Source organism: Marinobacter vulgaris (assembly GCF_003344045.1).
GTDB classification, from domain to species: Bacteria; Pseudomonadota; Gammaproteobacteria; order Pseudomonadales; family Oleiphilaceae; genus Marinobacter; species Marinobacter vulgaris.
Map to the genome: position 1 here is coordinate 57,672 of NZ_QFWX01000004.1, position 115,343 is coordinate 173,014.

93 protein-coding genes and 4 tRNA genes (2 of these 97 cut by a window edge) are annotated in these 115,343 nt (G+C 58.1%); 41 read left to right on the plus strand and 56 right to left on the minus strand.

What is annotated here, in order from left to right:
• The 4 genes from mdoH to DIT71_RS09415 form a co-directional block, all read right to left on the minus strand.
• Nucleotides 1-1,910, minus strand: partial view of a glucans biosynthesis glucosyltransferase MdoH gene (gene mdoH, locus DIT71_RS09400; RefSeq protein WP_114613307.1) — the 5' portion only. It extends 235 nt beyond the left edge of the window; the window shows 1,910 of its 2,145 coding nt (coding positions 1-1,910); it begins with the start codon at nucleotides 1,908-1,910; its stop codon lies beyond the left edge, outside the window.
• A gap of 1 nt (nucleotide 1,911) precedes the next feature.
• Complete coding sequence (locus DIT71_RS09405) at nucleotides 1,912-2,178, minus strand: hypothetical protein (protein WP_114612976.1); 267 nt, start codon at nucleotides 2,176-2,178, stop codon at nucleotides 1,912-1,914.
• On the minus strand, nucleotides 2,175-3,695 hold the full coding sequence (locus tag DIT71_RS09410; RefSeq protein ID WP_227538041.1) for a glucan biosynthesis protein G: 1,521 nt from the start codon (nucleotides 3,693-3,695) through the stop codon (nucleotides 2,175-2,177). The genes DIT71_RS09405 and DIT71_RS09410 overlap by 4 nt, the downstream gene beginning before the upstream one ends.
• A 111-nt stretch (nucleotides 3,696-3,806) precedes the next feature.
• Nucleotides 3,807-4,982 carry a ShlB/FhaC/HecB family hemolysin secretion/activation protein gene (locus tag DIT71_RS09415; RefSeq protein ID WP_114612978.1) on the minus strand — a complete coding sequence of 392 codons (1,176 nt, stop codon included), beginning with the start codon at nucleotides 4,980-4,982 and terminating at the stop codon, nucleotides 3,807-3,809.
• A gap of 367 nt (nucleotides 4,983-5,349) precedes the next feature.
• On the opposite strand from DIT71_RS09415, the gene galU reads away from it, so the two are divergent.
• Nucleotides 5,350-6,186 carry a UTP--glucose-1-phosphate uridylyltransferase GalU gene (gene galU, locus DIT71_RS09420; protein ID WP_114613308.1) on the plus strand — a complete coding sequence of 279 codons (837 nt, stop codon included), beginning with the start codon at nucleotides 5,350-5,352 and terminating at the stop codon, nucleotides 6,184-6,186.
• Between the two features lie 5 nt (nucleotides 6,187-6,191).
• Here galU and DIT71_RS09425 read toward each other — a convergent pair whose 3' ends face one another.
• The gene (locus DIT71_RS09425; RefSeq protein ID WP_227538042.1) at nucleotides 6,192-6,440 is read right to left on the minus strand and encodes a hypothetical protein; all 249 of its coding nucleotides are present in this window, start codon (nucleotides 6,438-6,440) and stop codon (nucleotides 6,192-6,194) included.
• A 131-nt stretch (nucleotides 6,441-6,571) separates the two neighbouring features.
• Here DIT71_RS09425 and DIT71_RS09430 point away from each other — a divergent pair, with 131 nt between their 5' ends.
• A complete protein-coding gene (locus tag DIT71_RS09430; RefSeq protein ID WP_114612979.1) occupies nucleotides 6,572-7,444 on the plus strand; it encodes a RibD family protein in 873 nt (290 codons plus the stop codon).
• Here the strand turns inward: DIT71_RS09430 and DIT71_RS09435 are convergent.
• The 4 genes from DIT71_RS09435 to DIT71_RS09450 are packed head-to-tail and all read right to left on the minus strand — an operon-like array spanning nucleotide 7,419 to nucleotide 11,733.
• A complete protein-coding gene (locus DIT71_RS09435; protein ID WP_227538043.1) occupies nucleotides 7,419-8,348 on the minus strand; it encodes a lysylphosphatidylglycerol synthase transmembrane domain-containing protein in 930 nt (309 codons plus the stop codon). The genes DIT71_RS09430 and DIT71_RS09435 overlap by 26 nt on opposite strands.
• Before the next feature lies 1 nt (nucleotide 8,349).
• Nucleotides 8,350-10,296, minus strand: coding sequence for a glycosyltransferase family 4 protein (locus DIT71_RS09440; protein WP_114612981.1), 1,947 nt, complete (start codon nucleotides 10,294-10,296; stop codon nucleotides 8,350-8,352).
• On the minus strand, nucleotides 10,283-10,681 hold the full coding sequence (locus DIT71_RS09445) for a 6-pyruvoyl trahydropterin synthase family protein (protein WP_114612982.1): 399 nt from the start codon (nucleotides 10,679-10,681) through the stop codon (nucleotides 10,283-10,285). The genes DIT71_RS09440 and DIT71_RS09445 overlap by 14 nt, the downstream gene beginning before the upstream one ends.
• Before the next feature lie 35 nt (nucleotides 10,682-10,716).
• Entirely contained in the window at nucleotides 10,717-11,733 is a 1,017-nt protein-coding gene (locus DIT71_RS09450) for a zinc-dependent alcohol dehydrogenase (RefSeq protein WP_114612983.1), read from the minus strand.
• A gap of 81 nt (nucleotides 11,734-11,814) precedes the next feature.
• Here DIT71_RS09450 and DIT71_RS09455 point away from each other — a divergent pair, with 81 nt between their 5' ends.
• The 6 genes from DIT71_RS09455 (at nucleotide 11,815) to DIT71_RS09480 (ending at nucleotide 16,125) form a co-directional block, all read left to right on the plus strand.
• A complete protein-coding gene (locus DIT71_RS09455; protein ID WP_114612984.1) occupies nucleotides 11,815-12,537 on the plus strand; it encodes a CDP-alcohol phosphatidyltransferase family protein in 723 nt (240 codons plus the stop codon).
• On the plus strand, nucleotides 12,534-13,148 hold the full coding sequence (locus DIT71_RS09460) for a YceI family protein (RefSeq protein WP_114612985.1): 615 nt from the start codon (nucleotides 12,534-12,536) through the stop codon (nucleotides 13,146-13,148). The genes DIT71_RS09455 and DIT71_RS09460 overlap by 4 nt, the downstream gene beginning before the upstream one ends.
• A gap of 107 nt (nucleotides 13,149-13,255) precedes the next feature.
• Nucleotides 13,256-14,212: a DMT family transporter gene (locus tag DIT71_RS09465; protein WP_114612986.1), complete on the plus strand. Its 957-nt coding sequence runs from the start codon at nucleotides 13,256-13,258 to the stop codon at nucleotides 14,210-14,212.
• A gap of 55 nt (nucleotides 14,213-14,267) precedes the next feature.
• A tRNA-Val gene (locus DIT71_RS09470) sits at nucleotides 14,268-14,344 on the plus strand.
• A gap of 364 nt (nucleotides 14,345-14,708) precedes the next feature.
• A complete protein-coding gene (locus DIT71_RS09475) occupies nucleotides 14,709-15,518 on the plus strand; it encodes a hypothetical protein (RefSeq protein ID WP_114612987.1) in 810 nt (269 codons plus the stop codon).
• A gap of 1 nt (nucleotide 15,519) precedes the next feature.
• A complete protein-coding gene (locus tag DIT71_RS09480; protein WP_114612988.1) occupies nucleotides 15,520-16,125 on the plus strand; it encodes an RES family NAD+ phosphorylase in 606 nt (201 codons plus the stop codon).
• Between the two features lie 265 nt (nucleotides 16,126-16,390).
• On the opposite strand, the gene DIT71_RS09485 is transcribed toward DIT71_RS09480, so the two are convergent.
• The 8 genes from DIT71_RS09485 to DIT71_RS09520 all read right to left on the minus strand — a co-directional run bounded on the left by DIT71_RS09485 (nucleotide 16,391) and on the right by DIT71_RS09520 (nucleotide 23,476).
• Nucleotides 16,391-17,380, minus strand: a complete 990-nt coding sequence (locus tag DIT71_RS09485; protein ID WP_114612989.1) for an aldo/keto reductase — start codon at nucleotides 17,378-17,380, stop codon at nucleotides 16,391-16,393.
• A 137-nt stretch (nucleotides 17,381-17,517) separates the two neighbouring features.
• The gene (locus tag DIT71_RS09490) at nucleotides 17,518-18,525 is read right to left on the minus strand and encodes an NAD-dependent epimerase (protein ID WP_114612990.1); all 1,008 of its coding nucleotides are present in this window, start codon (nucleotides 18,523-18,525) and stop codon (nucleotides 17,518-17,520) included.
• 20 nt (nucleotides 18,526-18,545) lie between these two features.
• Entirely contained in the window at nucleotides 18,546-19,274 is a 729-nt protein-coding gene (locus DIT71_RS09495; protein WP_114612991.1) for a TIGR04219 family outer membrane beta-barrel protein, read from the minus strand.
• A 35-nt stretch (nucleotides 19,275-19,309) separates the two neighbouring features.
• Nucleotides 19,310-20,023 (minus strand): phosphoribosylaminoimidazolesuccinocarboxamide synthase, encoded by a 714-nt coding sequence (gene purC / locus DIT71_RS09500; protein WP_114612992.1) that lies wholly within the window; start codon nucleotides 20,021-20,023, stop codon nucleotides 19,310-19,312.
• Between the two features lie 44 nt (nucleotides 20,024-20,067).
• Nucleotides 20,068-21,099, minus strand: coding sequence for an outer membrane protein assembly factor BamC (bamC, locus tag DIT71_RS09505; RefSeq protein WP_227538044.1), 1,032 nt, complete (start codon nucleotides 21,097-21,099; stop codon nucleotides 20,068-20,070).
• A gap of 103 nt (nucleotides 21,100-21,202) precedes the next feature.
• Nucleotides 21,203-22,078, minus strand: a complete 876-nt coding sequence (gene dapA / locus DIT71_RS09510) for a 4-hydroxy-tetrahydrodipicolinate synthase (protein ID WP_114612994.1) — start codon at nucleotides 22,076-22,078, stop codon at nucleotides 21,203-21,205.
• A gap of 72 nt (nucleotides 22,079-22,150) precedes the next feature.
• Nucleotides 22,151-23,218 (minus strand): AI-2E family transporter, encoded by a 1,068-nt coding sequence (locus tag DIT71_RS09515; RefSeq protein ID WP_114612995.1) that lies wholly within the window; start codon nucleotides 23,216-23,218, stop codon nucleotides 22,151-22,153.
• Nucleotides 23,219-23,248: 30 nt separating this feature from the next.
• Nucleotides 23,249-23,476: a sulfurtransferase TusA family protein gene (locus tag DIT71_RS09520; protein ID WP_114612996.1), complete on the minus strand. Its 228-nt coding sequence runs from the start codon at nucleotides 23,474-23,476 to the stop codon at nucleotides 23,249-23,251.
• Nucleotides 23,477-23,693: 217 nt separating this feature from the next.
• Between DIT71_RS09520 and DIT71_RS09525 the strand changes: the two genes are divergently transcribed.
• A complete protein-coding gene (locus DIT71_RS09525) occupies nucleotides 23,694-25,109 on the plus strand; it encodes a M48 family metalloprotease (protein WP_244312003.1) in 1,416 nt (471 codons plus the stop codon).
• Between the two features lie 2 nt (nucleotides 25,110-25,111).
• On the opposite strand, the gene nadA is transcribed toward DIT71_RS09525, so the two are convergent.
• The 15 genes from nadA to aspS form a co-directional block, all read right to left on the minus strand.
• Complete coding sequence (gene nadA, locus DIT71_RS09530) at nucleotides 25,112-26,173, minus strand: quinolinate synthase NadA (RefSeq protein ID WP_114612998.1); 1,062 nt, start codon at nucleotides 26,171-26,173, stop codon at nucleotides 25,112-25,114.
• Between the two features lie 213 nt (nucleotides 26,174-26,386).
• A tRNA-Lys gene (locus DIT71_RS09535) sits at nucleotides 26,387-26,462 on the minus strand.
• Nucleotides 26,463-26,529: 67 nt separating this feature from the next.
• Nucleotides 26,530-26,605, minus strand: a tRNA-Lys gene (locus tag DIT71_RS09540).
• A gap of 67 nt (nucleotides 26,606-26,672) precedes the next feature.
• Nucleotides 26,673-26,748: transfer RNA gene (locus DIT71_RS09545), tRNA-Lys, on the minus strand.
• A gap of 85 nt (nucleotides 26,749-26,833) precedes the next feature.
• Nucleotides 26,834-27,607 (minus strand): tol-pal system protein YbgF, encoded by a 774-nt coding sequence (gene ybgF / locus DIT71_RS09550; RefSeq protein ID WP_114612999.1) that lies wholly within the window; start codon nucleotides 27,605-27,607, stop codon nucleotides 26,834-26,836.
• A gap of 12 nt (nucleotides 27,608-27,619) precedes the next feature.
• Entirely contained in the window at nucleotides 27,620-28,198 is a 579-nt protein-coding gene (gene pal, locus DIT71_RS09555; RefSeq protein WP_114613000.1) for a peptidoglycan-associated lipoprotein Pal, read from the minus strand.
• Between the two features lie 73 nt (nucleotides 28,199-28,271).
• Nucleotides 28,272-29,594, minus strand: a complete 1,323-nt coding sequence (tolB, locus tag DIT71_RS09560) for a Tol-Pal system beta propeller repeat protein TolB (protein WP_114613310.1) — start codon at nucleotides 29,592-29,594, stop codon at nucleotides 28,272-28,274.
• 17 nt (nucleotides 29,595-29,611) lie between these two features.
• Entirely contained in the window at nucleotides 29,612-30,580 is a 969-nt protein-coding gene (gene tolA, locus DIT71_RS09565) for a cell envelope integrity protein TolA (RefSeq protein WP_244311988.1), read from the minus strand.
• 96 nt (nucleotides 30,581-30,676) lie between these two features.
• Entirely contained in the window at nucleotides 30,677-31,123 is a 447-nt protein-coding gene (gene tolR / locus DIT71_RS09570; protein WP_114613002.1) for a protein TolR, read from the minus strand.
• Between the two features lie 43 nt (nucleotides 31,124-31,166).
• Nucleotides 31,167-31,856, minus strand: a complete 690-nt coding sequence (gene tolQ, locus DIT71_RS09575; RefSeq protein ID WP_114613003.1) for a protein TolQ — start codon at nucleotides 31,854-31,856, stop codon at nucleotides 31,167-31,169.
• A 14-nt stretch (nucleotides 31,857-31,870) separates the two neighbouring features.
• The gene (locus tag DIT71_RS09580; RefSeq protein ID WP_280114361.1) at nucleotides 31,871-32,314 is read right to left on the minus strand and encodes a YbgC/FadM family acyl-CoA thioesterase; all 444 of its coding nucleotides are present in this window, start codon (nucleotides 32,312-32,314) and stop codon (nucleotides 31,871-31,873) included.
• On the minus strand, nucleotides 32,307-33,335 hold the full coding sequence (gene ruvB, locus DIT71_RS09585; RefSeq protein WP_114613005.1) for a Holliday junction branch migration DNA helicase RuvB: 1,029 nt from the start codon (nucleotides 33,333-33,335) through the stop codon (nucleotides 32,307-32,309). The genes DIT71_RS09580 and ruvB overlap by 8 nt, the downstream gene beginning before the upstream one ends.
• Nucleotides 33,336-33,478: 143 nt before the next feature.
• On the minus strand, nucleotides 33,479-34,111 hold the full coding sequence (gene ruvA, locus DIT71_RS09590) for a Holliday junction branch migration protein RuvA (RefSeq protein ID WP_114613006.1): 633 nt from the start codon (nucleotides 34,109-34,111) through the stop codon (nucleotides 33,479-33,481).
• Nucleotides 34,112-34,141: 30 nt separating this feature from the next.
• Complete coding sequence (gene ruvC, locus DIT71_RS09595) at nucleotides 34,142-34,672, minus strand: crossover junction endodeoxyribonuclease RuvC (RefSeq protein WP_114613007.1); 531 nt, start codon at nucleotides 34,670-34,672, stop codon at nucleotides 34,142-34,144.
• 18 nt (nucleotides 34,673-34,690) lie between these two features.
• Nucleotides 34,691-36,496, minus strand: coding sequence for an aspartate--tRNA ligase (gene aspS, locus DIT71_RS09600; RefSeq protein WP_114613008.1), 1,806 nt, complete (start codon nucleotides 36,494-36,496; stop codon nucleotides 34,691-34,693).
• A 182-nt stretch (nucleotides 36,497-36,678) separates the two neighbouring features.
• On the opposite strand from aspS, the gene fabR reads away from it, so the two are divergent.
• Nucleotides 36,679-37,302 (plus strand): HTH-type transcriptional repressor FabR, encoded by a 624-nt coding sequence (gene fabR, locus DIT71_RS09605; protein ID WP_114613311.1) that lies wholly within the window; start codon nucleotides 36,679-36,681, stop codon nucleotides 37,300-37,302.
• A gap of 20 nt (nucleotides 37,303-37,322) precedes the next feature.
• On the opposite strand, the gene DIT71_RS09610 is transcribed toward fabR, so the two are convergent.
• The 4 genes from DIT71_RS09610 to tadA are packed head-to-tail and all read right to left on the minus strand — an operon-like array spanning nucleotide 37,323 to nucleotide 40,651.
• Nucleotides 37,323-37,760, minus strand: a complete 438-nt coding sequence (locus DIT71_RS09610) for an HIT domain-containing protein (protein WP_114613009.1) — start codon at nucleotides 37,758-37,760, stop codon at nucleotides 37,323-37,325.
• 1 nt (nucleotide 37,761) lies between these two features.
• On the minus strand, nucleotides 37,762-39,105 hold the full coding sequence (locus DIT71_RS09615; RefSeq protein WP_114613010.1) for a UDP-glucose dehydrogenase family protein: 1,344 nt from the start codon (nucleotides 39,103-39,105) through the stop codon (nucleotides 37,762-37,764).
• 52 nt (nucleotides 39,106-39,157) lie between these two features.
• On the minus strand, nucleotides 39,158-40,141 hold the full coding sequence (gene galE, locus DIT71_RS09620; RefSeq protein ID WP_114613011.1) for a UDP-glucose 4-epimerase GalE: 984 nt from the start codon (nucleotides 40,139-40,141) through the stop codon (nucleotides 39,158-39,160).
• A 9-nt stretch (nucleotides 40,142-40,150) separates the two neighbouring features.
• A complete protein-coding gene (tadA, locus tag DIT71_RS09625; protein WP_114613012.1) occupies nucleotides 40,151-40,651 on the minus strand; it encodes a tRNA adenosine(34) deaminase TadA in 501 nt (166 codons plus the stop codon).
• Nucleotides 40,652-41,004: 353 nt separating this feature from the next.
• Between tadA and DIT71_RS09630 the strand changes: the two genes are divergently transcribed.
• The 3 genes from DIT71_RS09630 to DIT71_RS09640 all read left to right on the plus strand — a co-directional run bounded on the left by DIT71_RS09630 (nucleotide 41,005) and on the right by DIT71_RS09640 (nucleotide 43,330).
• On the plus strand, nucleotides 41,005-41,538 hold the full coding sequence (locus tag DIT71_RS09630; RefSeq protein WP_114613013.1) for a PRC-barrel domain-containing protein: 534 nt from the start codon (nucleotides 41,005-41,007) through the stop codon (nucleotides 41,536-41,538).
• A 111-nt stretch (nucleotides 41,539-41,649) separates the two neighbouring features.
• Nucleotides 41,650-41,916 (plus strand): GlsB/YeaQ/YmgE family stress response membrane protein, encoded by a 267-nt coding sequence (locus DIT71_RS09635; protein ID WP_114613014.1) that lies wholly within the window; start codon nucleotides 41,650-41,652, stop codon nucleotides 41,914-41,916.
• Nucleotides 41,917-42,004: 88 nt separating this feature from the next.
• Complete coding sequence (locus DIT71_RS09640; protein WP_114613312.1) at nucleotides 42,005-43,330, plus strand: diguanylate cyclase domain-containing protein; 1,326 nt, start codon at nucleotides 42,005-42,007, stop codon at nucleotides 43,328-43,330.
• 20 nt (nucleotides 43,331-43,350) lie between these two features.
• On the opposite strand, the gene DIT71_RS09645 is transcribed toward DIT71_RS09640, so the two are convergent.
• From DIT71_RS09645 to DIT71_RS09650, 3 genes are read right to left on the minus strand one after another with little or no spacing between them, the layout of a single operon-like run.
• Nucleotides 43,351-44,634 (minus strand): DUF2254 domain-containing protein, encoded by a 1,284-nt coding sequence (locus tag DIT71_RS09645; protein WP_114613015.1) that lies wholly within the window; start codon nucleotides 44,632-44,634, stop codon nucleotides 43,351-43,353.
• A gap of 29 nt (nucleotides 44,635-44,663) precedes the next feature.
• Nucleotides 44,664-45,038 carry a DJ-1/PfpI family protein gene (locus tag DIT71_RS18595; protein WP_227538045.1) on the minus strand — a complete coding sequence of 125 codons (375 nt, stop codon included), beginning with the start codon at nucleotides 45,036-45,038 and terminating at the stop codon, nucleotides 44,664-44,666.
• Nucleotides 45,023-47,047: a catalase gene (locus tag DIT71_RS09650; protein WP_227538046.1), complete on the minus strand. Its 2,025-nt coding sequence runs from the start codon at nucleotides 47,045-47,047 to the stop codon at nucleotides 45,023-45,025. Before DIT71_RS09650 ends, DIT71_RS18595 begins: the two co-directional genes overlap by 16 nt.
• A gap of 317 nt (nucleotides 47,048-47,364) precedes the next feature.
• Here DIT71_RS09650 and DIT71_RS09655 point away from each other — a divergent pair, with 317 nt between their 5' ends.
• The 3 genes from DIT71_RS09655 to DIT71_RS09665 all read left to right on the plus strand — a co-directional run bounded on the left by DIT71_RS09655 (nucleotide 47,365) and on the right by DIT71_RS09665 (nucleotide 50,674).
• Nucleotides 47,365-48,606: a DUF2254 family protein gene (locus tag DIT71_RS09655; protein WP_227538070.1), complete on the plus strand. Its 1,242-nt coding sequence runs from the start codon at nucleotides 47,365-47,367 to the stop codon at nucleotides 48,604-48,606.
• A 17-nt stretch (nucleotides 48,607-48,623) separates the two neighbouring features.
• Nucleotides 48,624-49,835, plus strand: a complete 1,212-nt coding sequence (locus tag DIT71_RS09660; protein ID WP_114613017.1) for an NAD(P)/FAD-dependent oxidoreductase — start codon at nucleotides 48,624-48,626, stop codon at nucleotides 49,833-49,835.
• A 149-nt stretch (nucleotides 49,836-49,984) separates the two neighbouring features.
• Complete coding sequence (locus DIT71_RS09665) at nucleotides 49,985-50,674, plus strand: matrixin family metalloprotease (protein ID WP_199490993.1); 690 nt, start codon at nucleotides 49,985-49,987, stop codon at nucleotides 50,672-50,674.
• Nucleotides 50,675-50,680: 6 nt separating this feature from the next.
• Here DIT71_RS09665 and DIT71_RS09670 read toward each other — a convergent pair whose 3' ends face one another.
• A complete protein-coding gene (locus DIT71_RS09670; protein WP_114613018.1) occupies nucleotides 50,681-51,229 on the minus strand; it encodes a hypothetical protein in 549 nt (182 codons plus the stop codon).
• 365 nt (nucleotides 51,230-51,594) lie between these two features.
• Between DIT71_RS09670 and DIT71_RS09675 the strand changes: the two genes are divergently transcribed.
• Both DIT71_RS09675 and DIT71_RS09680 read left to right on the plus strand, forming a co-directional pair.
• Nucleotides 51,595-51,798, plus strand: a complete 204-nt coding sequence (locus DIT71_RS09675) for a CsbD family protein (protein ID WP_114613019.1) — start codon at nucleotides 51,595-51,597, stop codon at nucleotides 51,796-51,798.
• Between the two features lie 112 nt (nucleotides 51,799-51,910).
• The gene (locus tag DIT71_RS09680) at nucleotides 51,911-52,135 is read left to right on the plus strand and encodes a hypothetical protein (protein ID WP_114613020.1); all 225 of its coding nucleotides are present in this window, start codon (nucleotides 51,911-51,913) and stop codon (nucleotides 52,133-52,135) included.
• A gap of 210 nt (nucleotides 52,136-52,345) precedes the next feature.
• Here DIT71_RS09680 and DIT71_RS09685 read toward each other — a convergent pair whose 3' ends face one another.
• A complete protein-coding gene (locus DIT71_RS09685) occupies nucleotides 52,346-52,894 on the minus strand; it encodes an outer membrane beta-barrel protein (RefSeq protein ID WP_114613021.1) in 549 nt (182 codons plus the stop codon).
• Between the two features lie 189 nt (nucleotides 52,895-53,083).
• Complete coding sequence (locus tag DIT71_RS09690) at nucleotides 53,084-53,830, minus strand: DUF72 domain-containing protein (RefSeq protein WP_114613022.1); 747 nt, start codon at nucleotides 53,828-53,830, stop codon at nucleotides 53,084-53,086.
• 205 nt (nucleotides 53,831-54,035) lie between these two features.
• On the opposite strand from DIT71_RS09690, the gene DIT71_RS09695 reads away from it, so the two are divergent.
• The 11 genes from DIT71_RS09695 to DIT71_RS09745 all read left to right on the plus strand — a co-directional run bounded on the left by DIT71_RS09695 (nucleotide 54,036) and on the right by DIT71_RS09745 (nucleotide 78,737).
• Nucleotides 54,036-57,392 (plus strand): maltotransferase domain-containing protein, encoded by a 3,357-nt coding sequence (locus DIT71_RS09695; protein WP_114613023.1) that lies wholly within the window; start codon nucleotides 54,036-54,038, stop codon nucleotides 57,390-57,392.
• Nucleotides 57,393-57,400: 8 nt separating this feature from the next.
• Nucleotides 57,401-60,670 (plus strand): maltose alpha-D-glucosyltransferase, encoded by a 3,270-nt coding sequence (gene treS, locus DIT71_RS09700; RefSeq protein WP_114613314.1) that lies wholly within the window; start codon nucleotides 57,401-57,403, stop codon nucleotides 60,668-60,670.
• Nucleotides 60,646-62,898 carry a 1,4-alpha-glucan branching protein GlgB gene (gene glgB, locus DIT71_RS09705; RefSeq protein ID WP_114613024.1) on the plus strand — a complete coding sequence of 751 codons (2,253 nt, stop codon included), beginning with the start codon at nucleotides 60,646-60,648 and terminating at the stop codon, nucleotides 62,896-62,898. The genes treS and glgB overlap by 25 nt, the downstream gene beginning before the upstream one ends.
• Nucleotides 62,899-62,903: 5 nt before the next feature.
• The gene (gene glgX, locus DIT71_RS09710; RefSeq protein ID WP_114613025.1) at nucleotides 62,904-65,066 is read left to right on the plus strand and encodes a glycogen debranching protein GlgX; all 2,163 of its coding nucleotides are present in this window, start codon (nucleotides 62,904-62,906) and stop codon (nucleotides 65,064-65,066) included.
• 5 nt (nucleotides 65,067-65,071) lie between these two features.
• Entirely contained in the window at nucleotides 65,072-66,913 is a 1,842-nt protein-coding gene (gene treZ / locus DIT71_RS09715) for a malto-oligosyltrehalose trehalohydrolase (RefSeq protein ID WP_114613026.1), read from the plus strand.
• On the plus strand, nucleotides 66,906-69,089 hold the full coding sequence (gene malQ, locus DIT71_RS09720) for a 4-alpha-glucanotransferase (protein WP_114613027.1): 2,184 nt from the start codon (nucleotides 66,906-66,908) through the stop codon (nucleotides 69,087-69,089). The genes treZ and malQ overlap by 8 nt, the downstream gene beginning before the upstream one ends.
• Nucleotides 69,082-71,997 (plus strand): malto-oligosyltrehalose synthase, encoded by a 2,916-nt coding sequence (gene treY / locus DIT71_RS09725; protein ID WP_158538970.1) that lies wholly within the window; start codon nucleotides 69,082-69,084, stop codon nucleotides 71,995-71,997. The genes malQ and treY overlap by 8 nt, the downstream gene beginning before the upstream one ends.
• A gap of 114 nt (nucleotides 71,998-72,111) precedes the next feature.
• Nucleotides 72,112-74,520 (plus strand): glycoside hydrolase family 65 protein, encoded by a 2,409-nt coding sequence (locus tag DIT71_RS09730; protein WP_114613029.1) that lies wholly within the window; start codon nucleotides 72,112-72,114, stop codon nucleotides 74,518-74,520.
• A gap of 55 nt (nucleotides 74,521-74,575) precedes the next feature.
• The gene (locus tag DIT71_RS09735) at nucleotides 74,576-75,907 is read left to right on the plus strand and encodes an ATP-grasp domain-containing protein (protein WP_114613030.1); all 1,332 of its coding nucleotides are present in this window, start codon (nucleotides 74,576-74,578) and stop codon (nucleotides 75,905-75,907) included.
• Nucleotides 75,891-77,930, plus strand: coding sequence for a CocE/NonD family hydrolase (locus tag DIT71_RS09740; protein WP_114613031.1), 2,040 nt, complete (start codon nucleotides 75,891-75,893; stop codon nucleotides 77,928-77,930). The genes DIT71_RS09735 and DIT71_RS09740 overlap by 17 nt, the downstream gene beginning before the upstream one ends.
• A gap of 54 nt (nucleotides 77,931-77,984) precedes the next feature.
• The gene (locus DIT71_RS09745) at nucleotides 77,985-78,737 is read left to right on the plus strand and encodes a helix-turn-helix domain-containing protein (RefSeq protein ID WP_114613032.1); all 753 of its coding nucleotides are present in this window, start codon (nucleotides 77,985-77,987) and stop codon (nucleotides 78,735-78,737) included.
• Between the two features lie 45 nt (nucleotides 78,738-78,782).
• Here the strand turns inward: DIT71_RS09745 and DIT71_RS09750 are convergent, their stop codons facing one another.
• The gene (locus DIT71_RS09750; protein WP_114613033.1) at nucleotides 78,783-79,832 is read right to left on the minus strand and encodes a class I fructose-bisphosphate aldolase; all 1,050 of its coding nucleotides are present in this window, start codon (nucleotides 79,830-79,832) and stop codon (nucleotides 78,783-78,785) included.
• 277 nt (nucleotides 79,833-80,109) lie between these two features.
• Here DIT71_RS09750 and DIT71_RS09755 point away from each other — a divergent pair, with 277 nt between their 5' ends.
• From DIT71_RS09755 to DIT71_RS09765, 4 genes are all read left to right on the plus strand, one after another.
• A complete protein-coding gene (locus tag DIT71_RS09755; RefSeq protein ID WP_114613034.1) occupies nucleotides 80,110-81,306 on the plus strand; it encodes a 2,3-bisphosphoglycerate-independent phosphoglycerate mutase in 1,197 nt (398 codons plus the stop codon).
• 44 nt (nucleotides 81,307-81,350) lie between these two features.
• Complete coding sequence (locus DIT71_RS09760; RefSeq protein ID WP_114613035.1) at nucleotides 81,351-84,053, plus strand: cation-translocating P-type ATPase; 2,703 nt, start codon at nucleotides 81,351-81,353, stop codon at nucleotides 84,051-84,053.
• Nucleotides 84,054-84,293: 240 nt separating this feature from the next.
• Nucleotides 84,294-85,310 (plus strand): hypothetical protein, encoded by a 1,017-nt coding sequence (locus DIT71_RS17935; RefSeq protein WP_158538971.1) that lies wholly within the window; start codon nucleotides 84,294-84,296, stop codon nucleotides 85,308-85,310.
• A complete protein-coding gene (locus DIT71_RS09765) occupies nucleotides 85,264-86,328 on the plus strand; it encodes a 1-phosphofructokinase family hexose kinase (RefSeq protein ID WP_158538972.1) in 1,065 nt (354 codons plus the stop codon). The genes DIT71_RS17935 and DIT71_RS09765 overlap by 47 nt, the downstream gene beginning before the upstream one ends.
• 6 nt (nucleotides 86,329-86,334) lie before the next feature.
• Here DIT71_RS09765 and otsB read toward each other — a convergent pair whose 3' ends face one another.
• The 5 genes from otsB to DIT71_RS09790 all read right to left on the minus strand — a co-directional run bounded on the left by otsB (nucleotide 86,335) and on the right by DIT71_RS09790 (nucleotide 96,515).
• On the minus strand, nucleotides 86,335-87,843 hold the full coding sequence (otsB, locus tag DIT71_RS09770; protein ID WP_114613037.1) for a trehalose-phosphatase: 1,509 nt from the start codon (nucleotides 87,841-87,843) through the stop codon (nucleotides 86,335-86,337).
• A complete protein-coding gene (locus tag DIT71_RS09775) occupies nucleotides 87,840-90,269 on the minus strand; it encodes a glycoside hydrolase family 65 protein (RefSeq protein WP_114613038.1) in 2,430 nt (809 codons plus the stop codon). Before DIT71_RS09775 ends, otsB begins: the two co-directional genes overlap by 4 nt.
• Entirely contained in the window at nucleotides 90,266-92,647 is a 2,382-nt protein-coding gene (ppsA, locus tag DIT71_RS09780) for a phosphoenolpyruvate synthase (protein ID WP_114613039.1), read from the minus strand. Before ppsA ends, DIT71_RS09775 begins: the two co-directional genes overlap by 4 nt.
• Nucleotides 92,648-92,649: 2 nt before the next feature.
• Nucleotides 92,650-93,645, minus strand: a complete 996-nt coding sequence (gene gap, locus DIT71_RS09785; protein ID WP_199490994.1) for a type I glyceraldehyde-3-phosphate dehydrogenase — start codon at nucleotides 93,643-93,645, stop codon at nucleotides 92,650-92,652.
• A gap of 89 nt (nucleotides 93,646-93,734) precedes the next feature.
• Nucleotides 93,735-96,515 (minus strand): cation-transporting P-type ATPase, encoded by a 2,781-nt coding sequence (locus tag DIT71_RS09790; RefSeq protein ID WP_114613041.1) that lies wholly within the window; start codon nucleotides 96,513-96,515, stop codon nucleotides 93,735-93,737.
• Between the two features lie 335 nt (nucleotides 96,516-96,850).
• On the opposite strand from DIT71_RS09790, the gene DIT71_RS09800 reads away from it, so the two are divergent.
• From DIT71_RS09800 to DIT71_RS09810, 3 genes are read left to right on the plus strand one after another with little or no spacing between them, the layout of a single operon-like run.
• The gene (locus DIT71_RS09800) at nucleotides 96,851-97,498 is read left to right on the plus strand and encodes a phosphoribosyltransferase (protein WP_114613043.1); all 648 of its coding nucleotides are present in this window, start codon (nucleotides 96,851-96,853) and stop codon (nucleotides 97,496-97,498) included.
• Nucleotides 97,495-97,692: a hypothetical protein gene (locus DIT71_RS18150; RefSeq protein WP_114613044.1), complete on the plus strand. Its 198-nt coding sequence runs from the start codon at nucleotides 97,495-97,497 to the stop codon at nucleotides 97,690-97,692. Before DIT71_RS09800 ends, DIT71_RS18150 begins: the two co-directional genes overlap by 4 nt.
• Nucleotides 97,689-98,672: a ribose-phosphate diphosphokinase gene (locus tag DIT71_RS09810; protein ID WP_114613045.1), complete on the plus strand. Its 984-nt coding sequence runs from the start codon at nucleotides 97,689-97,691 to the stop codon at nucleotides 98,670-98,672. Before DIT71_RS18150 ends, DIT71_RS09810 begins: the two co-directional genes overlap by 4 nt.
• 26 nt (nucleotides 98,673-98,698) lie before the next feature.
• Here DIT71_RS09810 and DIT71_RS09815 read toward each other — a convergent pair whose 3' ends face one another.
• From DIT71_RS09815 to guaB, 6 genes are all read right to left on the minus strand, one after another.
• The gene (locus DIT71_RS09815) at nucleotides 98,699-99,718 is read right to left on the minus strand and encodes a phosphotransferase (protein WP_114613046.1); all 1,020 of its coding nucleotides are present in this window, start codon (nucleotides 99,716-99,718) and stop codon (nucleotides 98,699-98,701) included.
• A complete protein-coding gene (locus tag DIT71_RS09820) occupies nucleotides 99,711-101,084 on the minus strand; it encodes a nicotinate phosphoribosyltransferase (RefSeq protein ID WP_227538047.1) in 1,374 nt (457 codons plus the stop codon). The genes DIT71_RS09815 and DIT71_RS09820 overlap by 8 nt, the downstream gene beginning before the upstream one ends.
• A gap of 175 nt (nucleotides 101,085-101,259) precedes the next feature.
• On the minus strand, nucleotides 101,260-102,246 hold the full coding sequence (gene ligD / locus DIT71_RS09825) for a non-homologous end-joining DNA ligase (RefSeq protein ID WP_227538048.1): 987 nt from the start codon (nucleotides 102,244-102,246) through the stop codon (nucleotides 101,260-101,262).
• Nucleotides 102,247-102,311: 65 nt separating this feature from the next.
• The gene (locus DIT71_RS09830) at nucleotides 102,312-103,496 is read right to left on the minus strand and encodes a pyridoxal phosphate-dependent aminotransferase (protein ID WP_114613048.1); all 1,185 of its coding nucleotides are present in this window, start codon (nucleotides 103,494-103,496) and stop codon (nucleotides 102,312-102,314) included.
• A 56-nt stretch (nucleotides 103,497-103,552) separates the two neighbouring features.
• Nucleotides 103,553-105,130 (minus strand): glutamine-hydrolyzing GMP synthase, encoded by a 1,578-nt coding sequence (gene guaA / locus DIT71_RS09835; RefSeq protein WP_114613049.1) that lies wholly within the window; start codon nucleotides 105,128-105,130, stop codon nucleotides 103,553-103,555.
• A gap of 65 nt (nucleotides 105,131-105,195) precedes the next feature.
• Nucleotides 105,196-106,659, minus strand: coding sequence for an IMP dehydrogenase (gene guaB / locus DIT71_RS09840; RefSeq protein WP_114613050.1), 1,464 nt, complete (start codon nucleotides 106,657-106,659; stop codon nucleotides 105,196-105,198).
• A gap of 191 nt (nucleotides 106,660-106,850) precedes the next feature.
• Here guaB and xseA point away from each other — a divergent pair, with 191 nt between their 5' ends.
• The 3 genes from xseA (at nucleotide 106,851) to DIT71_RS09855 (ending at nucleotide 110,756) form a co-directional block, all read left to right on the plus strand.
• The gene (gene xseA, locus DIT71_RS09845) at nucleotides 106,851-108,230 is read left to right on the plus strand and encodes an exodeoxyribonuclease VII large subunit (protein ID WP_114613051.1); all 1,380 of its coding nucleotides are present in this window, start codon (nucleotides 106,851-106,853) and stop codon (nucleotides 108,228-108,230) included.
• 108 nt (nucleotides 108,231-108,338) lie between these two features.
• Nucleotides 108,339-110,213 carry a propionyl-CoA synthetase gene (locus DIT71_RS09850; RefSeq protein ID WP_114613052.1) on the plus strand — a complete coding sequence of 625 codons (1,875 nt, stop codon included), beginning with the start codon at nucleotides 108,339-108,341 and terminating at the stop codon, nucleotides 110,211-110,213.
• 330 nt (nucleotides 110,214-110,543) lie between these two features.
• Nucleotides 110,544-110,756, plus strand: a complete 213-nt coding sequence (locus tag DIT71_RS09855) for a cold-shock protein (protein ID WP_027832312.1) — start codon at nucleotides 110,544-110,546, stop codon at nucleotides 110,754-110,756.
• 79 nt (nucleotides 110,757-110,835) lie between these two features.
• Here DIT71_RS09855 and leuA read toward each other — a convergent pair whose 3' ends face one another.
• The gene (leuA, locus tag DIT71_RS09860; RefSeq protein WP_227538071.1) at nucleotides 110,836-112,545 is read right to left on the minus strand and encodes a 2-isopropylmalate synthase; all 1,710 of its coding nucleotides are present in this window, start codon (nucleotides 112,543-112,545) and stop codon (nucleotides 110,836-110,838) included.
• A 136-nt stretch (nucleotides 112,546-112,681) separates the two neighbouring features.
• Between leuA and DIT71_RS09865 the strand changes: the two genes are divergently transcribed.
• A complete protein-coding gene (locus DIT71_RS09865) occupies nucleotides 112,682-113,179 on the plus strand; it encodes an Lrp/AsnC family transcriptional regulator (RefSeq protein ID WP_114613316.1) in 498 nt (165 codons plus the stop codon).
• On the opposite strand, the gene DIT71_RS09870 is transcribed toward DIT71_RS09865, so the two are convergent.
• Entirely contained in the window at nucleotides 113,167-113,592 is a 426-nt protein-coding gene (locus tag DIT71_RS09870; RefSeq protein WP_114613054.1) for a PaaI family thioesterase, read from the minus strand. The two genes, DIT71_RS09865 and DIT71_RS09870, sit on opposite strands and share 13 nt — an antisense overlap.
• Before the next feature lie 108 nt (nucleotides 113,593-113,700).
• Between DIT71_RS09870 and DIT71_RS09875 the strand changes: the two genes are divergently transcribed.
• Nucleotides 113,701-115,343 carry the 5' portion of a proline--tRNA ligase gene (locus DIT71_RS09875; RefSeq protein WP_114613055.1) on the plus strand. Its footprint extends 91 nt past the window's final position, so the window shows 1,643 of its 1,734 coding nt (coding positions 1-1,643); it begins with the start codon at nucleotides 113,701-113,703; its stop codon lies beyond the right edge, outside the window.

A 115,343-nucleotide genomic window follows, 5' to 3' on the forward strand; every position in this document is an offset into this window, starting at 1 on the left:
GCAAGGCGGACATTTCTTGCCAATGCCTGATGAAGCCGGTTAAGCCTGGGCCGCACTACCGCTTCCTCCACCGCTGTCAGCATGGAAGCGTTGGCACTGCCACTCCTGGCCGCACGGGCGTCCTCCAGCACCTGCACGGGTACCCGTTCTTCCGGTATCAGTAACATGCCCCACTTGCGCAGGGCCTGCCCCGGCCCAACCCGGCTCAGCAAGACCGACGTGGGTGCCGCCAGTATCAGCGGAATGGCCACCGGCAGCGACCAGAGGAAGAACATGGGATCCAGGCTCCAGGCAAACGCGGACCAGCCGGCAGCCACCACCATTCCGGGAAACTGGGTTACGAAGGCATCCCGCCAGGCGGTTTCCTGGGTGCGGTTCTGCCCGGCCCAGGTCAGCGACAGATTCAGCAGGGCGCCGATCACATAGCGGCTGTGGGCCATCATCCGAATAGGTGCGAGCAGTACCGAAATCACAATTTCCACCAGTACACTCGCCAGCAGCCTCAATACCCCGCCAAACTGCCTGGCAGCGCCGTGAATAACTGCGTCGAGAACTGCCAGGAACTTGGGAATAAACAGCAGCGACAACGTGCTAAGCGCCAGACCCAGGGCCCATTCCGGTCGCCATTCCGGCCAGAGCGGGAACAGCCCCTGATGCCCCTCCGGGAAATAGTCGATGCTGGCAACGGTCATCTGCACCGCTTCCACGGTGGTAAGAATCAGGAACGCCAGCCATAGCGGCGAGGCCATATAAGCCATGACGCCGTTCAGCAGAGCCATCCTGTGCGCCAGCCGAAGCCGGCGCCCGAACAGCAGAATCCACAGGTGCTGGAGATTTCCCCGCGACCAGCGGTTGTCCCGGGCCAGCTCGTCCGACAGGGTTGGCGGTGACTCCTCAAAGCTGTTGCCAAGTCCGGGCTCCAGCCAGACTTCGTAACCGGCCCGGCCCATGTAGGCCGCTTCCACGAAATCGTGGCTCATGATGGGACCACGGAACAGGCCGAACCCCCGCAGTTTGCGCAGGCCGCAGTGATCCATAAAGGGTTTGATCCGGATGATCGCGTTGTGCCCCCAGAACGCGGCATCGCCCATCTGGATAGCGGCAAGACCACTGGCAAACAGGGTGGAATAGAGACGGTTGGAAAACTGCTGAACCCGGGCAAACAGCGACTCGCCGTTGATAATGGAGGGGGCGGTCTGCAGTATGCCCACGTTCGGCTCACGTTCCATCAGTTGCACCATGCGTACGATGGTATCTGCACTGAGCAGACTGTCGGCATCGAGAACCACCGTATAGCGATAGCGGCGTCCCCAGCGGCGCAGGAAATCCGCCACGTTGCCGCTCTTGAAGTTGAGGTTCACCCGCCGGCGGCGATAGAAAAGACGCCCCTCTGCCCCAAGCTCCTGGCACAGCTGATACCAGATGGCCTGCTCCTCAAGCCAGACGTTGGGGTCGCGGCTGTCGGAGAGAATATGGAATTCGAACTGGTCCAGGTGTCCGGAGCGCTCCAGGTCCTGATACACCGCCTTTAGCCCGCAGAGCGTCCAGTACACCGGCTCGTGGTAAACCGGCATGATGATGGCGGTTGGGGCCAGCGGCGTAGCCTCCAACGCTGCACCGGCATGACGTTTGAGAAGGCTGTAGCGATCTCCCCCGATTAGCCTGAGCACGAAACCGAACAGGCCCGTCCAGAAGCCAACGGCAATCCACATGTACAGCAGAGCAAACAGCACCAACAGCCCCAGCTCGACCAGAGTGCCGCCGTGATAAGGCAGAACCCAGAGCAGAAAATAGCAGGCGACAAGGGTTTGTCCCACCACAAAAACAGTCAGCAAGAGGCGCCTGAAGGTGGCGACCCTGCGCCAGCTGCCGGAACGCCTCCGCGCCTTTGTTGCTGCCGAATTATCCATTTCAGTCATATCCGATGCAGCCGCGTCTCAGCGGCGGGTTGGCATCCGGAATGGTCTCATGGGGGCGCTCAAAGCACTCGGGAATCCTGGCAACGCACCGGGCCGGCAGGTCCGGCCCTGCGCCCTCTGCCATCTGCGTTTCCACTAGGCGCAGAGCCTGGCGGCAGGTGTCTGAGGTCAGTACAATGCCCTCGTCTCCCAGGTAGGACAGCACGCGTTCCAGCGCCCGCTGACACAGAATCTCCGGCATGATCAGCACAGCCGTCATGATCCCGCCTGAGCCGCCCTGGCAGCCTCGGACAACGAATAGGTCCAGACTTCTGTCAGGGGCTGGTCATCCAGCATCAACTGGCCGCGAAGCACCGAATTGGTTGCTTTGCCGGGACGCACCAGCATCGACAGGCGCCAGTTGTTGTCCGCCTCGATGAATTCGACATAATGCTCGAGGATTTCAGTGCCTTCGCTGCCGCCGCCCGCACTGACGGTGCCAATCACCGGGGCATCGGGCTTGAGCTTTTCCAGTGGCCCTCCGGCAAAATCGACAATGATCCGGAGCGAATTCTCGACCGCGCCACCGCCGGTGCGATTACCATCTCCCACGAACGTCTTTATTGCCCGACCGCTGTCCTGGCCGGCCACATCAGGGCCACCAAAGCTGAGGGTATAGGCGAACTGCTGACGTGTCCCTGCGCTCGCATCTTCCGCCGGCTTCCAGAAGGCAACAATATTGTCGTTGGTCTCGGAATTCGTGGGTATCTCCACCAGCACGACTTCTCCATCAGACCAGCCCTGTCGGGGCGATACCCAGGCACTGGGGCGGAGGTCATAGCGAGCCTCCGCGTCCTCGAACTGGTGGAAGGCGGTGTCTCTCTGGATAAGACCAAAGCCACCCAGGCGCTTCACCTGCAGATAACTGAGGTTGAGGCGAGAGGGATTCACCAGTGGCCGCCACAACCATTCACCGCTGCCCTCATCATGGATCAGCAGGCCATCGGAATCGTGAACCTGTGGCCGCCATTCTCCGGCCGGCCGTTTGGTGTTTTCGCCGTAATAGAACATCGACGTGAGCGGCGCCAGGCCCGGCTGATCCACGGCATTGCGAAAAAACAACTCCGCAGTGACTTCAACCCGGGTTATGGACCCGGGATGTATGTCGAAGCGATAGGCGCCCGACACGCTGGGACCGTTCAGCAACCCGTAGACCCGCATGCGATCGCTGCCACCCCCGGGCCGTTCAAGCCAGAACTCCACGAAGGAGGGAAACTCTTCGCCGGAGGGCAAACCGGTGTTCACGGCAATGCCCCTGGCCGAAAGCCCGAACCGGTTTTCCGTTCCTACGCCGCGGAAGTAGCTTGCGCCGGCAAAAACCAGGAACTGGTTATATTCGGCTCCCTCCCCCAGTGGATAGGTGAGTTTGAAGCCGGCATGGCCGAGATTGGCGGGTATTCGTTTGGCAAGGTCACTGTTGGGGAAGCTGTAGGCAGACTTGTCGAAAGGGATAGGCTTTACCCCATCGGCGTCGATCTCGTTCAGTTGCACCGTGTGGGTATAGAAGTTGCCAGGGGGCACCGTCATCACCTGAAAGCGGGATCGGCCTTCGCGCCAGAGGCTCACCTCGGGATTGAACCGGATGGCCTGATAGTCCTGGTAATTCAGTTCTCTGAGGAAGGCCGGCACTTCTGGCGGCGGCTCGTATTTTCCTTCGGCCAGGGCCCGGGCCCTGTCAACCACCTTTTCAAACTCAAAAGCCTGGGCCGGAAACGTATAGAGTAGACACTGCAACATAAGCAGCGCGAGCAATCCTGTCCCTGAGCGCATGGTTCTCCAACCTCGATAACATCCCTTTGACTACTAATGTAGCACCTTCAGTTGAATCATACTCAAGTGACATCTCCGTCAGATTCCCATGGACAGCGAAAAGCGCACGTCGGGATAGTCCGGCATTGTCAGCGCCATGGTGGAGGCGCGGATCATCCGGCCCACGCTGACGTTTGCCGTAAATGCCCGGCCCTGCATCTGCAGTGAGACCTGGCCGGCGCTGGCGTTGCCATGCCGACCTGCCTGGGCGCTGGAATAGGGAATCCAGCCCTGCAGCACAGCAAAGTTCACGCTGGACAGCACCCCGTCCACGAATGGCATTGGCCAGGCCGGGCTTGCGGTGGTCAGCCGAAGCCAGCCCCCTGTCACCACAGACACGGACTGGCCATTGAAACCGCTGAGCATGGAGGGACCGGCAACTGTCAGGTATTCCGACGAAGGGAGGTCTTCATCCGCAAACTGATACCGCCCGTTCACCCGCCAGTTCCACTCGAACATTTCCTGCTCGATCGAGGCAGACACGGCCACCTTGTAGAACGCCCGTTCATCGGTCCTGCCATCCTGCAACGGATAATCGGTGGCGCGGAACTCGCGGCCACTGAACGCCTGAATCCATGTATTGGCAACCACACCGGCACCGAGCTTATGCCCGCCCCTTGCTTCCATACCAAAGGAGGAAAGCTGGTAGCGGGATTCTGAAACCAGACTGTCCTCCTGGAAAGATTCGCTGTTCCTGCCCTCATGCCGGGCGATGCCATCAAAGGCCATACCAAACCCGGAGAACAGCGGCCGGCTTACACCCAGGCCCAGCGCCCGGGATTCGCCACTGGCGTTGAAACGACGGCCACCATTGCTGACCGCGCGATCATAGCGGGATCTTCCCGCCTCGATGCGCAATTGGTTAACCCCTGCCGGAAAACGGTAGCGAATGGATGCGCCACTGGACCCGGCATCGTATTTGTAGGAACGGGCATCGTGGTAATTGAAGCCAATGGCATCACGCTGACCGACCAGGCGGTCGGCAGCCACGCCCACGGCTCCATCAATGCCATCACTGTTCACTTCGGTCCTGCCGGAAAACTTCAAACGGGACCTTAACCAGTGCTCGCGCTCATCCCGGAACGCATCGACACTGCCGGCCAGATTATCCGGGTGGGGCTGCCAGCCGTTGCGCAGCCACGAGCCGTTTTCTTCAGCGTAGAGAGGCGAACTGATCGCGCACAACAGTAGAGCAATGAGCGTTGGCAACTTCAATGGTTACAATCCTGCCAGCCAGCACCGGCCACACTGCGGATGGAAAGCCGGATTTCTTAAGAATTTTTCATGAGGCGAGAATGTATTGCACCAGAGGCCATAAATCCAGCGTCTGTTGCCAAACTTTACAAATTAAATATGTATATAATACAGTCACTTGTGATCACTTTTGAATGTTTTTTCTATTAAAATCAACAACCAATACCAAAGGTGACGGGAGTCTCTTTTTAACCAATCTCTACATTTGGGTACCCGGGCCTCCATTTACGACAACAACTTGGTTACACTTGGCACAGTTCGTGAGTCAGCCCTCAAGGATGACTGCCTCACAACAGGCCGTGACCAAAGCGAATATAAGGACGAACCTATGATCAAGAAGTGTCTCTTCCCTGTTGCCGGCTACGGCACCCGTTTTCTCCCGGCCACCAAGGCCATGCCCAAGGAAATCCTGCCGATTGTGAACAAGCCTCTGGTGCAGTACGGGGTGGAAGAAGCCTCGGAGGCCGGTGTTCACGAATTCGGTTTTGTCACCGGACGCGGCAAGCGTGCTATTGAAGACCACTTCGACATCAGCTATGAGCTGGAGCACCAGATTGCCGGCTCTGGCAAGGAAGACCTGCTGGACTCCATTCGTGAGCTGATCGATCACAACTCCTTTGCCTTCACCCGTCAGAACCAGATGAAGGGCCTGGGCCATGCCATCCTGACCGGGCGCAACCTCGTCGGCGACAGCCCCTTTGCGGTCGTACTGGCGGATGACTTCTGTGTGGCGGACAGTGACGGAGAAGGTGTTCTGTCCCAGATGGTCAAACTCTACAACCAGTTCCGGTGTTCCATCGTGGCGATTGAGGAAGTGCCTGAAGACGAGACTCACAAGTACGGTGTGATTGCCGGCGAGTCCATGAAAGATGGCCTGTATCGCATCACCGACATGGTCGAAAAACCGGCCCCCAAGGACGCCCCCAGCAACCTGGCGATTATCGGCCGCTACATCCTCACCCCGGATATTTTCGACATTATCGAGCGCACGGCCCCCGGCAAAAATGGCGAAGTACAGATCACCGACGCGCTGCTGGAACAGGCAAAGAATGGTTGCGTGCTGGCCTATAAATTCAAGGGTCGTCGTTTTGATTGCGGAAGCATTGACGGCTTTGTGGAAGCCACCAATTACGTTTACGAGAATATTTACAAGAAAGGCAAATAAGTGCGTTAACGACCCAGAATGTGCAGAATCATGCGCCGGTTCTCGTTCGAGGTTTTGCGGAACCGGCGCAGCAGTTCCATTTCCTCCTCCGACAGCCGGACCCGGCTGATTTCCTCCTCAAGTACCCGCAGCGCCGCTGTCAGATCACCACCGTCACTGAACGCCAGGCCCGGCAGCTCCAGCTGGCTGGTGTCATCGCTGTATTTCAGCTCCAGCAGGCCTTCCAGGGGCTTTTGCGTTTTCAAATAGCGCATATAGACTGTCCCCCGCCGGATTTCTTAAGGCTTGATTGTGGTGACGGTGAATCAAACCGGGAATGTAACGTACATATAGCTTTACACACAATCTGCCTATAATGAATCCACCAGCAACGGAATTACTCGGTATGGCGGCACAGACACTGGACAAAATCACGGCCTGGGCGCTGATACTGGAGGCGGTAAACCGCAGTAACGTGACCCTTCCCCTTACAGATAGCGACACACCGGCACTGGAGATTGGCACTGAGGGCCACTGGCGGTTGTGTGTGCCTGCCGATACAGAGGCAAGAAGTTTGCTGTCGGTTTTCCTGCCCCTGTGTTGCCCCTTGTCGAAAGACGCCCCTTCCCGGGTAGTCGGCCAGATGGGGCAAAGTCTGGATGGCCGCATCGCGACGGTCACCGGGGCCTCGAAATTCATTAACGGTGAGGATGGCATCACCCACCTCCACCGCCTGAGAGCGGTGTCGGAAGCGGTGGTCGTGGGCGCCGGGACAGCAGCCACCGATAACCCCCGCCTGACCGTCCGCAAAGCGCCGGGCGTCAATCCGGTACGGGTGGTGATTGATCGCAACAGGCGGGTACCGCAAGACCATCACCTGTTCAGCGACGAAGCCGCTCCCACGCTGCGACTGGTTGCCGGCGAATACCAGCCCGGCAACCGACTGACACCGCGGAGCGGGGTTACCGAAGTACCCTGCTTGGGGAGCGAGGAGACCACTGAGCCCGCACAGATACTGGCGGTACTGGCGGATTTCGGGTTGCGCAAAATATTCGTCGAGGGTGGCGGGCTGACGGTCTCGGAGTTCCTTAACGCGGACCTTCTTGACCGGCTGCACGTGATGGTTGCCCCGATGATCATCGGCAGCGGGCGGCCAGCCTTTTCGCTACCTGAAATCAGCTACCTGGACAGCGCTCTGCGGCCCCGGGCGCAGATGGTAGACCTCGGCAGTGACATGCTGTTTGATCTGGACTTCAGCGCGCGGGCTTACGGCCACTGACAACAAACAGCACCCCAGGCAAGCTCGATACCAGTACCGCCAGCCCGTAACCCACGCTCAGCGCCACTCCCTGCTCCGGCGGCAATCCTGCCAACGGCCAGAGCAGCGCGGCCGCGCCTTCACGCACGCCCCAACCCGCCACACTCACAGGAACCGCCATTGCCAGCAGCAGCAGGCTGCAGAGCGCCATCAATGTCAGTATCTCGGCCGCCCCCGTCCAATAGCCGGCCCCCAGAGCCAGTAACGCGAACACCCCGAAATAGCTCGATACCACCACCAAGGAAGAAGACATCTGGACCAGCAGCGCAGGCCAGCTCAGCAGCGCCTTGCGGATATCCCGTCGCAACGCATGAACATAACCCCGGCCCCGTGCCCAGAACCTCGCAGCAAGACCCACGACGATAGTGGCAACGACAACGACCGCGATGGCAAGACAGCCAAGATCAGCAACGACTCCCGCGACCTGTCCGCGGTGCAGGGCTAGCCAGGTGCCCAGCCCCAGGGCAATGGCGATCATCACCAGCTGTCCTGACAACCGTTCGATCATGACCGCATGAACGGCACCCAGCCTGGCTCCGGAGTCCAGGCTGTGGCGCCAGGCACGGTTGACGTCCCCTAACACGCCGCCCGGCAGTACCTGATTAAGGAACGTCGCGAGGTAGTATTCGCGAACGGCCACCATAAAAGGCAAAGCAATGGCCAGCCGCCCGGCGGTATATCGCCAGCGCCACGCTGAAACCAGCACCTGTAGCACCGAGACCACCATGGCCGCCAGCAACATTGGCAGGGAAAATCGCGCGAGCTCCTGCCAAACGGCGGAAACATCGAGGAACACCGCTGTGGTCAGTAACAGCAGCAGGGTCAACGCCCATCGCATCCAGGGAGAGATACTGCCTGCAGACACCTCAGCCGGCACCGTCAGAAGCAGGGTATGGAGGCAAGGCGAAGATATCCCGGTGGTCCACGCGAATGGACAGTCGCTGTTGGCGCGCCTGAGCCAGTCGTTTTTCGAACCAGCGCCCTGCACGTTCACGCTCATCCGGAGCCTGCTGATTCACTGCCTGTTGCCAGCCTTCCAGCAGTGCGATCTGTAATGCCCACTTGTCAGGTTCCAGGCGCCAAGGGCTGGGCGCTACCGACACCCGATAGCCACAGGTTTGTAATTGCATCTGCAGATACACGGTGGCGTCCGGGCCCAGGGCTGCGCCTGCTCCCTTTTCCCGGTGCTGGTGGGCGTTAACGGTGTCCAGAATCCAGTGGTCGTCCTGCTCTGCCGGCTGCAGTTCGAAATAGCCGTCGTAAGTCAACACCACAAACACGCCGGCGCGACGGGCTAACGCGGCATTGGCAAGCGCCTTCAGCCAGGTCGCGGACATCAGGTCAATCAACGCCGAGGCGGTTATCAGCCTGATATCTTCCGGGATCTGGCTGGCCAGCGCCTGAGCGGTCAGATGACAGGCCTTCGCTTCTAACGGTACATCCAGAGGCTTGAGGCGCTCTGCCGCCAGCGACAATAGATGCTCATCCTGGTCCAGCAGCAGCCAGCGTTGGGGGACGGTCAGCGCGGGTACAAGGCAGCGGGCGTTCGAGCCGGTGCCGGTGCCCAGGTCTGCGACAGCCAGTGGCGGCGCGTGCCGACCACTGCTCCTGTCCGGCGTGCGGTATGTCTGCTCTGCCCAGGCCACGACATCCGCCATCAGTGCCCGGTTACGGGCCCGATGGTCCGCAGGCTCCCGCAGGGTCAGCCAGTCGCTGTCAAAGCTGGTCAGATCACCGCATGGCAGCAGGCTTTCGAGGGCATCGCGAAATTCCTGCGCCGCCTGACTCCAGCGGCGAAGATGTTGCGCTTCGGTTTTTGCCGCCTGGGTCATCTCGTTCAGTTGCTGTGGGTCACTCAACCAATCCACAAGGCAACTTCTGAGCTGCTCAACATCACCGGCCGGATACTGTCGGATACCGGGGCGGTTGCCAGTGCTCGCAAGGGCTCCGCCATCGGTGGTAATGATTGGCAGGCCCGCCGCCAGAGCTTCATCGATGACCATGCCATAGCCTTCGAAAACAGAGGGCAACACAAAGATGTCCGCGCCCTGATAGGCCTGGGCCAGGGCCTCATTGTCCAGCTCTCCCGACAGGGTAATGCGCTCCTCAAGCCCATAATCACCTATCAGGTCACGGATTTTCTGACCGTAGGCGGCGTCCCGGTCTGCGGAGCCTGCCAGTGTGCAGTGCCAGGGCAGGTGCTGAAGGCCGCTCAGGGCTTCGACCAGATGATGTTGCGCCTTGCGGGGAGAGAGGTGAGCGACGCACAAAATACCGGGTTCAGACCGGGGAGGAGATGCTGTCGGGATGGGGGCTGACCCCGGGTCTGAGCCTGGTTCCACGACGCGAATACGCTGCGCAGGTACATGGTAATCCGTCAGCCGCTGCGCCGTGTGCCGACTGGTGGTGATCACCCCGGCTACGGCGGCCAGAGCCCTGCGCTCGGTCCGGAAAAGCCAGTCGCGGGTGGCAACTGGCAAACCGGTTTCATCCGCCAGGGCATGGTGGACCAGTGCCACGATCCGCAACCGCCCGGAATGGGCAGCAACAATATCGGGCAATGCGCCCATGGCGAGCCCATCAAGCACCACCACCGAGCCGTCGGCCAGGCTCGCCAGCAGCCTGTCCATCGAGACCTCTGCCTGACGGTCCGGTATTGGAAAGGTGCCGCTCAGGCCCTTGCGGGGTGCACTGAGCCCCCCCGATTCAAGCCCTGCGGCTATACGGCGGACGTACCGGTAGCCGCCGGTATTCTGGTCGGGATCACCGGGAACCACAAAAACGGCGGATTGCAGCGCCTCAGAGATTGCCATGATAACTGGCCCAGGCAATGTGAGACTCACCCAGAGTCACCTTCATGGCGCAAAGGCCCTTGCCGGTTTCGCCCAGCCTGCCCTGATGGATCGCCGCAGCCATGCGATCAAACACCGTGGCCGCCATGAACTCGGTGGTGGTGTTACGGCCGGCAAACACTTCAAGGTCATCCAGATTTTTCATATTGAATTCGGCAATGACCTCCGACAGAACCTTGGATGCCAGCCCGATATCGACAATCAGGTCGTCCCCGTCCAGCGCTTCCCTCTCAAAGGTGACATCCACCACGTAGGTCGCTCCGTGCAGATCCTGAGCCGGGCCAAAAATTTCTCCGTTGAAGCTGTGGGCAATCATCATGTGATCCCGGACGGTGAGACTGAACATAGGGTCGGTTTCCTTTATTAAACGATTGGGTGATTTCAGGCGCCGTTATAGACAATACGATGGCAGAGGGTTTCAGAAGCAGTGGGCATGGCACTGCCGTTACCAGGCGCGCCGGCAAGCGCAGCCATCACTTCCGGCAGCGACTCGAAGGGGCTTTCCCCGCTGATGAGATTGTCCAGGGCGTCATGGCGCAACAGGTCAAGCGCCAGGGACATGCGATCCCGGTACTGCCAGCGAGGCAACTGCAAAGGGTTGAGATGGCCAACCTGGCTCGAACGAATGGTCAGCCGGCGGGAGTGAAAGCCATGGCCAAGAGATAACGGGACAGTCCGTTCCCCGTACCAGCTCATCTCGATGATGCGCCCCTCCATGCCGGCCAGGCCAAGTGCTTTTTCAAGGCCTGCCGGGTGGCCGCTGGCATGGATAACCAGGTCATGGTCATCCTGCTGACATTGGGTCTGGAAATCGAGGCCCAGAGATTCCGCCACCGACCGGCGCTCGGGGTTGATATCCACAGCGGTGACACGGGTACCTGGAATGCGGCTGGCAAGCCAAGCGACCAACAGGCCGACCACGCCCAGACCGACCACGGCAATGCGATCACCGATCCTGGGCGCAGCATCCCAAAGGCCATTCACCGCCGTTTCCATGTTTGCGGCCAGCACTGCCCTGCCTTCGGGCAGTCCTTCCGGCAAGGGCACGACCGCTGAGGCAGGGACCCGATAGTGGGTCTGGTGAGGGAAAAGGCAGAATACGGAGCGCCCTGTCAGCTCAGCGGGGCCGGAGGTGACTCGCCCGACACTGGCATATCCGTACTTCACGGGAAATGGAAACTCGCCCTCCTGGAACGGCGCCCGCATGGCGTTGAATTGGGATTCCGGCACCTGGTTATTAAATACCAGGGCCTCGGTGCCCCGGCTTATCCCGGAATACAGGGCCTCGACCTCCACCGCCGGGTTTTCCTCTGCTGAAATGGCGGCAAGATGATGGTCGAAGGTGGCCTCGCGGATTGCCCCTTCCAGGGTACCGGTGACCCAGAATGCGTTCGTCATCGTCTGTTTCCTTACAGCGCACGTAAACAACTATAGTGTATTTAGACACAGTGTAACGGAAAGCACATACGCAGAGGTTTGATGATGGATTCCCGAGCCCGGACAATTCACTTGCCGCTGGCCGCGGACCTGACCTGGGGAGCTGGCCTGACCGCCCTGCTGGTTGCGGCTGCCGGCATCGGGTTCAGACTGCCCATGGGGTTCTATGGTATAGCGGTGCTGCTGTACGTGGCCATTGCTGTGCCCGTGATCCGTTACTGGCAACCCGGCCGGGATTTTGGGTGGGCCAATCGTGCAACCCTGGTGCGTGCCGCCATGGTTGTTCTTCTGGTCAGCCTGGCGCCGTTCATAGCAGGGCTTGGGAACTGGTTGTGGCTCTACGGGTCATTGTGTTTGCTGGCGCTGATATTGGATGGTGTGGATGGCGCCATTGCCAGGGCGACACAATCCACCACCGATTTTGGTGCCCGCTTCGATATGGAGCTGGACGCCCTGTTCATTCTGGGACTCTGTGTGGCGGTTCTGGCACTGGATAAAGCAGGAGCCTGGGTCATGGCTCTGGGGCTGATGCGCTATGGGTTCGTGGCCGCCGGTCACTGGCTGGATTTCATCAACCAGCCGCTGCCGGAAAGCTTTCGACGTAAGACCGTGTGTGTCTGGCAGGTGGTCACACTGATGATTGCCATACTGCCCGTCACCTCCACTGCCTTTGCAACCTGGACACTGGCAACCGCGCTTGCGCTGCTGTGTTATTCGTTTGTTACCGACCTGCACTGGCTTTATCAATCAGGGAGACAGCCATGAAACGCAATTGTTCATCCGCAGTGATTGCGGCTACCACGGCGGCCGGCCTGGCTCTGGCCAGCCCTTCAGCCCTGGCCGAGCCGGCAACCTACGTGCTCGATGAGGAGCACTTTTCCATGGCTTTCGAGATCATGCACATCGGTTACGCCCCGGTTATGGGCATGTTCCGGGATGTGGAGGGGCAGTTCGAGTACGACGAGGAAACGAAAGAACTGACTTCCGGCACGCTGACGTTCAAGAGCAAAAGCGTGTTCACCAACCATGACAAGCGGGACGACCACCTGCGCAACGAAGATTTTCTCAACAGTGGCAAATTCCCCGATATCACTTTTGAAGTGACGGGATTCGAGACCACCGGAGACAACACCGGGGTGGTTACAGGTGACCTGACCCTCTTGGGCCAGACCCGGCCCGTAGACGTGGACGTCATCCTCAACAAGTCCGCTGAGTACCCCATTGGCCACAAGGAATACACCCTGGGCCTGACGGCGGAAACCACCCTCAACCGCAGTGACTGGGGCATGACCTACGGCATCGAGAATGACCTGGTGGGAGACGAGGTGCGCCTGCGATTTGGCCTTGAAGCCATTCGCGAATCCGGCTGGTTCTGACAGGCCGGCAGGCTCACGGAAGAGCCAATTTTTACCCCTCCATGATAAACTCCGCCGCTTTCCCGCCTCAGGCCGGGCCCAGTCGATTATCTGCAAGGCGGTTGTGAATGCCCCTCTCGAACACCCATAAATCCGACTTGCTGCTGGTTATCGTTACATTGATGGCCGCCATCAGCTGGATGTTTTCCAAAGAAGCGGTGTTGCTGATGCCACCGTTGATGTTCATGGCGATGCGATTCCTGCTGGCCGGGTCCGTACTGGCGGTGATTGCCTGGCCTTCCCTGAGAAGGCTTAGCATTGATCAGGTAAAGCGCAGTACCGGTGTTGGTCTGGTCTTCGGGGTAGCAATGAGCTGCTGGGTGATGGGCCTGTTTTACGCCACTCACGTGGGCGAAAGCGCCTTTCTCACCAGCCTGGGCGTGGTCATCGTGCCTGTCATCGCACGGGTTATCTTTCGGGAGCCGCAGCCACTGAGCACGTGGTTTGCAATTCCGGTGGCTGTAAGCGGGCTGGCGCTGCTCTCACTAAGGAACGGATTCCGGCCCGAAATTGGCCAGTTGTTCTTCGTAGGCGCCGCGTTTATTTTTGCTCTCTACTTTACGCTGAACACCCGGGCGGCCAACCAGCGAACGGTGGTCAATCGCAGCGGCGAGACAGTGGAAAAACACCGCGTACCCGCTCTGCCCCTGACGGCCATCGCCCTGCTTACCGTGGGCCTTGTCACACTGGTGGAGTCCACCGTGCTGGAACCCTGGGAGCCCACCCTGGAGAACTTCTCCGGCATGCTCGCGCTATGGGTGATTGCCAGCGCCGTCGTGGGAACCGCCGGCCGTTTCCTGCTGCAGACCTACGCCCAGAGCCTGTCTGCCCACAGCCACGGCGTGGTCATTCTGGTGCTGGAACCGGTATGGGTAGCGCTGTTTGCCGCCGGCTGGTTCAGCGAGTCCATGTCTGTTACCCAACTGGCGGGCTGCGCGTTGATATTCCTGGCTTTGTTGATCAACCGCTGGGGCGTCATCAGCAAGGCCGTAAAAGGCTGGGCAAGAAAGCAGAAAACCGCCTGAAAGAGGTTGACCATAACCTTCGGAATCAGTATATTTCGTCCCCGTTGCAGAACACAGGACCATAGCTCAGTTGGTTAGAGCGCTGCCTTGACATGGCAGAGGTCGGCAGTTCAAATCTGCCTGGTCCTACCATTTTTTAGCAACTTACAAGCATCGAAAAAACCTCCCGCAATAATTTCGCAATATTTCCCCAAAAAACGATTTACTTATTCACTGGTCCGTTTTGTTTTCAATATTCGGTAGTGTGTCGACTATCCGGATGATATGCAGAGTGTTGCAGGTTTAAGTCCCTCCCTCCCGGCCATACACGTGTCGTCACAGAGAAAAGCCCACATACCTTGGACAGCGACATGATGCCTGTTAATTGACCCTCATCCCCAACATTTAACTGCTGAACTGTACCTTGGTGTGAACAGGAAAATTCCGGTTGATTATTTTGCAATAATGTCCAGCGCATCCTATACTCAATTTATAAGACACACTGGACAATGTAGCTATGATTGAAGAGATGAACCAGCCTGACAAGCGAGTGGATCAACGCGATCCCGAATTTCAGGAAGACTTTGATCGGGCGTTGAAACAGGTTGAAGCTGTTCTTCGGCTGTACTATCCGGAAGAGGTTGATGCCTTGAAGGTCGGTGAAACGCTCAAGGTGCGCAATCCCGATGGCAAGATTCTCACTACTGGCGAAGAGGTAAGGCGCGGAGCCAAAGCCAAGAGAGCCAGAGCCAAGGGAGTCAAAGCTTTTCGTGCTCGGGCGGAGCTTGTTTTGAGGGGGGTTGAGGCCATATCCCGAGAGGTGGGCCATTTGCCGCCTGATTCTGTGGACCGCCTGTTGCGCTCATCTGATCCACGACTTCTCGTTGGGCTTGCGCGGGCATCCCTTGAAGACACCCCAATTGACAGGATGGAACGCATGACGCTCAGGGGTGCCGAGCGATTCCAGAAATTGATCGAAAATGCTGGCGGATTGGTATCTTCTCGGTGGGTTTCTGAATTTTTAGGAGTCAGTGAAGAAGCCGTCCGGAAGCGAGCTCAGAGGGGGAGCCTGATTGCGCGACGAACAGCTTCCGGCGACTTAAGCTTCCCCCGGTTCCAGTTCGATGAAGGAAATGCTCGACTGCTGCCTGGTCTCTCGAAGCTGCTCACTGAAACCGAGTCATGGGAGCCAGAAGAGCTGACTCGTTTTTTGTTGGTGCGACACGAGCCTGCGTCCAGTGACGACACCCCGCTCACCCTGATTCAGCGTGGTGAGGTAGATCGGGTTCTGGAACTTGCCCAGGTATACATGCAGCAGAGGGCATAGGATGGCTCGGTTTCCAGAAGACACGGATACGCTTGAATCATTACCTGTTACTACTATTGAGTCGAACACCTGTTTTTATCGGGTAAACGGCATGCAATACAACTCAGCTATTTATTTCTCTGCAAGCCCCCAGAATCGTTGGACACCCCTCGGTGGAAGCCCAGGGGTTTGTTACATGGCGGGGTCACCCGTAGGTGCTTTGGCGGAATCGGTTTGCCGAAATGTGGCGCGCCTTGATGAATCGGAAATGTTTTCATCATTAGCCGAACTGAAAAAACTCGGCATGTTTGAATTGGTCCTGCGCAATCCTGTCACCGTTCTGGATCTCACCGTTGCCCATCTTGGGCGCTACCGGCTCGATGCCACCATCCTCGGCGATTATGATGAGTCTTTATCGCCGCCTTACAAATTTTCGCCGGCTTGGGCCTCGCATGCGGTGGACCTGAAACTTGCCGGAATACTGTACCGTTCTCGCCATAAAATCGATGAGACCTGTCTGGGGCTATTCGATGTGGGAACCGATATCTTTGAAGGAGTGCACGGCACTCTGGATGACGACCAGTATCTGGAAATACTGGAAGACGAGTTCATGTGGGGCGTTATCTGATGATCGACCAGAGACTGCCACTGTTCCGGAGTTCGGTGCTTTCTCATGGGAGTAGCCTCTTATTGAAAAGTGAGAGGCTACTGTAGGACGAAATTCAGTGGGGTGGCAGGACGTCTCGGGATGGCCGCTTACCAGAGGTCGGCATTTCAAATCTGCCTGGTCCTACCAATCTGCAAACACAAATTGCATTCGAAAAAGCCACTTAGCTCGTCAGCCAAGTGGCTTTTTTTATAGCTGGTCTCCCGAGTAGCTCAGGGCATTTCTGTTACCGAGTCGGCGGTGCCATGAACTCGGGCCCGACCGGATCATCAATACACTTGTCCAGGATCTGGTTGATCGTGTCAAACGCTTCCTTATCCAGTGACCAGCCCTCGATGTCGTCCACCGGATCGAGTTGCTCTGGCCGCCGCGCGCCCCACAGAGCTGTTGTTACATCCGGCTGATCTACCAGCCAGCGAAGTGCCAGTGCCAGCACATTCTTCTGATAGCGCTCTTTCGCAAACGCGTCGAGTTCAGCCACCGCATTCAGGTATTGGCTGTAGCGTTTGCCCTGGAACTTGGGGTCATTTTTACGCAGATCGTCACCGGTAAACTCGGTATCTTCACGCATTTTCCCGGTCAGCAAACCGCGGCACAGCCCCCCATAGGTAATGGTCGCGATGCCATGTTCGCGGCAGTACGGAAGGATCTCCTCCTCGATATCCCGCTCAAAAAGGTTATAGGGAGGCTGCAGGCTATGCAGAGGTACGATCTTGCGGAATTCTTCCATCTGATCTGGCGTAAAGTTGCTGACACCAATCGCGCGGATCTTTCCTGCCTGATAGAGATTCTCAAGGGCCCGTGCAGTCTCCTCCATAGGCGTCTTGGGATCGGGCCAATGCACCTGATAGATGTCGATACGGTCCGTCTGCAGGCGTTTCAGGGAATCCTCGACCTCCCGCTCAATGCGAGCGCCGGTCGCGTCACGCCATACCTTGTCGTGGTCGTCATTCCAGTTCAGAGCAACCTTCGTGGCCAGAGCTACCTGATCGCGGCGACCACCTGCCAGTGCCTTACCTACAATCTCCTCAGAGCGACCGAAACCGTAGACCGGAGCGGTATCGACCAGGCCGATACCCTTGTCGACTGCCCTGTGAATGGTATCGATGGACTGGGCTTCGTCTGTGCCGCCCCACATCCAGCCACCGATGGCCCAGGTGCCAAGGCCAACCGGTGTTACCTGAATATCAGTGTTTCCGAACGATTGGGTCTCCATAGTTTCTCCCTGAGTTGGCAAACGATTACCGTATCACCCAACCCGTAATCTCGGCAACTGTGTCCCCGCAGGCTTAAAATCCACAAAAAAGCCGCTGAAGGAGACCCGCAGCGGCTTTTTCCTGTACAAATATTTGATTAGACCTTGTAGAAGTCCCGATACCAGTCCACGAAATTGGCAATGCCCTCTTCCACGTTGGTAGACGGCTTATAGCCAACATCGGTGATCAGATCATCCACGTTGGCGTAGGTGGCCGGCACATCACCGGGCTGAAGGGGCAGCAGGTTTTTCTGCGCCTTCTTGCCAACACGCTCCTCGATGATTTCAATGAAGCGGGACAGCTCCACCGGGTTGTTGCTGCCAATGTTGTACAGGCGATAAGGCGCCTTGCTCGTGCCGGGGTCGGGTTTTTCTCCGCTCCATTGGGGATTGGCTGTGGCAACCTTGTCCAGGGTTCGCACAACCCCTTCGACGATATCGTCGATGTAGGTGAAGTCCCGGCGGTGGTTGCCGTGGTTGAACACGTCAATGGGCTCACCCGCGAGGATCTTTCTGGTAAAGATGAACAGGGCCATGTCTGGCCGGCCCCAGGGGCCGTAGACGGTAAAGAACCGCAGGCCGGTGGTGGGCATGTTGTACAGGTGGCTGTAGGTGTGGGCCATCAGCTCGTTGGCTTTCTTGGAGGCCGCGTACAGGCTCAGGGGATGGTCCACGTTGTCGTGGATCGAGAACGGCATGGTTTCATTGGCGCCGTAAACAGAACTGCTGGAAGCGTATACCAGGTGCTTTACGCCGTTGTGGCGACAACCTTCCAGGATGTTGGTGAAGCCCACCAGGTTGGCGTCGATATAGGCATGGGGATTTTCCAGGGAGTACCGCACCCCTGCCTGGGCTGCCAGGTGAACCACCCGTTCCGGCTTGTGCTCGCGGAACAGGGCTTCCATAAGGGGCCTGTCGGCCACATCCTTACGGACTTCGGTAAATCCCGGCTTACAGGTCAGCCGTTCTAGCCGTGCCTCTTTCAGGGTGGGGTCGTAGTAATCGTTGACGTTATCCACGCCGATCACTTCATCACCACGATCAAGCAATCGGTGCGCCAGATGGGAGCCGATAAAGCCCGCCGTACCCGTAACCAGAATCTTCAAAGTCCTGTCTCCCTGTTCCTTCAGAAGGTCAGCCCGGCACTCACGAAGGGGCCACCCAGCTCAATGTCCAGACGGTCGTCGCCGTCTTCATAATCGACGTTCATCTGACGATAGCCGGCGCGAAGCTGCAACAATGAAAGTTGGTACTGGCCATAGGCGTTATAGTCATAGACCGAGTCTCCGTCAAAGCTGATCACGTTGGCCTCACCACCAACCGATACGCCAGAGAACGGCAGGTCAAAACGGGCTGCCAGATACCCCATGGGGACGACGCCACTGACTTCAGTCCTGGATATCTGACCACCAACCGCCGTTTCTTGAACGGTAAGTTCGCCATCCAGATTCCGCGCCGTCAGGCCAAGGTCAAGATTAACCCAGTTATCCAGCACCTCGTAGTAAAGTGTGACATCAAACTGGTCGAGGTCGAGATCGGAATCCACCGGACCATTAACCACATCAAATTCGGTGGACAGTTCCCCACGCCCACTCTGTTCGATACGAGTGTAATTCAGGCGAACATTGGGCAGTAGCGGCACCGGGTGCTCGAAATAGGCGCTCAGGTTGGCGTTGGTATCGCTGTCCAGATCGAGATCGTTTTCAACGTCGACGAAGTCATTGTTTTTGCCCGCTTCCCCGGACAGGTCGGAATCCCAGTAGCTGACGTTGGCTCCGACACCGAGAATATCGGCAGAGGCGAAGGGGGCGACAATAACCAGTGAGCCGCCGAGGGCGAGAATCAGTTTACGCATGAAGCACCTGCTTTGTGTTTGTTGTCTGTGTCTGATCAGTCGAACCGGATACCCAGGCGACGACCAACCTCTTCGTAGGTTTCGATAACATCGCCGAGCCCCTGCCGAAAACGGTCCTTGTCCATCTTTTTCCGGGTTTCCTTGTCCCAGATACGGCAACCATCGGGGCTAAACTCATCACCCAGAACAATTTCACCGCCCGCCCGGCCGAATTCCAGTTTGTAGTCCACAAGCAGCATGCCGGCTTCATCAAACAACGCCTTGAGGACATCATTTACCCGGTAGGTCAGCTCTTTCATTGTGCTGAGCTCTTCGGCTTTCGCCCAGCCAAAACTGACCGCCAGAGAATCATTGACCATGGGGTCGTGCATGGCGTCGTTCTTGAGAAACAGCTCGAAGGTCGGTGGATTCAGTTCCAGGCCCTCTTCGACCCCCAACCGACGACACAGGCTGCCGGCAGAAATATTGCGAACCACACACTCAACCGGAATCATGTCCAGCTTCTTGACCAGGGACTCCGTGCCCGACAGCAAACCTTCGAAGTGCGTCGAGATACCAGCGGCTTCCAGCTTCTCCATGATAAAGGCATTGAAGCGGTTGTTGACCATGCCCTTGCGGTTCAGCTGTTCTTTTTTCTCGCCGTCGAACGCGGACGTATCGTCACGGAATACCATCACAAAACGATCAGGATCGTCGGTACGATAAACAGACTTGGCCTTGCCTGCGTAAAGTTCTTCACGCTTTTCCATCTGGGGTCTCCGGCAGTGCCCGCACAAGGCAGGCACTGATCACATTAGTAAAGGTATTCAAACAGCTCTGTAAGCAGCTCTGCTGAGCGGTCATCGTCAGAATAGTCCTCGGCACGGGCAACTGTTACCACGATTTCTCCGCCGCTCTCGTCAAGCCGCACATCAAAGGTGTGTTCAGGCTCCAGATCGTCGGAGAACCAGCTGAACCAACCGGATTCACGCTCTGATTCGGGGCGGAAATCAACGAAGAAATAGCCCTCGTCACGGTTCAGGTCCACCACCGGGATGCCGGCTTCATCCAGTGAACGGCGCACCTCTGACCAGGCGCGGCCGTAATCGAGGTCCATTACAATCCGCTGTGGCGTCTGGTTGTCTGAAACAAGGCGGACCAGCGGTTCGCTGACCATACCCAGCGCGGCGCGGGAATAGGATTTGCTGTCTTCACGATTGCGCAGCTGTTCGGCCAGGTCATTCAGCAAGCGTTTGCTGGTTTCCAGCTGCTCCCGGGTGCGCTCGTCCCGCCCCCGCCATGGCAGCAACTGGTCCGGGTCATCTTCTACCTCAAAAGCGCGAAACTGGATCTCGCTGGTCTTTCGCCGAACACCCGGGGCAATCCGTGCCTGCACAACGATCTTGGCCTCCTCGCCAACGGGATTGTCCGGCAGATCCAGCAGTTCCCTCGCCTGTTTACTGAAGTTCGCCAGCTCACTCTGGAGCAATCCGAGCTGGGGACTGTCGTAGGCCACTCCGAGGCCGTTTTCGTTCATATAGGCGGTGACCGCGGGCCAGAGCCGGCCCGGTACATCATTCACAAGCAGCCACACCTGGCCACCCAGCTCCTCGATAACGTAGTTTTCATCAAGTATATCCGAGGTCATATCGGGCGGATTGGGAATGCTCTCGGGGTACATGCGACCGGAATCCGCCGCGCTTATTTCACGGATCGGCATCACCGGGGCGAACTTACCCTCGTCCGCTGTTTCCGGCAGGGTCAGCGGCTCGCCCTCCGGCGCATCAACATAGCGCTCGGAGCGGTCGTCGATAAAGCTACAGCCGCTGATGGCCAAAACAAGCATCAGGCCCGAAAGGGGCCTGATGAAGTGTACGGGTCTTGTGTTTTCAGTCCTGAACGTAAACGCCATCAGGCGACTCCAGTTACAATAGATGATACGGCCTGACTCAGAGTACACCAGAAGCTTTCAGTGCCTCTTCCACTTCGTCGTGGAACTTGTCGCTCAACGGGGTAAGCGGCAGGCGAATGCCCTCTCCAATCATGCCCATGCGATACAGGGCCCATTTTACGGGAATGGGGTTGGCCTCGAGGAAGAGCTTGCGGTTCAACGGCATCAACAATTCATTGAGCCTGTCGGTTTCTTCCTGATCACCTGCAATAGCGGCTTTACACAGTGCTGCCATCGCGCCCGGTGCGACGTTCGCAGTGACCGATACATTACCCTTGCCTCCAGCCAGCATCAGCCCGGCTGCGGTTGCGTCATCACCGGAATAGACCACCAGCCGACCCTTGACGGCTTCTATCAGCTCGGCGCCACGGGGGATGTTGCCGGTGGCGTCCTTGATGCCGATGATGTTGGGGATGTCTGCCAGGCGCTCGACGGTTTCATTCAGCATGTCGCAGGCGGTACGGCCTGGCACGTTGTACAGAATCTGGTTCACCGGAACGGCTTCGGCAATGGTCTTGAAGTGGCGGTACAGGCCTTCCTGTGTCGGCTTGTTGTAATACGGTACCACGAGCAGGCAGGCATCCGCCCCCAGCTTGTGAGCTTCTTCGGTCAGCTCTATGGCTTCACGGGTACTGTTGCCACCGGTGCCGGCGATAACCGGGATACGGCCGTCAACGCGTTTGATGATATGGCCGATGACCCGCATATGTTCTGTCGGGTCCAGCGTTGCGGATTCGCCCGTCGTACCAACGGCCACAATGCCATTTGTCCCGTTGTCGAGATGAAAGTCCACCAGTTTATCAAGGTGCTCCCAATGGATGCTGCCATCGGTATGCATAGGCGTGACCAGTGCGACAAGGCTACCCGTAATCATAAAAGCTCCGTACGAATAAAAACGTTATGGTAATGTTGGGCACCAACTGACACAAGGGAATTAAAGGAGTTGTCACGTCGGTGTCTGCTGCTGATCCTTCACCGGCCAGGCCGAGAATATTGCCTTGAGCATTGTAGCCAGGGGAATGGCGAAGAAAACACCCCACAGACCCCAGATACCACCGAAAAACAGGACTGCGACGATAATGGCCACCGGATGAAGGTTGTTCACTTCCGAGAACAATAAAGGTACCAGAACATTACCGTCCAGCGCCTGGATGACGCCGTAGACCACCATAACCCAGATAAACTCACTGCCCCAGCCAAACGCAAACAGGGCAATGATGGCCACCGGGATGGTCACCACGGCGGCACCGATGTATGGAATGACCACACTCAAGCCGACCATCAGCGACAACAGGGCCGCGTAGGGCATTCCAAGCAGCTTGAAGGAGAGATAGGTGACGCCGCCGACGATGAGTATCTCCACCGCCTTGCCTCGCACATAGTTAGCGCACTGCAGATTCACTTCATGCCATATCCGGACCATCATCGGTCGCTGGGACGGCAGCATGCGGGAGAGCGAGTTCAGCAGGAAACGGCGATCCTTGAGGAAAAAGAACACCAATATCGGCAACAGCACCATATAGATTAAAAGTGCCACCAGGTCCGGAATGCTTGCCAGTGAAAACGACACCAGCCACTGGGTCATACGGCCGGCTTCGGTAGTCACCTGGTTATAGATGGTATTGACCCCCTCCATGGAGATCAGCGTAGGATATTGCTGGGGCAACACCTCCAGATAGGACTGCATTTCCCGGAAAATACGGGGAGCTTCACCGGCAAGAGAGGTAACCTGGGTCCAGATAAGCGGTAGCAGGCCGAACAGAAAGCCAATCAGTACACCCAGAAAAATCACGAATACACCGACAATGGAGACAATCTCGGGCACGCCCAACTGGTTGAGCTTGGTGACCAGCCCCTGCAGGATAAACGCAACAATGGCCGCTGCGATGGCGGGGGCCAGCATAGCGCCAAAAAGAATCACGAAGACAATGCCTGCCAGTATCAGCAGGAAAAGAATGACGGCCTCTTCATCGGAAAAGTATTTGTGGGCCAGACCACGTAAAATTCTGATCATGTACGACTCCGGACGATCACCACAGCAGGTTTAGCCGCCGCACTTTATCACAAAGGTGAAGCAGCCACCCTGTTCGGATGAACTGACCAGCTCATGAGAGGACAACCTCAGAAACGCCGGGATATCCCGTGCCGACCCCGCATCGGTTGCAATCACTTCCAGTTCCTGACCGGGGGCCATACTGTTCAGCTCAAGCTTGGTTTTCAATAACGGCATGGGACAGCGGAGCCCCGATGCATCCAGTGTTCGGTCAGCCATGACAACCAGGTACCCGTCAGGTCAAAAGAAGAGCCGGCATTATGCCGACAGTGCTACTTTAATGCATCACAATCGTACCAGACCACACAATGACGAACTTTCAGTGGCACAATGCTGTCTGAGCAAATCATATGAAAAGGAACACGGCCCATCCATGAGCCCGACAGAACGCAACCCGGCATCCTGGACAGCAGCGCTGGCATTCGCATTTTTGCTGATGATGACAGTGTTTGCCAGCAACACGCTGGCGCAATCCCCCGACAGCAGCCTGCCCTCCATTGGCGGGGCCGGAGGCGGCTTGATTTCGGGCCAGCAGGAGGCCGACATCGGCCGCCAGGTGATGATGTCGATCCGCCGGTCGGCACCGCAGATCACCGACCCGCTGGTTTACGATTACCTCAGCTCGGTTATTTACAGCCTTGTGCCCTCAGCCCCCCTTGCCAGCACTGACCTGACCCTGGCCATTATCGACAGCCCGGATCTCAATGCCTTTGCCGTCCCCGGCAATATTGTCGGCGTCAACGGCGGGCTGTTCCTCAACGCCAGCAGCGAGCAGCAGTTCGCGTCCGTACTGGCCCACGAACTGGCACACCTTAGCCAGCGTCATTTTGCCCGGCGGCTTGAGCAACAGGAAACCAGCGCACCTCTTACGATTGCCGGCATGATCGCGGGCATCGTGCTGTCGGCGGTAACCCAGTCCGACATCGGAATTGCCGCCATTGCCGGCACCCAGGCGCTGGCCATACAGAACATGTTGGCCTATAGCCGCGCCAACGAGCAGGAAGCCGACCGCGTCGGCATGGAGATACTGGCAAATTCAGGCATGGACCCGAGAGGCATGCCTGAGATGTTTGAAATCATGATGCGCCAGAACCGGCTCCAGGGAAACCGGGTTCCGGAGTATCTCTCCACGCACCCGCTCACCCAGAGCCGCGTTTCTGATACCCGTAACCGCGCAGAACAATACCCGCGCCGGGATGTGGCTGATGCCCAGGAATACCACCTGGTCCGGTCCCGACTGCAGGTGCGTTACGCCAAGTCACCGGAGGTTGCCGTGGAAACCTTCCGCAGCTACCTGGAACGTCCGGATACCGAAAAACCCGATGCCGTGCGCTATGGCTTTGCGGTGGCTCTGCTTCGTGCCGGCAACTATGACGAGGCAATTGCCCAGTTGGAACAACTACTCCAGGGCACGCCGAATCGAATCACCTACCAGGTCACGCTTGCCGAAGTCCTGGTTGAACAGGAACGCCTGGATGAGGCCCGCAACCTGTTGCAGGAAGCGCTGGAGCGAAATCCGGGAAACTACCCGATTACCGATACGCTGGCGCGGGTGGAAATCGAAGACGGTAAAGGCGAACAGGCAGCGGAATACCTGCACCGGCTGACGCGGGAGCTACCGCAAAAGGAGCACCTGTGGCTCCGGCTCGCGGAAGCCGAGGGTATGGCACGCAATATTGTGGGGGTTCACCGGGCCCGCGCCGAACACGACATTCTGATGGGCGACCTGGAATCGGCCGAGCGCCAGCTGCGCCAGGCCCAGGAACGACTTCCGGCCGGCGCCCCACTGAGACAGGCCGTCACCGAACGACTGTCCCAGGTTTCGGCCAGGCTTAACCAGCAGCGTAGCTGATCTCAGGCGTTGCCGGCGGCCTTCAGGTTCATGTTTGCGGTGAAATCCAGCATCCGCTGAAGGGGCCTGAGCGCTTTTTCCCGCACTTCTGGGTCCACATGGACTTCCTGGTCGCCGTTCTCGATCACAGACAGCAGGTTTTCCAGGCCGTTCATGGCCATCCACGGACAATGGGCGCAGCTGCGACAGGTGGCGCCGTTGCCGGCCGTAGGGGCTTCAATGAGGGTCTTGTTGGGGGCCAACTGCTGCATCTTGTAAAAAATACCGTTATCAGTGGCCACAATGAACTGCTCGTTCGGCAGCGTCTGCACGGCGTGGATGAGTTGCGAGGTGGAACCCACCACATCGGCCATTTCCACCACGGCGTCCGGTGATTCCGGATGGACCAGCACCGCAGCATCCGGATACACGGCTTTGAGGTCCTCTAGCCCGCGGTGCTTGAATTCCTCGTGCACGATGCAGGACCCATCCCACAACAGAACGTCCGCCCCGGTCTTCTTCTGCACATAATGCCCAAGGTGCTTGTCCGGTGCCCACAGAATCTTCTCACCGCGGGCATCCAGTGACTCCACGATGGCCTGGGCGCAACTGGAGGTTACCACCCAGTCGGCTCTCGCCTTCACCGCCGCGGAGGTGTTGGCGTAGACCACAACGGTCCTGTCCGGGTGCTGGTCACAGAAATCCGCAAACTCGTCTGCCGGGCAGCCGATATCCAGGGAACAGGTCGCTTCCAGGGTTGGCATCAGCACCCGTTTCTCGGGATTTAGAATTTTCGCCGTCTCGCCCATGAAGCGAACGCCGGCAACCACAACCGTCGATGCCTTGTGCTGATTGCCGAAGCGCGCCATTTCAAGGGAATCCGCCACGCAGCCACCGGTTTCCTCGGCCAGGCGCTGAATATCCGGGTCCGTGTAATAATGGGCTACCAGCACAGCATCCTGCGCTTTCAGCGCGGCACGGATACGGGATTCAAGCTCGGCTTTTTCATCCTCGCTGAGACTCTTGGGCTCGGCCATGTGGGCCAGGTGTTCCTGAACCAGAATACGGTTTTCGCCTACTGTCATTAATACATCTCTGTGTTGCGTGAACCTGCTGAGTATATCACTTTGACCACGACTTTCACCGGGCGGGCTCTCTGCTGAACTTCGAGCCTTCAGAGTCGGATACGCTCCCTTACAACAGATGTATGACCGTATGGGCAAAAAAAAAGAGCCCGAAGGCTCTTTTTTAAGCCGAGGGCTCTTTTTACACAGAAAACACGTTGCTTTCTGTCTTGTTGGTGGGTCGTGAAGGATTCGAACCTTCGACCAATTGGTTAAAAGCCAACTGCTCTACCAACTGAGCTAACGACCCGTAACTACCAGCCCGTTTCCGGGCCCGGAACCAAACGATGATATACCCCACCGCTTAATTCGCAATTTGGTGGGTCGTGAAGGATTCGAACCTTCGACCAATTGGTTAAAAGCCAACTGCTCTACCAACTGAGCTAACGACCCGTAACTACCAGCCCGTTTCCGGGCCCGGAACCAAACGATGATATACCCCACCGCTTAATTCGCAATTTGGTGGGTCGTGAAGGATTCGAACCTTCGACCAATTGGTTAAAAGCCAACTGCTCTACCAACTGAGCTAACGACCCAAACGAGGCGCATATAGTAATGATTTTTCAGCGCCGATCAACCCCTAATTCCCAGGTTTCTCAACATTCTTCATGCCAGGCATGGTCAGCTGTTACCGGAATCCAGATACTTTTGTGCCAGATCAGCAGCACTGGTACCCGGGTAGTCCTCAATCACAGTTTCCATACGCGAACGGGCCTGCTCCTTGTTACCCAGGCGGTCCAGTGTGACACCCAGCTTATAGACGGCGTCAGGGGCCTTGCGGTGGTCCTCATAGCGGGTAGCAACAATGGTGAATGCCTGCCTGGCCTGCTCAAGCTGATCCTCAACGAGGTATACCTCACCCAGCCAGTAATAGGCATTCACGGTGAGATCCCCTTCCTCGTATTCATCGATAAAGTCGTACAACCCGTTAATGGCCTGGTCGTAGTTCTTATCCTGATGAATCAGCGTCTGGACTTCCTGGTAGGCGGCCCGCTCAGCATCCGAGGGCTGACGGTAGATCCTGGTTTTGACACCCGAACCGCTATCTTCCGCACTGGAGCTTGCCGCGTCCGGAGCATTCGCCGGCGCCTCAGCCACTCTTTCCGAGAGTTTCAGGATCCGCTGGTCAAGGTCGATATAACGGTCCCGTGCCTGCTCGCTCAGCCGGTCAATCCGGTAACGCTGCTCCTCCACCTCGCCCTGCAACCGGCGCACCTCGCCCTGCAATTGCTGGATCATGTAAAACAGTTCGGCATTGGCCTGGCTGTTACCGGCCTTGCGCTCGGCTTCCGAGGAATTGTTCTGGAAAACCGGGGAAACGGATTGCGCCAGGGCACTACCCACCGGCCCTAAGGCCAGCGGGAGCAGCACTGTCGCCATGAGTGTATGTCTCATGGGGTTCGCCTGTTACTGGAAAACAAGTTCAACGCGACGGTTCTGGGCCCAGGCACTTTCACTGGAACCCATGACAGCCGGCTTTTCTTCACCATAGCTGATGGTTTCCGTCTGGCCACGGGATGCACCATTGACGATCAGGAAGCGTTCGATGGCATTGGCGCGACGCTCACCCAGGGCAAGGTTGTACTCCTTGGTACCACGCTCGTCGGCATGGCCTTCAATGCGTACATCCTGGTTGGGGTTGGCCTGCAGATAGCGGGCATGGGCAACCAGCACTTCACGAGCTTCAGACTTGATTTCAGCGGTATCGAAGTCGAAATAGAAGGTGGTGATGTCCCGCATGGCTTCACGCTCGGCGCGTTCTGCCCGTGCCTCGGCTTCGCGGCGCTGCTCTTCGGTCATCTCCGATGAGGACACACCGCCTTCATCGTCGCCGCCGTAGACGGTGCTGCCACCGTCCTGGTCAACGGCAGAAACATCAGAGTCGTAGGCGCCATCTTCGGTAGTCTCACCGATACTGCTACAACCGGCAATCAGTCCGAGGGATAACACCATGGCAAACAATTTGTGATGAGCTGTTACTTTCATAATCACTTTCTTCCTTTTTTAAGCGTCTGTTGTACTTGAAAACGAACGAATCTTTCGGGTTCTGAGCTCCGGTCTACCGAACGATCGGCGACCACGCCGGATCCCGCACATCACCCTCCGAGGCTGGCAAACTATAGGCTGCGCCGCCGTCCGCGGCAATTACAGTTAGTACACTGTCGCCACCCTGCTTTGTGGCATAGATCAGCATCCGGCCGTTTGGCGAAACACTGGGCGATTCATCCGACCCGGTTCGGGTAAGAATCGTCTCTTCCTGGGTCTCAAGGTTGGTCCGCGCTATGTGGAACGAGCTGCCCCGCTGATGCACATAGTAGACGTATTCTCCATCATTGCCGGGGCGCGGTCTGGCGTTATAGCGGCTGCCGAAGGTAATCCGTCGGGGGGCCGCATTCTCAGTAGGCTTGTGATAGATCTGGGGGCCACCGGAACGGTCAGAGGTGAAGAAGAATCCCTCACCGGTATGATCCCAGGCAGGTTCCGTATCGATGGACCAGTGATTTGTCAGCCTCTTGAGGGAGCGGCTCTGGATGTCCATCTTGTAGATTTCAGCATTGCCGTCCTTCGACAACGTCATCAACAATGAGCGGCCGTCCTTTGAAAAAGCCGGTGCCGAGTTCAGGCCGGGAAAGTCAGCGATGCGTGTGCGATCGCCGGTTGCCAGTTCATGGATATAAATCGCCGGCTTACCGGTTTCGAACGAAACATAGGCAAGTTTCTTTCCATCCGGAGACCAGGTTGGCGAAAGGATAGGCTCGTCACTTTCCAGTCTCACCCGGGCCCGCTTGCCATCCACGTCACTGACCTGAAGGCGATACATTGACGTACCGGCGGAGCGCTGCAGCGTGACGTAGGCCAGCTTGGTGGAAAACGCACCGGGCACACCGGTGATCGCTTCGTAGACCTTATCGCTTATGTGGTGGGCCAGGCTCCTGGTGCTGTTGACCGACGAAGACGCCGTTGCACCCATAATCCGCTGCTCACGGTTCACGTCGAACAATTCGTAGCGGGCCTCAACCCTGTCACCCTGGCGGGTCAACTGACCCACAAGAACGTAGCGCTGGCCCAGCAGTCGCCAATCGCGAAAATAGACCTCGTCGCCCTCTGACGGAAGACTGAGCATTTTCTCCGGAGCCAGCGGCCGGAACTCACCACTCATGGTGAGATCGTCCCGTACTATGCTGCTCACCTTGTCGCCCGATGGCATGTTCCCGGATTCGGAAAAGGGAACCACGGCCACGGGAATGGCGGAGTCTGCCCCCTCGGTAATCCGTATCAGCAGTTCAGCGCTGGCCGGGCTGCTGCCGATTATTACCGCCATCATCAACAGCCATGCGACTACTGCCGGGAGTCTTGTGCCTGTCTTTGTTCGCTGTGTCATCAGTGCTCCCATCATGCTTATCTCAACCGCCGGGGATTGAACTCAATCGTGAACTGGCGGAAATAGCGTTCAAATGTGTCACGTTCATCCGGAATCGGATACCGACTGAGCGATTTCACGGCCCCCAGGGCCGAATTATCAAACGCGGTGTTGCCACTGCTGGAGACAAGCGTAACCGAGGCAAGTTCACCCGTGGGCAGCAGGGTAATCTGCAGCCTGGCGGTCATTTCCTCAGTTGCCGATGACGGTGGATACCACGCCTGACTCAAACGCTCCCTGATCAGCGCCTGGTATTTCTGGCTTTCCGACAACATCTGGATCTCCCGGGCCCGGGCTGCCGCCGCTTCGCGGCGCCGCCTTTCCTCGGCTGCGCGTTCCTGCTGCGCCTCCTGCGCCAAGGCTTCCAGCTGCTGTTCTTTCAGGCGGCGCTCCCGCTCCTGGCGCTTGCGCTCCGCTTCAAGACGCTCCTGCTCTTCCCTGGCTTTGCGCTCTGCCTCCTCTTGCCTGCGTTGCTCCTCGGCCCGGCGCTTTTCCTCGGCCGCCTTGCGGGCGGCTTCTTCCTGGCGACGCTTCTCTTCTTCAGCCTTTTGTCGCTCACGCTCTTTGGCTTCGGCCTCGGCTTTCTGGCGGGCGGCCTCTTCTGCTTCCTTGCGCTGCTGCTCGCGCTCCTGTCGCGCCGCCTCTTCTTGCTGACGCTGACGTTCCTGTTCGCGTTCCTTTTCCTGTTGGATGCGGCGCGCCTCTTCGCGGGCTTGCTGCTCCTCTTCAGCGCGCTGACGTTCCGCTTCCTGCTGCCGCTGCCTTTCCGCTTCCTCCTGCCGGCGCTCCTGGTCCCGATCGGGCTGGTCTACCGGCTCTGTGACGGGGCTCGGCTCCGGCTCGTTCTGGGTAACCAGTCGTGCAGAAATACTTGGCGGCTGGGGCTCGTCACTGGGTGATGTCCACGACCACCCCGCCAACGCGACCCCAAGAATAAGCCCGTGCATAAGAACCGATATTACAACAGGCGACTTCCAGGGCAACTGCCCTGTCGTCGTAACATCACGCTCATGACCTCTCACAAAAACCTGCCCGCCCTGAACTCACTCATCGTTGGTCGCTGCTTCGGTAATAAGTCCCACGTTGGTGGCCCCTGCCGCTTGCAGCTGGGACATCAGACGAACCACCGTACCGTATTCCACATGCTCATCACCCCGAACCAACACCTCACGGTCTGTGCGCTGGGAGAGGATCTTGGCTATGCGCTCGCGAATATCGCCCAGCGACATGGGATCACTGCTTTCGTCTCCGACATCCATGAAATAGGCGCCATTGCTGTCCACCGAAACCACAATGGATTCCACGTTCTTGTCGGACTGGATCGGCTCAGAAGTGGTCTCTGGCAGGTCCACCTTGACACCCTGTACCAACATCGGCGCTGTCACCATGAAGATGATCAACAACACCAGCATCACGTCGATATAGGGTACGACGTTGATTTCCGACATCGGTTTGCGGCGATTCGCCGGCATCATTCCCATGCCTTTCATATTCCTGCACTCCCGATTGTCTGTCTGTTACTGACGACGCTCTTCACGTGGTTGATTGCTCGCTGTTGTGTACCCGGCGATGAAGAATGCTGGAGAACTCCTCGGCAAAGGTTTCGTAATTCTTCAGCAGGGCGTCCGAGATTGATGAGAAGCGGTTGTAGGCGATAACCGCCGGAATGGCCGCAAACAGCCCCATCGCGGTGGCAATTAGCGCTTCGGAGATACCCGGTGCCACCGTCGCCAGCGTGGCCTGCTGCACCTGGGCCAACCCGCGGAATGAATTCATGATGCCCCATACGGTGCCGAACAGGCCTATGTAGGGGCTGGTGGAGCCAACCGTTGCCAGGAAGGGCAAATGCATTTCCAGCCTCTCCTGTTCCCTTGAAAACGCCACCCGCATGGCGCGCTGAGTGCCCTCCATGACGGCATCGGCATCCCGGCTTTGCTGGCGAAGGCGGGAAAACTCCTTGAAGCCTGCACGGAACAGGGACTCCATGCCGGAGAAGGGAGTCGGATCGCTGTTCACTTCGCGATACAGCTGCCCCAGATCCATGCCGGACCAGAACCGTTCCTCAAAGGCATTCTGCGCCTGCTTCGCTTTGCGGAACACCTGCAGGCGCTGGAAGATGAGCGCCCAGGAAACAATGGAAGCCAGCGCAAGCAGCAGCATGACCAATTGGACCAGTACGCCGGCATTGGCGACGAGATACCAAACAGAAAGTTCTGACTCCACCTTTTACTCCTGGATTATTTCACGTGTGAATTGGTTTTCCGGTCGCTTTCCAGCAACGCCAGCATGTTTTCGGGTAACCGCCGTGGCCGGCCCGAGTCCAGCGCAACACAGGCCACGCGAACATCTGCGGACGCCAGCACAGCCTCATCATGGAGGCGTATCACCTGCTGACGGAAGTCCATCCAGACCCGGCCATAAGTCACCGGTTCCGCGGTTACCCGTAACTCGTCGTCCAGCCTCGCCGGCACGCCGTAGTGAATGGACAGCCGCTGCACCACATAACTGACGTTATCCGCCAGGCCCGCTCGCAAGCCGACACCCCGGCTGCGCACCCACTCGGTTCGGGCCCGCTCCATGTAATTGAGATAGGTGGCATGATATACGATGCCACCGGCGTCGGTATCCTCAATATAAACCCGAATCGACAGGCCCAGCGATGGCTCGTAGCGCTCAGTCAAACAGATCCTCCCCTTCCGGTGCAGCCGGCACCACGCCAAAGTGCTGGTAAGCATTGGAGGTCACCATCCGGCCACGAGGCGTGCGCACCATGTACCCCTGCTGGATCAGGAACGGCTCCAACACGTCTTCAATGGTGCCTCGCTCTTCACTGATCGCAGCGGCCAGGCTCTCCACGCCCACCGGCCCGCCATCGAACTTTTCGATCATCGCCAACAGCAATCGCCTGTCCATGTGGTCAAACCCGAGCGCATCCACTTTCAGCATGTTCAGGGCCTGGTCAGCGATGGTTTCACTGATGCAACCATCCGCTTTTACCTCAGCAAAGTCACGCACCCGTCGCAGCAGGCGGTTGGCAATACGGGGAGTGCCCCGGGAACGGCGGGCAATTTCATAGGCGCCGGTGTTATCGATGGTGACAGACGACAGGCGTGCCGAACGCAGGATGATATCGGTCAGGTCCCTGGTATTGTAGAACTCCAGGCGCTGGACAATGCCAAAGCGATCCCGCAACGGGGAAGTCAGCAGACCAGCACGGGTCGTGGCCCCCACCAGGGTGAATGGTGGCAGGTCCAGCTTGATGGAACGGGCAGCCGGGCCCTCTCCGATCATGATGTCCAGCTGGTAGTCTTCCATGGCCGGATACAGCACTTCTTCCACGGCGGCGCTGAGACGGTGAATCTCGTCAATGAAGAGCACATCGCCCGCTTCGAGATTGGTGAGCATGGCAGCCAGGTCACCGGCCTTTTCCAGCACCGGCCCGGAGGTGGTCTTGATGGACACGCCCATTTCATTGGCAATGATGTTGGCAAGGGTGGTCTTGCCCAGACCCGGCGGGCCAAAGATCAGCACATGGTCAAGCGCTTCCTGCCGCCCCCTTGCGGCAGCGATGAAGATTTCCATCTGTTCGCGCACGGCAGGCTGACCAACGTAATCCGCCAGTACACCAGGACGGATAGCACGGTCCTGAACTTCTTCGTATTGTCCGGCCTGGGCTGTAATCAGGCGATCCGATTCAATCATTGAACTACCCGCTCAGAGGGACTCAACAACATGCCTGCACACTCGTCTCGGGTTTTTGGAGCCCCAATTGTACAAACCGTTCTTTTGCTGTCACGTTACGCTCTCTACACAATACGCGCCAGACTGACGGGAATGGCACGCTTTCAGTTGGCAGGAATCATGCTCCGCAGCGCCAGGCGGATGAGTTCCTGACTGGACAATCCCTCCCCGGCAACCTTGCTGATGGCCTTCGATGCTTCCTGGGGTTTGTAACCAAGGGCAATCAGCGCGGCCTCCGCCTCTTCCTCAGGATGATGAGCCATTGCACTCCCGGCCTGCGGCGCGCCGACGCTGACTGCCGCGCTCGGCGACCCGGCCACGAACTGCCCCTCAAGTTGCCCTATACGATCCGTCATTTCAATAAGCAGCCGCTCGGCCGTTTTCTTGCCCACGCCGGGGAGCTTGACCAGGGCGCTGGCATCGCGGGCCTCAACACAGCGGATAAACTGGTTGGCATCAAGCCCGGAAAGGATGCCGGCGGCCAGTTTCGGGCCGACGCCGTTCACCCTGATAAGCAGCCGGAACAGATCACGGTCCAGGCGGGAGGAAAAGCCATAAAGACTCTGGGCGTCTTCGCGAACAACAAAGTGGGTATGCAGGACCAGTTCGTCGCCGGTTTCAGGCAGGTTGAAAAAGGTGGTGTAGGGAATATCGACTTCGTAGCCTAACCCGGCACACTCTACCAGTGCCTGGGCCGGGGATTTTTCGATCAGGATGCCTCGGATACGACCAATCAACGGGTTTCTCCCTCGACTTCAATGAGCCTGTTATTGCCTTCGGACCCGGTTGTTACGCACTTTGCCGCCGCCCCCAGTTGCCAGCCGCGCCATGCTCTGGCTCATGTGGGCGTGACAGAGCGCGATACCCAGTGCGTCGGCCGCATCCTCCTGGGGTTTGCGGGACAGCGCCAGCAACACCTGGACCATATGCTGGACCTGGGCCTTGTCGGCGCCGCCCTTGCCTACCACCGACTGTTTGACCTGGCGGGCGGAGTATTCGTGAACCTCCAGCCCGCTGTTGGCGGCCGCAACAATGGCGGCGCCCCGGGCCTGCCCCAGCTTCAGTGCGGAATCCGGGTTGCGGGCCATGAACACCTGCTCGATGGCGAACTCCCCGGGCCGGTATTCGCCGATCAGCGTTGCCAGACTATGAAAGATAGTCTGCAGGCGTTCCGCCATGGGTTTTTCGCCAACCCGGATACAACCGCTGTCAATGTACTCAATCAACCGGCCTTCGGCACGGATAATGCCATAACCGGTGATTCGTGACCCGGGATCGACGCCCATGATGATAGCCACGTTGCGCCCTGAACCGCTTTACACGTTCCCCGTGGTTTCTTCGTTAACCGCGCCAGGCTTGGCTGCCGGCTTGCGGCGGCGGATATGAAGCTCACGCAACTGCTTGTCATCCACTTCCCCGGGCGCCTGGGTCATCAGACAGGTGGCGCTTTGGGTTTTCGGGAAGGCGATCACATCCCGAATCGAGCTTGCGCCGGTCATCAGCATGATCAGACGGTCCAGGCCAAAGGCGAGGCCACCGTGGGGAGGGCAGCCGTACTTGAGGGCATCGAGCAGGAAGCCGAACTTGGCGCGGGCTTCCTCATCGCCGATACCCAGGGTGCGGAACACGCTCTCCTGCATTTTTTCGTCGTGGATACGGATGGAGCCGCCACCCAGTTCGGTGCCGTTCAATACCATGTCATAGGCTCGGGACAAGGCGGTTGCCGGTGATGCTTCAAGTTCGGCAGCGGAACACGAGGGTGCGGTGAACGGATGGTGGATGGCAGTCAGCCCACCGTCGGAGGTTTCCTCGAACATCGGGAAGTCCACAACCCACAGTGGCGCCCACTCTGAGGTCAGCATCTTTAGATCGTGTCCGACCTTGATGCGCAGCGCACCCAGGGCTTCGTTAACGACGTTGGTCTTGTCCGCGCCAAAGAAAACGATATCGCCATCTTCAGCACCGGCGCGCTCGATCACGGCCAGGGCAATATCGTCACCCAGGAACTTGATGATTGGCGACTGCAGGCCTTCAACGCCCTTGGACAGATCGTTGACCTTGATGTAGGCCAGGCCCTTGGCGCCGTATATGCTCACGTATTTGGTGTAGTCGTCGATCTGCTTGCGGGTCAGCTCGCCGCCCCTGGGAACACGCAGAGCAGCCACGCGGCCCTTGGGATCATTGGCTGGGCCAGCGAATACCTTGAAATCCACGCCGGCGACGAGGTCGCCTACATCCACCAGCTCCAGCGGTATACGCAGGTCAGGTTTGTCACTGCCATAACGCTGCATTGCCTCGGAGTAGGGCATACGCGGGAATTTTGGCAGGTCCACCTCCAGCACGTCCTTGAACAGGGAGCGAATCATGCTTTCGTTCAGGGACATCAGAGTTTCCTCGTCAATGAACGAGGCTTCCACATCCACCTGGGTAAATTCCGGCTGACGATCGGCGCGCAGATCCTCGTCGCGGAAACACTTGGCAATCTGGTAATAACGGTCAACGCCCGACACCATCAGCAGCTGCTTGAACAGCTGTGGTGACTGGGGCAGCGCAAAGAAAGAGCCTTCGTGGGTGCGGCTGGGAACCAGGTAGTCGCGGGCGCCTTCCGGGGTTGCGCGGGTGAGGATCGGCGTTTCCACGTCCATGAAGCCGTTGCTGTCCAGAAAGTTGCGGATATAGCTGGTAACCCTTGAGCGAAAGCGCAGGCGGTTCAGCATTTCCGGGCGGCGCAGATCCACAAAACGGTACTTGAGGCGAACATCCTCACCCACATCCACGTGTTCATCCAGCGGGAACGGCGGTGTTGCTGCGGAGTTGAGAATGTTCAGCTGCTTGCCCAGCAACTCCACCTGGCCGGTGGACATGTTGGCGTTCTCGGTTCCGGCGGGGCGGCGGCGTACACGGCCGGTCACCTGGATGACGAATTCACTACGGACTTTTTCCGCCAGGCTGAAACTCTCCGGAGTATCCGGATCGAACACCACCTGGGAAATGCCATCCCGGTCACGCAGGTCCAGAAAGATAACCCCACCGTGGTCGCGGCGACGGTGGACCCAACCGCAAAGTGTGACTTCCTGATCAATGTGAGATTCGTTGATTCCACCGCAATAATGACTGCGCATACCGGTTCCCGTTGTATCTGATGTGTGCGTAAAAGTTTGCAAAAATGGTTTTGGCGGACCCTACTGCAAAAGCGGCTCATTATAAACACAATGACGGTGAAAATCAGGCTTCCGTTACTGTGGATGACGGTAAAACGTTTGGCCGCTACACTAAGCGGCTTTACCAGCCCATGGAGCCGCCCTTGTCAGCCAGAGCCGAACAGAAACTCCGCACTCGCCGCGCGCTGATGGATGCGGCCCTCGCGCAGTTGAGCGAAGACCGGGGCTTTGGCAGCCTGAGCCTGCGGGAAGTAGCGCGGGAGGCCGGTATTGCCCCCACTTCCTTCTATCGGCACTTCACCGAACTGGACGAGCTGGGACTGGCCCTGGTGGATGAAGGCGGGGTGGCCCTGCGCCAGCTCATGCGCCAGGCCCGCAAGCGGATTGCGCGGGATGGCAGCGCTATCAGCACATCGGTGGATACATTCATTGAATACCTGGACAACAACACAAACCTTCTGCGGCTGATGCTGCGGGAAAAAACCGGTGTATCGAAGCCGTTTCGCACCGCGATCAAGGCGGAAATCGATCATGTCGTAACGGAACTGGCAGACGATCTGAACCGGTTCGCGGAACAGCAGGGCAAACCCCTGTGCGAGGCCAGGCTTGTAGCGGAGGCCATGGTGACATTGGTGTTCAACCAGGGGGCGGAGGCGCTGGACGCCACGTCGAAAGAAAAAGAGGAGCTGAAGGCAAAACTGAAAAAGGAACTACGGATGATCCTGCTTGGCTCACAGACCCTGGCCCGTGCGGCCCGCCAGAAATAAGCAACGACTACCCGGTGCTCTCAGACCCCTGACTCAAGTACCTTGATGAGCGGCTTCAGCCTGCTGGTTATAGCCGTCAGCTCATCGGCAGTGTATGCCCGTGGCGGCAGCTTGCCCCAGACCGGGCCCGGCCAGGCCGGATCGTCCTGAAAACGTACGATGTGATGCAGGTGGAGTTGCGGCACCATATTGCCCAGGGCGGCGACATTCAGCTTGTCACCACCAAACAGCTCCATCATGCCCTCCCCTAACCGGGAGGACTCCGCCAGCAATTGCCGCTGCTGCTCGCCTGTCAGCTGATAGATTTCCCTGACGCCCACAACGCGGGGCACCAGGAGAATCCAGGGCCAGCTGCTGTCGTTCATCAAACGGATCTCGCACAACCCGCTTTGCCCCAGGCTGACGGTATCCGCCTCAAGGCGCTCATGTAACACAAACGACTGCCCGGCCCCGCTCATATCAACCTCCGTGGAACTGGTTCCGGCCACGGCCGATGGCGTAATAGATCATGCCATAGCGCTCCAGCATCTCGGGCTCGTACAAATTGCGCCCATCAAACACAGCAGGCTCCTTGAGAGCCGCCGCGATTGATTCGAAGTCCGGCGAACGGAACTCCTTCCATTCGGTACAGATTGCCAGTACGTCGGCCCCTTTCAGCGCCTGTTCCTTGGTGCCACAGAGGGTCAACCCGGGCTGGTCGCCAAAGATGCGCTGGGTCTCTTCCATGGCTTCGGGATCGAAGGCCTGGACGCTGGCGCCGGCATTCCAGAGGTCCTGCATCAGGGTGCGGGCAGACGCCTCCCGCATATCATCGGTATTGGGTTTGAAAGCCAACCCCCAGATGGCAACCACCTTGCCTTTGAGGTTGCCATTGAAATAGTGACTGATTTTGTCGAACAGGACATGCTTCTGGGCATTGTTCACTGCCTCAACCGCATTCAGCAGCCGGGAATCGTAATCGCAGTCCCTGGCTGTGCGTGCCAGTGCCTGGACGTCTTTCGGGAAACAGGAGCCGCCGTAACCGCAGCCGGGGTAGATAAAGTGGTAACCAATGCGGGGGTCGGAGCCGATGCCGCGACGAACGTTTTCGATATCCGCGCCCAATCGCTCCGCGAGGTTGGCGATCTCGTTCATGAAGCTGATCTTTGTGGCCAGCATGGAGTTGGCGGCGTACTTGGTCAGCTCCGCCGAACGGATATCCATGAAGATCATGCGGTCGTGACTGCGGTTAAACGGATAATAGACCTCGTGGAGCAGCTCCATGGCTCTCTCACTGTCGGTACCCACGATAATTCGGTCCGGCTTCATGAAGTCATTGATGGCAGCGCCTTCCTTGAGGAACTCCGGATTGGACACCACATCGAATTCCAGCTCCAGTCCGCGCTTGTCGAGCTGCGAACGCACCGCATCCCTGACCTTGTCGCCGGTACCAACGGGCACAGTGGACTTGTCCACCACTACCTTGTAATCATCCATGTACTGGCCAATGGATTTGGCCACGGCGGTTACATACTGCAGGTCAGCGGACCCGTCTTCGTCCGGTGGCGTGCCCACCGCGATAAACTGTAGGGTTCCATGGGCCACCGCTTCTTCCGTGTTCGTGGTAAACGCCAGTCGACCTGCCTCGACGGTATGTTTGACGATGGACTCGAGGCCCGGCTCGTAAATGGGAATCTGACCGTTCTTGAGCTTTTCAATCTTGCCCTGATCCACATCCATGCACAGCACATGGTGGCCCACATCGGCCAGGCAGGCTCCGGTAACAAGCCCCACGTAACCGGTACCAAAAATCGTAATTTTCATCCGTTAGAACCCTGATGTCTGAAATGTATTTTGAGCGCCAGGAAGGCTGGCTTCAGCCCTGCTTTCCCTGCCAGATTTTTTCCCAGGCCAGTGCCGTACCGACAATGGTATCCAGATCGTCGTAATCCGGCTGCCAGCCAAGCACCTTTTTGATTCGGGAATTATCCGCCATCAATGCGGCAGGGTCCCCTGCGCGGCGGCGGGTTTCCTGCACCGGAAAGTCATTGCCCGACTTGCGTTTGACCACGTCGATGACTTCACGGACGGTAAATCCGCGCCCGTAGCCACAGTTCAGTACCCGCGACTCGCCACCATCGGCCATGTAATCAAGCGCCATCACATGGGCCTTGGCCAGATCCTCCACGTGAATGTAATCGCGGATACAGGTGCCGTCACGGGTGTCATAGTCGGTACCGAATACGCTCATGCCATCGCGCTTACCGGTCACGCACTCGCAGGCCACCTTGATAAGATGGGTAGCCTCGGGCGTTGCCTGCCCCAGCAGCCCGTCCGGATTAGCGCCGGCCACGTTAAAGTAGCGCAGAATCACGTAATTCAGGGACGATGCTGCCGCCAGGTCCATGATCATCCGCTCGCTCATCATTTTGGATGCGCCATAGGGATTGATCGGAGCCAGGGGCAGATCTTCTGTCAGCACGGTTTCTTCAGGCATGCCATAGACCGCAGCGGTGGACGAGAACACCATGTAAGGCACCTGGTGTTGCTGAATTACTTTCAGCAGGTTCAGCGTGTTGCGGGTATTGTTGCTGTAATACTTGAGGGGATTTTCAACCGACTCCGGCACGACGATATTGGCGGCAAAATGCAACACGGCATCAAAGCGATGCTGGCTGAAGAGTTCAGCAATGGCGGTCTCATCGGCAAGATCGCCTACCACCAGTTCGCCACAGGTGACCGCCCAGCGATAACCGGTGGAGAGGTTATCGAAAACAACGATGTCGTGCCCGGCCTGGCCCAACTGCCTGACTACGTGACTGCCTATATAGCCGGCTCCGCCGGTTACCAGTACTTTCATGATCGGTATTCACTCCTTCCCTGAAAACAATTGCCGCCGGCGACGACTGTCTGACCGCCGGCGGGCGAAAAAATCACTGACAACACCACCGCACTGGTCGGCAAGAACACCGCCGACGGCTTCAACACGCCAATTCAGATGCTCATCTTCCAGTGTCCGCCGGGCGGATTGCACGGCACCGGCTTTCGGTTCGGCCGCACCATAAACGAGACGGCTGACGCGGCTGTGCACGATAGCGCCCACGCACATGGTACAAGGCTCAAGGGTGACGTAAAGCGTCGCACCCGGCAACCGGTAATTACCAACCCGGCTGCCGGCATCCCGCAGCGCCCGGATTTCGGCGTGGGCGGTGGGATCGCACCCACTGATCGGCGCGTTGAAGCCGGCGCCGATTTCCTTGCCGTCAAGCACCACAACCGCCCCGACCGGAACTTCTCCCACAGCCGCCGCCTGCACGGCCAGCTGCAGGGCCCGGCCCATCCAGGCCTCATCGATCGCATTACCAGTCATGATTTCCTGCCCGTTATTTCCGGGTCGTGATTTTCGCCTGACTGCCATGCTGGTACAAGCGGGGTATGCCGGTTCGCGGGAAAATTTCGGTTTTCAGGCAGCACCATCACCTTGCCAGAGTCCAAAAACTTAATTTATGTACATCTTATATATTGCCTTCGGCAACCGCCTTAGTGCGATAGCGAACCGACTGAGAAATCGACTGGGCTTATGTTGGGAGTTCATCCTGAATTGCATGTTGCGTGGCAATTCAGACCTCTTCCCAGCAATGATGCCGGGGAAGAACAGCTTTGATGAAGCGGTTAGACAGGACACGTTGTCCCACTAGCACACCCAGCTCGAAGGAGATTTCTATGAAAAAGCTACATTCACTCGCATTTTATGCATTGGTCACACCTGCCATCACCCTGGGTTCAGGTGCCGTGCTCGCCGCCCAAGCGGGTAGTGAGAATAACGATCTGGGAGAGCAGAGCATGGGTCAGGATGCTAAACAGCAACAACAGGGCAACCAGGACTCCATGAAGTCCAATGCCAGGACTACCCAAACCGACCAGAAAACCCGGGACCAGTCCGATATGCAGAACAAGGGCTATCTGGACTCTGTACCTGCGGATGGCGCGCGGGCCAGCGACCTCATCAGTGCCGAGATCAAAACCACGGATGACGAGAACGTGGGTTCGGTCACTGACCTGATCATCGACAAGAACGGCAAGGTCGTCGCTGTTGTCGTTGGCGTTGGCGGGTTCCTTGGCATGGCGGAGAAAGATGTGGCCATAGGTTGGGATGAGGTAACGATGTCTCGGGATTCGGACGAGTTACAACTCCAGATCGATATGACCCGGGATGATCTGCAGGCTGCGCCGAGTTATAAGCAGCTGGATGATTGAAAGCCAGATCCCCCCTCAAACTTCAGGGTGGAATAAATAAGTGTGGCGAGGCGAAGGCCTCTGCCACATTCAATGGCGCGCGATGCGTCAATCTACAGGGAGGAAAGAATCATGGGCATCATCATATGGCTCATCATGGGCGGCGTGGTCGGCTGGATCGCAAGCATGATCATGGGCACCAACGGCCGGCAGGGCATCATCCTCAACGTGGTGGTCGGCATCGTCGGTGCACTGATCGGCGGCTGGCTGATCGGGCCGCTGCTTGGCGCCGGCTCTATTAATGAGGGCATCACCATCATGAGTTTCGTTGTGTCACTGATCGGCGCCGTGATACTGCTCGCCATCGTGAGGCTTATTCAGGGCATGACCGCACGCTGACCCACATGGCCAGCCACTCGACAGGACTGAGTGGCTGGCCGGAGACGACTTTGCAAGTTCTATGGAATACGAAACAGTGCCGACACATATGCGATTAGCCGATTTTATCCGGGCGGAAATAGAGCCGATTCTCAAGAATTGGGAAGAGTTTGCCAAAACAATCTTCCATGCCGGCCATATGGACAAGGCCGGCCTTCGCGACCACGCCAGGGAAATGCTTCTGGAGATCGCCAACGACCTCAACTCCCAACAGAGTGATCACGAGCAGGCTGCTAAATCGCAGGGTCGTGGCCCGTCGGATGGGCAAGAGTCCTGGGCGGAAGTGCACGGAGGTGATCGACAGATCAGTGGCTTCAGTATCATGGAAACCATTTCCGAGTTCAGGGCCCTGCGGGCGAGCGTGGTCTCACTCTGGACTAAGACCTATCCCACAGTTACCGGGCAGCAGCTTGATGACCTTACCCGGTTCCATGAAGCCGTAGACCAGGCCGTCGCAGAATCCTTGGAGCAGTATGCGGCGGTCAAGGAGATGGAAACGCGGCTGTTCGGCGCCATACTGGTGGCATCCCCTGATCCGATCTATGTGCTGGATCTCAAAGGCCGCTTTATCTATGCCAACCGGGCCACTGCCGATCTTTTTGCCCTGCCGCCCGATGCGATCATCGGAAAGTCCAATTTTGACCTCGGGTTTTCATTTGCTTCGGACTTCCAGCGCAATCAGGAAAAGGTCATTGCCGATCACTCCACTTACCGGGGCAAATTCGTCCACACCTTTGCTTCCCGCCAGGGTGAAAGATTCGAGTATCTGCTTGCGCCCGTTCTCGACGAGCACCAGAACACCGAAGCGACCGTATGTATCATCCAGGACGTGACCGAACGGGCGCTCGCAGAGGAGAAAATATGGCACAACGCCCATCATGACCCTCTGACCGGGCTGCCGAACCGACGACTGTTTCTGGATCGCCTGGAACAGGAGCTCAAACATGCCAACCGCAGTAGCCTGCCGCTTGCGCTGCTGTTCATGGACCTTGATGGTTTCAAGGAAGTCAACGATTCACTCGGCCATGAAGCGGGCGACCGTGTCCTGTGCGACGTCGCAGAACGCCTTGCTGAGTGTGTGCGGGAAGACGATACGGTTGCCCGCCAGGGGGGCGACGAGTTTACCGTCATTCTGACCGCCGCCAGGCGGCGCAAGGATGTCGAGCTTGTGGCCCAGAGTATTATTGATGCCCTTGCGAAGCCTTTCCAGACCGCACTACAACCTGTCCACATTTCCGTGAGCATCGGGATCTCGTTCTACCCCCAGGACGCATCTTCTCCTCTCGCGCTTCTGGAGGCAGCAGATCGAGCCATGTACAGGGCCAAAGAGTCCGGTTCGAACCGGATGTGTTTTCACGACGGGCCTACTCAATGAGAGGAACCTTTTTCCTGACTTCAGGAAGCGGAAAACGCAGCAACTCTGCGCACTGCATCGATATCGTCGGGAAGTGACATGGCCCGCTCCGAGCGGGCCAGTGCCATTCGTGAATGTTTCCTGGCGGCGGCAACCATCGCGTCGTCATCGGTTTCCGCCAACGCCCAAAGCGCTTTTTGCAGGCGAATGGACACTTCGACCATACCTGCTCCATCACGGGCTATGGCCGTAAAGGCGTCATCGAACAGGTCGTCTACCACCAGCTCCGGAACCGATACACGGTCATAGCTGGGCGGCTCTAAGCTGCCCTCAAGCGGGGATTGCCACAGCGTAAACAGTCGTACCATGGTGCCGATCACATTGATCGCGGTTCCCGGATCATTGATGCCGGGCGACAGCGCTTTGTCGGCGATTTCGGATAACGCAAGAAGCCCAAAGCGGGGGTCATCCTCAAAGGTACGGCTTGAACTGATGGAAAATGCGCTGGTAAAAGCATCCCGGTTGAATGCCTCGCACTGCTCACGGCACCCCTCAATGCGAATCAGCGGGCGGCTTGTGCTCACAAATTTACCAGGCAGTGCGAGCACGACTACGCGGCAGGCGAGTGCCTCGGCGCTGGACTGTAACGTCTCCAGATCAATACGCTGAATATAACCAACCGTTGACGAACAGATCGGGATGCCTTGGTCATCCGACTGATGAGGCGACGCTTTCAAAGCACCGAGCGTGGGTAAACGCCGGCGCCGGTCCAGCGCGTCGCCGGCTGCCTTTTCCGCTTTCTCAATGGTATTCACCACCCTTCCCAGCCGGGCAATCCGGTCCACCCAGCGAACGAATGTAATGATGACAATGGCAAACACCAGCAGGGTAAGTACGAAGATCGCAAACATGCCCGCCGTATCATACAAGTCATTCTGGACAGTTATCAGCGAGACAATGCTGAAGATGAAGGCGCCGATAAACGCCGACAACGCGTTCTGGGTCACGTCATCTGCAATTACCAGGGGTATGGACCGGGGGGTGGCCCCGGCGCTGGCAGATGCATAGGCGGCAACCATGGAACCGACCGCAAAAGTCGCAACCACAAGCATGCTCGAAGCCATGATGGACAGTAGCGACTCCACGGATTCCATCGCGATCTCCGGCACCACATCGGACAGCCCCAAATCGTCGGCCAGCATGGCGATGAATGTGCCACCGATAGAGAGCACGCAAAGAACCAGCGGCTTGACCCACAACCGCTCGTTAATGCGACTTAAAGCGAAGCGCAGCCTGTCCAGCGTAAGCCGTTTTGATTGGGCCATAATTCAATCCTTCACCAAAATGCGCAGGGTTACACTCCCTCGCGGGATGGATGTCGTTGGGCCGCGATCGCCTCCATAAAGGCCGGCGCGATTGCGGCCGCATCGGCACTGTCCGCCAGCAGAATACCTGGGTCCTGCTCTGCCTCTGCTCCGATGCATGCTTTTTCCAACAGCTTCCGCCCGGCACCCAAAGCAAGTATTGTTTTGCAGTGCTTGAAGTGATCTTTGACAAACTCCATGGTATCGGGGTTATCGACCAGCGCCTGTGCCGCGGCACTGCCATCGGGCACCACCAGAGCGTCGAACAGGAATCCCGGGGCATTCTCCAGCGATTTGTCCGCCTCCAGCTTCTCACCGGATTCGCCGGCAAACAGGCCTACCCGTGGACCTACAAAATGAACCACAGCCCCCCATCGGTCAGCGCGCTGTGCAGGCTGGCTAGAGAGGCGTGGTGAACGCCCTCCTCCACCAACACCGCAACCTGGCGGGTGCGGACGCCGCTTTCTCCTGGCAGCGCCGTCAGCGACAGTGCGGGCGAGTTAGTGACTTCCGGAGGCTGCGGATTATCCATGACCTTCGGCATGGCCGCGGGCACCTCCATACCCAGTCCCGCCGCAACCTTGGCAGCCAGGTCCTTGGAAACATTCACCAGCGAGGACACCATCCACTCACGAATGGCAGGCACGCCGACCTTGCTGAGTTCGAAAGTGAATCCGGCTACGATATGCGCCTGCTCGACAGCCGTCTGGCTGTCGAAGAACAGGGTGGCCTGGGCATAATGCTCGCCGAATTTCTCTGGCTTGCCACGGACTTTGTCTTCCGCACTCGTGTCGGGAAAGGACACAAAGCCCGCGGTTCCCGCCTGGAAGGGGCAGCCACCGGCCAATGAATTCGGCTCGTAGGCAACGCGCCCGCGGTGCACAGCCTGCCGGTGCAAGCCATCGCGCTGGTTGTTCTGTACCTGGGCCAGAGGCGCATTGATGGGGATTTCGTGAAAGTTGGGGCCGCCGAGTCGCGTGAGCTGGGTATCGGCATAGGAATGGATTCGGCCGGCCAGTAAGGGATCATTGGAGAAGTCGATCCCTGGGACGACATGGGCCGTGCAGAAAGCGACCTGCTCGGTCTCCGCAAAAAAGTTGTCCGGATTGCGGTTAAGAACCATCCGCCCGACTGGCGTAAGCGGTACCAGTTCCTCTGGTATTATCTTGGTTGAGTCGAGCACATCGAAGCTGAAGCCCTCCGCTTGCTCCTCAGTAAATATCTGCAGCCCCAATTCCCACTCCGGGAATTGGCCGGACTCAATGGCCTCCCACAAATCCCGTCGATGAAAATCGGGGTCTGCGCCCGATATCTTGACCGCTTCGTCCCAGACCAGTGAGTGGGTACCCTGCAGCGGCTTCCAGTGGAATTTACAAAATACGGATTGCCCCTGTTCGTTGACCAGGCGGAACGTATGCACGCCAAAACCCTGCATCATCCGGTAGCTGCGCGGTATGCCGCGATCCGACATCACCCACATCAGCATGTGGGTGGATTCAGGCATCAGCGAGACGAAATCCCAGAAAGTGTCATGGGCAGACGCCGCCTGAGGCATGCCGTGATGGGGCTCCGGCTTGAGGGCGTGGACCAGATCGGGAAACTTCATCGCGTCCTGAATGAAGAAAACCGGTATGTTATTGCCGACCAGATCCCAGTTGCCTTCGTCGGTATAGAACTTGACCGCAAACCCCCTGGCGTCTCGCGCGGTGTCTTTCGAACCGCGTTCGCCTGCCACGGTGGAAAAGCGCGCGAACACCGGCGTCCTCTTGCCTTTCTCGGCGAACGGCGCGGCACAGGTGAACTTGGTCAATGCGTCGTAGGCCTCGAAGTACCCGTGTGCCGCTGAGCCCCGTGCGTGGACGATGCGCTCCGGTATTCGCTCATGATCAAAGTGAGTGATCTTTTCCCGCAGAATGAAATCCTCGAGTAATGATGGCCCCCGCAATCCTGCTTTCAGGGTGTTCTGATTGTCGCCGATGGGGACACCCTGATTGGTCGTCAACGGTTGGCCACTCGGGTCAACCCTGACCCGGTCGAGAGATTCGATGGTGGCATTGGTTCCGAGCTCTGCCGCGCTGCCGGTTTTCGCCGTGCCTGTGGCTTCAGTGGCGGTACTTGAGGTCAACTCGCTGGAGCCCGGTTCCACGGTCTCCCCGGCCGGTGGTGCTATAGCGTTGTCGTGCCCATGCTCGAGTGCCTTGATGCTGTTATGGGGCTTCGCGGCAACGAAGTCATCGCTCGCGCCAGCTTGCTTCGCGACGATGTCGTTCGTTCTGAGCACGCCGTCATTGGCCTTCTCTGGCGCGGTCGCGCCCGACTTCGCGCGTTTGCTTGGCACTGGCGACGACCGGGACGTTTTTTTGTTCATAGCCATGATTCTTCTCCGGGGAGTTGGGAAGTGGGGACAATTGAGATACCGCTCAAACCGCGAGCCATGGGGGGATTTTCGTGCCGATGGCGACAGGTGTCTGTTCGATAGCGAACGCTCGCACCCCGCTGAACTCCCTCAATCATTCCATAGCATGTGCACTCGGTGTGATAACGCACCGACGACGCTGTGGTCGTCGGGTGACTCTGGGGGCCACACACGCCAGAAATAATTCATCAGGAGGAAACAGCATGGGGCAGATCAACCGCGGCAGACCCAAGCCCCGGTGGACATCTCTCCGCCTCGCCGAGATCACGGTGTCGATGATCGTAGCGATGACCGCCGGCCTCTGCGTGGGAGTGGCCGCTTTGGCCGTGGATACTAAATGGCTTTGGCCTCCCCCTGTGGAACTCGGCACCGTTGCCGATGCAAGGGTCCTGCTGGGCGCTGTGACCAGTGGTCTGATCACGGTTGCGGTGTTTGGCTTGTGGATGCGTACAGTAGTGGTTGGTCTCATGGCCGCCCATTTCTCGCCCCGCACGTTGCTGATCTTCCTGGACGACAGTTTCCAACGTAAGTTGCTCGCCTCCATGTCTGCGGGTGTCGTGGCCGTGCTGGTCATTCTGTTGAGGATGCCTACGAACGATCAGGCAGCAGCCCCCCTGGTGAGTACGGTGCTCGTGGTAATGATTGCGCTTGCCGCGATGGCGGGCGTGCTGCTGGCGATCCAGCACGCTACGCGGAGCCTGTCGCTGCCGGAACTGATCAGCCGGCTTGCCGAAGACGCCCTCGAGGTGCTCGATCGCCATCCCAAAGCCCGGGTTGAATTTGCCGATATACCACCACCGCTGTCTGCGCGGCGGACCGTACTGGCCCCGGGAACCGGCTGGATAACCGGTATCGACATCGACCGGATTCGCAAGGCACTGCCGGTTGGCGGGGCCGTACATTTACGTTGCCGGATTGGCGAATTTGTCACCCCCCGGCGCCCTGTGGCGCTCGTCTCCTCAACTGGAATCGAGGTAGAAGAAGCTGACTCCGACGCTGTGTCCAAAGCATTCAACCTTGCCCGTACCCGCAGCCCCGAAATGGACTTGGTTTTTGCAGTAAGCCAGCTGGTGGATGTAGGGACATTCGCCTTGCAGGCGCGGGCGGACACCTCAACTGCCCACGAGGTCATGGTTCACCTCGAAGCCGTGCTCGAGGAAATCGTCTATCGGGGGCTGCCACGTCGGCACGACCGGGATACGGAAGGTCGTTGCGTCTATGACGAGGTCGGCTGGGACACGGCCGACCTCGTGCAGCTGTGCGTGGAACGTCTTCGGGAGCAGGCTTCCCGAGACCCGGAGGCGGCGCGACACTTGATGCATATGCTTCATCGGGTGCGGGAGGCCGCCGAGAACTGTGAGGAATTCGCGGTCGTCACCGAGGTCGAGTGTCAGGTGGAGATGGTGCGGATGCTTGCACAAGCCAACGGCATGCTGACTCAAGACCGTCAGCGGCTTGAGCGAGAGGCAGAGATCATCGTCAACGGTGACCCCGCCGGCCACGTACGCCACACATGATCTGTCAGGAGTGATCGATGGACCTGAAAAGCGGATACCCGTTCTGGGCCGTGAAAAATGGACTGATGTTTGCCTTCCCGCAACTGGATACTGACCTGAGTTGCGATGTGGTGGTGATGGGCGCTGGCATCACCGGCGCGCTGATCGCCGATGAATTGGCAGGTCATGGCCATGATGTTGTCGTAGTCGATCAGCGCGATGTCTGCTGGGGCAGCACCTCCGCGAGCACTGCCCTGCTGCAGTATGAAATCGACACCCACGCCACAGACCTCGCTAAACGCTACGACCAGGCCTCGGCGCTCCTGGCCTACCAGTCCAGCTTACGTGCGATCAGCGAGATCGGCGAGCTGGCGCATGAGGTAGGGGATGTGGATTTCGCGACCAGCGACAGCCTTTACTACGCCAGCAGTTGCGCTGACCTTTCAGGCCTTGCCGACGAATTTGCCTGGCGGAAACAATACGGCTTTCCGGTTCGCTGGCTGACCCGCGCCGCGCTCAAGGACGAGTTCGGACTGAAGGCGCCAGCCGCCATCCTCAGTTCGGTCGCCGCCCGGGTTGACCCCTACCGGCTCGCGTCAAGATTGCTTGAAAGGATGCGGCGAAAGGGCGCCCGCGTTTTCGATCGCACCGAGGTGGTTTCCATGACGGCGACCGCAGAGTCGGTCGAACTGATCACCGACAGTGGCATGTCGATAACGGCCAAGCATACCGTGGTTGCCAGCGGCTACGAGTCCCAACACTGGCTGCGCGATCGCGTCGCCAGGAATCTCAGCAGCTACGCCTACATCAGCGATCCCGTTGAGCCGGAGCAGTTGCGCTGGCTGGCCCATACAATGCTGTGGGAATCGTCGCGGCCCTATCTTTATCTGCGCAGCACCGGCGACGGGCGGCTGTTAGTGGGTGGCGAGGACGATGAGCGCGACGTACCGGCACGCCGCGACCGGCTGGTCGATCGTAAGGCAGCGACTTTACAGCGCAAGGTCGCCCGGCTGTTTCCTCGCCTTCAGGCGCCACCGGCATTTGCCTGGGCTGGTACCTTTGCCGAAACCAGCGACGGGCTGCCGCTGTTTGGTCAACATTCGCAGTATGGGCCACGCGTGCTGTTCGCCCTGGCCTACGGCGGTAACGGCATAACCTACAGCATGCTCGGCGCCGGCTTGCTAAGGGCTCAGATCGAGGGTCGCCGGCACCCATTGACCGCACTGTTCGGGTTTTCGCGACTGAGATAAACGTTTCGCGATAAACATTCTCTTACCAAATTACAACCGACTTACCTCGCAACGGTCCGTACGCTGTCGCAATGAGTCAGATCTTGATAACGCGACAGCGCCCTGTTCGGTCCGGGCCTATCATAATTGCACTGATGGTGGTCGCCTTTTTGCCATTGCCACTTCCCTTATTCGCCGGAGACCGGGAAAACGGTTATCGGCTGCTTGAGCTGGACGGTTACAAGGTCAAGTGGGGCGAGCAGACGCTGGGGGTGGGCGCGAGCATTAGCTACGCTTTCGCAGACGAGACGCTCGAATTCGATAATGCGCGGAATTGTCGGGTCCTGGCGCCGATGAAAGCCCTCTCAGGACAGGATATCCCATTCGAGACACTGGTGCGGGAGACCACCGCTGCGTTCCGGGTCTGGGAGCGCGCTGCTGATCTGTCATTTCATCGTGTTGCTGCTGCCCGGGATGCGGACATTATTCTCGGGGCACAGGGACAGCCGCGCCGGCGGGCATTCGCCAATGTGGCCTATTCGCCGGGAGAGAAAGAAGGTGTTCGCAGCATCAGTCAGGCGCTGGTATGCCTGAATCCTGACCAGAAATGGAAGGTGGGGTTCAATGGGGACGAAGATGTCTATGACATCCGCTATACGCTGGTTCATGAAATCGGCCACGCCATCGGCCTGGACCATCCCGGGCCATCGGGCCAGGTCATGGGATTTCGCTATACCGAGGCTTTCCCAGAACTGCAGCCGGGAGATCTGCTTGGCATCCGGCGACTCTATGGGCGCGGGACCAATGACGAAAGACTCGCCACTGGCCCCGACACTCATCCCTTCAAATCAGCGCTTTGATGCTGTTCAGAAGTGGTAACCCAGACCCACTGTATAGGCCCAGATGCCGTCATCCTGGAAGGCATCGGTCGCCTCGTCGCTGTCGCTGAACAGGAACTGGTATTCGGCCCGCGCGAGGATAAAGGTCCTTGACCGAACGTAGTACTTAATACCCGTCTCCAGACCCGCGAAGGCACTGTCCTTGACGCCGTCACCGTAAATGCCGCCGAGGCTGGCGCCGACAAAGGGTCGCGCACGATCGTCAAGGAAGTGATGGTTGAGGTAGCCGCGGGTTGAGCCGTTCCAGAAATCATCCGAAACCCCTTCACCCTCGATATCAGCGAAATTGACGCTTTGGCGGACGCCGGCAACCATTTTATCGGACAGATACCAACCAAGATCGCCGGTTACGCCGAAGCTGCCGCTATTGAAATCCCGATCGTTAGTGCCGGTTCCTGAGAGGGAGAATTCCCGGTCGCCCTCTTGAGGTCCGAACTCTGGAGATTGTGCGGATACTGCCAGAGGCAGTGCTCCGAGAAGACAGAATGTGATGGCCGCAGTGTTGAGTCTTTTCATGAGAAGTTCCTTTACTCGCTTTTTTCGGATTGCATTCGATAAAGCGCCTTTTTTACCTGGCGCGGACCTTGGCGCGACGGCTACTACGGCGTTCAACCGCCGCGAACGCACTGCTCAGATTCGGCGATTGGCCATCTGGCCGTCTGTGCGGTACCGCACATACCAAGCTGGGCATGGCGATAGCGGTCGGGCGTATCGATACGGTTCAGTACGGGGGCCAAATGAAACCTCTGTGTCTGATAACGCACAGACATCCAGCGGGTTAAAAGTGACGATGAGCTGGAAGGTTGCGCACTGCCCAACACAAAGCGGTGCTTGGCCAACGATGCTAAAAGGAACCGGCCATAAGGCCATAGGAGCGAAAGATGAACAAGGACACCATCGAAGGTAACTGGAAAGAACTCAAAGGCAGAGTAAAAGAACAATGGGGAAAGCTGAGTGATGACCGGCTTGACGAGATTGGCGGCCGGCGTGACCAGCTGGCAGGTGAGATTCAGCAGGCCTACGGCGTTTCCAGAGAAGAAGCCGAAAAGCAGGTCAAGGACTTTGAAAAGGCCTCCAAGCACTGATATCTGAAAGCCTCGACGAGATTACACCCTGCCTGCAATGTAGTATCGCAGGCAGTCGGAGCATCGATTTTTTTACACGATTGGCACATGAAAGTGACCCGGAGATTAACCCATGAACAAAACCCAGAACGAAAGTCAGCGAGATGAGCCAAAAGAAAAGGGCGATGCCGATAAACATGGCGGCAAGCAAGGAACCGTGATAGGAGAAATCAACGACGACGCCACGAAGAAAGACACCGAGAATGAATCAAAGCCAGGCGACGCCAGCAAACATGGCAACAGCAATGGCACCGTTGTCGGCGACATCAATGACGATGCCAAAAAGAAAGATAAATGAAAGTACGCTAAATCCGGCTGACCGGTTTTAGCCGGATCTGAGGGTTCTCAGATAAAGATTCTATTACCAAATTACAGCCGACATCCGCTACACCTGAGTCTTGCCCGGGGATCAGGGCGGTATCCGGCGCCCCTGCGGGCGCGGAGCCTATCATCGGCAACTTGCCGATGGCCCCGACACCCTCCCTTCAGGTCAGCGTTTGAACTCGCTTCAGAAGTGGTAGCCAAGACCTACGGTATAGGCCCAGATTCCATCGTCCTGGAACGCATCAGTAGCGTCATCGGTGTCGTCGAACAGGAACTGATACTCAACGCGAGCGAGAATAAAGGTCTTTGATCGAACGTAATACTTCATGCCTGTTTCCAGGCCGGCAAAGGCGCTGTCCTTGACTCCATCCCCGTAGATTCCGCCGAGGCTGGCACCAACGAAGGGACGCGCACGATCTTCAAGGAAATGATGGTTGAGGTAGCCACGGGTCGAGCCGTTCCAGAAATCCTCCGAGACGCCTTCGCCCTCGATATCGGCGTAATTGATGCTTTGCCGGACGCCGGCAACCATTTTATCGGACAGGTACCAGCCAAGATCGCCGGTTAAGCCGATGCTGCTGCTGTTGAAGTCCCGGTCGCTACTGCCGGTTCCAGAAAGGGAGAATTCTCTCTCGCCTTCTTGTGGGCCGAACTCCGGGGATTGCGCGGATACTGCCATGGGCAGCGCGCCGAGAATACAGAAAGTGATTGCCGCAGTGTTGTGTCTGATCATGAGAAGCTCCTTGCTTTCACTGTCCAGATTGAATTTTCATAACGCGCCATTACTACCTTGGCGCGGACTGTGACGCGACGGATACTACGGCGTTCAACCGTCGCGAGCAGACCCTGAGAATCGGTTTATGACTCCCGGGTATCTGTACTTTGGCGCACACGGGCTACTGGAGAGCGGACTCATCCAGAATCAGCGCTGTTGCCTGCCAACAGCATCCAGCAGCCGCTGGGCATCCCGTGGCGCACACGCCTTGTCATCATTGTCGAAATAGCAGAAGACGTCCTTCCCCTCTCGCTCCCAGTTGACAAAGCGTTGGGCGAACCCCGCCAGGGTTCGCCCGTCATAAGAACCAGTGTAGGCCCGCTCCTCGGGGCCGTGCAAGCGCACGTAGACGAAATCGGCGGTGGCCACGGGCGGCGATCGATACCCCTTGAAATCGTAGTAGCACAGGGCGGCGTTGTTTTTCTCAAGAACTTCATAGACCTCGTCACAAAGCCAACTGGTGTCGCGAAACTCGAACGCATAGCGGTGACCGGCGGGCAACTGATCCAGAAACTCTGTCAGCCTGCTGACATTTACGCGCCACCGCGGTGGCAGCTGAAAAATCAGTGGCCCGAGCTTTGAGCCGAATGGCTCCACCGCTGCCAGAAACCGGTCCAGCCCTTCGCCGGCGTCCTTGAGTTTCTTCATGTGGGTCAGATAGCGGCTCGCCTTGACGCTGAACAGGAACCCGCCGGGCGACGCTTCCAGCCATTCTTCAACGGAAGTTTTGGCGGGTAACTGGTAAAAGCTGTTGTTCAGTTCGACGGTATCGAAGCTGCTCGCATATTCGTGCAATAAGTCCTTTACGCCAAGGCCTTGAGGATAGAAGCTGCCACGCCAGCTATCGAAATTCCATCCCGATGTTCCAATACGAATTCCGCCACTTTTGCTCATGGTGCCTCCCGCACTATGTTTTGGCCTCTTTGTCGTCGTGATGAAGAACTCCAACGGTTACAGGCCATTGGTAGTACACCTCATCAGGCGTCTGGTAATCAAGGTGCGAACCCGCTTGACGGATAGCGCGGTCGCTTATATATGTGTAATGAGAGGTCAGCAAGATTGGCCACCTTGTCATCTCATTACGACGCCAAGGTTACTCATGGACACCCAGGGATCAGGGCCGCGCATTTACAATCTCTTCCCGCTGCTCGCCGGCACCACCGCCGACTGGCAGGCTGAGTTGCCTCGTATCGCGGGAATGCTTTTCAACTGGGTCTATCTCAATCCTTTCCACTATCCGGGATTCTCCGGAAGCCTCTATGCAGTAAAGGATTACTATGCCCTAAACCCACTCTTTGATGATGGCAGCGGCTGTTCGTGCGACGAGCAGCTAAGGGCATTCGTCGAGGCATCGGAGCAATCGGGCCTGTCGGTCATGATGGATCTGGTGATCAATCACACGGCAAAGGATGCCGTCCTGGTAGAGAACCATCCGGACTGGTTCCTTCGCGATGAGAACGGCGAGCTGAAGTCCCCCGCGGCGATTGATCCGGACGATGCAAGCCTCGCTACCGTGTGGGGAGATCTGGCCGAGATCGACTATTCAGAACGGCCCGCCCGCGCGGAGATCGTCGCCTACTGGCAGACGCTGGTGCGCCATTACGTGAGGCTCGGCTTTCGCGGGTTCCGCTGTGACGCTGCTTACAAGGTGCCCGCGGAGGTCTGGAAGGCCATCGTCGGGGCCGCACGTGACCAGGATGCCAACACGGTATTCATGGCCGAGACTCTTGGTTGCCGCCCGGAGGAGGTCTACGCCCTCAGCGATGCCGGCTTCGACTACCTTTTCAACAGCGCCAAATGGTGGGATTTCCGCTCCCCCTGGTTGCTGGAGCAGTACGACGCCTTCCGTCATATCGCGCCCTCCATCGCCTTTCCCGAGAGCCACGATACCGAGCGGCTCGCCGCCGGGCTTCTGCGCGACGGCGTGCCCGAGGAAAATATCCAGCGGCATTACCGCTTCCAGTATAGCTTTGCCGCCACTTTTTCAGCCGGTGTGATGTTGCCCATGGGCTTCGAATTCGGCTATCGGCAGCCTCTCGACGTCGTCGAGAGCCGTTCCTGGCTCAAAGAGACCCCTCTCTTTGATATCAGCGACTTCATCGCCGAAACCAATCGATGCAAGGCCTCTGTGCCGGCGTTGAATGAGGACGGCAGACAATTTCCCGTGCAGTCTCCCGGATCCGATGCGGTGGTGCTGGCCCGCCATTCCTCGATGCCCGCAGAGTGGGCGCTGCTGTTTATCAATCCTTTGTCTGGCCGGGAACTACGGCTTTCCATGGACAAACTGGAGCTGACACTGGATGCCGGCACCACTGCCGAGGAGATCACCCCCGGGGGCGAGGCGATACGCCTGCGCCCGGATTCGCGTCTTGTGCTTGCGCCGCTGGAGGTGCGCATCTTTCATGCCTGCGGGGCCTCCGGGGAAGCAGCGCCCGCCCGTACTGTTACCAGCCACAACGTCACCGCCCGTTATCTCGATACGGTGCGCTCCGGAATCATTACCATCCAGGATGTCTATCCGGAAATCGACTGCGGCAAGTACCCGGTAAAGCGGGAGGTCGGCGACAGTCTCGAGGTCACGGCCACCATATTCCGGGAGGGGCATGACTGCCTCAACGCCAGCCTGCTCTATCGCCGCCAGGACGAAACCGAATGGCGGGAAGTGTCCATGTCGCGGATCAATCCCGGCCTCGACCTTTGGCGCGGCACCCTCCGGCTGGAGGAGAACACCGACTATTTTTACACCATCGAGGCCTCGACCGACCTCTTCGAAACCTGGTGGCAGGAAACCGGCAAGAAACTGGACGCGGGCCAGGACATCGGCGTCGAGCTTTTAGAAGGCCGGGCCCTGGTGGCGGAAGCCCTGGAACGCACCGCCGGCAATGACCGCCGCCAGATTTCCCGGGCACTGGCTGACTTCGATAAGGCCGCGGATGATGGTGAGAGGACCGAACTCCTCCGCTCTGCCCTGTTGCGGAGCATTCTCGCACGCTGGCCGGACCGGACCAGATCGTCCCGGTACGGGCGGGAACTGGAAGTAATCGTCGACCGCGTCCGCGCGCGTTTCGCCAGCTGGTACGAAATATTTCCACGCTCCCAGGGCGTCGTCGAAGGCCAGAGCGCGACATTCGCCGACTGCGAGCAGCGCCTGCCGGAAATACGGGAGATGGGCTTCGATGTGGTCTACCTGGCACCGATCCATCCCATTGGCCACACCAACCGCAAGGGGCCGAACAATACCCTGAATGCCGGCCCGGATGACCCGGGAAGTCCGTATGCCATCGGCTCTGAGGATGGTGGACACACCGCCATACATCCTGAACTGGGCACCCTGGAGGATTTTCGCCATTTCGTGCGTGTCGCCAATGATCTGGGCATGGACGTTGCCATGGATTTCGCGATCCAGTGTTCACCGGACCATCCCTGGCTGAAGGAATACCCGGAATGGTTTACCGTGCGGCCGGACGGCACCATCAAATATGCTGAAAACCCGCCCAAGAAATACCAGGACATCGTTAACGTCAATTTCTACGGTGAACATCAGGAGGAATTGTGGCGTGAGCTGCTCAATGTGGTTCTTTTCTGGGTGCAGCAGGGCGTCAAGACCTTTCGGGTGGATAACCCCCACACCAAACCGGTGCCATTCTGGGAATGGCTGATTCGCGAGGTGCGCCTTCACCACCCCGAGACGATTTTCCTTTCTGAAGCCTTTACCCGTCCTCCGATGCTGCAGATGCTGGCCAAGGTTGGATTCAGCCAGTCCTACACCTATTTCACCTGGCGCAACAGCAAACAGGAGCTCACGGATTATCTTCAGGAACTGACCGCTACGGAGGTCGGGGAGTACCTGCGCCCCAATTTTTTCGCCAACACTCCCGATATTCTGCCGACATTCCTGCAAACCGGGGGAAGACCCGCTTTCAAAATCCGCTTCGTTCTTGCCGCCACCCTCTCCAGCGTTTATGGAATCTACAGCGGCTTCGAGCTCTGCGAAAACGACGCTGTACCGGGAAAAGAAGAGTATCTGCATTCCGAAAAGTACGAGTACAAAGTCCGGGACTGGGACGCCCCGGGCAATATCCGTGAATACATCACCGCCATCAATCGAATCCGCCATCAGAATCCGGCACTGCAGGAGCTGCTTAACCTGCGGTTTCACCACGCCGACAGTCCGGACATATTGTTCTATGGCAAAACTCTGGAGCAGCCCGCCAATCTGATTTTCGTAGCCGTCAACGTCGACCCCTTCGACGGCCACGACGCTACGCTGGAGTTCCCGCTGGAACAACTCGGCATTCCCGAAGAGGCCGGCTTCGAAGTGGAGGACCTGCTGAACGGTGCCCGGCATCTTTGGCACGGCAGGCATCACCATGTCCGGCTGGAACCGGACAATCCAGCCATCATCTTCCGGGTGACCCCCCGGAATCATGTGGATTACCATTCACCCAGTCTGTGAGGGCTTCCATGACGGAAAGTAGTCCGCTCTGGTATCAGAACGCCATCATCTACCAGCTTCATATCAAGGCATTTTTCGACGCCAATGGAGACGGTACGGGGGACTTTGCCGGTCTGACCCGCAAACTCGATCACATTACCGAGCTGGGGGCTACCGCTATCTGGCTGCTGCCATTTTATCCCTCTCCCCTGCGGGATGACGGCTACGACATAGCCGACTACAAGTCCATCCACAAGCGCTATGGCAGCATGCGGGATTTCCGGCGCTTTTTGCGGGAAGCGCATCGGCGCGGTCTCAAAGTGATTACCGAGCTGGTAATCAACCATACCTCAGACCAGCATCCCTGGTTTCAGAAGGCGCGGCGTGCCAAACCCGGCTCTGCATGGCGCAACTATTACGTCTGGAGCGACACCGATCAGAAGTATCTGGGCACCCGCATTATCTTTACCGATACCGAAACCTCCAACTGGAGCTGGGATCCGGAGGCCAAGGCCTACTACTGGCACCGTTTCTTCTCCCACCAGCCGGACCTTAACTTCGATAATCCCCGGGTTGTGGATTCGATTCTCAATGTAATGAAATTCTGGCTGGATATGGGTGTTGACGGCCTGCGGCTGGACGCCATTCCCTATCTTTGCGAGCGCGAGGGAACCAATAATGAAAATCTTCCCGAGACCCACGACATTCTCAAAAAAATTCGCCGCTGGCTGGACGACAACTACAGTAATCGCATGCTGCTGGGAGAAGCCAACCAATGGCCTGAAGACGTACTGCCGTACTTCGGCACGGCGTCAGAGCCCGAGTGCCACATGGCTTTCCATTTCCCCCTGATGCCGCGAATGTACATGGCGCTGGCCCAGGAGGATCGTCACCCCATTACCGATATCATGGCACAGACGCCGGAAATTCCCGCCAACACGCAGTGGGCCATCTTCCTGCGCAATCACGACGAGCTCACACTCGAGATGGTCACCGATCAGGAGCGGGACTACCTGTGGAGCTTTTACGCCAGCGACCCGCGCATGCGGGTGAATGTGGGCATTCGTCGGCGTCTCGCGCCACTGTTGGACAACGATCGCAACAAGCTGCAGCTGCTCAACAGCATGCTCATGTCCATGCCCGGCACTCCCATTGTCTATTACGGCGATGAGATCGGCATGGGGGACAACATCTTTCTGGGGGACAGGGACAGCGTACGGACACCGATGCAATGGACACCGGACCGTAATGGCGGTTTTTCCAGTGCGGACCCGGCCAGCCTCTACCTGCCGGCAATCATGGACCCCATTTACGGCTACGAGGCACTCAATGTAGAAGCGCAGCACCGCAACCCTTCCTCCTTTCTGAACTGGATCCAGCGCCTCATCGCCGTCCGCAAGTCACAATCCGCCTTCGGCAAGGGGTCCCTGCGCTTTCTTTTCCCCGGCAACCGCAAGGTTCTGGCCTATATTCGCGAAAATGAGGATGACGCCATACTGTGTATCGCCAACCTGTCCCGTTCTGCCCAGCCGGTGGAACTGGACCTGAGCGAATTCCGTGATCGGGTGCCGGTAGAGCTGCTTGGCGAGAGTGCTTTTCCACCCATTGGCGAACTGCCTTACTTTCTCACTCTCTCCCCCCACGGGTTTTACTGGTTCCAACTGACCAGGGACGCGGAGCCACCGGCCTGGCACCAGCAACCGGCGGGAGCACCGCAGGAATTCCACACCCTGGTATTGCCGCAGCGCTGGCACAGCCTGCTGGAGGGCCGGGGGAAAGCCGAACTGGAGAATCGATTACTCCCGGAATTTATCGCCGCCCAACGCTGGTTTGCTGCGAAGGAAACGGGCATCGCTGCTGTAATTCTGAAAGAGTGGGTCGATATGACGGAAGCTGACAACGGCTGTCTGCTGAGCATCTTCGCGGTTCACCTGAATGATGGCACCTGCCAGGACTATTTCCTGCCGTTGTCATTGCAGTGGGAGGAAGTCGGCAAGGAGCTGCTGCCGCCCGCGCAGTCGACAGTAGCTCGCACCCGCAGTGCCAACCGACTCGGCTACCTGCTGGACGCGGCGGGAGACGAGCGCGCCATCCGCACATGGCTCGAGCATTTCCGGTGCCAGGCTGAAGGCGGCAGTGGCATCGTGGGCAGAGCGCTGCTTACCACCACTTCGGCTTTCCCTGGCAATTTCGACGCCCGGTCCGCTGCTATCAAGCCCACCTATCTCGAACAGAGCAACAGCACGTCAATAATTAACGACACCATGATTCTCAAGACTTACCGGCACCTTCAGCCGGGTCTGCATCCGGAGCTCGAGGTCGGACGTTTCCTCACCGAAGTGGCGGGCTACAAAAACAGCCCTTCGTTATTTGGCGCCCTTGAAATCGAAGATGAATCCGGAGAACGCAACCTTGTCGCAATCCTGCAAAGCTTTGTGACCAACCAGGGAGACGGATGGGGTTATACCCTCGGTTATCTGGAGCGGTTCCTTCACGACACCCGCTACGCACCCCGCAAGGAGAGAGCCGCACAGAAGGATATCCATGTCGGTTTCACTCGCCTGATGCGCACTCTGGGGTTGAGGGTTGCAGAGCTCCACCAGGCCCTCGCCACGCCAACCACGGATCCGGCTTTCAGCGTCGAACCGGTAACTGACGCCTGGCTGGAGGAGTGGCGCCGGCGCCTGCTGCGGGAAGCGGCTACTGCACACAGGACACTACAGCATCACACAGGCAGCGACGACGCTCGTAAAGCGGAACGGTTCCGCGCTCTCCTGCACCTTTGGCCGGTCCTTGAAAAATGCATCGGTGAACTCATGCCTGACCGGGTCACTGCCCTGTTAACGCGGACTCACGGTGACTTTCACCTGGGCCAGGTACTGGTCGCGGAGCGCGACTTTCACATCATCGACTTCGAGGGCGAACCGGCCAGGCCGCTGGAGGAGCGACGTGCCAAGCAGATGCCTCTTCGCGATCTGGCCGGCCTGTTACGGTCGCTGGATTACGCCGCCCGGACCGCCGCTGCCCGGGAGACAGAAAAATTCGAGGATGACCATGCCCTGGTTTTGACTCTGGAGTGGCTAGACCTCTCCCGCCAAGCCCTGTTGGATGGATACCGGCAAGGGAGCGATGGCTGTCGCTTTTCTCCCGCGGAAATAGGTGAGTTCGAGAGCCTGATAGCTCTGTTTACGGTGGAAAAAGTTCTCTACGAGATTCTCTACGAAGCCAATAACCGTCCTGACTGGCTCGTTGTTCCCGTCGACGGTCTCATCGAATGGATCAGCAGGCACCAATCATGACCATGGAAGACAGAACCAGTGTGCAGGCCATAACCCGGGGCGAACACCGCGATCCCTTCGCTTTTCTGGGCAGCCACGCGGTGACCGACGGGCTGCGGATAAGAACTTTTCAGCCCGGTGTTGACTCAGTGGCCGTGGTGGATGCAGCCAGCGACGAGCAAGTCACCGCCCTCACGCGGCTCCACCCGGACGGTGTCTTTGCCGGCACCGTCAAGGGTGCGGAGCGCGACTTTCGTTACCGCCTGCGGATAAGCCGCAATGGTGAGGCCTGCACCATCGAAGATCCCTACCGGTTTGGTGCCATACTCGGGGACCTGGACCTCCATCTTCTGGCAGAAGGTCGTCACGAGCATGCCTACGAAAAACTGGGCGCCAATGCTATTGAGATGGATGGCATCAGTGGCGTCGCCTTCGCAGTCTGGGCTCCCAATGCCCGGAGGGTCAGTGTCGTGGGCGAGTTCAATAACTGGGATGGCCGCTGTCACGTCATGCGGCTGCGCCATGGCGCCGGCATCTGGGAGATTTTCCTGCCCGAGCTCCAACAGGGATCCCTCTACAAGTATGAGATCATCGCCGGTGACGGAAAACTGCTACCTCTCAAGGCGGATCCTTTTGCCCGCTACTGCCAGCATCCACCGGAAACAGCCTCCATCGTCTATGATCCGCCACCTTACCGCTGGCAGGACCAGTCTTGGATGCAGTCCCGCGGCGCCGGTTCGCAACGGGACGCACCTATTGCTATCTACGAAGTCCACCTGGGCTCCTGGCGCCGCCATCCGGGGGAGAATCATCGCTACCTGAGCTATCTGGAGCTCGCTGAAGAACTGCCGGCCTATGCCGCAGATATGGGCTTCACCCATATCGAACTTCTGCCCGTTACCGAATACCCCTTCGATGGATCCTGGGGCTATCAGCCGATTGGCCTGTATGCCCCCACCAGCCGCTTCGGCACACCGGACGAATTGCGGCACTTTGTCGAAAGCTGCCATGCCCATGGCCTGGGGGTTCTCATGGACTGGGTGCCGGCCCACTTTCCGGAGGACGCCCATGGCCTGGCCCATTTCGATGGCACCGCCCTGTACGAACACGAAGACCCGGCCAAAGGCAGGCATCACGAGTGGGGCACCCTGATCTACAATTACGGCCGGCAGGAGGTCAGCAATTTCCTGCTCAGCAACGCCAAATTCTGGGCGGATCAGTACCATATCGACGGCCTGAGAGTGGATGCTGTCGCTTCCATGCTTTACCTGGACTACAACCGGGAGGACGGCGAATGGACTCCCAATGAGTATGGCGGCAACGAAAACCTTGAGGCGGCGGACTTCATCAGACGCATGAATGAGCTGGTGTACAAGGAAGAAAAAGGGTTCTTTACTACCGCGGAAGAGTCTACCGCCTGGCCCATGGTATCGCGACCCACCTCTGCAGGAGGGCTTGGCTTCGGCTACAAGTGGAACATGGGCTGGATGCACGACACCCTGACCTACATAAAAACGGATCCGATCCATCGACGCCACAACCACAACGATCTCACCTTCGGCCTCGTCTACGCCTTCAGCGAAAATTTCATCCTGCCCCTTTCTCACGATGAAGTGGTACACGGCAAGGGCTCCCTGCTCAACAAAATGCCGGGGGACCGCTGGCAGAAATTCGCCAACCTGCGGGTCTACTTCGGTTTCATGTACAGCCACCCCGGCAAGAAGCTGCTCTTTATGGGCGGCGAATTCGCCCAGGAGCGGGAATGGAATCACGACAACTCCCTCGACTGGCACTTGCTGGACGATCCTCTCCATGCCGGTGTGCACAAGCTGATACGCGACCTCAACAGGCTGTACCGGGATTGCCCCTCGCTACACCAGCTTGACTGCGAACCCGAGGGTTTCCAGTGGATAGACGGCGGCGACGTTGAAAACAGCGTGCTCTCCTTTTTGCGACGGGGACGCAACCATGACGACTGCACCGTCATAGTCTGCAATTTTACGCCGGTGGTGAGAAATGCGTACCGGGTCGGGGTTCCTTTTGCCGGCACCTATCACCAGCAAATCAACACCGATGCCTGGGAGTACGGTGGTTCCGGTGTGGGCAATGGCATCGCTGTAGAGTCCTCTCCGGTTGCTGCCCACGGCCACCCCCACTCGCTCAGTCTTACCCTCCCGCCACTGGCGGCGCTGATCTTTGCCTGCCCTGCGCAGGGCCTTGGTTCAGCAGAGCCACAGAAAGAGGATTGAAGCCGATGACTGATGTCCGTGTCTGGCCCGGTTCACCCTATCCCCTTGGCGCCACCTGGGATGGCAAAGGGGTCAATTTCGCACTGTTCTCCGCCCACGCGGAAAAAGTAGAGCTGTGCCTTTTCAATACCAAAGGGACCCGCGAGCTTCACCGCATACCTTTGCCTGAATATACCGACCAGGTCTGGCACGGCTACTTTCCCGATGTGCGCGCCGGCCAGCTCTATGGCTACCGGGTTTACGGGCCCTATGAACCTCAGCAAGGCCATCGATTCAATCATCACAAACTTCTGATCGATCCCTATGCCAAATCGCTGCGTGGAGACTTCAAGTGGACCGACGCCCATTTCGGCTATGTGGTGGGTCATGAAGATGAAGATCTCTCCTTCGACACCCGGGACAACGCCGCTGCCATGCCCAAATGCGAGGTGGTTGACACGGCATTCACCTGGGGCCAGGACACGCCGCCGCGCAGGCAATGGCATGAGACCATTATCTATGAGATGCATGTCCGCGGTTTCACCGCCAATCATAAAGGTGTGGCGGCCCAATATCGGGGCACGTTCGCCGGACTTTCCAACCCCGATGTAATCAGCTACCTCAAGAACCTGGGCGTGACGGCGGTGGAACTGCTACCGATCCATGCCTTTATCGACGAACGGGCACTCGCAGACCGGGGCCTGAGTAACTACTGGGGCTACAACTCTCTGGCGTTTTTTGCGCCCCACCCCGGCTACCTGGCAACTGGGGCTCTGGAAGAATTCAAGACCTGCGTTCACCTTCTCCATGATGCCGGTATCGAGGTCATACTCGATGTGGTGTACAACCACACCGCCGAGGGCAATCACATGGGACCGACGCTGAGCCTGAAGGGAATCGACAATGCCACCTATTACAAGCTGGATGAGGAGGACCCTCGCTACTACGCGGACTTCACCGGCTGCGGTAATGTCCTCAATCTCCATCGCCACGGCGTCCAGCAACTGGTGCTGGACTCCCTGCGCTACTGGGTTGAGGAGATGCACATCGACGGTTTTCGCTTTGACCTGGCCACCGCCTTGGCCAGGGAGAGCGTCGACTTCGATCTCCACGCCGGCTTTCTCGATGCCATCGGACAGGATCCGGTACTTTCCCGGGTCAAGCGCATCGCCGAGCCCTGGGACCTCGGAGACGACGGTTACCAGCTCGGCAACTTTCCGCCCGGGTGGGGAGAATGGAACGATCAATACCGGGACGTGGTACGGCGCTTCTGGCACGGAGAATCCGATCTGGTGCCAGAACTGGCAACCCGCCTGACGGGTTCAAGTGACATATTCAACCATCGCGGTCGTCATGCCTGGGCCAGCATCAATTTTGTCACCGCCCACGACGGCTTCACCCTCAGGGACCTGGTCTCCTATAGCGAGAAACACAACGAGGCCAATCTGGAAGACAACCAGGATGGTACCGACGCCAACTACAGTGACAATCATGGCGTCGAAGGGGAAACCGACGACCCTGAAATTCGCGAAATACGGTTGCGACAGCAAAAGAACTTCCTGGCCACGCTGTTGCTGTCAGAGGGTACGCCCATGCTCACGGCTGGCGACGAGTTCGGCCGCAGCCAGGGCGGCAACAATAACGCCTACTGTCAGGACAACGAAATCAGCTGGTTGAACCGGGAGGAAGTTGACGAGGAAGGCCGTAATCTGAGCGAATTTGCTCACAGGCTGATCCGTCTTCGCAGAGATCACATCGTTTTCCACCGTTACCGTTTTTTCCAGGGAGATACTGTAGCCGGCACCACCATGAAAGACATCACCTGGCTAAAACCCGATGGGGAGGAAAAAACCAAGGAAGACTGGGAGGAAGCCCAGACCTGCTGCCTGAGCTACCTGCTCAACGGCGAAGCCGGCGAATACCATCTGACTGCAAAGGGGGAGCCGGAGCCGGATGACACCTTTCTGGTCATCCTCAATTCACTGGATGAAGAGATAGAGCACTGTCTCCCACCTATCAGCACCGGAAAAGACTGGCAGTTGGTGTTCGACACCTGTGAGCGGGACAGTTTCTCGGCATCACGCCGGTGCGATGACAACAGCACCTACAAGGTGTCGCCAAAATCTTTTGTGCTCATGGTCCGCTGCAGCGACAGCGGTCATAGTAATCCATCACAAGCGGACGGGTGAACACCATGGAGCGGTATCACGAGATGCCTTTTGGCTGCAATTTCAAGGGCGAGAAAACCGATTTCCGCCTCTGGGCGCCTGCCCTGGACAGCGTGGAACTCGAATTCCGGGCACCCACGGCCAGGAACTGGTGCAGTGTCGAAATGGATTCGCGCAACGGCTGGCACCAGCACGTCCGTAACGATTGTCCGGCGGGCACCTTGTACCGATTCCGTCTTTCACCGACGATGGCCGTTCCGGACCCCGCCAGCCGCTATCAGCCGGAGGGAGTACACGGTCCCAGCGAAGTCATCGACCCCCGCAGTTTCCCCTGGCAGGACGGGAACTGGCAGGGACGTCGGTGGGAGGAAGCCGTCATATACGAGTTGCATCCCGGCTGCTTCAGCCCGGACGGCAATTACCGGGGAATCCGGGAGCGCCTGGACCACCTCTTGCAATTGGGCGTGACTGCTGTGGAACTGATGCCCCTGTCCCAGGCTCCGGGTGCGAGGAATTGGGGTTACGATGGCACCTATCCCTTTGCACCCTGCAATGCCTATGGCCGGCCGGACGAGTTGAAATTGCTGGTACAGGAGGCCCACCTCAGAGGCCTGATGGTCTACCTGGACGTGGTCTATAACCATTTCGGTCCGGAGGGCAACTACCTGCACGCTTATGCGCCGGATTTCTTTACGGATCGCTACCACACCCCCTGGGGGTCTGCCATCAACTTTGACGGCCCCGGGAGTGAAACGGTGCGCCGCTTTTTTGTGGAAAATGCCCTCTACTGGCTCCATGAGTATCACCTGGACGGACTCCGTTTGGATGCAGTGCATGCCATTTTTGACCGTTCCTGTCCCGACGTACTCGAGGAACTGGCAAACACCATCCGGCGCCGGACGGAACCGGACCGCCAAGTACATCTGATACTGGAAAATGATCACAACGCCGCTCACTACCTGGGGGGAACCAGCGGGGCCCACCAGTACAATGCCCAGTGGAACGACGATTTTCACCATGCCGCCCATGCGCTGCTGACAGGCGAAAAAAACGGTTACTACGGCGATTACACCGACAATCCCCTGCGCCACCTGGAACGCTGCCTATGTGAAGGCTTCGCCTACCAGGGCGAATTTTCCCGTTACCGCAATGCCCGCCGCGGAGAGCGCAGCGGCCAACTGCCCCCGGGCGCCTTTGTCGCCTTTTTGCAGAATCACGACCAGACCGGAAACCGGGCACTGGGGGAGCGCCTTACAGTCCTGGCGCCCTTAAGGCCCCTGCGGGCGCTGGTCTCTATCCTACTGCTGGCACCTTCTCCACCCCTGTTATTCATGGGGGAGGAATGGGGCACCGAGCGGCCTTTTCTGTATTTCTGCGATTTTGAAGAAGAGCTTGCCGAGGCGGTACGAGAAGGACGAGCGAGAGAATTCCAGCAATTTCCCGAATTTTCCGACCCGGAATCCGGCACTACCCTTCCCGATCCCAACGAGCCGGGCACTTTCGCCGCCAGCTGCCTGGACTGGCGTGAACTGGAGGATTCCCTTCACAGGGAGTGGCTGGCATTCTACCGGGAGCTGTTACGAATTCGCCATCGGGACATCATTCCAGCGCTGTCTTCCCTGAACGGCGGAGTGGCGCGCTGCCTCAGCGGGGGGCCCATGCTCCGTGTAATGTGGACAGGCACCGACGGAACCGCGCTTCACCTGTTTGCCAACTGCTCCGACAAACGCGCCGTCACTGGCGCACTGCCAGAGGGCCATGTTCTCTTCGGGCCGATACCGGCCCGGGAGCATCAGGACGGAGCCCCAACTCTGGCTCCCTGGCAAGTGCTCTGGATAATACAGACCGGCGAGGCCGTCCATGCCTAGCCTGCATTCCGTCACCATCAACCGCCTTGCCAGGGAAGCAGGAGTCCATTCCGGCTTCCGCGATGTCCGCGGAAAATGGCGGGATGTGACCACCGCTACCAAGCGGGCTCTCCTCCAGAGCATGGGCTTTCCCGCCTCCTCTGCCGAAGAGGCGGCGGCAAGCCTCACAGCGCTGCAGGAGAGGCGCTGGCTCGGCACGCTACCGTCGGTCACGGTGATGACGGAGAATGAACCATCACCCTGTTGCGACCTCTTTCTCGCCACTGCAGACCTGGGCCGAAGGCTGGGCTGGCGTATCGAACTGGAGGAGGGAGGCTTCCGGGAGGGAGAGATCGCACCGGCCGGGCTGACCGTTGAAGAGAGAAAGCAGGTGGCAGGCGTGGAAAAGGTGCGCCTGCGCCTGCCGCTTCCGCGGGGACTTCCCCTTGGCTACCATACTCTGGCGCTGAACGGCACCCTGAGCGACTATCTCGATGACTCCGTGGACGGCCGCAGCGCCATGAGTCTGATCATGGCACCAGCGCACGCCCATATTCCTGAAAAGTTGAAGCGGGGTCGGAAGCTTTGGGGGCTGGCTGTCCAGCTCTACGGGCTGAGGTCACAGCAAAACTGGGGCATCGGTGATTTCGCGGATTTGCAGCAACTGGTTTCGGGGGCTGCCGCCCTTGGCGCGGATACCATCGCGCTCAATCCACTTCACGCCCTCTTTCCCGGCAGCCCGTCTCATATCAGTCCCTACGGGCCCTCCTCGCGGGAATTTCTCAATACCGGCTACATCGCTCTGCCCCATCCGCAGGTCCGCGATGAAGAGGGGCTGACCGCCCTGCGGTCATCGTCCCTGGTGAACTTTGAAGCCGTGCTGCCCCTCAAGCTCAGGGCACTGGAACGACGGTTCGACAGCGATGATCCGGACGCAGCTGATTTCAGGCGGTTCGTGACCGAAGGGGGAAGCGAGCTTCGGGACCTGGGAGTCTTTCAGGCGCTCAGTGAACACTTTGGACATGACACGCCCTGGCGGGACTGGCCGGCGCCCTACCGTAACCCGGCTTCACCACGGGTGGCGGAATTCGCCTGTGATCACCGCAGCCGGATCGATTTCTTCTGTTACCTGCAATGGCTTGCTAACCGCCAACTGGAAAAGGCAGCTACCGCTTGTGAGGCAAGCGGTATGGTTCTGGGGCTTTGTCTGGACCTGGCCGTAGGCTCGGACCGTTGGGGCGCAGAAACCTGGCGCCAGCAGGCATTGTTCGCCACGGGTGCCAGCATCGGCGCACCTCCCGACGCCTTCAATCTTCTCGGGCAGGACTGGGGTATTCCTCCGATGACTCCATTGCAGTTGAGGGAAAAGGCCTACCGGCCCTTTATACGCATGCTGAGGGCCAACATGCGCCATGCCGGCGCGCTGAGGGTGGATCATGTACTCGGGTGGCAGCGGCTGTACTGGATACCCGAAGGCGCCTCGCCCGACAGTGGCAGCTATGTCTCCTACCCTTTCGACGATATGCTCGCCATCGCTGCCCTGGAAAGTCACCGCAACCGGTGTGCCATCATCGGCGAGGACCTTGGAACCGTGCCCCGCGGGTTCCGGGCCCGACTTCGCAAGGCAGGTATTTTTTCCACACGGCTCCTGCATTTTGAGCGCACGCGGGAAGGCCGTCATGTGGCCCCAAAAAACTACCCGCGGCTTGCCCTGGCCTCGTTAGCCAGCCACGATCTGCCTACCCTTCGTGGTTTCATCACGGGCCAGGATCTGCGTCTGCGCAGCCGCTACCGGCTGTTTCCCTCTGCCGAAGAGCGCTACCAGGCGATCAGAGACCGGGTACGGGACAGACGGCAACTGGTAAAGGCTCTTCAGAGAGAAGACCTGCTGCCCTCAGGACATCTGCCGGGGAGCTGGCTAAGGCGCCAAGTCCGTGAACTGGCTATTGCCGCCTATCGGTACCTGGGCCGATCGAGCGCAGGAGTGGAGCTGGTCTACCCTGAGGATCCGCTGGAAGTTCTCGACCAGATCAATCTGCCGGGCACCACGGATGAGCATCCCAATTGGCGTCGCAAGTTGCCCCTGGAGGTCGCGGACCTACTGGCTGATCCGGCCATAAAGGAAATGGCGGCTCATCTCAACCGGGAACGGGGAGTGTCAGGGACATCAACACCTCATGGAGAGAGCAATGACTGAACGCGCGACTCTTTCTGACAATCCCGGCTCAGGCACTCCCAGGGCCACCTACCGCCTTCAGCTCGATTCGCGGCTTGGATTCACGGAGGTGCGGCGCCTGCTGAGCTATTTTGACCGCCTGGGCATCAGCCATCTCTATACCTCGCCCTTTCTGGAAGCTCGATCCGGCAGCCCCCACGGCTATGATGTCACCGACCATAATGCTTTCAACCCCGAACTGGGAAGCGAGGCGGACTTCGACGAGCTCGCCGCTGGCCTGGCCAGTCGCGACATGGGCCTTATTCTCGACTTTGTCGCCAACCACATGGGGGTCGGCAAAGCAGACAACAATCGTTGGCAGGACGTCCTCGAGTGGGGAGAGGCCTCTCCTTTTGCCGGCTTTTTCGATATCGACTGGCACTCACCCAACGCTCTACTGCGGGGCAAGGTACTACTGCCCTTTCTCGGTCAATCCTACGGCAAGGTTCTGGAGGGAGGCGAGCTGCAACTGGGCTTTGATGCATCGCAGGGAAGCTTTGCGGTGAGCTATTTCGACCACCTGTTTCCCGTCGCGCCGCGCCACTACGCACGGATTCTTTCTGGCGTGTCATCCAATATCCTGAGTGGTTCCGCCCGATCCGAGCTGGCGGAGCTCAGCGCCGCCTTCCGGACCTTACGAACCGCAGGGCTTTCCGGCCGTCGTCAGCGCGAAGTCCGGCAACGGGCCGAGGCCCTCAAGGAACAACTGGCATCCCTGGCGCAAGGTATGCCTGAGGTGAAGGAGCAGATTGAGAGAGCTGTCGCCCTTCATAACGGTGGGCCGGGACAGCATGCCAATTGTCTGCGCCTGCACCGGCTCCTGCAGAAGCAGGCCTACCGGCTTTCCTGGTGGAGGGTGGCGTCGGATAACATCAACTACCGGCGGTTCTTCGACATCAACGACCTGGTCACCATTCGCACCGAGCGCGCGGAGGTTTTCGATAACATTCACCGCCTGGTACTGCGACTGATTGCCGAGGGTAAACTCCATGGACTGCGCATCGACCATATTGACGGGCTCTCAGATCCCCGCCACTACTGTGAGAAGCTCCGGAATGCCGCTGCAAGCCGTGAGTCCGGGGGGGACTCCCTTTATCTTGTAGTCGAGAAAATTCTCGCCCACGGGGAGGTATTGCGCACTGACTGGCCAGTGGCCGGAACAACGGGATACGAAGTTCTCAACCGCATCAATAGCCTGTTTGTCGAACCGGCATCTGAAAACGTACTGCAAACTTTCTACCACCAATTGACGGGCATGGGGGAAAGTTTCGACGAAACACTGGCAAGCGCCAAGCGTCAGGTAATCGACCACCTGCTGGCCAGTGATATCCAGGTGCTCTCCAATCTGTTTTCCCGGCTGGCGGAATCCAACTGGCACACCCGGGATTTCACCCTGGCCTCGCTGCGCCGTGCCCTGGCAGAAATCATCGTCTCGCTTCCGGTCTATCGGACCTATGTTGACCCCAGAGGTTGCGGCGCCAGCGACCGCCACGAGATACACCAGGCGATTTCCAGCACGAAAAAAAGAAACCCGCTGATCAACAACGAGCTTCTGGACTTCATACGCGGTGTACTGACTACCGATCTCGCACGTTCCCGCAGCGGCTTTAACCGCAACCAGGTTATCCGTATCGCGATGAAGTTCCAGCAGTACAGCGGTCCGATCATGGCCAAAAGCCTCGAGGACACAGCCTTCTACCGACACATGGTGCTGGCCTCACTCAACGAAGTGGGAGGCGATCCCCGCCACTTTGGCACTTCCATGGAGGATTTCCACCGATTCATTGATGAAAGGGGTAAACAGTGGCCCCACGCCATGATCACCACAGCGACCCACGACAGCAAAAGAGGCGAAGATGTGCGGGCAAGACTTAATGCCCTGACGGAGATACCGGAACTGTGGCGCCGCAAGGTGGAGGAATGGATCAGCCTCAACGGTTGCCACCGGGTATCCGTGGATGCGGTCGACGCTCCCGTTCGCAATGACGAATACCTGCTCTACCAGACGCTGGCAGGGAGTATTCCCATGGAGTGGGTGGGCTCGGCAAGCTACGACTCCTCGTTTCCCGATACCGCTGCCCTCGATGACTACCGCCAGCGCATCGAGGGTTACATGATCAAGGCGGTGCGCGAAGCCAAACTGAATTCCAGCTGGGCCCACCCCAATCAGACTTACGAGGAGGCATTATCCTCTTTTGTCAGCGGCATTCTTGAGCCCGGCGGTGTGTTTTTGAAGAGTCTGCTGGAATTCATGCAAGTGCTGGGCCCTCTCGGGGCCTTGAACGGCCTGGCCCAAACCGCACTGAAGTTCACTCTGCCCGGCGTTCCGGACCTCTACCAGGGAACTGAGCTCTGGGATCTGAACCTGGTGGATCCCGACAACCGCAGACCGGTTGATTACGGCGTGCGGGAGCAGATGCTGCGTCAGTTAAGTGAAAGTGCCGACGGCAACCGAGACGGCCTGGTCGCGGAACTGGCGAATGGGTGGCCCGACGGAAGAATCAAGCTCTATGTAACCTGGCAGTTGCTGGAACTTCGCCGCCGCCACCCCGGGCTGTTTCTCCATGGAAGCTATGAGCCGGTTCACATCCATGGTGACAACAGCCACGGCCTGTGCGCCTTTGCACGACACTACCACGACCAATGTCTGCTGACGGTCGTCCCATGCCTGTGCAAGACAGGGGCTGCGAAAGCAGGTCGGCTGACTGCCGCAGGACTCTATGAGGGCGCCGGGGTCTCCCTGAAGGCGGTCAATGACCACCAGCAGTGGCACAACCTGTTCACCGGGGACCAGATCACGGCTGAAGCCAACGGCGAACTGGCCGTGTCCGATCTCCTGGCGAAGTTCCCGGTGGCCGTGCTCCACAGCGGCATTCCGTTTTATGAATAGCGGGCGCCTGTCAACAAATGCATACGGCATGGATGTTGTGATGACAGCTTCACATTACGGTTATTCAGGCTACCTTTTATTCATACACACACAGGAAGATCGGGAGGTCCGCCCATGACGGAATGGTCCCTCGAATACAAGGATTTCGAGGCAGGGAAAGAGCCTCTCCGCGAAGCCCTGTGCACCCTGGGCAACGGTTACTTCGCCACCCGCGGTGCGGCGCCGGAGGCCAAGGCCGATGATGTCCATTACCCCGGAAGTTATATTGCCGGCTGTTTCAACCGGCTGAGAACCCATATGGCGGGAGAGACCATCGAAAATGAGTGCATGGTCAATATTCCCAACTGGCTGCCTTTTACCTTTCGAATCGAAAACGGACACTGGTTCGATCTCGACAGAGTCGAAATACTGGAGTTCCATCAGCAACTGAATATCCACGAGGGAATATTGCGGCGAAGTGTCCGCTTCGATGACGGCCAGGGTCGGCGAACAACACTGCATCAGGAACGGCTCGTTTCCATGGACCAGCCTCACCTTGCGGCCATGAAAACGGTTCTACGGGCGGAAAACTGGACCGGGACAGTGGACGTCTGCAGCGCTCTCGATGGCCGGGTCAACAACAGCGGCGTGGCCCGGTACCGGGCGCTGAACAATCGCCACCTCTGCCCCATCGTAGCGCAAACTGCGCCCGGGAATACCTTGTTGCTGGAGATGGAGACCAGTCAATCACATATCAGAATTGCCCAGGCAGCAGTGACTCGTTTCTCCCGGGAGGCTGAGTCTGTCGCCTGCCAGGGAGAAACTGCATGGGAAGACGATTACATAGCCCATCACTTCAGCAACCTCGCTATCGAGCCCGGCAAGCCCCTGGAAATGGTCAAGACTGTGGCTGTCTATACGTCCCGGGACCGGGCCATCAGCGATGCGATGAGCGAAGCGCGGCAGGCGATAGAGGAAGCGCCGGGATTCGATATTCTCGCCCAGCGGCACAGTCTCCGCTGGAAACAGTTATGGGGCCAGTTCTCGCTGGACTTGGCAACACACGCGGATGGTGAGGACAGTGATACCAAGAAGACTCTGCGTCTGCACATCATGCATCTTCTGCAGACCACTTCCCCCCATATTCTCGACCTCGACGTCAGTATCCCGGCCCGGGGTCTTCACGGCGAAGCCTATCGCGGTCATATTTTCTGGGACGAGCTCTTCGTTTTTCCTTTCTTCAACCTGCGCATACCGGAAATCACCCGCTCGCTGCTCCAGTACCGTTACCGTCGGCTTGACGCCGCCCGACGCGCGGCACGGGCCGAGGGCTACGAGGGCGCCATGTTTCCCTGGCAGAGCGGCAGCAACGGCCGGGAAGAGAGTCAGACACTGCATCTCAATCCCCAGTCCGGCAACTGGATCCCTGACAACTCCAGCCTTCAGCGCCATATCAGCTCCGCCGTGGCTTTCAACGTATGGCACTACTTCGAAGTAACCGGCGACTGCGACTTTCTATCGTCCTACGGTGCTGAAATGCTGCTGGAAATAGCCCGCTTCTGGTCCAGCATCACTACCTACAACGAGGATCGGGGCCGTTACGAAATTCTCGGGATCATGGGACCTGACGAATACCACGACGGCTACCCCGACTCCAGCAAACCCGGAATCGACAATAACGCCTATACCAACATTATGGCGGTATGGGTGCTATTGCGAGCTCTCGAGCTGCGCACTGTCATGCCGGGGCCCAGTTTCATGGAAATCTGCGACAGGCTGCAACTGACAAGTGAGGATTTCGACCGCTGGGACGACATCAGCCGCAGGATGCATATTCATTTCCATGAATGCGGAATCATCAGCCAGTTTGAAGGCTACGAGAAGCTTCACGAGTTTGACTGGGAGGGTTACAGGACGAAATACGGCGACATTCACCGCCTGGACAGAATCCTTGAAAGCGAAGACGACACGCCCAATCGGTACAAAGCGTCGAAACAGGCGGATGTACTGATGCTCTTTTATCTTTTCACCACGGAAGAACTCGGCGAACTTTTCGCCCGCCTCGGCTACACCTTTGACCACGACACCGTTGCCCGCAACATCGACTATTACATGGCCCGGACCTCCCATGGCTCCACTCTGAGCCAGGTGGTCCACTCCTGGGTGCTTGCCCGCTTCGATCGCCCCGGTGCCTGGCCGCTTTTCTGTCAGGCTCTGCGCAGCGACGTCGAGGACATCCAGGGGGGCACCACACCGGAAGGCATCCACACCGGAGCCATGGCAGGGACGGTGGATCTGATCCAGCGCTGCTTTACGGGCATAGAGACGCGGGAAAACACCCTGTGGCTCAACCCGGCGCTGCCGCCGGAACTACGTTCTCTGACATTCCGCATTCACTACCGCGGACATATGCTGAACTTCCATCTCACGCCTGTTTCGGTCCGGGTCAGCACCGAACCCTCGGCCCAGCATCCAGTCCGGATAGGCCTGAAGGACGACATCCATGAACTTGAGCCGGGGCAGATCCGGGAATTCCCGCTATGAAGACCTTGCATCAGTTCAAAAGTAGGGGCAGATACTCCCAGAAGGTGTGGAAACCATGACCCAACGTCAAAAGAATATTTTCGTTCTTGGATACGACAAACGCCACGCGCAGGATATCGTGAAGATACCCGATGCCGATGCCTTCTGCTTCCACCCGCTTTTGCGTACCGACGAGCTCGTGCACCGAAAAAACTTCCATATTGATGACAAGCTTGAAAAAGCTCGGGACGTATTGCAAAGATTCGACGGAACGGTGGATGCCATTATTTGCCACTGGGATTTTCCGGCCACACCCATGGCGGCAATCTTATGCGCTGAGTTCGGTTTGCCATCACCCTCCCTGGAGGCAGTGCTAAAGTGTTCGCACAAGTTCTGGAGCCGTCTCGAACAACAGCAAGCGGCGCCCGAAGCTACACCGGGATTCTGCGTCATCAACCCTTTCGATGAAAGCGCAATGGACAACATTACGCTGGACTATCCCTTCTGGATAAAACCCATCAAGGGATACGGCTCCACCCTGGGCTTTCGCATCAACAATAGGCAGGATCTTACTCACGCCCTGGACGTCATAAAACAGAGAATCCGGCGCATCGGCGATCCCTTCAACACGATTCTGGAAAGAGCGAATCTGCCATCCGAACTGGGCAAGGTTGACGGCAACTACCTCATTGCTGAAAACCTCGTCCATGGCAGGGAGATCGCCCCCGAGGGCTATGTGCAGCACGGAGAATTCCACGTGCATGGCGTGGTAGATATGGTTCGGGACAAAAACCACAAAAGCTTCCTTCGCTACGAATACCCCTCTCAATCACCTCACCGGATCCAGGATCGTGCTATTGAGCTGGCAGGAAAAGTAATTCGCCAGATCGGTTTCGACAACGGCTGTTTCAACATGGAATTTTTCTGGGACGAAGCCAGCGACGACTTGTGGATTATCGAGATTAACCCCCGAATTTCCCAGTCTCATTCCTACCAGTTTGAGATGGTGGATGGCATGTCCAATCATGAGGTAGCAGTGCACGTAGCCCTGGGAGATAGCCCGCGCTTTCAGCACCGCACCGGACCCCATAAACATGCCGCAAAATTTCTGCTCAGGCATTACACACAGCAGGATGCAGTCGTGACCCGGGCACCAGATGATGACCAGCTTTCGCGTCTTGCCGAGGCGCAGCCCGACACCAGGGTTCTGCTTAAGGCAAATAAAGGCATGCGACTGTCAGACATTCCGGACCAGGATCCATACAGCTATGTACTGGCAGAGGTGAATGTTGCCGGTTCAACCCAGCATGACATGCTGGAGCGTTATCGGGCGGCAATTACCTGGCTGCCGTTTGAGTTCTCGCCACTACCGGATGAGGAGAAAACACAAAATGGACACAAGCGGTGAAAGGGCTGGGCTGGACGACATCGAGGTCGTCGAAAATGAATGGATCCCCCTGGATGACGGCAGCCGTCTGGCCGCACGCATTTGGCGCCCCAAAGATGCGCACGCACACCCCGTCCCCGCTATCCTTGAGTACATACCTTACCGAAAACGGGACCTGACCCGCGCCAGGGATAGCATTACACATCCCTGGCTGGCAGCAAGTGGATACGCTTGCATTCGTGTCGATTTACGCGGTAGCGGCGAATCCGACGGCGTATTGGCGGACCAGTACCGCGAGCAGGAACTTAACGACGGCGTTCAGGCCATAAACTGGCTAGCCCAGCAGCAGTGGTGTGACGGCAATGTCGGCATGATGGGGATCTCTTGGGGCGGCTTCAACGCGCTTCAGATTGCCGCGCGGCGCCCGCCAGCGCTCAAGGCGATCATCAGTGCGTGCTCCACCGATGACCTCTATGCCGACAACATGCACTATATGGGGGGCTGTCTGTTGACCGACAATCTCTCCGAATCGACCACCATGTTCTCCCACACCAGTTGTCCGCCTGATCCCGAACTGGTTGGCGAGCGTTGGCGGGAAATGTGGCTGGAGCGGTTAAACGGAAGCGGCCTTTGGCTGGAAACCTGGCTGCGCCACCAGTGGCGCGACGACTATTGGCGGGAAGGTTCGGTTTGTGAAGACTACAGCGCCATTCAATGCCCTGTTATGGCAGTTGGAGGCTGGGCCGATGGCTATACAAATGCCATTTTCCGGCTCCTGGAGCATCTCAAAGTGCCACGTCAGGGGCTGATCGGCCCCTGGGGGCACAAGTACCCCCATCAGGGGATTCCCGGTCCGGCCATCGGCTTTCTCCAGGAAGCACTCCGCTGGTGGGACCACTGGTTGAAGAAAAGACAGACCGGAATCATGGAGGAACCCATGCTGCGCGCCTGGATGCAGGACAGCATTCCCCCTACCACTTATTATCATCAGCGACCGGGACGTTGGGTGGGTGAATTACAATGGCCCTCTGTGCGGATCTCCGAGAAGATTTTCCGCTTCGGTCCCGGGACAGAGCTCCGGGAATCCGCCGGGCCGTCGGACAAGGTAGCGACGGGTTCTGAGGTAAGCATCCAGTCCCCCCTGAATGTTGGTCTCTTTGCCGGGAAATGGGCTTCCTATTCCGCCGCTCCCGATCTGCCCCACGATCAGCGCGAGGAGGACGGCGGCGCACTCGTTTATGAAAGTGCGCCCCTGACCGAGCACCTTGAGATCCTGGGAGCACCGTCTGTGACCCTGACTCTTGCCAGCAATCAACCTGTGGCAATGGTTGCAGTCCGCCTCTCCGATGTGGCGCCCGATGGCAAAGCAACAAGGGTCACCTATGGCCTGCTCAACCTCAACCACCGAAAGGGCGATGATCGGCCAGAGTTATTGATTCCGGGGGAATTCTTTGAAACTGACGTTCCGCTGAATCACATCGCCCAGGTCTTTCCTGCTGGTCACCGACTGCGCATCAGTATCTCCACATCTTATTGGGCGCTTGCCTGGCCACCGCCCAGAGCGGTGAACCTGACCCTCCGGACGGAGTGTTCTTCACTAAAATTACCGTCGCGGCCACCACAGGACAGCGATGCAAAAATTGTCTTTGAGGATCCGGCTGGGGCACCGCCGATTGCAATGACTCTGATTGAGCCTGCCCACCACAACTGGCTGGTCCACAGGGATCTGGCGGAAGATCTGTCGACTCTCGAGGTCATCAAGGATAACGGATGCTTCCGCATCGAGGAGATTGACCTTGAGGTCACCAGTCGCACCTGGGACTGGTACACCTTTCGGGACGACGATTTCAGTTCCCCGCAGGGAGAAAATAAGACAGAGCGGTCCTTTCACCGCGGAAACTGGTCAGTCCATACCAGGACGCACACCATACTCAGGGCCGATGCAACTACCTTTTACATCCAGGCAGAACTAGACGCCTGGGAAGGTGATAAACGAGTTTTCTCCCGAAACTGGGACCTGGCTCTTCCGCGCAACTTTGTCTGACAAATTCGAATAGCGGCTGCCGGACAGGCCGCCATAGCCACCAGAGCGTACAAAATGAGTGTTCCAGCTTCACCCTGTTCCAAGTGTTACCTGAGAAAACAGTGCCTATTCTACAGAGCCCCAGGCGTCGCCCAGGGAGGTGCCGATCAAATCCTTGCATCTGCCCTTACGACCAACATTCCGGTTGTTCAGGGAGAGCGGGTTTATGGGTACGGTTCGCCCTTTGAATATTTCTATATGGTTAAATCAGGCTCTGTTAAATGCTCTCTGGGAACCAGTGCCGGGGAGGAGTTGATTGTCGACCTGTGCCTGCCAGGCGATATTTTCGGCCTCGACGGACTCAACGACGCCCGCCACAGTTACTCCGCAGTCGCTCTGGAAACGGGTCTGCTTTGCAAAATCCGATTTGAAACGCTGGAACGCCTAATCACAGAAGAGCCGTGCATACTGAGAAGCCTGCTGCGGCTCATGGGTCAAAAGTTCATTAGCGATTTAAGGTTCGTCACCAGCAGGATGAGCACTGACAAACGGATTGCCCATTTACTGATCAATCTCTCAAAGCATAACGGGCCCAACACGTTGCCAGCTACCAGAGTGCGATTGCCCATGACCCGTGCGGATATGGGCAATTATCTGGGCATGGCACTGGAAACAGTAAGCAGGATTCTGAGCATCTTTCAGAAAAACGGGATCATAGACGTTCACGGAAAACACGTGGAAATACTTGATCCCGATGCCTTAAACAGAATTATGGCCGACAGGGAAGTCGATCTCTCCGCCCCGGCCGCAGATAATTCGGCACAATAGTGCAACAAGAGTGCAACAAGGTTTGCCATCAGGAGTGAAGTTCTCTCAGGCTATGGTCACAGCCTCGGAGAGATAGACGTCCTGAATCGCGTGCAGTAACTGCACGCCTTCAGCCATAGGCTTCTGGAAAGCCTTACGCCCTGAAATCAGCCCCATACCACCAGCCCGCTTGTTGATCACGGCTGTGCGCACGGCCTGATGCAGATCGTCACTACCGGATGAGCCGCCCGAGTTGATCAGCCCAATGCGACCCATGTAGCAATTTGCGACCTGGTAGCGGGCAAGCTCAATCGGGTGATCAGCTGCCAGCTCAGAGTACACACGCTCGTGGGTCTTTCCGAAATCGAGCGCTTTAAACCCCCCGTTCACCGTCGCCTGCTTTTGCTTGACGATATCAGCGCCGATGGTCACGGCCAGATGGTTGGCCTGTCCCGTCAGGTCGGCCGCCGTGTGGTAATCGGCATCATCCTGCTTGAACGCCGGGTTGCGAAGATACGCCCATAGCACGGTGACCATGCCCAACTGATGGGCGCGCTCGAACGCCTGTGACACTTCCTCGATCTGCCGGCGCGATTCCGGCGAACCAAAATAGATCGTCGCACCCACGGCAACGGCCCCGAGTTCGAACGCCTGCTCGACACTAGCGAACAGCGTCTGGTCGTATTCGTTGGGATAGGTCAGCAGTTCGTTGTGATTGAGCTTTACCAGGAATGGAATCCTGTGGGCATAGCGGCGACTGATCGACGCCAACACACCGTAGGTGGAGGCAATGGCATTGCAGCCGCCTTCAATCGCCAATTCCACAAGATTGCCGGGATCAAAGTACAGCGGGTTCGGCGCGAACGATGCCCCAGCAGAATGTTCCACGCCCTGATCCACCGGCAGAATCGATACATAGCCGGTATTTCCCAGCCGGCCGTGGCCCAGAATCGTCTGCAGATTGCGCAGCACGGTATTGGAACGATCACTGTCGGACAGCACCCGGGACACGTAATCGGGCCCTGGCAAATGCAAATGATCGCGACTGATTCCGCCACACTCGTATGTCAGCAGTGACTCGCCTTCGCTACCGAGAATCCGTTCAATGTCATTCATTAATTCACCTCGACTATGGTAAGCGTGCGATATTTTCGGGGCGCACCGTTAATTCTACAAGAATAAACTCTCGTGGTGGCCTGTTCCAGCATCGACCTCATTACTGTCTTTCTTGCTCCTGAAGCTCTCGACATGAATCGTCATTTTACCGGCAAAGCCCGGTTGCTTTCTCTTGAAGAGCGGCTAGCTTTAAACAGACATGGACATAAGGTTATCAGTTCACAGGTCGCTTATGCGCCGCCCTGCCGGCGCCGGATGCCTTGAAGGGGGATTACCAATGGATCTCGTAACCCTCCTCGCCGAGAGTGAGGCAAAAATTCTCTTCGTTATTGCGGACGGCCTAGGAGGGATTGATAGCGAAGGCCGCGGCACAGAACTGGAAGCCGCCCGGACCCCGAATCTGGATCGATTAGCAAGGCAAGGCGCAACAGGGTTGACCTACCCTGTAGCACCGGGCATCACACCCGGCAGTGGGCCCGGGCACCTGGCGCTTTTTGGCTACGACCCGGTGGAACACAACATCGGACGGGGTGTTCTTACCGCTCTCGGCATTGACTTCGACCTGGAGCCTGGTGACGTTGCCGCCCGCGGCAATTTCTGCACTCTGGACACCAACGGCGAGGTGACCGACCGTCGGGCCGGCCGCATCGATTCCCGGGAATGTGCCCGGCTGGTAAAAATGCTCAGTGACATCCGTCTCGACGACACGGAGATTTTTGTCGAACCGGTCAAGGAACACCGTTTTTTACTGGTTTTGCGCAATAAAAAAGGAGCGATAAGCGCCGGGGTGGATGATACGGATCCCCACCGGACCGGCACGCCGCCGCGGGAGCCACGTGCCCGGGACGAAAAGTCGCAAAAAACCGCCGATGCAGTGAGCGAGTTCTTGGCGCAGGCCAGGGAAATACTCACTGAGGAGCAGCAGGCCAACATGGTCCTGCTGCGGGGTTTCGCGCAGTTGCCCGACCTGGCCTCGTTGCAAGACAGCTATGGGCTCAATGGCTGCGCCCTCGCGGGGTACCCCATGTACCGTGGCATCGCCCGGCTGCTCGGCATGAAAGTCGTGGATTGCGGCCCCGATCTCGACAGCGAAATCGACGCACTGCAGAGTGCCTGGCCACACCACGATTTCCTGTTCCTGCATTTCAAGGATACCGACAGCCGCGGCGAGGATGGCGACTTCGACGGCAAGGTGGCCGCCATCGAGGAACTGGACCGGGCAATTCCCCGGATGATGGAACTGCAACCGGAAGTCATTGTGGTAACCGGCGATCATAGCACCCCGAGCGCAATGGGCGGCCACAGCTGGCATCCGGTGCCGGTTCTGATCCATGCGAACACCTGCCGGGTGGACGCGGTTGAAGTCTTCGGCGAAACGGCCTGTGCCGGCGGGGGGCTTGGCCACTTGCCAGCCAAACATCTTATTACTCTGGCACTGGCCCATGCAGGCCGGCTGCGAAAATACGGAGCTTGAGAACCGACACCGGGCTTAATACCGGTCTTTAGAGGGGCAATCCATTGGATTCGACAAGCGACAAGAGAGGGGGCTCCCCCGAAAAACACGCTTGGCATGCCGTCGACATTAAGGACACGCTGGCCGAATTTGATGTCCGCAAAGAAAACGGATTGACGGGCGACGAGGCGCAGGAGCGCTTGAAGCGCTACGGCCCGAACCAGCTGCGAGAGGCCCAAAGCCAGCCCTGGTGGCGGATTCTTCTGGGGCAGTTTCAAAGTATCGTTATCTACCTGCTTGGCGGCGCCGCCATTCTGGCGTTTGCCACCGGCCGCCTGCCGGAGGGGTTTGCTGTCCTGGCGGTCCTGCTCGTCAATACCACAATCGGATTTGTCAGCGAATGGAAAGCAGTGCGATCCATGGCAGCCCTGCGTAGGCTGGGAGAGCATATGACCCGGGTGCGCCGGGAAGGCAATGAGCGGGAGATTGCCGCATCGGAAATCGTGCCTGGTGATATTGTAATGCTGGAGGCCGGCGACCTGGTCCCCGCCGATCTGCGGTTGCTCGAGGCGGAACACCTGAGGGTCAACGAAGCACCTCTTACCGGCGAGTCCGTTGCGGTGAGCAAAATGACCGATACCCTGGCCGCGGATACTGACCTCGCCGATCGCAACAACATGCTCTACAAGGGCACAAGCATCGCCGACGGTACTGCAGTGGGCGTTGCAGCGGCAACTGGGTCGGAAACGGAGCTGGGGCGGGTGTCGGCACTTGCGGAATCGGCCGAGGGAACTGTCACGCCATTGCAGCGTCGGCTGGATCAACTGGGGCGCCGCCTGGCCATACTGACCATCTTTATTGCCATCGCAGTAGCCGCGGTGGGTTTCCTGGTGAGGGAACAACAGGCCGCGCTGGTGATCGAGACGGCGCTGGCCCTCGGTGTGGCTGCCATTCCTGAGGGCCTTCCGATCGTCGCCACGATTGCCCTCGCCCGCGGTATGTACCTGATGGCCGCCCGCAACGCGCTGGTCAACCAGCTCACAGCGGTGGAAACGCTGGGGGCAACCCGAGTGATCTTTTCCGACAAGACCGGCACCCTGACCGAAAACCGGATGCGGCTGCAAAAAATCGTCACCCCCACCGGTGATCTCGCAATGGAGGAAGCGGAGACTGGCGAAGCCCTTGCGGACAAGGCCGGAGTTCGCCGCGTACTGGAGGTTGGCCTGCTCTGCAATGGCGCTTCACTCAAGCAGCAACAGGGAGAGGACAATCCCCGCGGCGACCCTACTGAAATCGCGCTTCTGGCGGGAGGCAAGGACCTCGGACTGGAGCGGAAATCTTTGCTGGAAGAGCGTCCCGAGTCGCGGGTGGAAAAATTCGAACCCAGGCTCAAGAAGATGGCCACCTTTCACCAGGAGAACGGCAGATATTACGTGGCGGTGAAAGGCGCTCCCGAGGCTGTACTGGACGTCTGCAGCGACATCCTGGCAGCCGAAGACAGCACCGAGCCTCTGGATGACGACACCCGCCGCCAATGGATCGAGCGCGCCAATGAACTGGCAGGCGAAGGTTTGCGCCTGCTGGCAATGGCCGAAAAAAAGACGGAAACCGAGGATTCCGATCCCTATGAAAAGCTATGCTTCCTTGGTCTTGTGGGCCTGCTTGATCCACCCCGTGAGAAAGTCAAAGAGGCGATAGATGCCTGTCAGGCAGCGGGTATCCGGGTAGAGATGGTGACCGGAGATCAGGCTGAGACCGCCACGGCGATCGCGCGGGCTGTGGGAATTGTCGGGGGCAAGGACGACCCGGAGACAGTCTGCATGCTGGGGCGCGATATCGGCTCTCCCGAGGATATCGACGAAGACCACCAGGAAAAGATCTACCGCGCCAACATTTTTGCCAGAGTAAGTCCCGAGCAGAAACTCGATTTAGTAACCATTTATCAGAACCGGGGCGAGATCGTGGCCATGACCGGTGACGGTGTCAACGATGCACCCGCTCTGAAAAAGGCAGACATCGGCATTGCCATGGGCAAACGGGGCACCGAGGCGGCCAAGCAAGTTGCGGACATGGTTCTGAAGGATGACGCCTTTGAAACTATCGTGGCTGCGGTGCGGCAGGGAAGAGTCATTTTTGGCAACATCCGTAAGTCCGTCGTGTTCATGCTTACTACTAATGTGGCCGAAGTACTGGCAGTGGCCATCGCCACTGGCGCTGGATGGCCTTTACCGCTGCTCCCCTTGCAGATCCTTTATTTAAATGTGCTCACCGATGTCTTCCCCGCCCTCGCCCTGGGGGTAGGACCGGCCAGTGGAAATGAGATGAAGGAACCTCCCCGCAGCCCCCGGGAATCGGTACTGACCCGGGCCCACTGGACGGAGATCACGGGATTTGCTGCCCTGATGGCGACTTGTGTGCTGGCAGCTCTTTTGCTCGCGGAGCACTGGCTGGGATTAACGGAGCTGGAAGCGGTAACGGTTTCTTTTCTGACTCTGGCGTTCGGCAAGCTCTGGTTTACTTTCGTTCTAAGGAATCCCAGGTCCCCAATTCTGGGTAACGAGATAACCCGCAATCCCTGGGTGTGGGGAGCGCTGGCACTTTGCATTGTGTTGTTGGCCGCCGCAGTATACTTGCCTTTACTCTCTGGCCTGCTGCAAACGCGGATTCTGGGCTGGCAGCCCTGGTTACTGATTCTGACAATGAGCGTTATCCCGCTGCTGGCGGGACAAACTGTGCGGGAGATACAGCGGCGCCGGGTGGCTGAATAAAAGCGACACAGTTGGCGCCAGGTTGACAGCCAGCGAGCGGTTACCTTATTGTCCTTCGGTAGTCTGTTTGCGTATGGCACTGGTATGTTTTTAATAAAAAAATCATTATTTTTAGTGAGTTAGATCATTCATTGCCAGGCCTGCCTGAACTTAATACCAGGCTTGATCTGTTTCAGCAAACCCGGGCTTTAAACGCTCAATTTGTTTCTTGGTCGACCATTTTTTATAAGGAAGTTATCTATGATGTCATCAGTGACCATTCAGTTACAGGTCGGCAATGCGATTCCACCGGGCAACGAAAATGAGACCCCCGAAACTATCGAGTTCTGGCGCCATGTCAGCGAATTCTTTGCTGATTTGCCTTTCGCGGCCCAGGACAGGCTCAATGGATCAGCGGGTCTATACAGGGTCGGCCTGAACGCCGAGAAGCTGATTGCAGCTATGGAAAGTGCCAGGGATCAGTCCGACTCCTTTTCCAGGCATCGTCTGGCTAATATAGAGGAACCATCCAAAGCACTCGCCTGCAGTCTCTCGGTGACCGTCTCTGCGGAAGATCATACCCCTGCCGAGGAAGAGAGCTACCAGGTTGCCACAGTTTTTATTCAGCAGCTGGTGATGGCCATCAACCTGCTCAGACCCGGCGCCATCCAGCTTCTGGATACCCATTTTGAGGGCGAAGGCGCCCATAAGTACGAAGCCCAGAATTACGATTCCAGAATTTTTTATGGAGCCTGGAAGGCTTCTCAGGAAAACCAGTGGCCGCCACTCAAAACTCTCTCCCTTGAAGAGGTTTGGTCCTGGCTGGAAGGCACGGAAAGCAGTCGAACCGACACCGCCATAAAAAGCATCAACAAGGTGCTGTTTACCCTGTTGAAAGTGGCCGAACAGCGCCATGAGTACAGTGCCAGAACCGCGCTGCTGGTAATGTATCAACTGGAAATGCTGCTTGAATGCCGGCAGATCGACTCGCTGACACATCTGCGCCACCGCACCACTATGATTCTGGGAGCGATTTCCGACGCTGCAGATTCGCTTTCAGAGCTGCACGAGGCCCGCAACGGTCTGGTCATGGCCAGTGTACCGGTACATCGCCCACCCCTGATCTGCCACACTACAGAGAATGCCCTTCGGCAGCAGTTCGGGCAACATCACTCTGCTGTCGAATCGGGCACAGCGCTTGTTCTGGCTCTTGTCCAGGACCTTATTGCCAATGGGGCTCAACGCTACAGGTTCACAGAAACCATGGTCCGCGACTGAGGCGGACTGGATAGCCGGATGGGCAATTCAGGCTTTCGTGTTCCAGACGCCGGAGAAATCGGATATGGGTAAGGTGGCGACAGTAACGATGAATCCATCCGTCGACGTTTTCGCTGAGACCGAGGATTTGGTGGAAAATGGCAAGACCCGCTGCAAAAACACCACCCAAGAACCCGGCGGAGGTGGCATCAATGTCGCCCGCAATCTTAACCGCTTCGGAGTGGATGTAGTGGCGATTCTGACAGCAGGAGGGCTCCAGGGTAAGTTGCTGAAACAACTCCTGGCGGGCGCGGCATTTACCTTTTATTGCGTCGACATCAAGGGGGAAACCCGTCAAAGCCTGGCAGTAACAGAGCGGGCCAGCGGCAAGCTCTTTCATCTGGTTTTTCCCGGCCCCGAACTGGAGGAATCCGAGTGGCGGCAGTGCCTCGACGCATTCCAGGCGTTAAAACCCGCGGCTGACTACCTGGTGCTCAGCGGCAGCCTGCCGGGTGGCGTGCCGACTGATTTTTACGGCGATCTGGCACGACTAGCAGCCGATGAGGGAACCAGAGTAATACTGGATACCTCCGGCAAGGCCCTGTCTCCTTCCAGGGGGAAGGGCATATACCTCACCAAGCTGAACTTCGGTGAATTCTGCGACCTTGGCTATTCCGGCTCCGACGACCACGCCGGCATGTTGGCAGCCATGGGACAAATGGTCGACGAGGGCCTTACTGACAACCTGATTGTCACTCTCGATGCCGAAGGTGCCCTGCTCGTTTCCAACACCGGCGAGAAGCTTTACGCCCGTCCCCCCCGGACCCGGGTCATCAGTCATGTTGGCGCCGGAGACAGCTTCGTTTCCGTTCTGGTCTATCAACTTGACCGTGGCAAAACGGTGGCAGAGGCATTCCGCTACGGCGTGGCTGCCGCAGCCGCAAAAGTCAGCACGCCGGGCAATCAGCTCATGGACCTCGACAAGGTTGAGTCCATCGTGGAAACGGTGATGATTCGCGAGCATGGCGAGCGCCGATAGATACGCTTACTTGAGCGGGGCATCGGCATCCGCCAGGCTATGCAGTAGCTGAAGCACTTCCTCCGGATCGCGAACATGATAGTCGGCCAAAGAACAGGTTAGCGCGTCGCCAACGTAAATTCCGGGGCCGTCTTCACGAAGGGCGGAAAATGCATCTTCATCGGTCACATCGTCCCCCACATAGACGATAAACGGCGGCTCTTTGCCCGAAACTGGCAGAATATCGATGAGCCATCGCAGCGCCCGGCCCTTGTGCCAGTCGACGTCCGGTTCAAGCTCCAGCACTTTCTTGCCGTTACGCTTCCGCAGGCCCGTTTGCCGGCGCATATCCTCAACCACATTCCTGACCTCCTCGACCACATCCTCGCTCTTCACTTTGCGGTAGTGAACGGCCAGCGAATACCGCTTACGTTCAATAATCACTCCTGAAAGATCACCGACGCGCGCTCTCGCCATTGCTTCTGCCTGATCCACGTATTTCACAGCATTATCCGCTTCCGGCAGAGTGTGCTGGTGGCCATTCCCGGCAATGTCGAAGCCGTGGTTTCCGGCATAATAGATTCCCTCTACATTGACCCGGGATTGCAGATCTTCTCGGTCCCGGCCGCTGATCACAGCCACCGGGCATGAGAATTTCTGCAGTGCCGAGCGGGCTTCCGTCGAGATCTCCGCCTTACCGGGCTCTTCAGTGATTTCAGCCAGGGTGCCGTCGAAGTCGAGAAAAACCGCCAGTGGTCGGGTGCCCCGCCATGCTGACAGATCCTCCATGTGATCAAGGGCATTGGGAAGTTGCCGGAGAAAGCTCACCCCGTATACATCGGCGGTAATATGATCGGCCCCGGCTTCCCGGAGCTCCGTTTCGTTGCCGTTCCGCGACACGCCCACCACCAGCCCGAATTCGCCTTCACGCCCCGCCCGAACGCCGGCAGTAGCATCTTCCACAATAACGGCGTTCGCCGGTGCCACATTGAGGCCGTGGGCGGCCTCCCGCATAATCTCCAGTTTCCCCGCCAGCTCCTTCTCCGCTGCCACTGTGCCATCGATAACCACGTCGACGGCATCCATCAGTCCCGCTTCCTCGAGAATCCGCTGGCCGTTGCGACTGGCGGTGATAATGGCCAGTTTCATGCCGCCGCGCCGCCACCGCTTAAGAGCTGCCACCGCATCCTCGAATACCTCTACCCCCTTGTTTTCCAGCAGCTTGAGGAAGCAGGCGTTCTTGCGGTTGCCAAGACCGCAGACAGTATCGCAATCGGCGGAATCCGAGGGCTTGCCGTAAGGCAGCGTCAACTGGCGGGAGTGCAGAAAATCCTCAACACCCTGATACCTGGGCTTGCCATCCACATAGGCAAGATAGTCGGTTCTGGAAAAGGACTGCTGATTGCTCTGCCTGCTCAGGTAGTCGTCGAAAATCTGTTTCCAGGCCTGCATGTGCAGGTCAGCGGTGCGGGTCAGCACGCCATCCATGTCAAAAATCACCGCCTGGAACGGATCTGTTCGCCGATTGGTACTCACGATGACTTCTCCCCATTGAGGCTGAAACGTTTCTGGTCTCCCGCACACATCTCGTATACCTCACCGGCGAAGCCTATGCGGGCAGCGCAGGACCAGCCTTTTTCAAAGCTGACGGTCATGGTTTCATGGTCCAGGTGGATGTGCAGCCAATGCCACCGGTAGTGGACACAGAAATTCAGTTCCTTGAGTTCCTTTGGCAAGCAGGGATTGAGCCAGAGTATACCGTCACGCATTTCGATACCGGTGTAGCACCGCTGCATCAGATCCACCGTACCGGCCATCGCCCCCAGGTGAATACCCTCCTTGGTGGTTCCTCCCTGGATGTCGTCGAGATCGCTGGCAAGCGCGTCCTGGAACAGGTCCCACGAGCGCTCGCGGTTCGTTCTTGCCAGAACCCAGGCGTGGACAACCCGGCTAAGGCTGGAGCCATGGGAGGTCCGGTCGAGATAATAGCGGACGTTTTCGGGAATACAGGCGGGGTCAAAGTCATAGCCGAGACCGGAAAATATTTCGCTGAGTTCCTCGGCGGAAAACAGAAAAAACAGCATCAGTACATCGGCCTGCTTGGTGGCCTTGTAGTGGTTCATATCCCGGCCTTCCGCTTCCAGAATGCGATCAAGACGCTGGATATCACCGTGCTTCTCCCGCAGCCGGTCCCAGTCCAGTTCCTCCAGGCTGTCCCAGCCCTCGAACTGGCTGATGAGTCCCGACGTCTGGAAGGGGACGAACATCCGTTCGCTGATATCCTGCCAGCGCAGCAGATCCTCCGGGGAAACATCCAGAAGCTGCAGGAGCTCCGCCTTCCGGTCTTCCCCGAGCATATTGAGCATGGCGCAGGTTGTCTTCAGAACCCAGGCGGCCATAACGTTGGTGTAGGCATTATTGTCCAGACCCAGCTCTTCACGATCAGGGTATCTGGTATGAAATTCGTCGGGGCCCATCACTCCCCGTATTTCGTAGCGCTCACGGTCAGGATTATAGGTAGCGATACTGGCCCAGAACTGGGCAATCTCGATCAGCATCTCGGCACCGTAAAAAGAGAGAAACTCCATATCGTCGGTGGCCTGAAAATACTGCCACACATTGTAGGCAATGGCCGCATTCACGTGCCGCTGGGTATGTGAATTGTCGGGAATCCAGCGTCCCGATTCCGGATTCAGGTGCAGAACCTGGCTCTCCTCGCGACCATCACTACCACTCTGCCAGGGAAACATGGCGCCCTTGTAGCCGGCCTCTTTCGCCGCCCGCCGCGCCCAGTGCAGGCGCTCATAACGATAGAGCAACAGCGCCTGGGTGAGAGCAGGAAGTCGTAAATTGAAATACGGGAAGGTGAACAGTTCATCCCAGAAGATATGTCCGCGATAACCCTCTCCGTGCAGTCCCCGGGCGGGAATGCTCACGTCCCGTCTGGTCGAATGCATGGAGGCGGTTTGCAACAGGTGGAAGAGATGCAAACGAAGAACGGGCTGAGCCGGGATACACTCTTCGCCCGCCAGTTCCAGATCAGCCCGCCGCCAAAGTCTTCGCCATGCCTGCTGGTGCCGTTCAAGCAGAGCCTCGAAATCCGCGGCATGACGGATACCCTCAAAGGCTTCAAAAGCGGGTTCGCTGATGGCGAGGTCCCGGGAGGTGTAAAGGGACAGCACCTTCTCAACCCTGACCGGCTTGTTTTTTTCTGCCACGAGGGACAGAGACTGGCTGATCCGGTTCTGCTCTGACTGGGTGCGTCGCTCCAGAGCAGCGGGCTCGTCATCTATCCAGACCCGGGTGCGGATCGCCTGGGCCATTCGAATTCGGGACTGCAGGGTTCTGGCGGTAAGAAAAACAGCTTCCTCGCCCACGTGCCCGGTTTCTTCGACTTCCAGGTGCCTGCCATTGAGGTCACGGTAACGGGCCACGCCGTTATTGGTAACACGGCCGTCGATGGCTGACCTTATCTCCACCGCTCCTGACCAGTTCAGAGGAGTAACCACCCAGCTAATGGCGGCGATATGGGGATCGTCCATATGAACGATGCGCCGGGTTTCCAGTTCGAATTCACGGTCTGCCCGATCCCTGAAACGAATACGCCGATGCATCACTCCCCGGTAAAGGTCCAGCCGGTGGGTATAATCAAGAAGCTCCACACCCGCCAGATCGAACCATTCCCCACCCTCGCAGCGAAAGGTAAGAGGCAACCAGTTGGGCCAGTTAACAAGGTCCTCGTTTTCGATGACCTTTCCGCCGATTTCACTTTCCGCGCGGTTAAAGCCGCCGGCCAGATAGGTGCCGGGATAGTGAGGGCCTCCGGCGGGGGATTCTTCCACCGCGCCTCGCGTGGCGAAATAGCCATTACCGAGGGTCAACAGGGCTTCCCGGGTGGGTTGCTCCTCCGGGTTCCATTCATGGTAGACCAGTTCCCAATCGCTGAGCGACCTCTCGTTCATGGGGATTTGTCCCCTCTCCAGATTTCCAGTATGTCCAGAACACTGTCGGGGTTGAGCGAGATGGAATCGATACCGCTATCCACCAGGAACTGGGCGAAATCCGGGTAGTCGCTGGGCGCCTGGCCACAGATGCCCACTTTGCATCCGCTCTGGTGAGCCTTTTCGATCACTTGCACGATTGCTGTCTTCACCGCCTCGTCACGTTCATCGAACAGTTCACTCAGTTGCTCGGAATCCCGGTCGACACCCAGCACCAACTGGGTTAAATCATTACTGCCGATGGAGAAACCGTCAAACCGCTCGGCAAACTGCTCCGCGAGAAATACATTGGAGGGAATCTCGCACATCATATACAGCTGAAGGCCCTCCTCGCCGCGCCGGAGACCGTGTTCAGCCATCACTTCGATGACCCGGTCGGCCTCCCGGGGGTTGCGAACGAAGGGCAGCATCACCACGATATTGTCCAGACCAATCTCTTCCCGGGCCTTTTTTACCGCCTGGCATTCGAGGGCGAAACCATCCTTGTAGCGATCGCTGTAATACCGCGAAGCTCCGCGGAACCCCAGCATGGGGTTTTCCTCCCGCGGCTCGAACTGGTCGCCGCCAATGAGTTTGGCATACTCGTTGGTCTTGAAGTCGCTCATGCGAACAATGACCGGATCCGGATACTGGGAGGCGGCAATCATGGCGATACCCCGGCTGAGGTGCTCGACAAAATACCCGGTTTTATCCTCGTAACCGGCTGTCAGCTCCTCAATCCGCTTTCGCGCCTTCCTGTCCTCCACCTCATCGAACCGTGACAGCGCCAGGGGATGAATCTTGATCACGTTATTGATAATGAACTCCATGCGGGCCAGACCGACTCCGTGAACCGGCAATCGCCACCAGCGGAAAGCGGCATCTGGCGCAGCCAGGTTGATCATCAGTTGCACCGGCGCCTCGGGCAGATCCCCGGTATCGATATCCTTTTCCTCGTATTCGAGAATACCCTCGTAAATCCGGCCTTCGCTTCCTTCCGCGCAGGATACCGTGACTTCCTGGCCGTCCTTCAGGTCCCTGGTCCCGGAGCCTGTACCCACAACTGCGGGAACGCCCAGCTCACGACTGACGATGGCAGCGTGGCTGGTGCGGCCACCATGATCGGTGATGATGGCTGTAGCCCGCTTCATGACCGGCCCCCAGTCCGGATCCGTGCGCTCAGTGACCAGCACGTCGCCGTCCTCGAAGCGATCGATCTCTTTGGGGCTGTCGAGTACCCTGACCCGGCCGGCCGCTATGGATTCGCCAATGGCCACGCCCCGGCTCAGCACCTCGCCCGTTCCCTCCAGTCGATAGCTTTTGAACGCACCGGACTGTTTCTGTGAGTGGACCGTTTCGGGACGGGCCTGAACACAATAGAGCTCGCCGGATTCACTGTCCTTGGCCCACTCCATATCCATGGGTTTGCGGTAATGCTTTTCGATGGACACGGCCCAACGGGCAAGGGTGAGGATGTCATCATCACCAAGCACCAGGGTTTCCCTTTCAGCCTTTTTGGTGTTCACCGTTCTGGTGGGGGCCGATCCCCGGGATGCGTAAATCATTTTTTCCTTCTTGCTGCCGCATTTCTTCGACAGGATCGGCACCTGCTCCTTGTTCTCGAGTCCCGGTTTGAAAACCCGGTACTCATCCGGATCCACCGTACCCTGCACCACCGTTTCGCCGAGTCCCCAGGTGGCATTAATGACCACCACGTCGGGGAAGCCGGTGTCGGTGTCGAGGGAAAACATTACGCCGGCACAGGCCTTGTCCGACCCCACCATTTTCTGAACACCCACGGAGAGCGCGAGTTGCAGGTGATCGAAACCACGATGCTCGCGGTAGTTGAGGGCACGGTCGGTAAACAATGAGGCATAGCACTTGCGGCAGGCGTCGATGAGGTCATCGCCGCCGCGGATATTGAGAAAGGTTTCCTGCTGTCCGGCGAAGCTCGCCTCGGGCAGATCCTCCGCCGTAGCGCTGCTGCGCACAGCCACGGGAAGGTCCTTGTTCTCATTGCGGGCAGCGAGCTCTTCATAGGCATCCCGGATGGCTACTTCAATGTCTTCCGGGAACTCGCCATGCCGGAACGCCTCGCGAATGGCCTTGCCCACCTGTTTGAGGGATTTTTCTTCGCGGGCCAGCGCTTCGGTCAGTTCCCGTATCGTGTCTTCCAGCTCATTGTGCTCGACAAAGGCGCGGTAGGCATCCGCCGTGGTGGCGAACCCTCCCGGTACCCGCACACCCTGTTCCCGAAGATTGCCAATCATCTCCCCGAGCGAGGCGTTTTTTCCTCCAACACTGGACACATCGTCGTTGTCCAGGTCCTCCAGCCAACGAACGTACCGTGATTCCGTCATGGTCAGGCCATCCTTTGCATCATGTCCACGCAGCGCCGGGAAAATGCCCACTCGTTGTCATACCAGGCCAGCAGTTTGATAAAGCGGTCGCCAATCAACTGAGTATCCTGGCTGGTTACGATGGCGCTCTCTTCCCTGCCAATGATGTCGCTGGACACAAGGGGCGAATCGTCAACGGCGAGAATACCCTTCATGGAGCCATTCGCCCGTTCACGGAATGCGTCGTTGATGCGCTCACCATCGGCATCTGCCGCCAATAGGCAGGTCAGGTCGAGTAGCGAGCCGGCTTTGACCGGTGCTCGTACCGCGATGCCATCGAGCCTTCCATCCAGGTCCGGAATGATCTGGCCAATCATCGCCGCCGCGCCGGTGGACGTAGGTACGAGATTTTCCGCCGCTGCGCGCCCCCGCCGGGGCTTCTTGTGCGGTCCGTCCAGAAGATTCTGGGACGAGGTATAGGCATGCACCGTATTGATGAATCCTTTCTCGATTCCGAACTCGTCGTGCAGCACCTTCACCACCGGCGCCAGACAGTTGGTGGTGCAGCTGCCGATGGAGATAATGTGATGCTGGTCGCGATCAAACTGGTCTCCATTGACACCGAGGATGAAATCTCCGTCGAGTTCGCTTTTGCCGGGCGCCGAGATGAGTACCTTGCGTGCACCCGCTTCGATGTGTTTGTGCGCGTCTTCCTTTTTGCGGAAAAGTCCGGTGGCTTCAAGAACCACCTCCGCGCCCTTCTCGCCCCAGGGCAGTTGAGCCGGATCCTTCTCTGCGCTCACCGTAATGGTGGTGCCATCATCAATAACCAGCCTATCCCCCTCGGCCCTTACCTGATGAGCCCAGCGGCCATAGGTGGTGTCCGACTGCAGGAGATAAGCCAGGGTTTCGGTGTCCGAAACATCGTTGATATGGACCACCTCCACGCCTTTTTGCTCATAGGCGATGCGAAGTACTTGCCGGCCTATACGGCCAAATCCGTTGATGCCAATTTTCATGGGAATATAGCCTCCATTGCTTTTCCAGGTGACATTTTCTGACTTTCTTGACAGCCTGGCTCAAGATCTACTTCGTTAGTGTCCACCCGTTACTTGCCAGAGCCGGTTGACGGATGGTTCTGTTGCCGCTGTTCCGGGCTCCCGGCCGATTCTTCGCCGTGAGCCGACCTTTTCCGACGGACCAACTTCTCAATTTCCACCAGTATGAACAGACCCAGGCCAACCGCCACGCAGCGCAACCACGCCTCCGCATCCAGGGGCCTGCTTTCCAGTAGCTGGTTCATGAAAGGTGCGTAGGTGAAGACCAGTTGCAGGCCGATGCAACCGGCAATGGCAAACAGCACCATTCTGTTGCCGGTAAGACCCTCCCAGGAAAGGGCGGAGCGGCTGAAGAAGCGGCTGTTCAGCAGGTAGAAAATCTGCCCCAGCACCAGGGCGTTGACAGCCATGGTGCGGGCATACTCCAGAGAGGTCTCGCCATGGATCTGCTCCTGAGCGAACAGAAAACCCACGCCCAGCAGCAAGGCGGTACCGACATAGGCAATGCGCCAAAGATCGAAGCGACCGAGAAGCCCTTCCTCGGTGGAATGGGGCCCCCGCTGCATCAGACCGACCTCGGCTTTCTCCCAGGCCAGGGAAACCCCCAGGGTCACGGCGGTGATCATATTGACCCAGAGGATCTGCACCGGTGTCACCGGTAACATCATGCCGGACAGGACCGCCGCCAGCAGTACCAGTGACTCCGCCGCATTGGTGGGAAGTACGAACAGAATCGTCTTGCGCAGGTTGTCGTATACCTTCCTTCCCTCCTCCACGGCGCGCTCGATGGAGGCAAAGTTGTCGTCTGCCAGCACCATTTCTGAAGCCTCGCGGGCTGCTTCCGTGCCTTTCTGGCCCATGGCTATGCCCAGATTAGCCCGCTTGAGGGCGGGGGCGTCATTGACGCCATCGCCGGTCATGGCGATGATCTCCGATCGCGCCTGCAAGGCCTTGACCAGACGCAGCTTGTGCTCCGGGCTGGTGCGCGCGAACACGCTGGTCTCCATAACCCTGTTTTTGAGTTCCTCGTCGTCAAGTTTCTCGATATCCCGCCCACGCAACGCCTTCCCGGGATTGTCCAGCCCCAGCTTGCGGGCCACTGCCGTGGCAGTGGCAGCGTGATCCCCGGTAATCATCTTTACCCCGATGCCGGCATCACGGCAGATGGCAACCGAGTCGATAGCCTCTTCACGGGGCGGGTCGATCATTCCGAACAGGCCCAGCAGCACCAGATCCCCTTCCACGTCCGCCTCATCGAGTTCAGTCTGTTCCGATACTTCTTTACGGGCAATCGCCAGCAGGCGCTGGCCACGGCTCGCTATCTCCTCGAACCGTTCCTCCCAGGCGCTGCGGTCCAGGGACGTTTCCTCGCCATCGCGCAATTCACTGCCGCACATCTCCAGCAGCTGCTCCGGCGCGCCCTTGACGTAAATAACATGATTGCCCTGGTGATCGTGATTCAGGGTCGCCATATAGCGCTTCTCGGAGGCAAAGGGGATGCTGTCCACTCGCGGCCAGTTGCCATATTCCTCATCGTAATCAAGGCCAGCCTTGTAGGCAGCAACGATCAGCGCAACTTCGGTGGGATCGCCCGCTCCGCGCCACTCTTCCTCTTTGTGTTCAAGCTCGGAGTCGTTGCACAACAGGCCGGCGCGCAGCATCTCCAGCACTGCCCCGTGCTCCTCGATTTTGATGGATTCTTCATCGCGCTGAAACCCGCCCTCGGGTTCATAGCCCACTCCCTCGACACCAATGTCCTCTGCAGCAGTGCGCAGGGTCTTGACGGTCATTTCGTTGCGGGTCAATGTGCCGGTCTTATCGGCGCAGATAGTGGTCACCGAACCGAGGGTTTCAACCGCGGGCAGGCGCCGGATGATGGCGTTGCGACGGGCCATCCGCTCGACGCCGATAGCAAGGATGACCGTCATCACAGCCGGCAGGCCCTGGGGGATGGCGGCAACCGCCAGCGAGACAGCCACCAGAAACATGCTGTGCCAGTCCTTGCTCCACACCAGGATACCCACCGCAAAAGTGATCAGCGCGAGCCCCAGAATCACCACGCTCAGTATCCGCGTGAAGGCATCAAAGCGCTGCATCAGCGGGGTTTTTATGGTTTCCACCTCTGCCAGCATGCCGCTGATCCGGCCGATCTCGCTATCGTCGCCGATAGCCACCACCACGCCGATTCCCTGACCGGAGGTAGCAAGGGTACCGGAATAGGCCATACTGGTGCGGTCGCCAAGTTCCGCGTCCTCCTCTACGGCATCCAGCTGTTTGGCCACCGCATTGGATTCCCCTGTGAGTGCCGCCTCCTGAACTTCAAGGTTTTTTACCCGCAGTAGGCGCAGGTCGGCGGGAATGCGCCCGCCAGCGTTAATCTGGACTATGTCGCCGGGCACAAGCTCCTGCGCCGGCACCTCGTGTCTGCGTCCATCCCGCCATACAGTGGCTTTCCGGGAGAGCATCCCCTGCACACTCTCAAGAGCGCGCTCTGCCCGCCCCTCCTGAATGAAACCGATGGCGCCATTGATCAGCACCACGGCAAAAATTACCGCGCTGTCCACCCACTCTCCAAGCAAGGCGGTTACCGCAAAGGCAATCAGCAGAAGATAAATGAAGAGGTTATTGAAATGACTTAACAGGCGCTGGAGAGCACTTCTCTGCTGACGTACTCTGAGTTCATTGCTGCCGAACTCACTGCGGCGCTGCTCCACCTGGTCGCCACTGAGTCCCTTTTCCCGATCGCTGTCAAGCACCTCGAGCGCCTTGTCGGCAGACTCGGCATGCCAGCGGTATTTGTTGACTTCCTGTCTACTGGGTGTGCCGCTCATGGAGATCACCAGTGCCTCAGTGAGTATGAAGCTCCGTCATCCGCACAGCCGGGACATTGCATCCCCTCAGGCGAAAGGCTCCGTCATGAAGACGGTGCGCCAAAAGTCGTCGGATGATAAGCAGATCCATGACTCTATAATCCGGGTAAAGATCACGGACTGTCAATGGAGGACCTATCGGCCAGCAACACCAACTGCCCTGCATCTTGATCTTGATCAGAAATCACTCAATCGTGTGGACTTCAGATGGCCGTTATCCATTTTCCTTTAACTGTGTCTTGGCTAGACTTGAAAGGATCGCTTGTGAATACAGTCACCAGCAATGGAGTTGCACGATGAATCTGCCCATACAGGACCGCGCATCTGCCGGCCGCGAACTGGCCCGTGCGCTCGAAGAATATCGCGACCGCGATCCCCTTATAGTGCTGGCATTGCCCCGGGGTGGCGTACCCGTTGCAGCTGAAATTGCCGAGCACCTGGATGCGGAGCTGGATCTGATGATTGTCAGGAAGCTGGGGATGCCCGGTCATGAGGAACTCGCCATGGGCGCTATCGCCAGCGGCGGCGCCCGCGTTCTCAACCGCCAGGTGCTCGGCTATCGTGATGTCAGTGATGAGGCTATAGAGAAGGTTGCCGAGCGCGAACGCCGGGAGCTGGAAAGGCGAGAACAGACCTACCGCGGGGATCGCCCCTGGCCGGACATGAGCGACGCCACCGTCATTATTGTAGACGATGGCCTCGCCACGGGCTCCACAATGAGCGCTGCCCTGGAAGCGCTAAAAATCCACCGCCCCCGTGAAATTGTCGTGGCCGTTCCCGTCGCTCCGGCCGACACCATCGAAAACCTCCGCAGCAACGCTGATAACATTGTTTGCCTCGAAACCCCCGACAATTTCAACGCCATAGGACAGTGGTACCGCGACTTCCACCAGGTGTCGGATGAAGAAGTGCGCCAACTGCTGGACCGTTTCTGGAACAAATGAGGCTGATCGTCGGTGGTCTGGACGCCACCGTCATAGATATCAATCGGGAGGCGGCTGCAAAGCTGAACTGTCATCACGAGCTAAAAATCGTGCCGGGCGCGAGCCATTTGTTCGAGGAATCCGGCAAGCTCGATGTCGTGCAGAAAGCTGCCGCAGACTGGTTTACAGATCACATGACTGGAGCCCAACCATGAACTCTGACGACGGAATAGCGCTGTTTTGCCTGGACAGCGGCCGCGATTTCGCTTTGCAAGTAGCGGCACATCTGGAAATACCCCTGGGGGAACACGAGGAGCGGGATTTTGAAGATGGGGAGCACAAGATCCGCCCGCTGGAGACGGTGCGTAACCGCGATGTGTTCGTGGTTCAGTCGCTTTACGGCAATGACGGCCTGAGCATCAATGACAAGCTCGCCCGTCTGCTGTTTTTACTGGCCGGCCTTCGCGATAATGGCGCAGCCCGGATCACCGCCGTGGTGCCCTACCTGTGTTACTCCCGCAAGGACCGCAGAACCAAGTCCCGCGATCCCGTCACCACGCGCTACATCGCTCAGCTCTTCGAGGCCATGACGATTGATACCATAGTGACAGTGGACGTACACAACCGCGCCGCTTTCGAGAATGCCTTTCGTTGCGCCACAGTGCATCTGAGTGCCAGGGAAGCGTTCATCGATTTTCTCCTGCCCCAGCTCCGGGACAGGGAAATCACCGTAGCCTCCCCGGACGTGGGCGGTATCAAGCGTGCGGAACTCTTTCGTGAGTCACTGGAGAGGCGGCTGGAGCGGCCTGTGGACAGCGCATTCATGGAAAAACACCGCAGTCGCGGCGAAGTGAGCGGTTCTGCTGTGGTTGGCAACGTCCGCGACCGCACTGTACTGATTCTGGATGATCTGATCGCGGGAGGAGGCACAATGCAACGGGCCGCCGAGGCGTTCAGGAAACAGGGCGCGGAGGATGCGATCGCCATCGCCACTCACGGAGTTTTCTCCAAGGATGCCGCGGACAAACTGACTTCGCCGGCTCTTTCCAGGGTGATTCTCGGCAATACCGTGCCTCCGGCCCTGCCGTCGGAAATGCTCGACACCAAGTTAGCGCTGGTAGATATCACTGCGGGTATCGCCGATACGATCACTGCGTTGCACGAGGGAAGAGACGTGACAGATCTGGAATCCTGAACCCGGATTTCATCGGCGGGCGCGCTTCAGCTACCAGAACCTTCGCCATGATGAGAGGCTATGGCCAGGTAATCCAAGGCTTTTTGCCGCCACGGACCGCGCCTTTCCTGGTCGTCGTCGTCCAGGTGCCAGATGGCGAGCCTGGCCCGCTCTGAAGCCCGGTAAGCTTTGTAGAAATCCACCAGGCAGGCTTCCGGTTCATCGCCGGTGATTTGTCCATAAACCTCGAACAGGATCCTCCCCACTTTCTCGTCCCCAAGCTTTTGGCACTCCATCGCCAGAAAGGCCAATTCATCCGCCGGATCCCGGATCCGCAGGTCGCGGCTGAACTCAAGACAGTCGATCACCACGGGTGGGTCCGTCAGGCAGACATGCTCCGGGCGCAAATCACCATGGGCCTCAACAAGGCGGCCGGCAGTCGCACGATCAGCAAACTGTACTGAATGCTTTCCAAGCAACGTCATTTGCTGATCGCAGACTGATCTGACCCGGTCCTCAGGCAGAGAATAATCCGTCAACTGGCGGTAGTTTTCACTGATGCCCCGCCGCAATCGCTCCAGGTACTGCTCCCCCGACAGCTGAACGCTCGCGGCACTGTCATAAAAGCGGGCAAGCAACTCAGCCGCGTCCCTGACGCGCTGGTACTCCACTGCTGAGGATTTAATCTGCATTTCCAGCATTGAGGCTGCTGGCAGGCGGCGCATGACCACCAGCCAGTCGACGGGAATTCCCTGCCCGCCCAAAGCCAACCCGCCGCCTGCAAGGACGCCCAACTGCTCCACACCGATATAGGTATCGCCACCCAGCCGGATGTTGAGACGAGCCTCCTCGACACAGTTTTTATAGCGGTTATCGACGGTCGTGAAATCGAACAGCTGACGGGCCACGGGTTTTTTGAGCTTGTAAACCCGTGGACCCACGAGAAATACCCAGGACATATGGGTTTCCTGCACTTCCACGCTATCAGCCTCGACCGGATAGGAAGCGGCGTCTGACAGGAACGCAACTTTTTCCTCGATTTCGGGCAGGCGCGAAGTCTCAGCCACGGTTATCGGACCCGTTTTCCGACACCGCCTCGAGCGCCTCACGATAAAGCTGATCCAGTTCCTCGCTGATCCGGATGTCGTAGTCTTTCTCTGCCCGGTCAAGGGCAAGCATTGCCGGGCCCATCTCATCCAGGGCGCGCTTGACCCGCTCGCGACTCTCTTCAATGTCCGGCTCCGGTCCTACTGGTTCGCCGTTGCGAACGACTGTCACCAGCAAGGATTCGCCGTCCCGCTGCTCGGTGTCGCGGCAGATTTCATCGTAGCTGTAGCAACCGTGAGCATCCCGGAAACGCCACACCTGCTTGCGCCCCGGCAACAACTTTTTACCGGGGCTGTTTTTCAGCCTTGGCTCTTTCCGGTACTCGGTCAGCTTATAGGCCAGGTCGATGGCGGGAGCATCTTCCGACACACCCAGTTTGGTACCCACCCCGAAGCCATCAACCGGCGCTCCGGCATCGATGATCTCCTGCATCGACCACTCGTCCAGGCCACTGCTGACCACGATGCGAATCTGATCCAGACCGGCTTCATCGAGTCGTTTGCGGGAGGCCCTGGCCAGCTCGGCCAGGTCGCCGGAATCAAGGCGGATGGCACCCACTTCGAATCCTTCCTCTTTAACCAGCCTGATCACCTTGTCGACACCCTTTATGGTGTCGTAGGTATCCACCAGCAGAGTGGTGCCAGGATACAGCCGCGCATAATGGCGGAACGCCTCCATCTCGTCCTTATAGGCCTGAATGTAGGAGTGGGCCATGGTGCCGTTGGCGGGCAGTCCGTAGCGCAAACTGCCGAGGACATTGCTGGTTGCCGCCAGGCCTGCGGTCCGGTACGCCCTGACTCCGCGGAGGGCGGCATCATAACCGTGCATGCGCCGCATCCCGAAATCCACTACAGAGCGACCCTCCGCGGCGATCACCATGCGCACCGCCTTGGAGGCAAGAACGGTCTCAGTGCTGACATAGTTCATCAACAGGGTTTCGAGTAATTGCCCCTCGATCAGCGGGGCTTCCACTTCCAGCAAGGGTTCGTGGGGAAACACCGGCGTGCCCTCCGGCAGGACACGAATGTCGCCGGTGAAGCGGAAATTGCCAAGCCACTGGAGGAAGTCGTCCGTGAAGACATCAAGGGACGCCAGGTGCTCCAGCTGTTCGGGTGGGAAACGAAGGGCCGTGGCCAGCAGCGCCGCATAATGCTGACCGCAGGCGAGCATGAAATTCCGCTGCTCGGGCAGCTTGCGAAAGTGGAGGGTAAACAGGGCCCGATCCTCCAGTTGCTCACTGTGATAGGCCTGGGCCATCGTGAGCTCATACAGATCGATAAATAGACCCAACTCTTCTGTTTTAAGTTCGCCCAGATGATCCATCATTCCTCTTCCATGACTGCGCGCAACTGGCGCGTTTTAGGTATGGCCTTTTCGAAAATGTCGGGGCCATTGCTGTCGTCAACTTAAAAAGACTTGAAAGGAAAACTTTAACACCATGTCAATCGCAGATCGATGTGTCCGGATTCAGGGCTACAGGTACTGATCTCGGCCCAGGTTCTCATGGCGCCTCGCGCACCACCTCGTTGGCATCTTTGTCATCCCGCAGACCCAGAAACCGGGGATGACGAAGCTTTCCGTCCCCGGTCCATTCGGTGAAGCCAATTTCCGCGACCAGAGAGGGGCTTACCCAGGTGACATTCTCGTCTGCAACCGTGTTATCCGCAAAGGGCGATGTTTTTCTTTTGAGCTGAACGAGTCTGCGATGAAAGGTCTCAAGGAACTCATCACTGAAGCCGGTACCCACGCGACCGGCGTAACGCAGCCGACCCTCTTCGTAATACCCCACTTCCAGTGCCCCGAAACCTTTGCGGGAGCCCTGCGGCCTGGTGAAACCGCCAATGACAAACTCCTGGCCCTGCTGGCACTTGAATTTGAGCCAGTCTCCCGAACGCGCAGATCGATAGACTGAAGCCCCATCCTTGGCGATCACCCCTTCCCAGCCCCTGTCACAGGCATGGGCCAGGAAAGCCTTGCCCTCACGGTTTCTGTGGGGCAGATAGCGGATGGGATCAGTAAATTCAAAGGCCGACTTGAGAATCGATTTGCGACGCCGCAACGGCAGTGTCCGGAGGTCGTAGCCGTCCAGAAAAAGAATATCGAACAGGTAGGCGCGGACAGGAACCGATCGGAGCAACTCCGGGTCCGGCTCCTGGACCTGCATGCGGTGTTGCAACCTGGAAAAACTACTGAGACTCCCGCTGAACGCAACTATTTCGCCATCGACCAGAAAGTCTCCTTCCATGTTTGCCAATCCGTCGACAATCTCAGGATACGTCTTGTTCCTGTGTTTGTGATTGCGGGAGTAGAGCGTGACCTTCCCCGACTTTTTGCCGGCAATGAAGCGCACCCCGTCGAGTTTTCGCTCATAAAGCCACGCCTCGTCATCAAAATAATTCTCTGTCAACCGCGCCTTCATCGGCTCGACAAAGGCAGGTTGCCGTTGCGCCTTGAGTTTTTTCTTCTCTTCGGCGCTCAGTTTATCCATTGGACTTGCCATGGCGATGCGAACCTCCCCGTCACTCTTCGTCAACAGCCGTACCAGTTGACTGCTCAGCCAAAGGCTCTATTCAGGCGCTCCAGCGCTTCCTCTATGTCCTCATCGCTGGTTGCGTAGGATAATCGCAAATGCCCCGGAGCACCGAACGCTGAACCCGGGATCATCGCGATGCCCAAGTGGTCAAGCAACCAGTCAGCAAGCTGCTGATCGTCATCCACGCCTTCCAGTCGATCGATTATCCGGCTGAAATCCGGAAGACAGTAAAACGTGCCCTGCGCCGGCAGGTAATCAATGGCATCGATTGTCGCCAGGCCGGTTTGCACCAACTGATGACGCCTCTGATAGGCATTTACCATGTCACGCACGCACTGCTGGTCTCCGTTCAGTGCTGCTGCGGCCGCTACCTGGGACACAGCGGCAGTGTGAGCCGTGCTCTGTCCCTGCAGTTTGTTCATCTGGTAAACCACATCCGCAGCTCCCCCACAAAAACCCACGCGCCATCCCGTCATGGCATAGGCCTTGGAAACGCCATTGATGACAACGGTACGGTCTCTTAGGGCGGGGCAGGCATTGACAATGTTGTAATACTGGTTGCCATCCCAGCGGAGGTGTTCGTAGATGTCATCGGTAGCAATGAATACATCCGGGTACCGCTCCAGTACCTTGCCCAGGGCTTCCAGAGCCTGTTTGCTGATAACCTGCCCCGAAGGATTGCTGGGGCTATTGAGAATGACCAGCCTGGTGCGCTCACTCATGACCTCGGCAAGCGCCTCCGGGGAGGGCATGAAACCTTGTTCGATAGAGGTTTCGAGATAGACCGGTGTAGCCCAGCAAATTTTGGCGATGGCCGGGTAGCTACCCCAGTAGGGCTGAGGAATAACGACTTCGTCTCCCGGGTGCAACACACTCATGCACAGGTTGAAAAGCGCCTGTTTCGCACCGCAGGTAACCATGACTTCATCTTCGCGATAGCGCAGACCGTTATCGCGCTCGAACTTTCCGATAACGGCATCTTTCAGTTCGGGCAATCCTCCTATTGGTGTGTAGTGAGAATAACCCTGTTCAATGGCTCGCTGGCCTGCGGCCTTGACAGCCCCTGGCGTTTCAAAGTCGGGATCCCCGGCGTCCAGCCGGAAAATTCTGCGCCCCTCAGTCTTGAGCGCCTGGGCCTTGGCGTTGATACGGAAAATTGACGAGGCTTCAAGGTCCCCCACACGACGTGCAAACTTGGTTGCCATTTTCGCTCCCATAGCCGATGGATTGGAGAGATCGGCCAACGTCAGAACCGATCAGTCTATTCCCACTCAATGGTAGCAGGTGGCTTGGAGGAAATGTCGTAGGTCACCCGGGAGACGCCCTCAATCTCATTGATGATGCGGTTGGAAACGGTTTCCAGCAAATCGTAAGGCAGATGCGCCCAGCGCGCGGTCATAAAGTCGATGGTCTCCACGGCACGCAGCGCCACCACGTATTCGTAGCGGCGGGCATCCCCGACAACACCCACTGACTTGACCGGCAGGAACACCGCAAAAGCCTGGCTGGTCTTGTGGTAAAAGTCGGCACGATGCAGCTCTTCGAGGAAAATGGCATCGGCCCGGCGCAGGATCTCGGCGTATTCCTTCCTGACCTCGCCCAGAATCCGCACGCCCAGGCCCGGGCCGGGGAATGGATGGCGATAGACCATATCGTAAGGCAGACCGAGCTCAAGCCCGATGCGACGCACCTCGTCCTTGAACAACTCTCGCAGGGGCTCTACCAGTTTCATTTTCATGGTTTCCGGCAAGCCACCCACGTTGTGATGGGATTTTATAACGTGGGCTTTACCGGTCTTGGAAGCCGCGGATTCGATGACGTCCGGGTAGATAGTGCCCTGAGCCAACCAGTTTACATCACGGATGGTGGTGGCCTCTTCGTCGAAGACGTCGATGAAGGTATTGCCAATGATCTTGCGCTTCTTCTCCGGGTCATCAACACCCTTGAGCTTGGACAGGAACAGGTCCTCCGCATCCACACGGATCACCTTCACGCCCATGTTGCTGGCGAACATGTCCATCACCTGGTCGCCTTCGTGCAGGCGCAGCAGGCCATTGTCCACAAACACACAGGTCAACTGATCGCCGATCGCCTTGTGCAGCAGTGCCGCTGTTACGGAGGAATCCACGCCCCCGGAAAGCCCCAGAAGTACTTTGTCTTCACCGACCTGGTTACGGATCTGCTGGACCGCGTCTTCGACGATTTTGGCAGGGGTCCAAAGGGCTTCACACTGGCAGATGTTCAGCACAAAGTGCTCGAGAATGCGCTTACCCTGCAGGGTATGAGTCACTTCCGGGTGAAACTGGACACCGTAGAGATTGCGACTGAGATCCTGCATAGCGGCAACGGGTGCGCTTTCCGTGGACGCCAGGAGCTCGAAGCCCTCGGGCATAACCACCACCTTGTCACCATGGCTCATCCACACATCCAGCAGCGAGTCTCCGGTGGCGGTGAGGTGGTCGGTGATATCCTGAAGCAAAGGCCCCTTGGCGCGCACCTTGACCTGGGCATAGCCGAATTCACGTTTCTCGGAGCTGGCCACACGGCCGCCCAGCTGCTCCGCCATGGTTTGCATCCCGTAGCAAATACCGAGCACCGGGATGCCCTTTTCGAACAGCCCTTCCGGTGCCCTGGGCCCACCAAGCTTGGTGACGGATTCGGGGCCACCGGCCAGGACAATGCCCTGGGGATTAAACTCTTTCAGTTCCTGATCGGTGATATCAAAGGGCTTGATCTCACAATAGACACCGATTTCCCGAACGCGGCGTGCAATGAGCTGGGTGTACTGGGAGCCAAAGTCGAGAATCAGAATGCGGTGGTCGTGGATGTTGTGGGCCATGAAATCCTCGGATCAGAAAGAAAAAGCGCGGCTCATACCCTGAGCCGCGCCTGGTGCGACAATAATCAACCGATACGGTAGTTGGGAGCTTCTTTGGTGATGGTCACATCATGGACGTGACTCTCACGCATACCGGCGTTGGTGATGCGGACGAATTCCGGCTTGGTGCGCATTTCTTCCATGGTGGCGCTGCCGGTGTAACCCATGGAAGCACGCAGGCCGCCCATCAACTGGTGCACGATGTTGCGCATCGGACCCTTACAGGCCACGCGGCCTTCTATGCCCTCCGGTACCAGCTTCTCAATACCTTTGCTGGCGTCCTGGAAGTAACGGTCACTGGAACCTTTGCCCATGGCGCCGATGGAGCCCATGCCACGGTATGCCTTGTAGCTGCGCCCCTGGAACAGTTCCACTTCACCGGGCGCCTCGTCGGTACCGGCAAGCAGGCTGCCGATCATGACGCTGTAGGCACCGGCGGCGATGGCCTTGGAGATATCACCGGAGAAACGCACACCGCCGTCAGCGATCACGGGAATGCCACGATCCTTAAGGGCGGCGGCAACGTTGGACACTGCCGTAATCTGGGGTACGCCAATGCCGGCAACGATCCGGGTCGTACAGATAGAACCGGGACCGATGCCCACCTTGACCGCATCCGCGCCGGCGTCTGCCAGGTCAATAGCCGCATCAGAGGTAGCGATATTGCCACCTATCACCTGCACTTCCGGGTAATGCTCCTTGATCCAGCGAACCCGATCAAGTACGCCTTTTGAGTGGCCATGGGCCGTATCCACCACAATTACATCCACACCGGCCTCAACCAGTGCGATGACGCGGGCGTCGGTGTCAGCGCCAGTGCCTACTGCAGCGCCCACTCGCAGACGGCCCTGTTCGTCTTTACAGGCCAACGGATAATCCTTGGCTTTCTGGATGTCCTTCACGGTGATCAGGCCACGTAACTCAAACTCTTCGTTGACCACCAGTACTTTTTCGATGCGGTGCCGGTGGAGCAGTTCCTTGACGTCTTCAAGATCTGCACCTTCCTTGACCGTTACCAGCTTGTCCTTGCCGGTCATGATCTCTGAAACCGGGGTATCCAGGCGACTTTCAAACCGGATGTCGCGACCTGTCACAATACCCACCAGGTCACGGCCATCCACCACCGGCAGCCCGGAAATGTTATTGGCCATGGTAATGTCGACCAGTTCGCGAACCGTGGTATTCGGTGATACGGTAATCGGGTCCTTCACCACGCCGCTTTCGTATTTTTTCACCTTGCGAACTGCTGCAGCCTGTTGCTCGGCTGACATGCTTTTGTGCATGATGCCGATACCACCTTCCTGAGCCATGGAGATAGCCAGGTCCGCTTCGGTAACGGTATCCATGGCCGCCGACAACAGGGGAATATTCAGGGTGATCGCTTTGGTCAACTGGGTTTTGAGGCTGACCTGGTGAGGAAGTACCTCTGAACGTCCTGGAACGAGCAGTACATCGTCAAAGGTAAGGGCTTCTTCGGCAATTCGCAGCATTGGGATCCGCCTTTTGAACATGCTAGATTGGAGGATTCCGACGCCACATCACGCAAGGTGTGGCAAAGCAAAATCCTTAATCGACCTATTATAAATGGGCCGTGGTTGACAGTAAACCGGGGCTGTTTGGCGATCGGGTTGCATCTTTTTGAAATTGCGCTATTTTTGCCCTTCATTTTCGACTTGTGCGTATGCATCAACACGGAGTGACTTCCTTGGACAGCGGTTTTCAGGATTCCCGCCCCCGGGCACTGAGTGTCAGCGAACTCAACCACCAGGCCCGCCATCTGCTGGAAGCCAGCTTCATGCAGGTCTGGGTTGAGGGGGAGCTTTCCGGGTTTTCACGCCCCTCTTCCGGCCACTGGTACTTTTCCCTGAAAGATCGCAAGTGTCAGATCCGCTGCGCCATGTTCCGGGGTTTCAACCAGCGGGTCCGGGATATTCCCAAAGAAGGTGAACAGGTTCGCATCCGCGGCAAGGTCACGCTTTACGAAAACCGTGGTGACTTCCAGATTATTGTCGAGCATATCGAGCCGGCCGGCCTCGGCGCGCTGCAACAGGCCTTCGAGGAACTGAAACGCAAACTGCAGCAGGAAGGGCTGTTTGATGCCGCCCGCAAAAAGCCACTGCCCGCGACGCCCCGGCACATAGGAGTGATCACCTCGCCAACCGGCGCCGCCATTCACGACATTCTGACGGTGCTGGCTCGGCGATGCCCGGCAATACCGGTGACCCTCTACCCCACAGCGGTACAGGGCAAGGCGGCCACGGGAGATATCGTTCGCGCCATAGAGCGTGCCAGCCGCCATGGCGTAGCCGACGTGTTGATCATCGGCCGCGGGGGCGGCTCCCTGGAAGACCTATGGTGTTTCAATGAAGAGACCGTGGCCCGCGCCATCGCAGCATGCCCGCTGCCAACGGTCAGCGCGGTTGGACACGAAGTCGATGTCACCATTGCCGATTTCGTAGCCGATTTGCGCGCCCCGACACCGTCCGCGGCGGCAGAAAAAATCTCGCCGGACCAGAACGACTGGCTACGCCAGCTCAAAGAGCGCGAGCTGCGATTGGCCGGGGCCGCCAGTCGCGCACTCAAGCGCATGGGAACCCGTCTTGAGCACCTGTCTGTGCGGCTTCGTGACCCCCGCCGTGAGCTGCTTGAAAAAGCCCAGCGCATGGACGAGCTGGACCTGCGACTGGGCAAAGCCATGGGCCAGCGCCTGGAGCGGGACAGAGTCAAAGCCACACACCTGGGCCAGCGCCTGGCGATGCAATCCCCCAGAAAGCAACTGAGTGACAGCCAGGCTGATGTCAGCCGGCTGGCCGACCGCCTGACCCGGGTTGCCCGGGAAACCATTGCGCGGCGGCGCGAGCGACTGGAGCACCAGGGCCAGACCCTTCATGTCGTCAGCCCTCTGGCGACCCTTGGCCGCGGGTACGCGATTGTCCAGCAGGAAAACGGGGAGATCGTCCGCAAGGCCACCAGCGTGCGCCCTGGCGAAAAAATAACCGCCAGGGTGGCCACCGGCCAACTCGAAGCAAACGTGATTTCCATCAATTCCGGTGGCCGGTAATCGCCAAAAAGGCAGGAATTTAGCCTATGGTCTAGTAGTCCTGCACCTCAAAGCGCTTAAAGTTGTGGGTATTGCTTAACACAACAACAACTCTACGAGGTGGATGTTATGGACTACAATTCCGAATTCAGGAAATCCATCGAGCGGCCAGAAGACTTCTGGCGGGAAAAAGCTCAGGCGATTGACTGGATCGAGCCACCCCAGACCATCTGGCAGCCAACCGATAACGGCCACGGACAGTGGTTCCCTGATGGCACCCTGAACACCTCCGATGTTGCACTTGATGCCAATATCCGAGCCGGTCGTGGCGAACAGAAGGCCCTGATATACGACTCCCCTGTTACCGGCACTACTGACTCCTATACCTACAACGAACTTACCCGTGCAGTGGCAACCTTTGCCGGGGCGCTCCAGGATCGTGGCGTCACCAAGGGCGACCGGGTCATCCTCTATATGCCGATGATCCCGGAAGCGGTGATTGCCATGCTCGGATGCGCCCGTATTGGCGCCATCCATTCCGTGGTTTTCGGCGGCTTTGCGGCCCACGAGCTGGCAGTGCGCATTGATGATGCAGCACCCAAGGCAATCATCACCGCCTCCTGTGGCATCGAAGTCAAAAAAGTGATCGAGTACAAGCCGCTGGTAGACAGGGCGATCGACCAGGCCGAGCACAAACCGGAATGTTGCATTGTCTTTCAGCGGCCACAGGTGAAGGCGCAACTGAAAGAGGGTCGGGATTTTGACTGGAACGAGCTGGTGTCGCAGGCAAGCCCGGTGGACCCGGTGCCGGTAAAAGCAACCGACCCGCTCTATATTCTCTACACCTCCGGCACCACCGGTAAGCCCAAAGGGGTTGTCCGTGATAACGGTGGCCATGCCGTGGCGCTTCGCTACAGCATGCAACTGGTCTACGATGCCAGCCCGGGTGACGTCTTCTGGGCAGCCTCGGACGTTGGCTGGGTAGTGGGCCACAGCTACATTGTTTACGCGCCCCTGTTTGCCGGCTGCACCACCATCCTATACGAAGGCAAGCCGGTAAAAACTCCGGATGCAGGTGCCTTCTGGCGTGTCGTCCAGGAGCATGGCGTAGACATGCTCTTTACTGCTCCCACAGCGTTCCGCGCGGTGCGCAAGGAAGATCCCGAGGCGGATCAGCTGGCTCGCTACGACGTCAGTTCGCTGAAACGCATTTTCCTGGCCGGAGAGCGGCTCGACCCTCCCACCTATGAGTGGCTGAAGGAACATACCGGCCTGCCCATTCTCGACCACTGGTGGCAGACAGAAACCGGGTGGGCGATCTGTTGCAACCCCATTGGCATCGAGATGATGGAGACCAAACCAGGGTCTGCGACCGTGCCCTCGCCAGGCTATAACGTCCAGGTAGTCGATATGGAGGGCAGTCAGGTTCCGGCCAATGAGCAAGGGCAGATCGCGGTCAAGCTGCCACTGCCTCCCGGATGCATGACAACGGTGTGGGGCGATGATGCCCGCTTCTGCAAAACCTATCTGGATCCGATTCCGGGATTCTACAGCTCCGGTGACGGTGGCTTTATCGACGACGATGGCTATGTCTTCATCATGGGCCGCACTGATGATGTCATCAACGTCGCAGGGCACCGGCTTTCAACCGGGGAAATGGAAGAAGTGGTCGCCTCGCACCCTGCCATTGCCGAATGCTGTGTTGTGGGCGCCAACGATGAAATGAAAGGCCAGATTCCCGTCGGGCTGGTGCTGATCAAGGATGGGGCCACCATTGACCATGACGAGCTCGAGGATGAGCTGATCGAAATGGTCAGAGACAAAATCGGTGCGATTGCGTGTTTCAAAAGGGCCATGGTTGTCGATCGGCTGCCGAAAACACGGTCGGGCAAGATTTTGCGAAGGGTCATTCGCCAGATTGCTGACGGTGAAGAGTATTCCGTACCCAGCACCATCGATGACCCGGCAATACTGGAAGAGATCAGCGCGCGGTTCAAACGCTGATATTCTGCCCTACTACAGCCCACCATCATCAACCGGAGCCGGCCCGACCGCAGGTTCCGATTGTTGACAATTTCGTGACAACTTGTTGTTTTTGCGGCTTAAAAAACTTTACTAAAGTACCAAAAAAAGCGTTGACGGACTCCCACCGCGGTCTATACTGAAAAAGCTGTGAAAATACAGCGGTATTTGGTGAATACGTTTCAACGTCCTGCCAGCGTGCTTTTCGTTGCCACTTTCCTCAGTACTTTCTGGATTTTTGCAGCATCGGTAATTCCTCAGGAACACCGACGGTCCCGTGAGGGCAAAATCTCGGAAATACAGGAAAGTTCAATGTCAGATGATACAAAAACAGGCCACGTGAAATGGTTTAACGAGTCCAAAGGCTTTGGCTTCATTGCCCAGGACGGCGGTAGTGACGTATTCGTTCACTACAGTGCAATCAACGCGAGCGGATTCCGCACCCTGACCGAAGGCCAGCAGGTGCAGTTTACCGTTACACAGGGCCCGAAAGGACCCCAGGCGGAAAACGTAACCCCGGTCTGAGGTTTACGCGTCCCCGCCCTATGCCCCTCACGGGCACAGGGAACCCGAAAAAGCCGGCAATATGCCGGCTTTTTCCTTGTCAGGCACCCGCCTCGGCTGCCGCCTTGCTGGATGCTCGGCCATCCCGTTCTTCAGCCACCACCTGGGCGACTGCCGAGAACAGAGCCTGGAGTGTGGCCGAGGTGGTGTCCTCCGCCAGCGCCGCCGCGCTGCAATGCTGACCATTCACCGTTACCCGGATGCAGGCCAGCGCGTTGGCTTTGGTGCCCTCGCCCAGGGCGAATTCATCATAAGCCTCTACCGCCAGTGACACCCCGTATTCCGCTTCGAGCGCTGCAGACACGGCCTCCACAGCACCCAGGCCGTGCCCTTTGAGGGTTACGGGGTGATCACCGGCACCGATGCTGACGGTGGCGGTAACGCCTTCATCATCACGGTGCAGGTCGTAGGACCGCAACTCCCAGGCCCTGTTCACCTGCAGGTAACGGTCTTCGAACAGCCGGTGGATGGTCAGCGAGTCGATCTCTCCGCCGTTGGTTTCGGCCTCACGCTGCACCAGCTTGCTGAACTCGATCTGCAACCAGCGCGGCAGGCTGATGTTGTAGTCCCGCTCCAGCACATAGGCAACGCCACCCTTGCCGGACTGGCTGTTGATACGGACCACTTCCTCATAGCGGCGATTCAGGTCTCTCGGGTCGATGGGCAGATAGGCCACGTGCCAGGCATCACCGTCTTTACGTTTGCTCAGACATTTACGGATTGCGTCCTGATGACTGCCGGAAAATGCTGTAAACACCAGTTCACCGGCATAGGGATGGCGCGGATGCGTGGATATCTCGGTACAGGCCTCCACCACATCGGTAATTTCTGCCATACCGGACAGATCCACTGTGGGATCCACGCCCTGTGAATAAAGGTTCATGGCCATGGTAACCAGGTCCATATTGCCGGTGCGCTCGCCATTGCCCATCAGGGTGCCTTCAACCCGGTCCGCCCCGGCCATCACCGCCAGCTCTGCCGCTGCCACGCCGCAGCCACGGTCATTGTGGGTATGAACACTGATGCAGATGTGTTCACGGTAACGGACATGGTCACAGATCCACTCAATCTGGTCGGCAAAAACGTTGGGAGTAGCCATTTCCACGGTGGCCGGCAGATTGATCACCACTGGCTGACCCTGGTCCGGGCGCCAGACATCATTGACAGCGTCGATCACTTCGGCGGCGTAATCCAGCTCGGTACCGGTAAAACTCTCCGGTGAATACTGGAAAGTCCACTCGGTATCCGGGTATTTCTCGGCATTGGCCTTGACCACACGAGCACCGTTGACAGCGATATCCCTGATACCGGCCCGGTCCATATCAAAAACCTGCTCGCGCTGAACCGTGGAGGTTGAGTTGTACACATGAACAATCGCTTTGCGGGCGCCTTTCAGCGCCTCATAGGTGCGCTTGATCAGTTCTGGCCGGGCCTGGGTCAGCACCTGGATGTGAACATCCTCGGGAATCCGGCCGTCCTCGATCAGCTTGCGACAGAAATCAAAGTCCGGCTGGCTTGCAGCCGGAAAGCCGATCTCGATTTCCTTGAAGCCCAGCTTTACCAGCAAATCGAACATCCGCTGCTTCTGTGCCACCGACATGGGCTTGACCAGCGCCTGGTTGCCATCCCGAAGATCCACGGCACAGAACCGCGGTGCCTGCGTGATGACCTTGTCCGGCCAGCGACGATCGGTTTTGGCCACCGGCGTGAACGCAACGTATTTACGATGATCAAATGCCATAAGGGTGATTCCTTGCTGTTTTACTGGGAATTCGTTGACTGTCAATCAGGATAACGCGTGCAACAGGGAAAATGATTGCTTTTTTGCCCTGGAAAGATTCAGAATGGCTATATTCTTTCAAATATTAATCGATAACCGGCAGCTTATGTCAACTTCTACCAGCTCGCTCGTCAAGATCGACAGGATTGACCGCAACATCCTCGAACAATTGCAGCAGGATGGGTCCCTGACCAACCAGGAACTGGCAGACAAGGTAGGCCTTTCCCCCTCCCCCTGTCTGAGACGGGTCCGTGCCCTTGAAGAAGCCGGAGTGATTGTCCGAAAGGTCACCATACTGGACCATAAGAAACTGGGGCTTTCGTTAACCGCGATCATCCTGATCGGCATGGATCGCCATACGCCGGAACGCTTTGCCGCTTTCGAGAAACAGGTGGGCGAGTACCCGGAAGTGCAGGAATGCTACCTGATCACCGGCCAGGACGCCGACTACATGCTCAAAGTTGTGGTGCCGGACATGGACCACTATCACCATTTCCTGCTTAACCGTATCACCCGCATACAGGGGGTTAGCGGCGTACATTCCAGCTTTGTGCTGAGACGGGTAATCGACAGCACGGCATTGCCGCTGGGCTATCTGTCATGAGGTAAGGCGTAACTGCCGGTGACGTGGGCGACCACTTGCTGTTGGTGCCCCTCCCCCGACAGCAGGCGCACCTCGCAGAAAGCAATCCGGCGCCCCATGCGCAATACCGTGGCCTCCCCCACCAGATCGGACGGCGCCGGTTTGTGCAGAAAGTTGATGGACAGATTGCTGGTCACCGCCATCTCTACCTTGCCGATGGCAGCCATGACGGCGGCGTACATGGAGGCATCCGCCAGGGCCATCTGCACCGGACCAGACAGGGTACCGCCCGGGCGGATCAGCCGTTCCGAAAACACCAGGCGGGTGCGGGCATAGCCCCGATCCCCGGTTTCATCAACAGTGAAGCCGATATCCTCTGCCATGGGCACGCCGGCCCGGATTACTGCTTCGACTTCTGCGGCTGTCAGGGTCATTCACTTCTCTCCGTCTGTCCATCTGTACCTTGCGGTAATCGCTCCGTACAATAGCGGGCACCATGTGATAAATAAAGAATCCCTTTTCAACTGCTTACGGATAACACAATGCGAGCAAGCCGTTACCTGATTGCCACCCAGAAAGAAACGCCTGCAGATGCCGAGATCATCAGCCACCAGATGATGCTCAGGGCCGGGATGATTCGCAAACTGGCTGCCGGGCTCTATTCCTGGTTGCCAATGGGGCTGCGAGTGCTGCGCAAGGTAGAGCGCATTGTGCGGGAAGAAATGGACAAGAGCGGCGCCCAGGAAGTGCTGATGCCTGCCGTGCAACCTGCCGAACTGTGGCAGGAATCCGGGCGCTGGGAACAGTACGGCGGCGAATTGCTGAGAATGCAGGACCGCCACGGTCGTGACTTCTGCTTCGGCCCCACCCACGAGGAAGTCATCACCGACCTGATCCGGAATGAGCTGAAGAGCTACAAGGAACTGCCGGCGAACTTCTACCAGATCCAGACCAAGTTCCGCGATGAGCGGCGGCCCCGGTTCGGAGTGATGCGTGCCCGGGAATTCATCATGAAGGATGCCTATTCGTTTCATGTGAATGCCGAGTCCCTGAATGACACCTACCAGGTAATGCACCGCACCTACTGCGCCATTTTCGACCGGCTGGGTCTGGATTATCGCCCGGTGGAAGCCGATTCCGGCGCCATCGGCGGCAGCGCTTCCCACGAATTCCACGTACTGGCCTCTTCCGGCGAGGACGCCATTGTATTCAGCACCGACAGCGACTATGCCGCCAATATCGAGAAGGCCGAGGCTGTCGCCCCTGCTGGTGAGCGGCCAGCGCCGTCACAGGATATGGCGGAAGTGGCAACGCCGAACCAACGTACCATCGAGGCGATTACCGGTTTCCTGGGCGTTGACGCCAGCGCTACTGTCAAGACACTGATGGTCAAGGCAGAGGAAGACGAAAACGGAACCAGCGGGCTGGTGGCGTTGATCCTGCGGGGCGACCATACCCTCAACGACATCAAGGCAGAGCAGCTTGAGGGTGTGGCGGAGCCTCTGACCATGGCCACGGATGAGGAAATCGAGAAGGCCGTCGGCTGCAAGGCAGGCTCCATAGGCCCGGTAAAACTGCCGGTGCCGGTCATTGTTGACCGCAGTGCCGCCCATCTGGCGGACTTTGTGTGCGGCGCCAACAGGGAAGGCTACCACCTGACCGGCGTAAACTGGGAGCGCGACCTTCCCCTGGCGCGGGTGGAAGACCTGCGCAATGTGGTGGAAGGCGACCTCAGCCCTGACGGCAAAGGCACCCTGGAAATCCGCCGAGGCATCGAGGTTGGCCACATCTTCAAACTGGGCAACAAGTACAGCAAGGCCATGAACGCTACCGTTCTCGATGAAAACGGCAAAAGCGCGATCCTGGAAATGGGCTGTTACGGCATCGGTGTATCCAGAATTGTTGCCTCCTCCATCGAGCAGAACCACGACGACAAGGGCATCATCTGGCCGGAGGCCATTGCGCCGTTTGAAGTGGCGATCGTGACGCTGAACGCCCACAAATCACCGGCAGTGATGGAAGCGGGTGAAAAGCTCTATGAACAGCTTCGCCAGGCCGGGTTTGATGTGCTTCTGGACGACCGCAACGAACGGCCCGGTGTGAAGTTTGCCGACATGGAACTGATTGGCATACCCCATCGCTTCGTGGTGTCCGAAAGGGGCCTGGCGGCTGAAACCCTGGAATA

What these genes read in the sequence shown, in the direction of transcription:
- ppsA (WP_114613039.1), bottom strand. Translation starts at nt 92,647, where the DNA reads ATGACGGAATCACGGTACGTTCGTTGGCTGGAGGACCTGGACAACGAC.
- tolA (WP_244311988.1), bottom strand. Translation starts at nt 30,580, where the DNA reads ATGCACGGGCTTATTCTTGGGGTCGCGTTGGCGGGGTGGTCGTGGACA.
- guaA (WP_114613049.1), bottom strand. Translation starts at nt 105,130, where the DNA reads ATGGCCCACAACATCCACGACCACCGCATTCTGATTCTCGACTTTGGC.
- DIT71_RS09495 (WP_114612991.1), bottom strand. Translation starts at nt 19,274, where the DNA reads ATGCGTAAACTGATTCTCGCCCTCGGCGGCTCACTGGTTATTGTCGCC.
- DIT71_RS09750 (WP_114613033.1), bottom strand. Translation starts at nt 79,832, where the DNA reads ATGAATGACATTGAACGGATTCTCGGTAGCGAAGGCGAGTCACTGCTG.
- DIT71_RS09440 (WP_114612981.1), bottom strand. Translation starts at nt 10,296, where the DNA reads ATGGCAATCTCTGAGGCGCTGCAATCCGCCGTTTTTGTGGTTCCCGGT.
- DIT71_RS09810 (WP_114613045.1), top strand. Translation starts at nt 97,689, where the DNA reads ATGAACTCTGACGACGGAATAGCGCTGTTTTGCCTGGACAGCGGCCGC.
- DIT71_RS09680 (WP_114613020.1), top strand. Translation starts at nt 51,911, where the DNA reads ATGAACAAAACCCAGAACGAAAGTCAGCGAGATGAGCCAAAAGAAAAG.
- DIT71_RS09850 (WP_114613052.1), top strand. Translation starts at nt 108,339, where the DNA reads ATGGACTACAATTCCGAATTCAGGAAATCCATCGAGCGGCCAGAAGAC.
- DIT71_RS09405 (WP_114612976.1), bottom strand. Translation starts at nt 2,178, where the DNA reads ATGACGGCTGTGCTGATCATGCCGGAGATTCTGTGTCAGCGGGCGCTG.
- gap (WP_199490994.1), bottom strand. Translation starts at nt 93,645, where the DNA reads ATGAAAATTGGCATCAACGGATTTGGCCGTATAGGCCGGCAAGTACTT.
- DIT71_RS09615 (WP_114613010.1), bottom strand. Translation starts at nt 39,105, where the DNA reads ATGAAAATTACGATTTTTGGTACCGGTTACGTGGGGCTTGTTACCGGA.
- pal (WP_114613000.1), bottom strand. Translation starts at nt 28,198, where the DNA reads ATGAAAGTAACAGCTCATCACAAATTGTTTGCCATGGTGTTATCCCTC.
- DIT71_RS09695 (WP_114613023.1), top strand. Translation starts at nt 54,036, where the DNA reads ATGGACACCCAGGGATCAGGGCCGCGCATTTACAATCTCTTCCCGCTG.
- tadA (WP_114613012.1), bottom strand. Translation starts at nt 40,651, where the DNA reads ATGACTGGTAATGCGATCGATGAGGCCTGGATGGGCCGGGCCCTGCAG.
- DIT71_RS09485 (WP_114612989.1), bottom strand. Translation starts at nt 17,380, where the DNA reads ATGGAGACCCAATCGTTCGGAAACACTGATATTCAGGTAACACCGGTT.
- DIT71_RS09450 (WP_114612983.1), bottom strand. Translation starts at nt 11,733, where the DNA reads ATGACGAACGCATTCTGGGTCACCGGTACCCTGGAAGGGGCAATCCGC.
- dapA (WP_114612994.1), bottom strand. Translation starts at nt 22,078, where the DNA reads ATGATTACGGGTAGCCTTGTCGCACTGGTCACGCCTATGCATACCGAT.
- DIT71_RS09690 (WP_114613022.1), bottom strand. Translation starts at nt 53,830, where the DNA reads ATGAGCAAAAGTGGCGGAATTCGTATTGGAACATCGGGATGGAATTTC.
- DIT71_RS09675 (WP_114613019.1), top strand. Translation starts at nt 51,595, where the DNA reads ATGAACAAGGACACCATCGAAGGTAACTGGAAAGAACTCAAAGGCAGA.
- DIT71_RS09855 (WP_027832312.1), top strand. Translation starts at nt 110,544, where the DNA reads ATGTCAGATGATACAAAAACAGGCCACGTGAAATGGTTTAACGAGTCC.
- ybgF (WP_114612999.1), bottom strand. Translation starts at nt 27,607, where the DNA reads ATGAGACATACACTCATGGCGACAGTGCTGCTCCCGCTGGCCTTAGGG.
- guaB (WP_114613050.1), bottom strand. Translation starts at nt 106,659, where the DNA reads ATGCTGCGAATTGCCGAAGAAGCCCTTACCTTTGACGATGTACTGCTC.
- DIT71_RS09745 (WP_114613032.1), top strand. Translation starts at nt 77,985, where the DNA reads ATGAGTGTTCCAGCTTCACCCTGTTCCAAGTGTTACCTGAGAAAACAG.
- DIT71_RS09650 (WP_227538046.1), bottom strand. Translation starts at nt 47,047, where the DNA reads ATGGCTATGAACAAAAAAACGTCCCGGTCGTCGCCAGTGCCAAGCAAA.
- DIT71_RS09830 (WP_114613048.1), bottom strand. Translation starts at nt 103,496, where the DNA reads ATGGCAACCAAGTTTGCACGTCGTGTGGGGGACCTTGAAGCCTCGTCA.
- DIT71_RS09645 (WP_114613015.1), bottom strand. Translation starts at nt 44,634, where the DNA reads ATGGCCCAATCAAAACGGCTTACGCTGGACAGGCTGCGCTTCGCTTTA.
- glgB (WP_114613024.1), top strand. Translation starts at nt 60,646, where the DNA reads ATGGATCAGCAGGCACCAATCATGACCATGGAAGACAGAACCAGTGTG.
- DIT71_RS09740 (WP_114613031.1), top strand. Translation starts at nt 75,891, where the DNA reads ATGGACACAAGCGGTGAAAGGGCTGGGCTGGACGACATCGAGGTCGTC.
- treS (WP_114613314.1), top strand. Translation starts at nt 57,401, where the DNA reads ATGACGGAAAGTAGTCCGCTCTGGTATCAGAACGCCATCATCTACCAG.
- nadA (WP_114612998.1), bottom strand. Translation starts at nt 26,173, where the DNA reads ATGACAGTAGGCGAAAACCGTATTCTGGTTCAGGAACACCTGGCCCAC.
- malQ (WP_114613027.1), top strand. Translation starts at nt 66,906, where the DNA reads ATGCCTAGCCTGCATTCCGTCACCATCAACCGCCTTGCCAGGGAAGCA.
- aspS (WP_114613008.1), bottom strand. Translation starts at nt 36,496, where the DNA reads ATGCGCAGTCATTATTGCGGTGGAATCAACGAATCTCACATTGATCAG.
- treZ (WP_114613026.1), top strand. Translation starts at nt 65,072, where the DNA reads ATGGAGCGGTATCACGAGATGCCTTTTGGCTGCAATTTCAAGGGCGAG.
- DIT71_RS09640 (WP_114613312.1), top strand. Translation starts at nt 42,005, where the DNA reads ATGCGATTAGCCGATTTTATCCGGGCGGAAATAGAGCCGATTCTCAAG.
- DIT71_RS09775 (WP_114613038.1), bottom strand. Translation starts at nt 90,269, where the DNA reads ATGAACGAGAGGTCGCTCAGCGATTGGGAACTGGTCTACCATGAATGG.
- DIT71_RS09730 (WP_114613029.1), top strand. Translation starts at nt 72,112, where the DNA reads ATGACGGAATGGTCCCTCGAATACAAGGATTTCGAGGCAGGGAAAGAG.
- DIT71_RS09475 (WP_114612987.1), top strand. Translation starts at nt 14,709, where the DNA reads ATGATTGAAGAGATGAACCAGCCTGACAAGCGAGTGGATCAACGCGAT.
- DIT71_RS09820 (WP_227538047.1), bottom strand. Translation starts at nt 101,084, where the DNA reads ATGATGGATCATCTGGGCGAACTTAAAACAGAAGAGTTGGGTCTATTT.
- DIT71_RS09685 (WP_114613021.1), bottom strand. Translation starts at nt 52,894, where the DNA reads ATGATCAGACACAACACTGCGGCAATCACTTTCTGTATTCTCGGCGCG.
- DIT71_RS09800 (WP_114613043.1), top strand. Translation starts at nt 96,851, where the DNA reads ATGAATCTGCCCATACAGGACCGCGCATCTGCCGGCCGCGAACTGGCC.
- DIT71_RS09630 (WP_114613013.1), top strand. Translation starts at nt 41,005, where the DNA reads ATGAAAAAGCTACATTCACTCGCATTTTATGCATTGGTCACACCTGCC.
- DIT71_RS09735 (WP_114613030.1), top strand. Translation starts at nt 74,576, where the DNA reads ATGACCCAACGTCAAAAGAATATTTTCGTTCTTGGATACGACAAACGC.
- DIT71_RS09430 (WP_114612979.1), top strand. Translation starts at nt 6,572, where the DNA reads ATGGCGGCACAGACACTGGACAAAATCACGGCCTGGGCGCTGATACTG.
- DIT71_RS09525 (WP_244312003.1), top strand. Translation starts at nt 23,694, where the DNA reads ATGATGACAGTGTTTGCCAGCAACACGCTGGCGCAATCCCCCGACAGC.
- DIT71_RS09515 (WP_114612995.1), bottom strand. Translation starts at nt 23,218, where the DNA reads ATGATCAGAATTTTACGTGGTCTGGCCCACAAATACTTTTCCGATGAA.
- ruvB (WP_114613005.1), bottom strand. Translation starts at nt 33,335, where the DNA reads ATGATTGAATCGGATCGCCTGATTACAGCCCAGGCCGGACAATACGAA.
- glgX (WP_114613025.1), top strand. Translation starts at nt 62,904, where the DNA reads ATGACTGATGTCCGTGTCTGGCCCGGTTCACCCTATCCCCTTGGCGCC.
- DIT71_RS09425 (WP_227538042.1), bottom strand. Translation starts at nt 6,440, where the DNA reads ATGCGCTATTTGAAAACGCAAAAGCCCCTGGAAGGCCTGCTGGAGCTG.
- galU (WP_114613308.1), top strand. Translation starts at nt 5,350, where the DNA reads ATGATCAAGAAGTGTCTCTTCCCTGTTGCCGGCTACGGCACCCGTTTT.
- DIT71_RS09445 (WP_114612982.1), bottom strand. Translation starts at nt 10,681, where the DNA reads ATGTTCAGTCTCACCGTCCGGGATCACATGATGATTGCCCACAGCTTC.
- DIT71_RS09455 (WP_114612984.1), top strand. Translation starts at nt 11,815, where the DNA reads ATGATGGATTCCCGAGCCCGGACAATTCACTTGCCGCTGGCCGCGGAC.
- DIT71_RS09480 (WP_114612988.1), top strand. Translation starts at nt 15,520, where the DNA reads ATGGCTCGGTTTCCAGAAGACACGGATACGCTTGAATCATTACCTGTT.
- DIT71_RS09635 (WP_114613014.1), top strand. Translation starts at nt 41,650, where the DNA reads ATGGGCATCATCATATGGCTCATCATGGGCGGCGTGGTCGGCTGGATC.
- DIT71_RS09790 (WP_114613041.1), bottom strand. Translation starts at nt 96,515, where the DNA reads ATGAGCGGCACACCCAGTAGACAGGAAGTCAACAAATACCGCTGGCAT.
- tolR (WP_114613002.1), bottom strand. Translation starts at nt 31,123, where the DNA reads ATGAAAGGCATGGGAATGATGCCGGCGAATCGCCGCAAACCGATGTCG.
- xseA (WP_114613051.1), top strand. Translation starts at nt 106,851, where the DNA reads ATGCATCAACACGGAGTGACTTCCTTGGACAGCGGTTTTCAGGATTCC.
- DIT71_RS09465 (WP_114612986.1), top strand. Translation starts at nt 13,256, where the DNA reads ATGCCCCTCTCGAACACCCATAAATCCGACTTGCTGCTGGTTATCGTT.
- DIT71_RS09410 (WP_227538041.1), bottom strand. Translation starts at nt 3,695, where the DNA reads ATGTTGCAGTGTCTACTCTATACGTTTCCGGCCCAGGCTTTTGAGTTT.
- DIT71_RS09755 (WP_114613034.1), top strand. Translation starts at nt 80,110, where the DNA reads ATGGATCTCGTAACCCTCCTCGCCGAGAGTGAGGCAAAAATTCTCTTC.
- DIT71_RS09610 (WP_114613009.1), bottom strand. Translation starts at nt 37,760, where the DNA reads ATGAGCGGGGCCGGGCAGTCGTTTGTGTTACATGAGCGCCTTGAGGCG.
- DIT71_RS09865 (WP_114613316.1), top strand. Translation starts at nt 112,682, where the DNA reads ATGTCAACTTCTACCAGCTCGCTCGTCAAGATCGACAGGATTGACCGC.
- DIT71_RS17935 (WP_158538971.1), top strand. Translation starts at nt 84,294, where the DNA reads ATGATGTCATCAGTGACCATTCAGTTACAGGTCGGCAATGCGATTCCA.
- bamC (WP_227538044.1), bottom strand. Translation starts at nt 21,099, where the DNA reads ATGCTTGTTTTGGCCATCAGCGGCTGTAGCTTTATCGACGACCGCTCC.
- purC (WP_114612992.1), bottom strand. Translation starts at nt 20,023, where the DNA reads ATGGAAAAGCGTGAAGAACTTTACGCAGGCAAGGCCAAGTCTGTTTAT.
- DIT71_RS09660 (WP_114613017.1), top strand. Translation starts at nt 48,624, where the DNA reads ATGGACCTGAAAAGCGGATACCCGTTCTGGGCCGTGAAAAATGGACTG.
- DIT71_RS09520 (WP_114612996.1), bottom strand. Translation starts at nt 23,476, where the DNA reads ATGGCTGACCGAACACTGGATGCATCGGGGCTCCGCTGTCCCATGCCG.
- DIT71_RS09460 (WP_114612985.1), top strand. Translation starts at nt 12,534, where the DNA reads ATGAAACGCAATTGTTCATCCGCAGTGATTGCGGCTACCACGGCGGCC.
- DIT71_RS18150 (WP_114613044.1), top strand. Translation starts at nt 97,495, where the DNA reads ATGAGGCTGATCGTCGGTGGTCTGGACGCCACCGTCATAGATATCAAT.
- ligD (WP_227538048.1), bottom strand. Translation starts at nt 102,246, where the DNA reads ATGGATAAACTGAGCGCCGAAGAGAAGAAAAAACTCAAGGCGCAACGG.
- tolB (WP_114613310.1), bottom strand. Translation starts at nt 29,594, where the DNA reads ATGACACAGCGAACAAAGACAGGCACAAGACTCCCGGCAGTAGTCGCA.
- DIT71_RS09655 (WP_227538070.1), top strand. Translation starts at nt 47,365, where the DNA reads ATGATCGTAGCGATGACCGCCGGCCTCTGCGTGGGAGTGGCCGCTTTG.
- galE (WP_114613011.1), bottom strand. Translation starts at nt 40,141, where the DNA reads ATGAAAGTACTGGTAACCGGCGGAGCCGGCTATATAGGCAGTCACGTA.
- DIT71_RS09870 (WP_114613054.1), bottom strand. Translation starts at nt 113,592, where the DNA reads ATGACCCTGACAGCCGCAGAAGTCGAAGCAGTAATCCGGGCCGGCGTG.
- treY (WP_158538970.1), top strand. Translation starts at nt 69,082, where the DNA reads ATGACTGAACGCGCGACTCTTTCTGACAATCCCGGCTCAGGCACTCCC.
- DIT71_RS09670 (WP_114613018.1), bottom strand. Translation starts at nt 51,229, where the DNA reads ATGAAAAGACTCAACACTGCGGCCATCACATTCTGTCTTCTCGGAGCA.
- DIT71_RS09765 (WP_158538972.1), top strand. Translation starts at nt 85,264, where the DNA reads ATGGGGCTCAACGCTACAGGTTCACAGAAACCATGGTCCGCGACTGAG.